This is a genomic window from Breoghania sp. JC706 (assembly GCF_037026715.1).
Lineage (GTDB): Bacteria > Pseudomonadota > Alphaproteobacteria > Rhizobiales > Stappiaceae > Breoghania.
Genome location: NZ_JBANCG010000005.1, coordinates 113,592 through 227,239 on the forward strand (window position 1 = coordinate 113,592; position 113,648 = coordinate 227,239).

The following is a 113,648-nucleotide window of genomic DNA, read 5'->3' on the forward strand; positions in this document are numbered from 1 at the left end:
CGCACTTCTGGAAACGCGCGATCTCTCGGTCGGCTATCCGCGCGGGCCGGTTCTGCTCAGCAAACTCTATTTCACGTTGCGCGCCGGCGAGGTCGTTTCCATTCTTGGCCGCAACGGCGTCGGCAAGTCCACGTTGCTGCGCACCCTGACCGGCCACCTGCCGGCCCGAGGCGGCCATGTGCATCTCGGCCGCGACGACCTCCGCCATCTGAAGCCGGCGGAGATCGCCAAGCGCATCGCGGTCGTGCCGCAGTTCCACTCCGCGGTTTTCGCCTTCACCGTGGCGGATCTCGTCCTCATGGGCCGAACGGCCCGCATCGGCACGTTTCGCCAGCCGGGCAAAGCCGACGAACGCAAGGCCATGGCAATGCTGGAGCGCGTGGGGCTTGCCCACATCGCGGACCGGCCCGTACCGCAGAGCAGCGGCGGCCAACGGCAGATGGCGCTGATCGCGCGGGCGTTGCTGCAGGAGCCGACCGTGCTGGCGCTGGATGAGCCGACCTCCCATCTCGACATGGCCAACCAGGTGCAGGTGCTGGATCTGCTGGCGGATCTGAGCTCGAGCGGATTGGCCATCCTCATGACAAGCCACTTTCCCGAACATGCGCTGGGACTGGGCGGCCGCGCCCTGATGCTGGGAGGCCCCAACGGCCTTCACCTCGGCGATGCAGCTGATGTCGTCACCGAAGAAGCACTGGAAGCGGCCTACGGAGTATCTGTCGAACTGGTCCGCTCGCCCAGGGGCCGCGTGGCCTGTATCCCCGTCCATGCCTCGGATGACAGCCGCGCGTGAAAGCGGACACGTGCCACGCAGCGGCGAAGGCCTGCTGATCTCCCCGCCGAGCCCACCCACACGTCAAATCGCATGAAAGGACTGAAGCGCACGGCTGCGTTCGTCCTCATGTTACGAACAAGATCAGATGGCAGTGGGCGGGTTTAGGTGAGATTATCCGGGAAAACGTTGAAATGGCGGGGAGGAATCGCCGTCCACGGCGTCAGAGTGCCAGACCGGCGCGCAAGATCAATTGGAATCGGTTTCAGGGCTCGAACGCCGCTCGACGAGAACGCCCAAGATGCGGGAGAGCGCCGACAGGATGGATGCTCCGATCCAGCCGGTGGCGAATAAAAGATCGCGCACGAGAGGAGCCGTATTGGCAGCGAAAAAGCCCGACCCTAGGGCTACGACCAATACAAGGGTGGAAATCTCCGGTGCGCGCTTCCAATCCGCAAAGAAGACGGGAAGTGCGACAACGACGAGCGCAAGCACTGCAATAATTACAACTACACCCGTTCCGAGTGCCTCGAATTTCTCCATTTACCCCCCCCTTAAATCGGCCTTCCAAACCAAATGCGATGCCGGGACTCATTTCACGAAAGGGGCACCGGCCAAAGCCGCCCTTGACTAGAAAATCATCAAATCAATATTTCACGCGCGAATGGCGGAGGAGGTGGGATTCGAACCCACGAGACGGTTGCCCGCCTGCCGGTTTTCAAGACCGGTGCCTTCAACCACTCGGCCACTCCTCCTGAAAGGCGCCCCTCCTTTGCGGGGATGTGAGCGGCTTGTCAAGCGCAGGTGTGCGAAGAAGGCCGTCTGCACGCTCCCCACAATCCGCACCTGCCGATCGGGCGGCAGACGTCGTCCGCCCGGGATCGCGCAGCCCTCGGAACGAGCCGGCCGAGGCCTTGCGCCGATGCTCTTCTCCCGGTGACGACCTACGCCTCGTCCTTCTTCAGCATGTAGCCCAGAAAACGGACCGATTCGATCGGATCGTAGCCCAGCTGCATCTTCAGCTTCTTGCGCAGCTTGGAGATGTGGCTCTCCACGACGCTTTCATCCACATCCTCATTGGAAATGCCGTAGACCGCGTTGTAGATCTGCGTCTTGGTCACACGGCGACCGTGGTTGCGCGCCATGAATTCAAGAATCCGCCGCTCGCGGCGCGGCAGCGCGTATTCCTCGCCGGCGATGACCGGATCCCGGCCATCGAAGAAGACGCGAATGTTGCCGACAAGCATGTCGTCGCCGTCTTCGATCGCGCGGCGGCGGATCGCGCCAACACGCGCCATGATCTCGCGAACGTGGATCGGCTTGCGCAGCACGTCGTCGACGCCAGCGGCAAACAGCTCCAGCGTCTGTTCCAGGCAGGTTTTCTCGTTCAGCGCCAGAACGGGCGCCTTGCGGACGCGGTTGCGGATGATGCGCGGATAGGTGGAGCGTTCTTCACAATCCCCGATGAGAAAAGCGTCGACTGCCGTCAGTTCATCCTGCGGCGTGGTTTTTACCCAGGCACTGAACTCGTCCGGTGGCAGCCCGAGCGAAGAGACCCCTTCCCGTTCAAACCCTGAGGCGTAACCTGAGGTTACTATCTCTCTATCGTCTACGATGATGAACACGGTGATCAGCCCTCGAATACTCAGCCGAGGTCATGCGTATGGGCAAATATAACGTAGGTCAAATATTTCGTATGTCATTCAAACCTCTATTGCAGCACGTTGTTACAAAAGCGTAAGCGGAAATGCGTAAAACTTAATAAAAACCAAATCATCCCACTTTGCAAAGAAAATAGCTTTTCCGCGGATCATAAGCAAGTTCGTGTAAAATTTGAATTTTCACGTGGTTAAAATGTTAAAGGCGGAAGCCGCGAAAGCGACAAGGCGACATACGGCGACATGCCCGAGAAACGTGCCGGAAGCGTATGGAAACGGATTTGGCAGTGCGAAGCCTCCGGGCAACTCAAATATTACCCCGGATCAAAACAATAATAATTCAAAAACGGCAAGTAAAAGCTGGCGAGGCGATCAAGGCTCGGCGGCCACCGACCGTGAACGCAATCGCTCCGCCCGGCAGAGCAGGACGGAGCGATTGCAAATCGATAGGGAATTGGAGGTCGGGAAGTCAGGCGGTGCCGGGTTCTGCGTCGGCGGAAAGAGCGCGGGCGAGCGCGTCGAAGGGATCGCCCGCAATCTTGTCCCGGCCGCCCTGGCGTAGCGCGTCGTAGATGCGCGGCACAAGCTGGCAGGCATAGTCGAGCTGCGGGTCGTTGCCGGGCTGGTAGCCGCCCATCAGGCGCAGGTCGCGCGTGTCCTCGTAGCGGGCGATCAGACCTTTCAGCCTCATCACGAGTTCGCGCTGCTCCGCGGTCCAGGCGTGTTGAGCCAGACGCGAGATCGAGCCCAGAACGTCGACGGCCGGATAGCGGCCGGCATCGGCGATCGTGCGGCTCAGCACGATGTGGCCGTCGAGAATGCCGCGGATGCTGTCGGCGACGGGATCGTTGTGGTCGTCGCCGTCCACCAGAACGGAAAACACACCCGTGATCGCCCCGCCGCCATTGACGCCGGGACCTGCGCGCTCCAGAAGCCGGGGCAGTTCGGAAAAGACGGACGGCGTGTAACCGCGCGCGACCGGTGGCTCGCCGGCGGCCATGGCCACGTCGCGGGAGGCGTGGGCGAAACGGGTGGCGGAATCGATGATCAGCAGAACGGAGTCGCCCCGATCACGGAAGTGCTCGGCGATGGTCATCGCGGTCTTGGGCGCAAGCCGCCGCATCATCGGGCTCTCGTCGCCGGTGGAGACGACGACGACGGACTTCTCGATCGCGTCGCCCAGCGCGTCCTCGATGAACTCCCGAACCTCGCGCGAGCGTTCGCCGACGAGGCCGACCACGACCGTATCGAAATCGCCGGAGCGGGCGAACATGGCGAGCAGCGTCGACTTGCCGACACCGGAGCCGGCGAAAATGCCGACACGCTGGCCGATGCACAGCGGGGTGAAGAGATCGACGACGCGAACCCCGGTGCGCACCGGCGTCGTCACGCGGGCTCGCTTCAGCGTCGGCGGGGGATCACGATCGAGCGGCACGGCACGGGTGCCGGGTGGAATGGGGCCCTTGTCGTCGACCGGCTGGCCCAGGGCGTTGACCACCCTGCCCTTCCAGCTCTGGTCGGGATGGATCGTGAGCCCGCCGACGCGATAGATCCGCGTACCGATGCCGACGGCGGTCTGACGGTCGAACGGCTTGACGATGGCTTCGTCCTCGTCGAGCCGGATGATCTCGCCGTGCTGCGGCTTATCCTTCGTCTCCAGAACCACGGTGTCTCCGAGGCAGACGAATTTCGACAGGCCGACGACACGGTAGAAATTGGGGGCGACCTGGTTTATCCGGCCGCCGATGCGCACCGGAGCCACCTCCTGCAAGGTGGAGGCGACGGTACGCTCAAGCCGTTCAAGCCTGTTCATCGCCAAGCAGCCCCAGGTGGCGCTGGCGCAGCGTTTCCAGAACGCCGCGCGGCAGATGGTTGTTCGGATCCGCCGCAAGGCCGTCCACGCCGGCCGGAACCACAGGGGCGCCGGGCAAGTCGCCGAAGGCGCGTTCCGGCTCGCCGGAGGCGGCGACGGGGAACCGCGCATCAACCGCCTCCGGCCGCAGCCACTGGAAGAGGTCGGTCGGCGCCCCGCGTGCGGCATCGTCAAACGATACGGCCTGCGCCACGGTCTTCATCTCCACCGGCGGCTCGGCCTCGAAAGTCATATCTGTGCTCGCGCTCTGGACCTCGGGCGCTGCCAGATGATCGGAGACGACGTCTGATACCATCGCCATGCCGAGAAACGCGCCCATGCCCACCGGACCGCCAAGCGCCATTCCGTAAAGGGCGCTGCCGGCATAGTGCGCCTGCTGGGAGATTTCGTCGCCCGTCACGGCGCGGTAGAGATTGCCGATCAGCGGCAGCTGCTGCAGCGGATTGAGCGTGTCCACCAGATCGGCAAAGCCGAAGCCCTGCATGCCTTCGGACGCAGCCGCCGCACCGGTTGCCGTCGGCCGCGGCACATGCACCGGGTTCGGGCGGGGAAGCGGCATCTCCGTCTGGTCGACCGGCTTTGCGAGCGGGGTGACGGTCAGTGCGCTCATGAGCTCTCACCAAGTTCGCGAATGGCCTTCTGCTGGTTCTCCGCGCCGGAGTCGATCATCTTGGAGATGCTGTCGAAGGTGCGCGTCAGCTCGATCATCTTCGTCATCTCCCGGATCGGGTTGACGTTCGAGCCCTCCGTGTAGCCCTGGACGATGCCGTCGTGGGTAAACTCCATCACCGGCGTCGCCGGCTGGTCGGGAATGACGGCGGAATTGTCCAGACGGGCGAGCTTGGCATCGTCGGCAATCTTGAAGAGCCCGATGGTTCCCACGCGGTTTTCGCCCTGGTGCACGGCACCGTCGGCGGCGATCGTGGGCGCGCCCGCTTCCGGATCGAGCATGACAGGCAGACCGCCGCTGTCGAGGACCGGATAGTCGTTCACCGTGCGCAACATGCCGTCGGTTCCCATCTGCATGCGGCCGTCGCGCGTATAGGCGATGCCGGCACCGGTGCGTATCGCGAGCCAGCCGTCACCGTCGATGGCGATATCCAGGGGATTGTCGGTTCTGGTCAGGCCGCCGTGCTGGCGGGAAATGTAGACCTCCCCGCCATTGGCGAAGGAGATCGCATCCGGCCCCTTCTTCGACAGAACTTCAGAGAACTTCACCTCGTCGGCGCGGTAGCCGACCGTGCTCATGTTGGCGACGTTGCGCGCGACCGTGTCGAGCCTGCGGGCAAGCGCGACCTGGCTCGACAGCGAGACGTAGAGCGAGGACTGCATGGCTCAAAAGCCCCCGAGCTTCAGGTTCTGGATGCTGGCCAGCACGCTTTCGCCAATCGAGATCGTGCTGTTGGAGGACGTGATCACCTGCAAGGCCGGGGATGTCGCGGTGGCGGGTTTGTTCTTCAAGTCGTACATCGCGGAAAAGCGGGTCAGGAATTTCTCCACCTTCTCCGGATCCTGGAAACCCTCGATGTCGATGCGGTCCTCGATATAGGCGGCCTGCTTGTCGATATCGGCGGAGGCGAACTCGTCGGGCAGGCCGAGAGCCGTGTAGACGACCTCGGCGAGCGCCTTGTCGGCGAGAATATCGAGGCCGCTCGTGATCTCGGAAGCGTTGCGGGAAAAATAGAGCGCCAGCCGCACGCCCTGGTTGGAAGCTCCTTCGTTCTCTTCCAGCGTCTGACGCATGTAGGCGTCGACGACAGGCTGCTGGGTCCGGTCGAAGGCGGTGGTGGCGTCACCGTATCGGGCGAAATTGAAGGTCTCGGCGAACCGGGCGTACTTGTCGTCGGCCAGCTGGTTGGCGAAGGAATCGTCGTTGTCGATGCCCTCCTCCAGAACCTTGCGCATGAACGCCTTGGCGTAGTCCATGTCCTCCAGACCGAAGGCCTTCATCGCGTAGTCGAAGAGCTGATCGTCTTCCAGAAAGTCGTCTATCGACTTCACGTTGCCGATATTTTCCAGATAGTAGGCGCTCTGGCGCTTCACGACGGGATCGGTGGCCACGGTCGTCAGCGATCGATCCAGGTTCTTCGTCACGATCTGATACTGAAGCAGCGTACTTATCATTCCAGAGCCCTCACGAATCCCGCCCTCACGATGCTGACGAGGGCTTTGCACGGATGATCGCGGCCGAGGCTTGCCTCAGGCTGACGTGGTGAACTGAGACTTGGGCAAGGCGCGGTAGAGAGGAGAAAAGGAGCGGCTACGCCGCGCATGTCGCGCTGGATTCCGGGTCTGGCCATGCGCCTGCGGCGCAGACCGCCCGGAATGAGGAGCGTGTGGCGAAGCTGAAGCCAAACGCGCACTCCCTCATTCCGGACAAGTGAGGCGCAAGCCGAGCGCTGATCCGGAATCCAGAAATCAGCGCGCCTCAGGCGCTCAATTTCCCCTTCTGCCGTCCCCTATCCTTCCCTCTCACTGCCCCCTCCCATCCCGCCCCGACAGCTTCGGGCAAGCCTCACCCCCTAGCCTCCTGTCCAGACAAACGAGCCAGCTCAAGCAGGAGGCGGCAATTGACTATCATCATCGGCCTGATCATCGCCGGCGCGTCGCTGATCGGTGGCTTTGCGGCGCTCGGCGGCAAGGTCCTCGTGCTCTGGCAGCCCTATGAATTCGTGATCATCGTCGGCGTCGCCCTCGGCACCTATGTCGTCGCAAACCCGCTCAAGGTGATCCGCGATACCGCGCGCGCCATCGGCGAGGCGCTGGTTCATTCGGTCCCGAAGAAGCGGGACTATCTCGACGTGGTCGGCGTGCTCTACGCCCTGATGCGCGAGCTGCGCGCCAAGGGCCGCAACGAGGTGGAGCCCCACATCGAGGATCCGGACAATTCCGAGATCTTCCGCAAGTTCCCGAGCCTTCAGAAGCACAAGCCCCTCAGGATGTTCGTTTGCGACTATTTCCGGCTGATCATCGTGGGCAATGCCCGTCCGCACGAGATCGAGGCGCTGATGGACGAGGAACTGGAGACCATCGCCCGGGACAAGATGAAGCCCTATCACGCGCTTGCCGTGCTGGCCGAGGCGCTTCCCGCCATCGGCATCGTGGCCGCCGTGCTCGGCGTCATCAAGGCGATGGGCGCAATCGACCAGTCGCCGCAGATCCTGGGCGGCCTCATCGGCGCGGCACTCGTCGGCACATTCCTCGGCATTTTCCTGTCCTATGCGCTGGTCACGCCGCTCGCCAACAACATCAAGGGCGTCAGGGAGCGCCGGCTGCGCCCCTACATCATCGTCAAGCAGTCGCTGCTCGCCTTCATGAACGGCGCGGCGCCGCAGATCGCTGTCGAGCATGGCCGCAAGACCATCAACGCCTCCGATCGTCCCTCGATCGACGAAGTGGAGAACGAGACCATGACGCATGCCGTGATGGCGAGCGGGGACAACGTTCAGGAACTGAACCAGAAGGGAGCGGCCTGAGGTCATGCCAGACGCCATCATGGACACAGCCACCGCTACCGTATCGGAACGCTCGCAGATCACCGACCGCCTGCTCGATGCCGCCGGCATCTCGGTCGACCGTCTGCCGATGCTGCCCGTCGTCTTCGACCGCATGGCCCGCATCTTCGCCGACGCCATGCGCCAGAAATCGACATCGCCCTCCTACATCTCGGTGTCCTACATCGACAACGAGCGCATCGGCGACGTGCTCGACGAACAGGAGGCGAACGCACTCATCGCGATCTTCTATTCGCCCGAGTGGGACAGCCGCATCCTGATCGGCTTCGATCGCGACTTTATCTTCACGCTGGCCGACGTGCTGTTCGGGGCGGACGGAACGGAGCCCCCGGTCGACGACGAGCGCAGCTTTTCCAACATTGAGACGCGGATCGCCCGCACGATCTTCGAGGAGGCCGCCAAGGCGCTGCGGGCCTCGTTCAAGCCCATCGCGGAGACGCAACTGAAGCTCGAACGCATCGAGAGCCGGATGGATTTCGCCATTCTCGGCCGGCGCAACAATCCGGCCGTCGTGGGCCGGCTGCTGGTGCAGGCGATCGGGCGCGGCGGCGAGGTCTTCGTGATCCTGCCCCACGCTACGCTCAATCCGCTGCGCCAGCGCCTGTCGCAGGTGATCTCCGGCGAGATGACCAACCGCGACAAGGAATGGACGCACCACTTCCAGAGCGAGATCCAGCGCACCGAAGTGCGGCTGCAGGCGATCATGGAAGAGCGGCAGATGACGCTCGGCGAGATCGTGGATCTGGAGGTCGGCCAGGTCATCGAGCTTCAGGCCACGCCCCGAAGCCCGGTCAAGCTGGAATGCAACAAGCAGCCGATCTTCACGTGCCGGCTCGGCCGGCTGGACGGCGCCTACACGCTTCAGGTCGAGGACCTGATCTACCAGAACGAGGATCTGCTCGATGATCTCCTATCTCGTTGACGCCGCGCTGATGGTCGCGCTCGTGATCACCAGCGTGAAGATGATCGCGATGTATCGCGAGTTGAAGCGGCTGGGCGGTTATCACGCCGATTATCAGCGGATCTTCGACCAGACCACGCTGGCGCTGGACGGCATCGAGGTCTCCATCCAGGAGATCAATGTGCGCGGCGCACAGGTGCTCAATGCGCTGGGCTCGCGGATGGACGATGCCCGCGGCATTATCGCCGACATCGAGACGCTGATGCGGGACGCCCGCAAGCACCAGGCGGCGCTGCGTTCGGAGATGCGCGCGCTTCAGGCCGAACGCGAGAAGCAGTGCAGCGGGCACTGCAAGCAGCAGTCCGATGAGGCCGCCAGCGGGCGGACGAAGGGGCACGAGCGATCCGGCCCCGACAGCACTTCCTCCGCACGCGCGGCCCGCGACAAGGCACGCCTCTACACCGGCCAGGGCAACCGGCTCGCCGTGGACGCCCAGGCCTTTGCCACCGCCAACTCCACAGACCTGCGCATCCAGCGCATCGATGACAGCACCTATGCGGGCTCGTTCCGGTCCGTTTCCGTAGGCGAGAAGGATATTGCGAAATGAGCGACATCAACGATTTCGGCGGCGGCCACGACGATGACGACGACGCCACCATGACCGCCAACATGCACGATTTCGGTGCAGGCGACGCGCCGCACGTCTCCAGGGCTCATCTGCACGAGCATCCGGACGATGAGGAAAAGCGAAACCTCGACACCATCCTCGGCATTCCGGTCGACGTCCAGGTCGTGCTCGGATCGGCCTCCATGCTGGTCGCCAATCTGCTGAAGCTCGGGCGCGGTTCTGTCATTCCGCTCAACCACCGGGTCGGAGAGCCGGTCGACATCGTCGTCAACGGCCGCATCGTCGCCCGTGGCGAGGTGGTGGTCGTGGAGGACGACAATTCGCGTTTCGGTGTCTCGCTGACCGAGATCATCGGAAACCAGGGCGGCGCGCTCGAAGCCTGAGCGGAATGGGTGAACGCAGATGAACGCCAACGTGAGCGTCGAACCTCAGCGCAGGTTGAAGCCCCTTCGCGGCATCCAGAAGGTCGCGGCCCTGCTGCTGGCGATGGGAAAGACCAATGCCGCCCGCCTGTTGCGGCACTTTGATCAGGAGGAGATCCGTCTGATCACGCTGAACGCGGCCCAGCTCGGATCCGTCAGCGCGGCCGAGCTCGACGAGATCGCGGATGAGTTCCTGGGGCAGTTCGCCAATGGCGCGAGCCTGTTCGGCACCGCCGGCGAAGTGGAGAAGATGCTCGACGGCGTTCTGCCGGAGGACGCGGTCTCCGAGATCATGGCCGACGTGCTCGGCAACTCCAACCGCTCCATCTGGGACCGGATTGCGACCGTGTCGGAGACGGTGCTCGCCAACTATCTGACCAAGGAGCATCCCCAGACCGCGGCGCTGATCCTGTCGAAGATCCGGCCGGCGAGCGCCGCCAAGGTGCTGGGCCAGATGCCGGGGCCGTTGCGCAACCAGCTCATGCGCCGCATGCTGTCGATCAAGCCGATCGTGCAGGAGATCATGCGCGACGTGGAAAAGACCCTGCACGAGGACTTCATGCTGAACCTGTCCGGCTCGATGGAGGCCGACAGCTTCGCCCGCATGGCCGACATCCTCAACAAGATGGAGCGCGACCACATGGAGGAAGCGCTGGAAAACCTCAACGAGGAACGGCCGAAGTCGGCGGAACTGCTGAAGGGGCTGCTCTTCACCTTCGACGACATCACCAACCTGAACGCGCGCACCCGCATGGCGATCTTCGACCAGATCTCGACCGACAGCATCGTTCTCGCGCTCAAGGGCACGTCGCCGCAATTCCGCGAGGTCATCCTGTCGTCGCTCACGTCGCGAACCCGGCGTATCGTGGAATTCGAGCTCAATTCCGGCGAACCGGCCTCCCAGCGCGATGTGCTGGAGGCGCGGCGCGCAATCACCGACCTCGCGCTGGAAATGGCCGGGCGCGGCGAGATCGAGCTCAATCCCAAGCAGGAAGAAAGCACCTACTTCAGTTGATCGCGCCTCTCGCGCTGCATCCCGCCTTGCCGAGATGCAGCTCGGGCGGCATGAGCGATGGTCCGCGCGCGAACTCTCGCCGCGGTTTTGCGAAACGTGCGCGCCCTTGCGAGAACAAGGTGGGGCACGCAAGCGTGACAGGCCCGGGCGGTAGCGGCGATGGCGGATTCACAGGACGAGGATTCCAAAACCGAGGAACCGACCGAAAAGAAAATCAGCGATGCCATCGAGAAAGGCAACGTCCCGGTCTCCAAGGAAGCCTCTGTTATGGTTTCCTTTCTGGCGATCCTGCTGATCGGGAGTTTCGCGACCGTTTCCGGCGCCCGGAGGCTGTCCCAGGTGCTTGCACGGTTCATCGACGACGCGGAGGGATTCAAGCTTGGAAACGGCGCCGATGCCATCATGCTCACCCGCGTTGTCGGGCTGGAGGTGGGACGCTTTCTTATTCCCGTCGTCGTCATTCTCATGGTCGGCGGTCTGGCTGCCGCATGGTTCCAGAACGCGCCGCGCATCGTGCCGGACCGCCTCAAGCCCGAACTTTCCCGCATCTCCCTCGCCAAGGGCTGGAAGCGCATTTTCGGTGTGGAAGGCCTGGTGGAGTTCGCTAAGGCGTTCTTCAAGTTCGCAACGATCGCCGTGGTGGCCCTCGTGCTGCTGCGCTCCGATCAGACGGCGCTGGTGAATGCCATGTTCACCGACCCCAGTGACCTTCCGGAAACCATCCTCCGCCTGGCCATGAGGCTTTTGTCGGGGGTTGCCATTGCCACGATCGTTCTCGTCGCCGCAGATCTCGTATGGGCACGCGTCAACTGGCGGCGCAAGCTCAGGATGAGCCGGCGCGACATCAAGGACGAGCACAAGCAGATGGAAGGCGATCCGCTGGTGAAGGCGCGCATGCGCTCGCTCGCCCGCGACCGCGCCCGCAACCGGATGATGGCGGGCATCCCGAAGGCGACGCTCGTCATCGCCAACCCGACCCATTTCGCGGTGGCCCTGCGCTACGACCGCGACGAGGATGCGGCGCCCTATGTCGTTGCCAAGGGGCAGGACCTGATCGCCCTGAAGATTCGCCAGATCGCCGAGGACAACCAGATCCCCGTCATCGAGAACAAGGAGCTCGCGCGCGCGCTCTATCCCGCCGTCGAGATAGACAGGATGATCCCGCCCCAATTTTATCGTGCAGTGGCGGAGGTGATCTATTATGTCTATTCGCGCGACAATGACATGGTCGTGTGATGCAACATGTTGGAGTAGGTGCCACGCCACGCTGTACAGGCGATAGCAGCGGCAAGCGCGAGCAGATCCTGGCACATGCGATTCAGGATATCGCGGCTGAGCTGCGTCTTGTCGACGTGACCGATCTGATCTTCTACGTGCTTGCGGGCAAGCACGGGAATATCGACGACCTGGTTCGTTCGTCCGTCGAACTCTATTTCAAGAACGACACCCTGCGCTATGGCTCGGCGGCGAATGTCGACCTCACCTGGGGGTCCACGCCGACGATCAATCTCGACCTTGAGTTCCGGCACAACGGCGTGTGGGTCTATTTCGGCCTGTCGCTGTCGGCCCTTTGCGCCGGCGTCGACATGTATCACATCGAATTCGCCGAACCGGCCGAGGATCCCGAGCGCAACACCGAGCAATTCGTCAACGCGCTCAAGGATGCCCGCCTGCCGGCACCGCGCGCAAGGAGCCGGGAGTTCCAGTAGGACGTCTCCCCGGAGGGGCGGCGGGCGGCACTCTCGCGCCCGGACGGATAGCAGATACCCGGTTTTGGACCCGAATTCGTGGTCGCGGTTCATGTGGCCCATCCGTCGAGACGGCCCGTCGGGTCTCCTCAGAGGCTGGCCCGAAAATGGCCGTTGGCTCCTCGCCCCGAATTCCGCGCCCCTTCATACCCCTCCATCGTCATCACCCGGCTCCGTCCGGGTGATCCAGCGCGTGCCCCGAATGCTGCGGCTGGAGGTGGATTGCCCGGACGGAGCCTGTGCCCGCGAAAGAGGGGGCCGGGCAATGACGGCGGAGAGACATGAAGGGAAATGGTCGAAAGCGCACAACCCGCTACCATTTTCGGGCCAGACACCGAGGAGACCGCGAAGCGCTCGTCTCGACGGATGGGCCACGCGTCCCACATGACAAGTCGCCCCCTCGCCCGAACGCGACGTGAAAGACGGCTGCACACAAAAAGACCGTCGCCCAGGGTCGGGCAACGGTCCAGGTGAGGCGAAAAGGCGGAAGCGAAGGCAAATCCGGCTTCGCTCCTGCGCGATCGCCCGGGCAGGGCTGTCAGGCCGGGCTGCGTATTCGGCGCCGGAGCCGAATGGCTCCGGCTCAGCGCGAAATGACGTCGTCCTTCGAAAAGTAGTTGAACTCCTCCACGAGAACCTCGCGGATGAAGGGGCCCTTCATGCGGGCGTTGACGCGCTCGCGGATCTGCTCCTTCAGGTTTTCCAGGTCGTAGCGTTCCAGATGGTTGAAATCGAGCGAACGGTCCTCGTAGATCAGCCGGAAAGCCTCATCCACGATAAAGGGATGCGGCGGCACCGGCACGCGGGCAAGTGCTGCCGCATCGGCGGTGAAGACGAACTGCGCAACCACGTAACCCTGTAGCCGGCCGTCCTCGATCACCGGCACGTTGATGGGCCGCGTTTTTTCGTAGTCGAGCCCTTCGAGCACGGCCGCAGCCGGATCGGTTCCCTGCAGGTGCGTCATCCAGTAGACGGCGCCATAGCTGGAGCCTGCCGTGACGGCGGCCATCCAGATCCCGATTGCGAGCGCCTTGAACATGATCAGGCCTGCCCCCGGCCGAGCTGGCTCGTGTAGGTCCCGTCCGATTCCGCCTCGATCAGCGCGCGCGAGATGAGTTCGGAAATCTCGCGCACGGCGCGCAGGTGGGTCGAAAGAAGCTTCATGTTGTCTTCCAGGCTGCCGCGCAGGACGCCGAGCCGTTCGACCAGCGCCGCGTCGGCCGGCCCTTCGCCGATGGTGCTTCCCGCGCGCGTCAGATCCAGCAACGCCTGGCTCTTGCGCCGTTCGAAATCGCGCAGATCCACGCCGGCGCGATTGCGCAGGGCCTGGGTTTCGGCAACGACAGCGGAATTGGCTCGCTCGATCGCCACGTAGAGGGCCTCGCGGCCGCTGATCGGAATAGCCGTGACCCTCGGCTGGGAACTCGTCGATTCTGCTGGAAGGTTCTCCATCGAGACCTGCCCCTTTTCTGGATGCGCCGCGTCTGCCGGGTCTTTCCGGGCAGGCGGTGCGCGCGTTTTCCAATGAAACGATGCCGCCGCAGCCGGGACGGCGAGCGGGACGCCCTATCCGTGTCGCAAGGCGGTCGAGCGCGTGAGCATGTCGGCGATGCCAACCCCGCCGGAGCGCACGACCTGCCTGCCAATCTGCTCGGCCATCATCGATTTCCAGATCGAGCCGGCCGTGCCCTGCCCGAACACCTCTTCTGCATCGTCCGGCATCATCGTCTCGATGAACTGCTGCAGGACCAGCGCCTCAAACTTCTGGTTCGGCGTGAGCTGTCCCACGATCTCGGTCCGGTTGTGCATGCCGACGCGCACGTCGGCCACGCTCGAGCCATAACCGTAGCCGCTCGGCGAACCCGAAAGCCCATCGTAGGTGGCGCCGAAGCCTGGCGTGCCGACAGGCGTATTTCCGCCCGAATGGGTCGCAATCGACTGCAACTTTGCGGCCGCGACCTTGAGCTTCTCGGGATCCGCCGCCTTGGCGACGTCGAGAACCAGATCGGAAGGAGGCGAAATCGCCATCGTCGTGTCTCCGAATGACGTTCTTACTTTCGCTTCAGGCTAGTCGCAGGCGCTTGCGCGAGGCTTGCCTCACCCTTGGTAAGGACAGTGTCGAGGACGAGCGCGAGCTGGCGCTTTTCCTCCGCCACGCGCTCGTCCTTCTCGACGCGTCCGAGCTGACGCTTTGTCACCTCCATCATCCTCTCCTGACGCTGAAGCCCGGCCTCGACGCTTTCGCGTGCGGCCATCACCCGGCTCTGCTCCGCGGCGAGCGTCTTGAGCCGTCGCGAGGCGTTGCGGATGAAGCGGTCGTGCAGCGCCAGATCGCCGCCCGACAGGGACACCAGAACCCTCTCCTGGTTTTCCAGGAGCGTCTGGTTCTTGCGATCGAGCGAGACCAGCATCCATTCGGAAAGCTGGTGGAGCTGGCGCTGAAGCTTGAGAATGCGGTTGATCTGTCGAAGCCGGTCGGACATCGCGCGCTATCCGTATTGGAGCCAGGTGAAGTAACCGTCGAGAAAGATCCGCAGGAAGTCGGAAATCACGACAAACAGGAAGTAGAGTCCGCCGATGATGATCAGCGGCATGGAGATGAAGTAGACCGGGATCTGCGGCGTCAGGCGGTTGGTGATGCCGATCGCGAAGTTCACAACCACGGAATAGACGATGAACGGACTGCCGACCCTGAGCGCCAGCCAGAAGGCGGTCGAAAGCTGGCCCGCGAACTGTTCCAGCCCGTCGAGCGGCGCCATCGTCAGGCCCGGCGGCAGGCGGGTGTAGGATTGTGCCAGTCCGCGGAAGACCTCCTGATGCTGGTCGGTGATGAAGATCATCGCCGTGGCCGCCACGCTCAGGAGGCTGGCCACAGGCGGCATGGATTCACCACCCGCCACCGGCACGCCGGGGATGTTGTTCAGGCCCATCGCCATCGACATCAACGTGCCTATCGTTTCCAGCGCGGCGAGGAAGGCCCGCCCCATCAGCCCGATCAGCAAACCGATATAGAGCTCGCCCGCGATCAGTCGCACCGTCGTCGCCAGTTCCATGTCCGGCATCGCCTGGCGCATGATCGGCAGCAGCATCGGCGCCATCGCGAACGTCGCCGCGACCGACATCAGGAGCCGGATCCGCATGGCCACCCGGTCGGAGGAAAAGCCCGGGATCACCAGCATGCAGGCACCGATCCTGCAGAAGAGAAGAAACGTCGCCAGGACCATCTCCGGCCCGATCGCGGCGACGAGGAGGCCGCTCACGACACGCTGCCGATCGGCTTGACCTCGACACCGCGCGCGATTTCCAGGTGCGAGAGCACGGGCAGCGTCGGGAACATCCGCTCCACGATCATGCGCACATAGGGGCGCGCCTCGGGTGCGGCGACGACGACGAACTTGCTGCCCTCGTCCATCTGGGTGCGCACCGCCTTGGAGAGCTCGCTGCCGAACTGCTCCACGAGCTGTGGATCGATGTCGAACTCCGTCACCTCGCCCTTGTTGTCGCGCTTCAGTGCCTGATGGAAGGCGAGATCCCAGCGGTTGCCGAGGCGCATGACCTTCAGGGGCTCGCCGACCGCGAGGTCGCCGCAGATCTGCTGGGCGATGCGCAGGCGGACATGCTCCACCACCTGTTCGGAGCGGCGCACATGCGGCACGATCTCCGCCACCGCTTCCAGGATCAGGTGCAGGTTGCGGATGGAGACGCGCTCGGCCAGCAGCAGCTTCAACACGGCCTGAAGACCGGAATAGGAGATGTGGGCGGGGCAGATATCCTCCATCAGGCGCTTGTATTCCGGGTCGAGCCGGTCGAGCAGCTTGCGCATGTCCTTGTAGGAAAGGAGCTGCGGCAGGTTATTGCGCACGACTTCCGACAGGTGGGTCAGGATGACAGTGTCGTTTTCCGCCGGCATCTGCCCGTTGCGCTTGGCTTCCTCGCCGTAGCTCGGCGGCACCCAGAAGGCCTTCATGCCGAAGGCGGGCTCGCGAGTCTCGTCACCGGGAACCGTCAGCTTGCCGTTCTCGCCGGTGATCACCAGCAACTCGCCCACGCGCAGCTTGTGCTGGGCGACGACGGTGCCGTGGATCTTGATCTGGTAGCTCTTGGGATCGAGCGTCAGGCTGTCGGAGACGCGAATGTCGGGGACGACAAAGCCGAACTGTTCGGCGAACTTGCGCCGCATCCGCCCGACGCGCTGGGCGAGTTCGCCGTGATTGGCGAGAAGCTGCACGGCGACCTGCTTGCCGAGGCAAAGCTCGATCTCGACCGACTTCAGCGATTCCTTCACCGAGTCGCGACTCTCCAGCTTCTTGCGCGTTTCCGCCGCCTTCGCCGCTTCCTCTTCCTGCGATTTCTTCTCCGCCAGCTTCTTGGGCACGGTGTAGGCGACGAAGGCCATCAGCGATCCCAGAAGCGCGAAGGGCAGGATCGGCAGGCCCGGCACGATCGCCAGGATGCCCATCAGCACGGAGGCGACGAACAGCGCGCGCGGATAGTGGCCGAGCTGGCCGAGGACCGCGCTTTCCGCCCTGCCCCGCGTGCCGCCCTTGGAGACCAGCAGGCCGGCGGCGAGCGACACGATCAGCGCCGGGATCTGAGAGACGAGGCCGTCTCCCACCGACAGCTTGGTGAAGACGTCGGCGGCCGACGAGACATCCATGTCGTAGCGGGTCACGCCGATGACGATGCCGCCGAGGATATTGACCGCGGTGATGATGAGGCCCGCGATCGCGTCGCCGCGCACGAATTTGGAGGCGCCGTCCATCGCGCCGAAGAAGGAGCTTTCCTCTTCCAGCTCGTAGCGGCGGCGCTGGGCTTCCTTTTCGTTGATGAGCCCGGCGTTGAGATCGGCGTCGATCGCCATCTGCTTGCCGGGAATGGCATCGAGCGTGAAGCGGGCGCCCACTTCCGCGATACGCGTGGCGCCCTTGGTGATGACGAGGAAATTCACGATCACCAGGATCGCGAAGACGATCAGGCCGATGACGAAATCACCGCTCATCACGAACTTGGAAAAGCCGTTGATGATGTAGCCGGCCGCCGTCGTTCCCTCGAAGCCGTGCGCGAGGATCACACGCGTCGTGGCGATGTTGAGCGACAGGCGCAGCATCGTGGCCAGCAGCAGGATGGTCGGGAAGGACGAGAAGTCGAGCGGCTTCTGGATCCACAGCGCGACCATCAGGATCAGCACGGAAAAGGCGATGGAGAGCGCCAATCCGATATCGATCAGGAAGGAGGGAACGGGCAGGAACAGGATCGTCAGGACGATGACGATGCCGACGGCGAAGCCGATGTCTCGGCGGCTTTCCCTGATGGCTTCGGTGGGTACGCTGGCCCCGATCACGGACATGCCATCTCCTTATTCGCGCGTTTGCGTTGGGAAGAACTATTGGCAGGCCAAGCTTGCGCGAGGGTGGTGCGGATGGCGGCGCTCTCGCGGGTTATGTTATGGCGCAAGCGGCCCATCCTTCCAGACGGCCGCTGACGCGACCTCCTCAGGAGGACGTTATCGTGTTGTTGCTGCGAAGAAACTCACAACACACACAACGTCATCCTGAGGAGCCGTCGAAAGACGGCGTCTCGAAGGATGGGCCGCGCCCTCAACGCCCCCACGGCGTCGGTGCGGAGCCTAGAACCCGCTTTCGATATGCGAGTAGGCCAGCGCCGTGAACGCGTAGATCTGGGCGCCGATGAAGGGGCCGGCGATCACGATCATCACCAGAATGGCGACGATCTTCGGGATGAAGGTCAGCGTGACCTCCTGCACCTGCGTCAGCGCCTGCATCAGCGCGATGGTCACGCCGACGATCATCGCCGGCACGATGGCCGGCGCGGCGCCGACGACGATCGTCCAGATGGCGCTGCGCACGAGATCGAGTGCGTCTGCCTCGTTCATGGTCAGGAGATCGCGACGCCGGGGCCGAGCAGGATGCCGGTGCCGTCTTCCAGGCCCAGCACCGTGCCGTCGGAATAGACTTCCACGGATGTGATCTTGCCCGTTGTGCCGTCCGCTGCCGTCGCCGTGCGGCCGATCAGGTCGCCGGCCTGGGAGAAAGACAGGTTGGTCAGCAGCGAATCCAGCTTGCTGTTGGTCTGGATCGCCTGCTCCACCTGTGAAAATGTCGCCAGCTGCGAGAGCTGTTCGGTGGAATCCATCGGATTGGTCGGATCCTGGTTCTTCATCTGCTGGATCATCAGCGTGAGGAACGCGTCGTAGTCGAGCGTCAGATCCTCCATGGCGGAGGAGGAAGACGCGGCCTGTGTCTGCGTCGTTGCGTAGTTGGTTGACGTGGTCGTCATGATCGCTCTCCTTCAAGCCGCCCGGATCGCGGCGCTATCGGGCTTTTTTCCCATGATGGTCTCCTCGACCCCGTACATCGAGCGGATGATCTTCATGGCGTCGAAGTACCGGCCCGCCTCCAGAAGCAGGCACACCTGGTCAAGGCCGTTCAGGATTTCCAGATTGGTGAAGGTCTGCTGCGCCGCCGCGATCAGCGAGGCGGCGAGTTCGCGTGCCGGCTCCACCGTGCTCGGGTCCATCAGCATGGTCTGAAAGGCGAAATAGATCTGGCGCAGCGGCGTCGTCGTCTCGTGCGGCTGGATGACGTGGCCTTCCAGCAGGAAGACCGCGTCGCTCATCAGTTCCACCGTGGTCTTGCGGCTGAAGCGCAGGACGGCGCCGTTGATGAACAGCCGTTCGCCGGCCTTGAGGACGAGATTGATGGATTTTGTCATGCCAGTCCGTCCCGGATCATGGTGTTGATCTCGATAAGGCCATCGAAGTTTTCGGATTGCTCGGTCCGGATCGCTTCCAGCTCCTTCATCACCCACAGCCCGATCGAGATCAGGTCCGCACGCAGCGAAACGGGAAGCTCGTTCCTCTCGCTCGACAGGTCGTCGATGAAATAGGCCCAGACCCGGCGGGTGTTGTACAAGGCCTCGATCGCCTCCTTTGAGCGGCGTCCCTTTTCCTTGGCGGCCTTGAGCTGCTCGACGATCATTCCCATTGCCTGCCTTTCGTTTCCGCGCGTATCGACGCAGAATTCGTCAAGCGTTTCGGCATACGAGAAGTTGTACATAGACACACCTTTGCCTGCGGCGGCCGCTCCGGACATGATCCGGAACGGGCACGCCCTTCATCCCTAGAGGTAGTTGATCAGGCTCAGCTCGCTGAGCCGCGCGGTGACCGCGTAGGAGACCTCCATCTGGGTGACGGCGTTCTGCAGCAGGACCGCCGTCTCGGTCGGGTCGACGCTCTCCAGCTCGTTGATACGCCCGTTGAGGATGTCGGTCTGGATCGCAAGCCGCTCGCTGGCGTTGGAGACGCGCTCCTGGGCCGTGCCCATGTCGGCCATCACATCGGTGACCCCGGCGATCGCTTTCCCGAGCAAGGCGGTCGCCTTGTCGGTTACCGCCTTGTAGGCCGCCTCGCCCAGGTTCGCCGTTCCCAGATCCGCCACCATGGTGAAGGCCTCGGCGAGCTGGCGGAAGGCATCCTCGTTGGCGCTCACGGACGTCTCAGCAAGTTCGCTCGTGGAAATGCGGCTGCGAATGCGCTTGTCGGAGGCGCTCGACCAGTCGTTGCCCCATGCGGGGTCGTCGAACAGCGCCTCGAAGTCTCCATCGAGGAAGGTCTGCATATCGGCGGCGGAGATGTTGGCAACCGCCGGATCGTCCTGGGAGATGCCGAAAGCGTTGAAGAAGGCGGCATCCACCGCGGTCTTGTTGGACCCGGCCGGCGTTCCGTAATAGTCGGCGACGGGGCTCACGTCGGTGTTGAGCCCGGCGAAGATGTAGCTGCCGTTCAGCTGCGTGTTGAGGCGCGAGACAAGCAGGTCGAGCCCCGCCGCGGCCTCGCTCTGCGAGACTTCCGCACTGCCGGAGCTGTCAGAAACGCCCACCAGCGTCGACAGGAAATCCTCCGCCGTCGAAAGCAGATCATCGAGGCCCGCCTGGGTGACGTCGAGACGCGAGGCCACGAGCGCATTGGTATCCATGATCGCGTTCAGGCGGTTGTATTCGGAGCGCAGCGTCACCGCCTCGCCGGTGCCGCTGCCGAGATCGAGCCCGACATCCGCCTTGCGCTGGGAGGAGAGCTCCGTACGAAGCTTTGCGATGTCCACGGCTTGCTTCATCAGCACGCCGCGCGAGGAATTCGACAATGAATAGGAGGAGACGAAGGTCGTTTTCATCGCGACGACTACCTTACTGTTGAGAACAGGTCATCGAGCATCTTGTCGACGGCCGCTATGAGTTTGGCCGCGGCCGAATAGCCGCGTTCGATATCGAGAAGGAGTGTCATCTCCTCATCAATGTTGACGCCCGTGGCGTTGGAAAGGGAATCCGCCGTCCGCTCCACGATGACCGTCTGGACCTCCAGATCCGCATCGGCAGACTTTCGGGCCGCCTCAAGCCAGCTCACCGAGGAAGCGGCGAAGCCGGTCAGCGTGTCGGTCGCATCGAGTTCGACCCCGGCATCGAAGACGCGCGGCGTATCGAAGGCGTCGAGATACTGCTGGAGCCGGTCGCTGAAGGCGGCGACGTCGTCGACGTTGTAGTCGTAGGCGGTACCCGCCATGCCGCCGTCGCGCAGCAGATCGATGTTGCCGCCCTGATCCGGATCGACGGTCGGATTGATCTCGATGTTGCCTGCCAGTCCGGTGACAAGCGTGGAGGCCGCGGGTATGGCGGGGCCGCCGGGATAGGTGAAGAGGCCCGCCTGGTCCGGTCCGCCACCGCCGCTCTGGTCGCTTTCGGCGAAGGCCTCGATCAATCCGCGCGCGATCTCGTCGAGCTGGCTCTGGTAAGTGGGTGCGATCGTGTCGCGCAGTTCCGTGAGCCCGCGCAGCTTTCCGCCGGAGATCGGCATGATTGCGTTGTCGCCGGTGATCGGCACGCCGTCCACGTAGACGGCGTTGCCGACGGTCGTGGCCTGATAGGTGGCCGACCGGTCGAAGGAGACGTCGCGGGCGGTGGTCTCGAACAGGGTAACGCCGCTGTCGGTGTAGACGACCACGTCGCCGTCGTCCCGGGTCAGCGTCCGGATGCCGATTTCCTCCGACAGCGACAGAAGCACCTGATCGCGCGTATCCAGCGCATCGGTGATATCGGCCCCGCTCTGCGTTCCCTTGACAACGGTGGCGTTGAGGCTCTCGAGCTGGGCAAGGAGACTGTTGATGGTATCGACGGAGGTCGCGATATCGGCGTCCGCGTCGGCGCGCACGCCCTGAACCGTATCGGTCGCTTCGTTGAGCCGGGCTGCCATGCCTTTCGCCGCTTCCAGCGCCGATCCGGCGAGGATCGGATCCCCCGGATCGGAGGCGTAGTTCTGCAGGGCGGTTCGCAGGCTGCCGAGATAGGCCGCCGGCGATGTCTCCAGCTTGGTGTCGCCGATGGTATCTTGCAGGCGTTCCAGCCCCGAATGCACCGCGTCCTGCGCGCTGGCCACGGAGGTCGACGAGAGCAGCGTCCCGTAAAGCGCGGAGTTCGTGGTGCGTCCGATGCCCGTGACATGCACGCTGCCGCCCTGGCCGCTGTCCGACACGAGCGTGCTGAGCAACACGGACTTGCGCGAATAGCCGGGCTGCGCCGCCCCGGCGATGTTGCGAGACGCGGTCGCAACTTCCGACTGGCGCGCGGAAAGCGCGGACTGGGCGACCTGAAGAGCTACGGAAAGGCTCATCTGTCAAATCTCTCGTGTCACTGGAGCATCGGGGTTCAGGGGTGCAAGGCATCCGGCCCAGGCATCCGGCCCAGGCGTCGCGCCCGGGCCGGCCACGCCTATCGGGCCATGTTGACGAGGGTTTCCAGAAGGTCGGAACCGGCCTGGAACACCTTGGAATTTGCGGTGTAGGTGCGCTGGGACTCGATCATCGAGGTGAGTTCGGTGGCGAGATCGGCGTTGGATCCCTCCAGGGCCTTCACTTCCAGCTTGCCCATGCCGCCCTCCCCCGCGAAGCCGACGGCCAAGTCGCCGGATTCGTTGGAGACCTTGAAAACGTTGCCGGAAACCGGCGTCAGCTTGTCCGGGCTCGGCACGTCGGCGATGGGGATCTTGTAGAGCGCCTTGCGGCTGCCGTTGGCGTAAACCGCGTAGAGCGTGCCGTCCTTGTCGAATTCCACCGATTCCACCGCACTCGGTGCGTTGCCATTGGTGTCGACTTCCGTGATGGAGAAATCCGCGTTCAGGTACGTCATGCCCGACATGTCGATGTCGAACGTGCCGCCATTGGGAATGGCGACGTTGAGCGATGTCGGGCTGGCGGCGGCGAGATCGCCCGTGGTCTTGTCGAAGGTGAACGTATCCGTGGACAGCGCCGCAGAGCTGTAGGGGAACCCGCCCCCCGTCGCGTCGGCGGAGTTGTAGACGGAGATCTCCCAGTCGGCGTCCGTGCCGGTCTCGCCGGTCTTGGTGTAGTAGACGTCGAGCGTAAGCTCGTTGCCGAGATTGTCGTAGACGGTGACCGAGGTCTTGGCGGAATAGGTGGAGGTCGCGAGGTTCGAACCCGGCGTATCGCCGGTCACGACGGTCGCGTCCTCGGGAACGTTCGCCCAAAGGAGCGCCTGGTCGGTCGCCTTGGCCTCCAGACGGTTCTGCGAGACGTTGATGACCTCCATCCCGCCCGTTCCATTGGCAACCGTCGAGACGTTGCCGTTGTCGTCGACCGGGTACCCCTGCAGGTAGTAGCCGCCGGTGTTGACCAGATAGCCGGCGCTGTCCTTCACGAAATGGCCCGCCCGGGTCAGCGCGGTATTGCCGTCGATGTCGGAGACGACGAAGAAGCCATTGCCGTCGATCGCGAGATCGAGGCTCGACGTGGTGTAGCTGAGGCCCCCGCGCTCTGAAATCGCGTAGGTGGTGGTGGCCTTCACGCCGCCGGAATTGTAGCTGCCGGAGCCCTGGGACAGGACCTGGGAGGAGAATTCCGATGCCGCCCGCTTGTAGCCGGTGGTGCTCGAATTCGCGATGTTGTCGGCGACGGTGCCGAGCTTGCTCGACTGCGCGTTCATGCCGGAAACGCCCGTGCGCATAACTCCGAAAAGGCTCATGGAAAGACTCCGTTTCCCAGACTTGTCGCCAGCATCTGAACGGATCAAACTTGCGCGAGGCTTGTATTGGGAGTTTCCGCGCGCATTATTTTTTTATTAAAATTTTAAATATGCGCGTATTGGGAACGTATTCCCCCCTTGCGCAGCATTTCATTGAAGTAATTCGAAAATCGGCCGCGGCGCTATTTGCAAAATGCGCGAGCCTTCGGCGTCCAGCTTCCGAAACCGGAAGCGACCATGTTGGTGATGACGCGACAGACATAGCGCTTCTGGGCGGCGTCGTTGTTCGGGCCAGCGTGGTAGCGGGCGACCGCCATCGTCCAGGACCCCTGACTGGCGCGCAGCGTCTTCAGGAAGCGCGCGGCATATTGCACGTTCGCCCGCGGCTCCAGCATCTGGGCGACGGAGGCGAACGCCTTGCCGTGGTAATGGTGGTTGATCTGCATGCAGCCGAGGTCGATCAGCCGCTTGCCCTGCCGGCGCGCTTCCAGAAACACCGCCTCCGCCTCGCGTGCGGATCGGGCGAAATGCGCCTTGCCCTCGATGTTGAGGGCGTAGGGCTGGAGCGAATCCTTGCGCCCGGTCTCCGTCAGCCCGACCGAATAGAGCACGCCGAGCGGCACGTCGTAGCGCTTCGCGGCGGCGACCATCTCGCGCTCGCAGATGTTCATCGCCGCCGCACCGGAGGAAGCCAGGGAACTACAGATAGAGAGCGCGGCCGTCAGTACAACGGTCGGGAGCGCGGTCCTCGCTACCATGGCTCGCCTCCGGGTTTTCAGTTGCGCGCTCGCCGCTCCGGCCATCGCCCGCCCCGTGCCCGCCCTCGCCGTTCGAGGCAGCACCCCCCGGCTGGCCGTCACCGCGCGCCCCGCCGTTGAGAAGGCCCTGAGGCTGGTTCTGGACGTTCGGCGCGGACGTGATCTGAAAGGCGGAACGGTCTCCGTCCATCGCATGGATGGACACGGTGTCGGCCTTGTAGCCCGCCGCTTGCAGCATCCGGTCGAGAAGGTGCCTGTCCTTCTGAAGCAGTTCCACGGTCTGAGGATTGGCGGAGCGGACGTCGACCTGCAGCGCTTTGTCGACGATCCGCATGGTGACGCGAACCGTGCCGAGTTCTTCCGGTTGCAGCCGGATCTCCAGGATCTTCACGCTCGGGCCGGAAGTCTGGCCGAGGTTTGCGGCCGGGTCGGTGAAACTTGCCAGCGCGCCTTGCGTGCCCTGTCTGGCGCCGAGCGCCTTCGTCATCGCCTCGCCGACCTGCTGGATCGGCGGAATGCGCATGGAGGGTGCGAAGTGGGTCTCCTGACGCACGACCTCGATGCTGTCGGCCGTGATGCGCGTGGAGGCCTGCAGCTTCGCCTTCGCATCGCTCAGATTCACAGCCTCCGGCTTCACGGCGAACCGCGAGAACAGGGTATCGACATCGTCGCTCTGCGCGCCCTGGCCGGCTGCTGCTTCGCCCGCACCGGGCTGTGCCGCCTGTGATATCCGGGCCGTCTGGGCCGCCAACCGCTCGCCGAGCGCCGGGCCAGTGCCGCCTTGTCCGGACTGTCCACCGGTCTTTGCCTGAGCAGCGCCTGCAACCCTGGAGGCAAGGTCGGCAATCGCCGACATGGCGGCCATCGCGGCAGCGGGCGCCATCGCGGATTGCGTCCCTGTCGCCTCCTCCGCGCCTGCTGCGCTGTCCGGGCCGTCATCTGTGCCCGCGTCGGGCTCTGCGTCCGCCTGACCGCCATCCGGCGTGGCGGCCTCATCCCTGCCGGTATTTTTCATGCCGAGAAGGCGGGCGAGCGCGGAAGCGGCGGAGGTCTGACCCGCCTCATCGTCCGCCCCGGCACCAGCGCGGCCTTCGGCCTTGCCGCCGTCGTCGGATCCGCGGTTCCCGAGCCGCCTCATCATCGCGTTGAAGGCGTCGCCGGGGCCTTCTTTATCAGCCCGCGACGTCGCGGACTTCGCGTCCGTCCCGGCCGTCTCCGCACCGGAGGGCGTTGCGAGGCTTTGGGGGAGCTGCATGGTCATTGTCTCCGCTCAAGGCCGCCTGGAGGCTTTTTCGAGGTCGGCGGACGCCTCATCGAGATCCGCACCGCCCCGCTTCATCAGCTGCGTCTCCCATCCGGGTTCGTCGGGCTTCGCCGTCACCGTGACGGGGCTCATCGAGCCGTTCGTCCCCTTCGGCGGTTCGGGCCAGTAGCGCACCTGGTTGATCCGGGTGAAGATCGCATCCAGAAGTTCGGTTTCCTCCGGATCGAGCCGCTTGCGGTCGATCGACCACAGCAGCGACAGCGCCTCCTTGACGTCGTCCTTGCCGATCAGAGCGCCGGCGCGATAGAGCTTCAGCCGCAGCGCGTCGTCGGTGCCCTCCATGGCGAGCGGCCCGGCGATTTCCGTCGCCTTACGCACGATTTCCAGCTGGCCCTTGACGAGCGCGTGATGGGCGAGCGCGATGTAGAGCGTGCGGCGGCTGTCGATATCGAATTCGGCGAGCAGGCTTTCCAGAAGCGCGAACCGCGTGGCGCTTTCGGCAAAGCCCAGCGTGTCGAGCGCGGCCGCGAACCGGCGTCGGAAGTCGCCGCCGTAGACGGAGCCGCGATAGCGCCTGAGATAGTTCAACGACAGCGACTGGAACTTCTCCAGATCGCCGAGCTTGCCGACGATGAACACCTCGCGCCGCAACGCCGCCTCCTCCACCAGCGTTCCGGGCATCAGCAGCCGGGCGATGTCGAGCATGCGCACCGCCTCCTCCGGCTCGTCGTGAACCAGCAGCGCGGCGCGCACCAGCGCGACCTGACCGCCAAGGCCCGGTTCCATCTGCAACGGATCGAAATCCTTCAGAAGCGTCTTCGCCTCGTCCGCCCGTCCCTCGATATAGGCGAGAGAACCCCGCATCAGCCGTTCGTCCACGGCGGGCGCCGGATCGTATTGAAGAAGCCTGATCATCACCGCCGGATGACCGCCGGAAAGCAGATAGACGACGGCGGCGCGCGCGTTGCGCGGATCCTGCCAGACCTCAGGCTCGGCGGTCTCGAACGCGGCTTTCATCGATTTCAGCAGGACGCGCTGGGCGGTGTGGGCCTGGCTGTTGCCCTGGGCGACCTGACCCTGCAAGGCCTGCAACGAACGCACCATCTCGAAGGGCGCCGGCGGCGCATCCGTGGCGAAGGCCGCCGCACAGTAGCCGAGCGCCGTCAGAAGCCAGATCGCGATCAGCGCGGCAAGCGGGGTTTCGGCAATCGCGGTGCGGGAAAGAACCGCGCGCATGGTCTGCAGGCGCTTCATGCCTTGCCTCCCTTGAGCAGGATCTCGATACGCCGGTTGGAGGCGGCATAGGGATCGTCCGGCACCTTGAGGTTGTGGTCGGCGTAGCCCTCGACCCGTTCCACCCGGGCGGGATCGAAGCCGCCGCGCATCAGCATGTAATAGGCAATGTGCGCCCGCGCCGTGGACAACCGCCAGTTGTCGTAGGTCTTGGAATGGAACGGCCGCGCATCGGTGTGGCCGCGGATGATGACGTCGCCCTTGGCACTCGCAAGCGTCTTGCCGATCTCCTTCATCAGCGCGATGAGTTCCGGCCGCGGCTCGGCCGAGCCGATGGCGAACATGCCAAAGTTCTTCGCATCGGTGAGACTGATCAACAGCCCCTCGTCACTGTGAACCACGCTCACCCGGGCAGCGACGGGGCCGAGCGGACCGTCGGCGATCGCGGCGAGCTGGGCGCGCAGCCGGGTCTCGGTCTCGCCCATCCCGGTACGGTCCGAGGTCGTTGCCGCGTCGCCGCCTGTGGAGGCCGCGCGCGCCGCACCTGCTTCGCCCGCCTTGCCGACCGTGCCCGAGAGCGTATCCGCTCCGCCGGGGCCCGGCTTGCCGGCGACCGAGGCGTCCTTGGCCGCGACCGTGAAATTCGCATCGGGCACGGGCTTTGCGACCGGCGTCGGCGATGCGGCGGGCGGAACGTCGGTTCCGGCGACCGCCGACTTGCTGGTGGATGCGACATCGCGCTCGGTGTCCGCGCCCGAAGCAGCGGCATTGCGCATCACCGTGCCGGCTTCGCCGCTTTCTCCCTGTGGCGTGAATTGCCAGTAGAGCGGATCGAAGGGATCGCGATAGGCATCGCCGCCCTTCGCGCCCTTTTCCGTCTTGATGCCGAAACCCGCCTTTTCAGGGGCGACACCCTCGGCGGCGACACCCGCCGGCACCGCGCTGGAGAGCTTCTCCAGAACGGCGTAAGGGTCTGAGAAAAGCGCTTCCTCCGAATAGGTCGCGGCGAACGTGCCGCCGGACGGCTTTTCTCCCGTTCCCTCGCCGTGCGAGGTCATTGAGGCGGCGGCGTCGAATTCCTTGTCCGTGCCGGCATCGCCCCGGGGCTGATCCTTGCCGTCCTCGTTGGTCACGCCGGCCTTGTCAGGGTCGTTGAGCCCCCTGCGGTTGGGCGAGGTCGCGGCGAGATTGACCGGATTGAAATATTGCGCGACGCCCTTCTTGACGTTGTCGTCGGTCACGTTGATCAGCCACATGACCAGAAAGAACGCCATCATCGCCGTCATGAAGTCGGCATAGGCGATCTTCCACACGCCACCCTTGGCGACTTCGGGAAAAAGCGGCGGCCGGCGCCGAACGATCACCAGCTCGGAAGGAGTGGTCTGCGTCATGCCCTGTCCTCGCGCGCGTCCTCCAGCCGGCGCAGCCATGCCCCCAGCTGGGTCTCGATCGTCGTGTCGTTGATGGAAACATAGATCTCGATGCCGTCCACGGGCTCCAGGCGGATGCCGGCCCCGTCGTCACCCAGACAATCCCGCAGCCGTCGCAGCAGCCCTTCCGGTCCGCGCACGACGAGACTGTTGCGGTCATGCGATCCGAGCAGGTCTTTCAGGTTTTCGGCAAACGCCTCCACCACGTGCGAGGTCGCGGCTTCCTCGAGGAACGGCGCAATCAGGTGGGAAACCGCATCCGTGACCCGCAGCTCCAGATCCTCCAGCCCCTTGACGATGGAGGAAGCGAGACGTTCGCCGAGCTCCTCCTCGAACCGGTTCCGGGCCTCATCTGCCTCGTCGCGCAGGCGCTGCTTTTCCGCAAGCAGCTTCTCCTGATAGTTGCGCGCGGCCTCTTCCCGTCCCGCCTCCTCGCCGCGTGCGTATTCGGCGGCGAGCTTGCGGGCGAGCGTCTGTGGATCGAGGACCGCGCTGTCCGGTTCCACCGGCACCAGGTTCGCCGCATCGGAGCGCAGCTGCGCGAAGGCGGCGGCGGAAAGGTCCGGCAACCGCGCGGCAATGCTGTCGCTCATAGTGCCGTCTCCGTCTCATACATCCACTGCTTGAGGATCGCGGCGGCCTGGTTCTCGTCGAGGTCGAGCAGCGGCTCCAGCTTCTTCAGCGGCGACTGGTTGATCCTGCGGCTGAGATCCTGAATCAGCATCGTGTGGTCAGGCGGCGCCAGACGCAGCCCCTCGCCTTCCGCCCCCTCGACCGCGGCCTGCCCTTCGGCGGGACCCGGCAGAGCATCGAATTCGGAAACCTCGGCAGTCGGCGCCTTGGGCGGCACGAGGGCCGCCAGAGCGGGCTTCAGACCGAACCAGACCAGCATGCCGGCGACGATCAGGATCGTCAGAGCGTTGATGACGTTCCCAGACTGGCGCACCAGCAGCTCCACCAGCGACAACGGCGGCGTCGGTGCCAGATCGCGGCCATCCTCGATGAAGTCGACCATGGAGACCGTCACCGTGTCGCCGCGCGCCGCCTCCACACCCGCGGCAGAGGACACGATCTGCCGGATGTCGGCGAGCTTGGCGTCAAGCGCCTCCTCGGGTGCGTTCTCGCCGAGCGTCTGCATGATCCGCGCCTTGTCGACGAGGACCGCGATCGACAGACGGTCGACACGGTAGCCGTCGCGCGCCGTCTCGATGGTCTTGGACGAGATCTCGTAGTTGACCGTTTCCTCGCGGCGGTTGTTTTCCTCGTTGGAGCGGTCGCCGGCATTGGCGGTGACGTTCTCGTTCGGCAGGTTCTGTTCCACCGTCGTCGGCGGTTCGGAGCTGGCGTTCTGCGAGGTTTCCTCCTCGCGCACCGTGCGAATGGAGCGTTCGGTGCGCGAATCCGGATCGTAGATCACCTCATTGGTGTGCTTGCGGTCGGTGTTCAGCGCGGCGGCGACGCTCACCTGAAAATTGTCGAGGCCCAGATAAGGCGTCAGCGTCGTGCGGATGTTCTCCTGAATGCGCGCGTTCACCGCCTCTTCCAGCGAGGCCATCATGCCGGCGGAGGCATTTGCCGGGTCCTTGCCGGTGGCAAGCATCGTGCCGTGCGTATCGAGAACCGTGACCTTGTCGGCGCTCATGCCGGGCACGGCAGCGGCGACCAGATGCCGGATCGCTTCGGCCGTCTTCACCTCGTCGGCGGAATCGGTGCGGATCACGACCGAGGCCGAGGGCGGCTGCTGGTCGCGGCGGAACGACCCCTTTTCCGGCATCACGATATGAACGCGCGCCGCGCGTACTCCGCTCATGAGCTGAATCGTGCGGGCGATCTCGCCTTCGAGCGCCCGGACCCGGGTGACCTCCTGCATGAAGGAGGTGAGGCCCAGCGAGCCGATCTGGTCGAAGAGCTCGTAGCCGGCCTCCGCGCCGCGCGGCAGACCGCGTTCCGCCAGCAGCATGCGGGCGCGCGCCGTTGCCGAATGATTGACCAGGACGGCGGTGCCCTCGGCGTTGATGTCGTAGGGAATGCCGGCGTCCTGCAAGGCCGCGCCGATGCGGCTGACGTCCTCGCCCTCAAGCCCGGTGTAGAGCGTGACCATTTCCGGACGGCTCAGATAGTAGGCGCCGAAGCCCACGGTCGTCATCGTCGCGAGCCCGATCAGCACCAGGGCTATGAGCCGTTTCGGTCCCAATTCCAGAAGATTGGACCAGAGCTTTTCAGCGTGTTCGCGACCTGGCATCGAGCACCCCTGTCAACGGTCGGATTATTGGGTCGGATTATTGGTTGCCCCGACTATGCGGGCTCAAGCTTGCGCGGACATTGCGCGGCCGATCACCGGAGGCCTGCTTGAACGCAGAAAGGCCGCGCCCCATGGGGGCGCGGCCCGGTTTCGGCCGAAACGGCTCAGACTGTTCTTACTTGAACAGCGAGAGGATGTTCTGGCTGGAGGAGTTGGCGATCGACAGCGCCTGGATGCCGAGCTGCTGCTGGACCTGAAGGGCCTGCAGACGGGTCGACTCCTCGTTCATGTCGGCATCGACCAGCTGGCCGACACCACGATCGAGGGCATCCGTCAGCGAGGACACGAAGTCCCGCTGCATCTCGACACGGCTCTTGGCGGCGCCGAGCGCGGTGGCCGCGTCGGTGATTTCCGCAAGAGCGTCATCGACGTCCGTGACCATGCCCTGCAGGGTCGTCAGGTCGGCGGCCGAGTCGGTCAGGGCCGAGATGTCGATGGTGGCGACGGCGTTACCGTTGGCCTGGGCCTTGTCGAGGATGCCGGACTGGTCCGCATCGTCGTAAAGCTCGGTCTCGGTGATATCGACCTTGATCTTCTCGATCGTGATCACGCCGCTGTTGCGGCTGAACGAGGCGACAACTTCCTTCGTGGCATTGTAGGACGCGTCACTGGAGTCGACCGACAGCCAGTTCTCGTTGTTGAAGACCGCGGAGTCGGCGATCGAGCGCAGGTTGTCCTGCAGAGCGCCGATTTCCTTCTGGATCTTCGCACGATCAACGCCCGGCTCGCTCGCCGCAACCAGCTTCGACTTGATCTGGTCGACGATATCGACCGTGCTCTCCATGGCCGTGTACATGGTATCCATCGTCGCGGCACCGAGGCCGAGAGCGTCTTCAACCGCGGACAGGGCCAGATTGTCGGAGCGCATGGTCGTCGCGATGGACCAGTAGGCCGCATTGTCTTCCGCAGTCGCCACCCGGTAACCGGTGGAGATGCGGTTCTGAACTTCCTCCAGCGACTTGTTGGTGGAGCTCAGGGTCTGCAACGCGGTCATTGCCGCGGCATTGGTCATCAAGCTAGCCATTTCATGTCCCTTTCAAAGAAAAGATTGGATGGGACATACCGGGTTCGCACCGGTACGGCAGGGCGGCGTCATGCCTTCGGTCCTGTTGCTGGGTTGCGGATCCAACCTGCCGTGCCTTGGAGACTGACACGCACGCCTTGCGCGAACCTTGCGCAAGGTGACAACGCGTCAGAAAAACGAACGTACCAGATTCCCGACCAGAAGATTCCAGCCGTCGATCAGGATGAAGAAGAGCGCCTTGAACGGCAGCGAAATGACGGTCGGCGGCAGCATCATCATGCCCATCGACATGGTGATGGTCGCGACGATCATGTCGATCACCAGAAACGGCAGAACGATCAGGAAGCCGATCTCGAAGCCGCGCCTGAGTTCGGAAATCATGAAGGCCGGAATGAGCACGCGCAGTTCGACCTGCTGAGGGCTCGCCGCCGGCGCCTTTGTCACGCGGTTGGCGGCCAGATCGTCGAAGAGCACCAGATCCCGCTCGCGCACCTGGGAGAGCATGAAGTCGCGAAAGGGATCCGTGATCTTCGTATAGGCCTCCTGCTCTGTGATCCTGTTTTCCATCAGGGGCTGGATTCCGTCCTGCCAGGCTTTGTCGAAGGTCGGCGCCATGACGTAGAATGTCATGAAAAGCGCCAGCGAGATCAGGATCAGGTTCGCCGGCGTGGTCTGGAGCCCGAGCCCCGAGCGCAGGAACGACAGCGCCACCGCAAAGCGGGTGAAGCTCGTCACCATGATCAATATGCCCGGCGCGACGGAAAGCACCGTCAGCAGGGCGACGATCTGGACGATCCGCCCCGCCGCGCTGCCGTCGCCTTCGGGGATGAGGCTGGAGAGGTCGGGAACCTGCGCGGCGGCTGCCGTCGCGGTGAGCGCCACAATCATTGTGGCGAGAGCCAGTCGCTTCATTGGACTACCAGAGATTCAAGAATGAGTTCGCGCACCTGACCTTCGGACCGGATCTTCGCCCGTTCATTGAGGTCTTCGCGCAGGTGTTGAAGTCCGCCGGCGCCTTCGATCTGCGACAGCGTGAGGGTCCTGAGATAGGCCAGGATGTCCTGCTCGATGCGCGAGACCAGAAGGCTCGCCTCCTCCACCGCCTCGTCCTTCAGGATCACCGAGGCCTGAAGGCGGATCCAGGTGTCGCGCGGGGCGGCGAGGTTCGTCACCATCGGCATCAAGGTGCGCAGCTGGGCATTGGAGGAATAGATCGGCGCGAAGCTCGTGCGGCGGGCGGCCTCTGAGGCGTCGCGGGCGATGGAGTCGCGCACCGTCTCCACCATCTGCATTCCGATCAGGCCGCCGGCGCCGGCGGCGAGCGCCGTCAGCAGCACGAAGCCCAGGAATTTCGCCGCGCGGCCGCCTTCGTCCTCGACGGCCACCCGGACCGGTTCTCTGTAGGTGTCGGACATGGGAAGCGGGTTCCTAGAACGGATTGACGATATCGAAGAACTGCTGGCCCCAGCCGGGCTGCTGGACCTCGCTGATACGGCCGCGTCCGCCGTAGGAAATCCGGGCTTCGGCGATCTTGTCGTATTCGATGGTGTTGTCGCCTGCGATGTCGCGCGGCCGCACGATGCCGGCCACGTTCAAAAGCCGCATCTCGTAGTTGACGCGCACCTCCTGCGAGCCGGAAATCAGCAGGTTGCCGTTGGGAAGCCGCTCGGTCACCACGGCGGCAACCTTGAGCTCGATCTCCTCCGAGCGGTCGATCGTGCCCTGGCCGCGCGAGGAGGAGCCGCTGGTGGTGCCGCCCTCGACATCGCCGGAACCGGCATCGCTGGTGGTGTTGTAGGAGCCGCCGAATGTGACACTCGTCGTTGAGTTCTTCGCCCGGTCGGAACTGTTGTCGAGCTCGGCCTTGTCGTCGATGGCGATCTTGACGGTCAGCACGTCGCCGACTTTCCGGGCGCGCGGATCGCGGAAGAAGTCGTTGCGATCGGCGACCCAGAGCGAGTTGTAGTCCTTGCGCGTCAGCGGCGCGAAGGTCTCCGTCGGGATCGCGGTACGAACGGGCCTCAGCCCCTCGCCCACCGCCGACATGCGCGGCTCGCGCCCGAGATCCTGCAACTGGCCGGCACAGCCTCCCAGAAGCAGTGTGGCGAGAAGCAGCGGGGCGCAGGAAACGGAATGGGCGCGCATCACGAGCCCTCGCCCAGGCGGGCGTTTGTAAGGCTCGCCATGGCCTGAGCCAGCTGCGCGGCGCGCGCCGGCTCCATCTCGTTGAGGATGGCGCTGGCATCGCGCGGCTTCAGCCGCGACAGCACAGCGATCGCGATGTCCTGATCGAGCGTCGCAAGCTGTTCAGCGGCCGCGTCAGGGCGCATCTTGCCGTAGATCGAGACCACGTGGTCCTCCACGGCGGCGAGGATCTTGTTGCGCTTTTCGACCCATTCCTGGAACTGCGCGCGCTTGGTCTCCAGCGCCGCGATCTGCTGTTTCAGGGAATCCTGCAGGGCCAGAAGCTTCCAGGTCTGCCAGGCGATCCGGGCTTCGGCGGTCGCATCTGCGGTATTGCGGCAATAGGCGGCCACGTCACTCTCCTGCGTTTGGGCCTGCGTTTGGGCCTGCGTATGGGCTTGTGTGTCGGTGCCGGGCGGCGGAGGTGCCGGCTCCTCGGCTCCGGCGGCTTTGACCGCAACCAGCGCGGCCATCAGCGCGGGGAGGATCAGCCCCGTTCGGATCGCGGAAATGAAAGTCATCGACGCACCGTCTCTCCGTTCGCTTCAGCACCCGGCGACGGTTCTCCCGACGCCGCACCGCCCGCATTGCAGCGGACAGGCAAAGCATGGAGGGTCAGGCTTGCGCGAGGCTGTGGTGGGTGAGTTGGGGGAAAAAGGAACGCATCGCCCTGTGGCGGCCGCCCTGCCGGAGCCGTCGTATGCGCCGGCCCCTCAACCGTCATTGCCCGGCGCAGTCCGGGCAATCCGTTGCGGGTTCCGACTTCACCGCTCACGGTTTGGATCACCCGGACTTCGCCGGGTGATGACGACCGATGGATTGGCCGGCGCGGAAACGAAAGGCCGACCCGCGGCTACTGGATCACCAGTTCCGCCTGCAGCGCGCCGGCAGTCTTGATCGCCTGGAGGATCGCGATGATCCCCGTGGGCTTCAGGCCGATGCGATTAAGCCCGCGCACCAGCGTCTGCAGGTCGGAGCCGCCGACGATCGCCATCCGCCCGCCTTCCTCGTTGGCGTCGATGAAGGTGCGCGGCACCACTTCCGTCTGCCCGCGTCTTGCGAAGGGAGCCGGCTGGGAGACCTGCGGCGTTTCCACCACGCGCACGGAGAGATTTCCGTGGGTGACGGCCACCGTCGAGATCTGCACGTTTCGGCCGATGACGACCGTGCCGGTGCGTTCATCGATGACGAGGCGGGCCGGCTGGTCCGGCTGGACCAGCAGTCCCTCGATCTCGGCAATGAAGCGGGTCATGCCGATCCGCTTCGGCATGCGCAGGACGACGGAGCGATAGTCGCGCTCGCGCGCCACCCGCACGCCGTAGCGGTCGCGGGTATAGGTGTTGATGGCATCCGCGACCCGCACCGCCGTGCGGAAATCCGGGTTGTTAAGCTCCAGCACCAGCGCCGGAATATCGGCGAAACGGTCGCCGATCTCGCGCTCGATCAGCGCACCATTGGGAATGCGCCCTGCGGTCGGAGTTCCGTCCGCGAGGCTTTCCGCATCGCCGGCGGCGGAAAAGCCGGAGACCGCAAGCGGGCCTTGCGCCAGCGCATAGACCGAGCCGTCGGCCGCCATCAGCGGGGTGGCGATCAGCGTGCCGCCCTTCAGCGACGTCGCATCTCCGAGCGAGGAGACCGAGACGTCCACCCGACCGCCCTTGCCGATGAAGGCCGGCAGCTCGGCGGTGACGACCACGGCGGCGACGTTGCGGGTCCGGAGCCTGGCGTTGCGCACGTTGACGCCCATGCTGTCGAGCATCGATTGCAGCGATTGCTCGGTGAACGGTGCGTTGCGCATGCTGTCGCCGGAGCCGTTGAGCCCGATGACAAGGCCGTAGCCGACGAGCTGGTTCTCGCGGACGCCCTGCAGGCTGGCGATATCCTTGATCCGCGCCATGGAATGGGCGGGGCCGGCAGCCATCAGGCCGACAAGCAGGCAAAGCAGAAGGCGCATCACTCGTTTCCTATCAGGACCGTGCCGTCCGACTGGACGGTGCCAACGACGGTCAGGCCGCTGTCGAGGTTGCGGACCTTGATCATGTCCCCTGCCCCGCCGTTCTGCATGGCTTCCACCTGCGCCACGATGATGAGCCCGCCATCGTGGAAGACGAGCCGCGTCGGCTGGCCGCGCTTGACGAGTTCCGGGGCGGCCACGGCGTTGAGCGGGATGGGCTGGCCCGGCAACAGGGTGCGCCGCGCCTCCATGCCGGCGAGTTCGTCGCGGCTGACGACGACAGCGAACCGCTGCGTCGTGGCATCGGGAAAACGACGCTCGACGATGAGCCCGGGCTCGATCGCATCGCCTGGATGGATCGTGCGCCGCGGCACGGGCAGATCAACCCCGGCAAACGCCGGGGCGATGTCGATGGCCGTGACGGACACCGAAACGCCCAGCACAAGAGCGGCGAGGCGCGACTGGCATCCCGCCCGACGCCGGCTCGTTGCCTTCGTCTTTGTCCTGACCATGACCGATCCCCTTCGCTCGCCTTGCGCGCCCCTTGCCGGGTCAGCGGATGCCGTTGGAAACTGTGCCGGCCATCTCGTCGGCGGCCTGGATCACCTTTGAATTCATCTCGTAGCCGCGCTGGGCGGTGATCAGCTCGGTGATCTCCTTGACCGGATCGACGTTGGAGCTTTCCAGATAGTTCTGCTTCACCACACCGAAGCCCGGATCGCCGCCCACACCGTCGACCGGCTGGCCGGAGGCGGTCGTCTCGCGGAAGAGATTGCCGCCGACGGGCTCAAGCCCGGCATCGTTCGCGAACGTCGCGAGCGAAAGTTGGCCGAGTTCGCGCGGCTTTACCTCGCCGTCGACGGTCGCATAGACCTGACCGGAGGCGTTGATCGTCACCTTGATCGTTTCGGCCGGGAAGACGATGGCCGGCTCGACCGTGTACCCGTCAAGCGTCACGAGCTGGCCCTGATCGTTCTTGTTGAACGCGCCGGCGCGCGTATAGAGCGCCTCGCCGTCGGGGCCCGTGACCTGGAACCAGCCGCGCCCGTCGATCGCCACATCGAGCGGATTTTCCGTGTTGGTCAGCGTGCCCTGCTGGTGCAGCTTGCGGATCGCCGCCGTGCGCACGCCAAGGCCGAGCCTCACGCCCTCCGGCACTCGGTCCTCGCCGCCGCGGTTCGGCACGCCCTGCAGCCGGTCCACCTGGTAGAGCAGATCCGAGAACTCCGCCCGCGCCCGCTTGTAGGCGGTGGTATTCATGTTGGCGATGTTGTTGGCGATGACCTCGAGATTGGTCTGCTGGGCGCTCATGCCGGTCGCCGCGATCGCAAGCGCTTTCATGTCTCAACTCCTGGTGGGATCGGCCCGGTCCGTTTCGCAGGTCGCGGGCGCGTCGAAATCGTGGATTGGGGAGGCTCCGGCGGGGCGTCAGATCGCCATGCGGGCGACTTCCTGATAGGCGGAGACGACCTTGTCGCGGATGGCGATGGCGGTCTGCAGCGTGGTCTCAGCGGCCATCACGGCTTCCACGACCTGCTGCGCAGACGCCTTGCCGGAAACGCCGGAGATCGCGGCCGCCTCGCCGTCCTTCAGCGTCTGCACGGCTTCCATGGAGACGTTGGCGAGCGCGTCGGAGAAGCTGACCTCGGAGGCGGCCTGCGCGCTTTCCACGCCGCCGGCCGGTTGACCGTAGACGGTTTCGGAGACCTTGCTCGTCGAAGCACCGTCGGTGACGGAGCGCAGGGCGTCGATTGCGTTGATCATCACGAATTCCTCAGAAGGTCGATCGTGCGCATGACCATCGAGCGGGTCTGCGTCATCATCTTCAGGTTGGCCTCGTAGGACCGGCTCGTTTCGCGCATGTCCGCCATTTCGATCAGGATGTTGACGTTCGGCTTCTTGACGTAGCCGTCGACATCGGCGGCCGGATTGCCGGGCTCGTATTCGATGCGGAAGGCGGAATCGTCCTTGCCCACGTCCTTCACCCTGACGAGATCCGCGTTCGCGGCGCGGTTGAACTCGTTCTCGAAGGTCACGGTCTTGCGCCTGTAGGGATCGGAGCCGGCGGTCTTGCCGGTCGAATCCGCGTTGGCGATGTTTTCGGAGACGACGCGCATGCGCTGCGACTGGGCATGAAGCCCGGATGCCGCGATCTTCATTGACGCGCTGAGCGGATCAACCATGGCCTAACCCTTTACCGAGGTGAGCATCATCCGGTGGAACGACTTCAGGATGTTGGTCGTCAGCGCGTGGATCTCGTTGACCTCGGTCGCCTTGACCATTTCCTGTTCGACCGAGACGGAGTTGCCCGAATAGCTGACCTGCCAGCTCTCGCCCTTCTTCACGTCGACGCTTTTGCTCGTCGCCGCGGTGCCGCCCATATGGCCGTCGTGCGTCGCGACCATCGGCATCGCCACGTCGTCGAAGACGGCGGTGAACGGCGTCACGTCCTTGGCGCCGTATCCGGGCGTGTTGGCGTTGGCGATGTTTTCGGCAATCGCCGCCTGGCGCACCGAAAGCCATTCGTTGCGCTGGGAGGCAAGTGAGAACAGGTAGACAGGTTCCACGTACACTCTCCGGGTTTCCTGATGTCGGATACCGGTGTACGTGGCCAAGCTTGTCCGAGGCTGGTCGGGATGGGGATGGGGCCGGCGATAACAACTCCGCAGCCCGCGTTGTCATTCCCGCGCCGGCAGGAATCCCGCAATCCAGCAGCGTTCAGGAACTTGTGCGCGCTGAGGCATCCCCTGCGGGCCGCGCGGCTCCTCCCGGGCGTCACACGACGAAAAAGGGGCGTGAGGCGAAAGCGATCTCTTGCGACGAGGCGGCCAGAACCTTGATGAAATACCGGTGCGGGGGAAGGTTCGCCGGTATGTCGAAGCGGAAGGAGACCGGCGCCCCGCTCCAGGTCGCGACCTCCGGCTGCGGCACCACATCCTGCTGACCGATGATCGAAAGCCTCGGCGCGACGCGAATATCCTCGCCGGCGCCGCCACGCGCGAAGGCCGATGCGGGCGCGCAGCGCAAGGCCAAACGCACGGTGAGGGGACTGCCGGGGCGCGCCCGCCTGTCGCCCTGGATATCGATGCGCTCGATAGCGCCCCCGACGTGCCCGTCCATGACGATGCCGCATTGCGAACAGATCAGAACGTCCCTCTCCTGCCCGGTCAGCGGATGGCGCAATCTCTTGGAGATCGCCCGCTCGCCGCAATAGTCGCATTGGCCGGCGGAGATCGCGCTGGCAAAATATTCCTGGCTCAAGACGTTGGTCAGCCAGACGGGCTTGCACAGGTGCGGCAGCATCGTGTTCATGACGAGATCGCGAGCGTGCGCGCCGGTCGCATGTGCCATCTCCAGCAGCTCTGACACGGCGCGCGGGGCGCCGCCGTCATAGCGACACTGCCCAAGCAGCGCCGAGCATCGCCCGGACATCGGCCCCCGCATGCGGGCGATCTCATCGATCGCGCTGGTCACCGTCTCGTCGTCGAAGCCGAGCAGCCGCCATAATTCCTGCCAGCGATCGAGCGCGGCGAACGCGGCGCGTATCCGCGCGGCGAGATCTTCCAGATCGACGGGGGCAAGCGAATGGTCGCTCAGCGTATCGGGGAACCTGTAAAGCCGCAGCACCAGACGCTCCCGCGCGCCATCGCGCTCGACGCGTTGATCCCACAGCACGGGCTGACACCCGTCCCCCTCCCGCGTGTTGTCGACGGACCAGCCCAAAAGCCCCGCGCGGGCCCGCTCAATCAGGCGCGGGTCGCGGATCTCCACCTCGGCCACGAAGCGCTCGGCGGCCTGGAGCTGCAGGGGAAAATGTTCGGCCGTTACCCGCAACGCCCCGTTCGCGTGCACGCCGGGGCGCGGCTTGGTATCGCCTGGATCGCCGATCCCCAGGAGACTCACATCCTCAATGCCCGACGTCAGAAGAGCACAATTTCCGCGCGAAATGGCGCTGCCAAACGGTTCGCCGGACGCAAAGGCCGAGCCCATGGCGGCCGCCGCCAGCCTGCCGCCGATATTGGAAAAGGGGCTTGAGCAATAGCCGGCGCCCCGGCCGTCGAGAAAGGCGAGGCCAAGGTTGAAGCCGGCATCCAGATTTCCGGTGCCCGGCCTGAAGCCGTTGCACGACAGGAGAACGAGCGTCTGCGCGTTCAGCCGCGCAAGCGGATAAGGATGCGGTCCGCGCGGACAGGGATGGCCGTGCCCGCAAGCCAGGATGCCGGCCTGCGGTGCCGGCGCGTCGCCATCGGCGAGCAAGGTTTCCCGGTTTTGCTGGAGCCCGCACAGCACGAGGCCATCGCCACCATCCGCGCACGCGTCAAGACCGTGCGTGTTGGTGATCAGCACATCGCAAGCCTCGCCCGCCAGGCGCGCGCCCTCCGCCCCCGAAAGGGACGACCAGGCCAGCAGATGCCCGGTCCCGTCCGCGTTGTCATCGAGCGCGGCCCAACGCGACGCCGTGCGCTGCGGGCTAAGGATCCGGTACCGCCCCGCAGGCGCCTCGCGAGCCCGGCCGAGCGCATAAGCGATGATCTTGGCGGCGAGCCAGGCGATCGTAACAACATCGCGCGCCGTAATCAGGGTCGTGCAAGGAAGGCTTGCAGCGGCCTCATCGCGGATCGCATTCCGGCTGGCATCAAGAACGGCCCAGCCCAGCGCGAAAGCCGCCGCCCCCGGGGGAACCAGAAGGGCTGTTGGTCGGCCGCTCCGCAGGTCCTCTGGCGACGGCGTGTGCACGGTTGCCGTACCACCAGTAACGGCCTCTCCAGAACCGGGGGCCCCAGTACCGGGCCCCAAAGTCGTGGGGGCCCAAGCCGTGGGGGCCCAAGTCGCGCTGCCTGTCGTCCATTGCGCCAGAAGGTTGAAAATTGCCAGGAGGTCTGTTGCCTCCCCGCCCGCTGCCGTTTGCGCCTCGCCGGATTGCGGGTTCGCGACGGGGCAGCCGAAGAGGTTGAAATGCAGCGGCTTTTCCAGCGAGGCCGCCACGATCTCGTCCGTCGGGGGAGACAGTTCCAGCCTTGCGGAGGCCTGTACGCGCGTCCGTAGGAGACGCCGTTCGCTTGCGGGCGCCTGTCGCGGCCCGCTCTTGTCATCCGCCGAGCCGGCGGCAAGTGCCATCCCGGCCGAGCACGCTGCGCCGGCTGAGATCGGCATGGGGCGTGACCCGGGATCCGCTCCGTAAACGCGGCTGGTCCCAAGCCCGGTGCCATTTTCCGGGCAAACGGCATCTTTCAGCCCGGCAATGTCACTTTGAGCCGCGAAGTCGCCTTGAACCGCGAAGTCACCTTGAGCCGCAAAATTTTCTTGCGCGACAAGGGCTCCTTGCGCGGCGATGTCTGAGAAATCACAAACCGAAACCGCCGCGCAAGATGACAGGGTCGACGCGATCGCCTCCCGATCGCCGCGACGCGCGACGAACGGGATCAGTCCCCGCGCGTGACTGATCCTGACAATCGCACGATATTCGGAAAAGTCCGCACACCGTACGAGATGCGCGGCCTTTGCCGCCATCAAGGGGACGCCGTATCGCTGCCCCTACCAGCAGGCGACAACGTCAGCCGCTGCGCCGGATCGCACCAGATCGATATTGATCTTCGCCAGATCCGACTGAAGCTCCTTGATCTTCGCGATGACTTCCAGCTTGGAAGCGAACTTGTCCCGGACCTTGGCATCCATCTTATCTTCACCCATATTCCCACTCCTTTCAAAGCTCTGATACAAATAGGCAACTAGACAACGTCTAATCTTACCTTGGGGCATCCTGCAAATCAACGGGATTCTCTTGCCCTTGAACGCGCGGAGCGGGCGCTCATGAATAGTCGGGAATTGTCGCGCCGATGTCCCGGGCGATCGCCGTGGAGCGCATGATCTTGACCGCCGCCGGAAGGTTCAGGCCACGGCGCGCAAGGTCGAGTCCCGTGCCGAAGGGGCGCAAAGATCCCCCCTCGCCGCCGGTTTTCGCATCGCCGAACGCGGAACCTGCCACGGGATCCTTGGCGGGAAACATGCAAGGGTCGATCGTCATGTAGCCTACGAGCGAAAGGTCCTGCGGCCGTTCAAGGCCCAGCACAGCGTTCGTCACGACGATCATCCGGCGATAGTAGTGATCTTGCTTGCGGCCGCCGGAGACGGCCAGATTGGGCAGGTAGGACAGCGCCAGCAGGCTCAGATAGACGCCGGGCCAGATGCGGCCGCACCGCAGAGAGCAGCCTATGTCCTCCGGTGTCAGGGCAATGCGTAGGCTCCCGCCCTCCAGGGCTCCTCCACGCTCTTCCAACCGGACCAAGCGTCGACCCTCGACCCCCCAGAACAGAAACGACCCGTGGTCGTCGCCCCAGGCGCACAGGACGCCGTGCAGACCGGCCCGCAACCGCGCACGCACCTCTGGTTCGAACAGCAAGCGCCAAAGCGCCCGGTCACCGATCTCGATAAGCGCGACAAGCATACGCGCCGCCGCACTCTCAAGGGGAGTGACTCGCAGATCAAGGCGCGCGTCATCGTCGCCAATCCGCCAGGAGCGCGCGATCGCCTCCATGACCGACGCCATCTGATGGGCATAGGTCTGCACCTCGCTGCCCGCAAAACAGGGCCGCAAATAGCCGTGCTCCTCGAACAGCGCCTCCAGATCGGGATGATCGCCGAGGGAGACCGGCGGCAACAGCAGGGAGCTGGCCTTGCGCAGGGCCTGCGGAAACAGGTTGTGGCGCTTTCTGGACACCACGTCTCCTGGCCGGAAGAAACCACGCGGATACTGGCGATTGTCCAACGGCACCAATGCCCCGCCCAGAATTCGGATGGCGCGCAGTTCAGCCACCGGTCGTATGGTCGCGATTGCCATTTGCGGCAGAACGAATGACACGGAATCGGCAACGTTGAACGGCGCTAGATGCTCGGCGGTTGAGACGATGTCGCCCGCACGCAGCCCGACGATTTCTCGAACGATTTCACGATAGGCGGCGCCGTCTTCGGCGCGCGCCAGCAGTCGCTTTCGTAGGTCCAGATGGTGCGAGAAGACGGACGACATCGGGCTGAGCACTCCACCAGCTTTGACTGCGCGAAACGGGGGGGGGGGGCGCCCCCACGAGGGAAACAGCTGCGCGATTCAAACCATCGATCCGAGGCTCATCGACCAACTGTGCCATTACGGGTGGCGGACGGGCACTCTTGTGGATATTCATTCGGCCCCTCCGGCGAGTGCTGAAGCTTGGCAACTCCAGTCTCCTCGGTCAGGCCCGAATGGACGAGCTGTTGAGAGCTCACATCTAGGTGGTGTCCTCCTCCAGCCAGGCGATGGTGTCGCCGTACCAGCGGAAGGGCCTGACCGTCAGGGCGGCGAGAGGCGCGCAGTTGGCGCGGCCGTCGGTCATGGCAAAGCGCACGGCGTGCCAGGCGCATTCAAGCTGGCCTTCCCGCGTAAGCGCCCCGTTGACAGCAAGATCCGCGCCCATATGCGGACAGTGACGGGCCACCACACCAAGCTGCGAACCCATCCGGACGAAACAGGAGGATTGAGAAGCCGCCACGACGTCGCCGCTGAGCTCCTGCGGCCGCACCACCCGCGTCTGCATCCGCAACCCGGCCGCCTGCGCGAGCGCGGCCAGATCGTCCAGGCATTCGGGCGCCCCCTCGTCCGTCAATATGGCGCGCGCGAGATCGGCCAATTGACGTGAAATCTCCCCGCGCGCTTCTCGCAGCGCGGCCGTCGCGGCGGGATCCGCACCGATGTCATGAGGTCTGACGGGCGCCAGGCGTCGCTTCAGGCGGCGGTGCAGGTGCCGCAGATAGGCCATGTTCGCTCGGGCCGGCAGGCTGCCCGACAGTGGGGCGCGCCGGCTTAGGGCGGCCTCGCTCACATAGGCGATCCAGCCAGTGCCTTGTCCGTATTTCGGCCGGCCGAGCGACAACCGGGCACTCACGGCCACGCGTGTTTCCTCCGTAACGTTCAGGGCCGAGGAATGGACCTGCTCGCCGGCGAAGCACACGATGTCGCCGGGATCGAGCTTGAAGCCCACCGGCCGGCCGAGCCATTGGTCGGGTCGCACGCTCAGGCCGTCGCGCGGGATGTCCATCCTGTAGGCGGCGGGATAGAGCAAGACGCCGTTATCGGGCCGAACCGGTCCCACCGCCGCCCACAGGTTGACCGAGTTGTGGCAGTGGGAGAACCAGCTGTCGCGGTGCGGCCTGTGAACCACGAGATGACCGGGATAGGCGTCGAACTCACCCGGCCGCTCCTGCGTGATATGTGCCGGGGTCATCATCCTCACCCACAGATGATCGGGTCCGTAGAGATTGGTTGTCTCGGGCGCGAAGCAGCGACTGAAATTGCAGATGATCTCGGCCGCGAACGGCCGCAGGATGTCCGTCAGGGCGGCGAGCAGCATTTTCAGCTCGCTCGCGGGTACCGCCTCGTGCAGCTTCTCAAGCCCGCGCTGACGCAACATGGCCTGCGCTTCGGTGCCGATCTTCGCCCCCACCTGCGCAAGGATGGTGTCGTTCAGCCTGTCGAAGACGCCAAGGCGCTGCAACCCGGATCGGATGACCACGATCTCCCCATCGAGAATGGCCCGCAGGTCGGGCCGTGGCGTCTCATCCGGGCCGAATTCCCTGATCATCGGCAATGCTCCTGCGTCATCCGAAGCGTTGATCCCATCAGGTGGTCTCGCGATAGTGCAATGTGACACCGAGGGCGCCCGACGCCGGATCGGCGAGAAGACTGTAAGCCTGCGCAGCGTCCTCGACGGCGAAACGATGGGTGTGGAGCGACGCCGGATCGACGCCGCCCGCCGCAACCAGTTCCACGGCTTCGGCCAGATTATCGTCGACAAGGGACTGACCGGGCGGCGGCGGATAGGAGACATGGCCGCTCACGTAAGCGGCGTCGCGATAGCCGTAGCCTGCGTGGGCGGCGTTCAACACGTCGATGTTGCCGAGCGTGACGTCAAACGCGACGCGGGTCTCCAGACGCCCCACGACGACGATACGGCCGATCGGCCGACCATTGGGTTCTCGGCGCAGGGATGCCGCGCACCGGGCGAGGATGTCGTCATGCCGGCCGCTCAGCGTGAGGACTATGATGTCGATGTCGCGCGCGGGCCGGGTTTCCCATCCGGTCGGACCGGCGACGACCTGAAAGTCGGCGCGCGTGCGCGTCATCCGGCCGACATCGATATCGCTGAGACCCAGATCGGCGCCGCCGAGCCGCAGTGTCCGGGCGACCAGATGGCCGACCAGCCCCGCCCCGATCACCAGGGCCGACGTGCCCGCGACCGGCCCAGCGCGCGCTCGTGCGTGCAAGGCGGTGCATATCAGCGCCGCGAAAACACCATGTTCGAAATCGACGTCATCTGGCAGGCGCCGGCACAGACGTTGTGGCACAGCGACGATCCCGGCATGCAGCGCATGCCCCCACCCCATCGCCACGACCCGGTCGCCCGCAGAAAGCCCCTCCACCCCCGCCCCCGTCTCGATGACCGTTCCGCTGGAGCAATAGCCGAGCGGCATGGGCACGCCCCGCCGGCCCGCTTCGCCGCGATAATGAAGCTCGGTGCCGGGACTGATCAGGCTGCAGGAAGCCGCAATCAGCACATGGCCGGAAGCCGTTTGCGGCGGCGCCGTCTCCTCCACGACGATCTCGCCCGATGCCGATGCCAGGACGCGTTTCATACGCCCTCCGGCATTTCGAACGTCCGGTCCGGGACTGGGGTGTGACGGACGGCCCCACCGATGACAACGCCATCAGACCCGGCGGCCGGCTTCACCATCAAAAGACCGCGACGGTGCGCTCCGGCCGCACCCTGCAGGACAGTCAGCCGGCCGGCCGTGCCAAACCCGACCAGATGGGCGAGCGACGCCGCCGCCCCGCCCGTCGCCCGGTCCTCCCCCCCGTCGAGCGAGGTGGTGAACACCCGCAGACGGAGACGGGACAGCGAGAGGCGGGCGTAAAAGCACAGCCCGTCGACGTCGTTTGCCGCCAGCAGCGCGCGCGCCAGATCGGGCGCGATGTCGATGTCGTCAAGGTCGCGCGGCGTGCTCATCTCCACGAATATGCGGCGGCGTCCGGCATCGACCCGCATGGGCGCGCCGGCGAAGGACGGCAAACAAAGCCGCTCCCCCGCCCGGATCGCGACCTTGCGGGCCTCGAAGTGACGATGTGGCAGCGCTACCCATTCCAGCACCCCGTCGCCGGGTGTGGCTTCGATCCGATAGCGCCTGCCGCCGACATTGATCGGGACCACCGCGTCCGCCGTCACCTTGTTCGCACGCCGGAGCGCGGCGGCGGCGGCCAGAAGGCTCTGGACGCAAAATCCGATCCGCTCATGGGGCGAATAGGTTTCGCCCCTCCATTCGCGCGCCCGCGGGTCGAAGTCCAGAAAGATGGTGTCAGGCAAATCGAGGTGCCGCGCGATCGACTGCATGTGGCAGGGATCGGGCGCGCCGCCCTCGATGAAAAGAACGCCGGTCTCGTTTCCCCGCGCCCCCGCCCCACCGAAGACATTGACCTGCTGGAAGTGGGCCTCAACCATTACTGAGCTCCGCGACGGCCGCCGTCTCGCGCACGACCCCGGTGCCCAGAACGGCCATTACCTCGCCGAAGCGTAGAAAGGATTCCGCAAAGCAATCTCCCTCTGTGATCCGTGAAGGCGCGTCCAGGGTCGCGGCCAGTACGGCGGCGCTCATGGCGATGCGGTGGTCGCCATATCCGTCCACCCGGCCGGGATGAAGCGGCACACCGCCCGTGCATCTCAGGCCATGGCCGATCCGTTCGATCCGGGCGCCGAAACCCGACAGCATGGCACGCGTGGTTTCCAGCCGGTCGGTTTCCTTGAACACCAGTTCCGCTGCATTTTCGATCGACGAGGTGCCGGGGATCCGGGTCGCCAGCGCAAAGGCGAGCGGGATTTCGTCGATCATCCCCTGCACGATGCGGTCGTTGTCGATATGGAACGGCTTCAACGCGTCCCCCGCCGCGATTTCAAGGGACCCGGTGGGTTCGCCGGCCCGGACCGTGACATCCCCCGTCACCACCTCCGCGCCGCAGGAGCGCAGCACGTCGTAAAATCCCAGCCGGGTGGGGTTCAGGCACAGGCCATCAAGATGCAGCGTCCCGGACCGCGCGGCCATCAGGTGAAAGGCGGCAACGTATGCAGCCGCAGAGGGGTCGCGCGGGATCTCCACGGTGTCGGGCAGTGACAGCTCGACACCCTCCATCTCGATGACGTCATCGATGCACGAAAGCGGCGTGCCGCCGGCGCGCAGGATCCGTTCCGTGTGGTCGCGCGACGTGCCGCGTGTCAGCACGCGCAGCTTCACGCGCGCGGCGGCGGCGGCGAAAAGCACGGCTGATTTCGCCTGCGCGCTGGCGACCTCCATCGTCACCGTACCCGGATGCAGCCGCGCGGGGTGGAGACGCAGCGGCAAATGGCCCGGCTTGTCGAGATAGTCGATCCGCGCGCCCATCTCGCGCAGCGGCGTCACCACCCAGTCCATTGGCCTGGCCCGCAGGCTGGAGTTTCCATCGATGATCGCGGCCCGCCCGACACCGGCGAGGATGCCGCACATCATTCGGGCGGCGGCGCTGGACCCGCCGAAATGAAGCAGCGGCGGCGGTTCCGCCGCATGTTGCGCCTCGCCGGAGGGATCTGCGCGGGGGGCTCCACCGCCGGGCGCTAACGTGCCGCTCACCGTCCATCGCCCGTTCTTTTTTTCACATCGCACGCCGAGGAGGTTCAGCGCATCGACCAGGACGGAAACGGTGGCACCCTCGTTCAGGCCGAGGATGGAGACGGGCCGGGCACACAGGGCGGCCGCGATCAGCACGCGCTGCGAGACCGACTTGTCGCCCGGTAACAGCGCACTCACATCGGCGCCCGAAGGCTTCCTGCCGGGAAACAAACACAGATCCCGGCTCATGGGCGCTCTCCCAGGTCAAGACGACCAAGGGCGCTTGTCAGTTCCAGCGTCCGGGTCACGATCCGCTCGAAGATCATCTGTCCCTTGGCGGCATTCGCATAGGTCGGGTCGCCGGTCAGCGACCGCTGTCCCGGACGTCTGTCGACTGACCGGATCCATTCGCCGCTTTCCGGCTCGGCGAAGAGATCGTCCGCCCCCAGCGCGATCCCGGCTTTTCCGCACCCGGCTTTCGCGTGACCATCCCTCGCGTGGCGGGTCTGCCCGCAACCGGTCTGGACGGTCTTGGCTGGGGGTATCGGCGCATAGTTTTGCCCGGGCAGCAGAAACTGGACCATCGAGGTCTGTATCTCGCTGGCATGACCTTCGCTGCGCGAAGTGGAGATCTGCCTGGCCAGGGTCACAGCGAGATCGAGCCAGTCGCAATAGATGCTCCTGGTCCCGGTGCTATATTCGATCTCGCGCAGGCCCGTCACGGTCGCCTCGCGGTTTTCGTCGTGGCCGGACATGACGAACAGGCGCCGCAGGCCGAACCGGCTGGCGTCCCGAGCGATGCTTTCGACAATGTCGGCGAGCGTGTGGCTCGACACGCCGACGGAACCGGGCCAGCCGCGGTACTTGAAATTGAACCCTACCGGAAAAGCGGGAAACAGCCACAGCCCGGTGCCCCGCCGCGCGACTTCAGTGAGAATGGCCTCGCAGATCAGCCTGTCTGTTCCAAGCGGCAAATGGCCGTGGGGTTCGAAGCTGCCGAACGGCACGAGCAGAATATCGCGCGGAGAGATGGCGTTGAGGTCCGCCTCGGTGCACATGTCGAGCCGGACCGGTGGCTTTTCCCGTGCCCACCTCTCCTCTTCCGCCCCCTCTCCAGTCCGGGTCCCTATCTTCGCCTCGGCCGGATTCGCGACCAGCGCATCATCATCGATCGGCGATATCGTCTCATGGTAGTCCGGAATTGGCCCCGCCGGCACAGCCACCTGCTGCCCCTCATAGAAGGCCCGCCGGTTGCGCTTTCGCAAAAGTCCAAGGTGAAGATCCTCCGCCACGGCCGAAGACCACGCCTCGAGCCGGCCGCTCTCGCGCGCCTGCGCGACGATCCGGGCCCCCAGATCCGTACGCACGATGATCGAGCCGTATTTCTCCCGCCGCAACCCGGCGTCCTGGCTGGAGATGAAGATATTGGGATCGCCGTCGCATATGCTGATATCGGCGAGACCGGAAAGCCAGTCGCCGCAGGACAGGCAACGATGGGTCTTGAAGTCCTTGAAATGCCGGATCGCCCGCCATACCGGTTCGGCCCGGCGCGTGCCCGATTTGGTGACAACCGCGAATTCGCCCGGATATCCGTTGTCCCGGTATTTGACGTTCGCAACGTTGTCGAGCGCGATCCCCATCTCTGCCTCGATGAAAGTTTCCGTTCCCTTGGGCAAAGTGTTGGAAGAACAGGCGATTTCGATCAGGCCCCCGATGCGCTGCCGTGCGCGGCGGCCGATCTGCGAGGGATGGCGCTGTAGCTTGCGGATCGCCTGGATGTGGCAGGCAAGACCGACGACGGCGATGCGGGCGGAGCTGCGCGGGCTTTGCAGGACCTCGCGCAAGGCACTCAGATGCGGCGAGAGCTGATAGGTGGCCTGGGCGCAGGCGATGAGGTCGTCCTCATTCGTGCAAAGCACCGGCTGCGCGCGCCACGGGCGGGCGCTCTCGCGTCCGCATGCGAGCACGGCGCTCGCCAGGCCCAGACGCAAGGTCTCGGCGGCCAGCGCCGTGACCCCGCCGCCGCTGGCGGAGGCCTCGCGCATATCGGCTCGCCCGGCCCGCCCGCCCAGAATTTCTTCGGTGATGCCAAGCCAACGCTCGTCGTCGCGGCGCGTGCGGCCGAACAGCTCGAGTTCCGAACGCGGCGTGTCGGGCTCAGCGCCAGGACAAACCTCAGCACACAGGTTGCAGGCGCCACAGGCTTCCACCTTGGCGTGGTCACGCAGGAGCGGGATCTTGGTGTCGTCGCGACACGATATGAGGCCCTCCGGACACACGGCCTCGCACAGACCGCATTGCGCACACAGATCCGGATTGATCACATCCGTGGCCAGCGCCTGAAATGTCATGCGTGTCTATCCTGCAAGCGGTCCGCGATCGTAGCGATGGTATCGGCGAGAAACGCGCATTCGCCGTCGTCCATGGTGAGTGGCGGCGTCAGCTTGATCGTCGCACCCGACCGGCCGCCGCCGCGCAGCACCAAACGCGCGGCACGCGCTTCGGCGAGAAACGACAGCGCGGCGGCCGGATCAGGCTGGCCATCGGCGTCGCAACACTCGAACGCGAGCATGAGCCCGGAGCCGCGCGGGGCACCGATGCGGCCGCTGGCGCGCGAGATCCCGGCAAGCCTGTGGCGCAACACCGCCCCAAGCCGCGCGGCCGAATGCCATGGCTGTGTGTCGGCCATCGTTTTCAGCACCGCGCGACCGGCGGCGCAGGCCATCGGATGGGCTGCGAAGGTCGAGCTGTGTGCGCCGGGCGGCAACACCGACATGATATCGCGAGACCCCAGCACGGCGGACACCGGTATCCCGTTGCCCAGCGCCTTGCCGACGACGAGGAGATCCGGGAGGCAGGTCTCGTCCCCGGCAACGAAGCAACGTCCGGTGCGCCCGAACCCGGTATAGATCTCGTCAAAGATCAAAACCGCCTGGATGCGGTCCGCAAGCCGCCTGAGACCTTTCAGAAAGGCAGAGCCTGCGACGAACACGCCCTCGGCACACTGCACCGGCTCCACAACGATTGCGGCCGGCGGCCCACTTTCGCGCGCACGTGCGGCGATGGACGTCTCAAGCGCGTCGAGAGCGGCGGCCGCGCTGTCCTCGTCCGCCAGAGCGGCGAACAACGTGCCGGTGTCGCGCAGCGCACTGTAGCGACGGAACCCCTCCCTCCAGGTCACGCTGAGCGCCCCGGCGGTCTTGCCATGAAAGCCGCTTTCGAAAGCGGCCGACCAATGCCGGCCCGTCGCCGCATGGGCTATTTTCAACGCTGCTTCGATCGCCTCCGCCCCGGTCACGCAGAAGAGCGCCTGGCCCTCCGCGATGGGAGAGAAGGCGACCAGCGATCTGGCGAAATCCTCGCGGATGTCGATTGCGATGTTCCAGCCCAGATGCAGGGTTCGCCGCAATTGCCGCTCGCAGGCGGCAATGACCGCCGGGTGCGCGTGGCCCAGATTGACCGCGCCGCTGCCTGCCGTGGCGTCGAAATGCGAGCGGCCGTGGACATCGGTCAACCAGCAGCCGGCGGCAGTCGCCACGACGAGGTCTCCGCTGGCGTGACGCGGATCAAGCGAGGGGGCCTCGTACGAGCTCGCGGATGAGTCTCCGGGCGATGCCATGACGGGTGCGGCTTGGGCGGGCATGGATTGAGCGGACGAGGACATGATGGACGCGGCCTTCGCGAGTGACGAATGGGCGGGTGAAGAATGGGCGGATAAGGATTTGGCGGATGGGATGCGCCACAACGGCGGGGTTCTGAAAGCGCGGCCCGTGGAGGATCGCGGAGGAGCGCAGAAGCGGTTCGCGCGTCATCGCCGGACCGGATCTCGGGCGAACGGGGCTCGGGCGGACGGGTGAAATCGGAACGCGATACCTGAACACCATTTTCGGCCCAGACTTTTAGGACACGGGATCCACAAGGCTCATCATCGAAACATGCGGGCAGGTGCCGGGGTCGTTGGAGACGACTTCATGCCAATTGTAGGTGTCGCGACCGCCATTCAGGCGCGCGAACGCCTCCTCGCACAGCGCCTCTATCTCGGCCGCTCCCATTTCCGAATTGCTGGCCGTGGCCATGCCCTGGCTGCCTTGCGACCAGTCCGCCTCGTCGATCACCATGCGATAGGCGCTCATCTGGTCGTAAAGCGGGGTGCCGGGCATCAGCGCGATGGGCGACACCACGTTCCATTCGGCGTCCAATGCCTCCAGGAACGCGATGGTCTCAAGCACCATTTCTCGCGTTTCGCCCGGTAGCCCGACGATCGAATAGGCCACGCGGTTGAGCCCCGCCTGCCTGGCTGCCTCCATGGCGCTCACCACGTGATGCCGCCGGTTGCCTTTTCGGATCAGCTTCAGCGTCGTGTCATGCGAGGATTCCACGCCGAACAGGACATGCGAACAGCCCGCCGCCCGCATCTTGCGGAACAAAGCGACATCGACGCCGTTGCTCTTGGAAAAGCAGCGCCAGCGGAAGCGCAGGCCGCTCTCGATGATCGCGTCGCAAATTTTGTGAACCCAGTCGTTGCGCGAGGTGAAATTGCTGTCGTAGATGTTGATGTATTCAAAGCCTTTGTCGCGCACGAGGAACGTCAGTTCCGACATAACGCGCTCCAGCGGCAGATACCGCACGCGCGGCATGGTGAAACCCGACGAACAGAAGATGCAGCGCGCGTTGCAGCCGCGCTGGGTAATGATCGACATGCGCTTGTAAATTCGCCGATAGGCGTCGAGATCGTATAGATCGTAGGCGGTCGGGGGATAATCGGTGATGGTGAGGTCGGCGCGCGGCCGGCAATAGGGCGGATCGGCCCGATGGTAGCCCACCCCCGGAATGTCGCCGGGGACATGCCCCTCGGCGATACCACGGCAAAGCGCGGTGGCGGCCGCTTCCCCCTCCCCCGCGACGGAATAGTCGAACTGAGGGTCCTCAAGCGTCATCTGCGGCGCGTCGGTGACATGGACCCCGCCGATGAGGAGAGGCAGGTCCGGCCACGTAGCGCGTATCTTCTCCGCCAGTCTACGGCAGGTTGGATACGTCATCGTCACCGCGGTGAAGCCGACAATGTCGGGCGGCTCCGCTTTCAGCAAGTCGAGCACGGTCGCGTCATCGTCCTCGGCGACGCCCATGATCGGCAGATCGAGAATTCTCACCGAGAAACCCGCCGCCCGCAGCGCCGATGCGACGCATCCCACGCCCATGGGCGGATAAAGATCGGGCATCGCCGCCAGCTTCGCGCCGGTTCGCTTTTGCCACGATGGATTTATGAGTGTTACGTTCGAGCAATTCATTCAAAGGCCTCAATAGCCTCAGCACGAATAGTAATTGACTTTTTGAATGCGATATTAAATTTTCAAAATAGTAGCATACGTTGTCTTAAAGAGCAATATCCTGCTTTCAGAAGTCATTAGCGGAAAGACATGCGGGCGGTCCTTGATAAGGACTGGATCGGACCGAGGCCCGGCTAGGTTCCGGCGGGCCCGGCGCCGAATGTCCGATGTATTCGCAGCCGCACTGAGCGTGACTTGACCCAGAGGAATACCGCCCTGCGGCTTTGAACCGTGTGAGGGTGCGGAAGGGAGGCCGCCCCGAGGGTCTGGAGTCCGTGCGGGAGCACGAGCCCCCTCATCGCCCCCGCCGCCCCTGAACAGGTGCTTGGGACCAGTGCCCCCGCCCATCATGGGCGGGAGCACTTGCCGTGCCACAAGCCTTGATCTGTTCCATCTTCCGGATGAGGCTGCCGATCAGATCCCCGGCACGGCCCAGGTGATGTCCCGTTTCCTACCGCACCAGAATGTTTCGGAACTGCCAGGGATCGGAGGTGTCGATGTCCTCGGGAAAGAGGCCGGGACGGTCGTCGAGCGGGGTCCAGTCGGTGTAGTAGCCCTTGACCGGACCCAGATAGGGCTTCTGGATCTCCAGACAGCGCTGGAAGTCCATCTCGTCGGTCTCCACGATGCCCGCTTGCGGGTTTTCCAGCGCCCAGACCATGCCGGCGATGACGGCGGAGGTCACCTGCAGCCCGGTGGCATTCTGGTAAGGGGCGATCTCGCGGGTTTCCTCGATGGAAAGCTGGGAGCCGAACCAGTAGGCGTTTTTCTCATGGCCGTAGATCAGGACGCCGAGTTCGTCGCAGCCGGAAACGATCTCGTCCTCCTCCAGAAGATGGAACGTCTCCTGGATCTTGCCGGCCCGACCGAACAGCTCGTGCAGGGAAAGCACCGCACAGTTGGCCGGATGGTAAGCGTAGTGGCAGGTCGGCCGGTAGACCGCCTTCCCGTTCTCGCGAACCGTGTAGTAATCGGCGATGGAAATGGACTCGTTGTGGGTGACGAGGAAGCCGTACTGCGCACCCGGCGTCGGGCACCACGTTCGTACGCGCGTGTCGGCGCCCGGCTGCTCCAGATAGATCGCCGCCTGACAGCCCTTCTCGTGCGTGTGCGCCGATTTCGGCATCCACTTCTCGTGCGTGCCCCATCCGAGCTCCGCCGGCTGGAAGCCCTCCGCGATGAAGCCATCCACCGACCAGGTGTTCCAGAACTCGTCAAGCGGCTTGGGCGTATCGGCAAGCTGCGTGTCGCGCTCGGCGATGTGCACGCCCTTGACGCCCAGATCGCGCATCAACGCGGCCCAGCCCTCGCGGCTCGTCGGCACCTCGGTCGAACGGCCCGTGTCGCGGGCGATGTCGATCAGTCCCTGCTTGACGAACCACGACACCATGCCGGGGTTGGCGCCGCAGCAGGAAACGGCCGTCGTGCCGCCGGGGTTGTTGCGCTTTTCCGCACGCACCGCCTCGCGCAGGGCATAGTTGGTGCGCTGCGCATTGTCGGCCTCGGCGTCGAAATAGAAACCGAGCCACGGCTCCGTCACCGTGTCGATGTAGAGCGCGCCGATCTCCCGGCAGAGTTTCATGATGTCGAGCGAAGAAGTGTCGCACGACAGGTTCACGCAGAAGGCCTGCCCCTCGCCTTCGCTGAGCAGCGGCGTCAGCACGTCCCGGTAGTTCTCCGGGGTCAGCGTGGTGTCCTGATAGCGGTAGCCGCGCTCGTCCACCAGCGCGCGGCGGCTGGTGTCGGGCGAGATGACGGTGAAACGCGACTTGTCGAAATCGAAGTGGCGTTCGATCAGGGGCAATGTACCGGACCCGATGGATCCGAGGCCGATCATGACGATCGGACCGGTTATCGTTGCGTGAACAGGCCAATCGGCCATCATTGTCCTCCGTTCTGTTGGAAGAAGGCGCAGAGCGCGTCATTCGCCCGCGACAGTAAGGCGGGACCATGGCTTGCTGCTCATGAAGCGAATACGGGACAGGTTTCCCGCGGCGGCTGGGTAAAGGCTTAGGCAAGCCGCGTCGCGGCTGTCAACCGACAAGCCCCGCAAGCCGCCGAACAGGCGGCCGAAAAGACGGCCAAACCGCGCGCGCGGCAAAGCGGGCGGTCGCGATCTCGCGTCCGCCCGTTCCGCCTGTCGGGGCTCGCGGGGCCTGAAGCGGCCCCAGCCGTCATGATGTCAGCGCAGCGGCGGCCAGGGCCCCAGAGACATCGCCATCTCCTCCGCGTCCGAAGCGGTCCAGCGCGCACCGGCGAGCGGGGCCGCGGCACGCAGCGTGCCAAAGGCACCTTCCAGCACCCCGTCGGCGAGTTCCAGCGCCAGCAGCCGGCGCTGTTCGTAGGCGCCCGGCATGGCGAGCGCGCCGGTGTGGGCGGCGGTAAAGCCGAAACGCGCGTAATACGCCGGCTCGCCGACCAGAATCACCGCACCGTGCCCGCCGACAGCGGCGCGGTTCAGCGCCATGCGCATCAACCGACCGCCGAGCCCCGCCCCCTGCAACGCAGGGGACACCGCGAGCGGCCCGAGCAGCAGTACCGGCCGGCCATCGCCCGTTTCCGCCCGCCACAGTCGCACGGTCCCGACGAGCACGTCTCCATCCATCGCCGACAGGGCGATTTCCGGCAGGCGCCCCTCGCGCAGCCGTTCCGACGGCTTCTCGAAACGCGCCTGGCCGAAAACCAGGTCGAGCAGCTCCTCGCGCGCGGCCATATGCCACGGCGCCTCGTCGATGACGTCAATCATCGCACCCGTCCCTCGGCCGGTCAGATGACGTAGGCGGCGAGCGGCGCAAAGCCGTTGAAGCCGACCGACGAATAGGTGGTCGTGTAGGCGCCGCAGGCCTCGATCAGCACCTTGTCGCCGATCGACAGCGACACGGGCAGCTCATAAGGCACCTTTTCGTAGAGCACGTCGACGCTGTCGCAGGTCGGGCCCGCGAGCACGCACGGCGCGGTCTCGTCGCCGTCGCGCGGGGTGCGGATCGGATAGCGGATCGCCTCGTCCATGGTCTCGGCCAGTCCGTGGAACTTGCCGATGTCGAGATAGACCCAGCGCAGGCTGTCCTCATCCGACTTCTTCGAGATCAACACGACCTCGGCCTCGATCATGCCGGCATTGCCGACCATGCCGCGGCCCGGCTCGATGATCGTCTCCGGCAGGCGATTGCCGAAGTGGCGCGACAGGGCCTGGAAGATCGCCTCGCCGTAGGAAGCGACGCCCGGCATCTTCTTCAGGTAGTCGGTCGGGAACCCGCCGCCCATGTTGACCATGGACAGATGAATGCCGCGCGTCGCCATCTCGCGGAAGATCGCGGCGGCAGAGGCCAGCGCGCCGTCCCAGGCGTCGACGTTGGACTGCTGGGAACCGACGTGGAAGGAGATGCCATAGGCGCGAAGCCCAGAGCGATGCGCAAGCTCCAGCACCTTCGGCGCCATCGCCGGCTCGCAGCCGAATTTGCGCGACAGCGGCCAGTCGGCGCCCGCACCGTCGCACAGGATGCGGCAGAACACGCGGGAACCGGGGGCAACGCGGGCGACCTTCTCCACCTCGGCCTCACAGTCGACGGCGAAAAGGCGCACGCCGAGCTGATAGGCGCGCTCGATATCGCGCTCCTTCTTGATGGTGTTGCCGTAGGAGATGCGTTCGGCGGTGGCGCCGGTCGCCAGCACCATCTCGATTTCGCCGACGGAGGCACAATCGAAGGAGGAACCGGCGCGCGCCAGCAGGTTCAGCACTTCCGGCGCCGGATTGGCCTTCACCGCGTAGAAGACGCGGGTGTCGGGCAGCGCGCGGGCGAAGGCTTCGTAGTTTTCGCGGATCACGTCGAGGTCGACGACGAGGCAGGGGCCGTCGTTTCGTCGGGTACGCAGGAAGTCGCGGATGCGTTGGGTCATGGCGTTTTCCCAATCCATTTCACGTATCACGTCGCTGGAGTGCGGATGCGACCTCGCCTTGCCTGCGCTGTGGAGACGCCGGCAATAGCTGCAGTTCATCGCGCGGTCGGTCGAGCCATCGGTCAGAACCGAAAAGCCGTCCCGCGTGTGATGCCTTGGCTTGGAAAGGGGAAGACCCTTCCGCACGGCCGGCAAGGAGGTAATAAGTGCCTCTTCAGTGACCCCGGGCGTTGGAAAACCCGGAAGAGACCAAAAAAGCCCTCTTACGTCGTTGCTTTAAGCCGTCCGGTGTGCCGCAGGCGGTGGGAAGCCCCTCCCCGCTGCGACGGCCCTTGTTCAGTGTGGACGACCACGGGCACGTGCGAATTTGGGCGCGATTCAAATCGCTCCGTTTGCTCTCGATTGCAAGAGGCAATTTTTGCAAGCGACGCTTTTTTTAAATCTCGGCCTTTCCCCCAGGGGTCCGTTTTTCTGCTGATGCACACAACGCGCCCTTACATTAATTTGATTTATTACGTACGATTTTGTGACTTCACGAAAAACGACAACAGCTTCGATGTGCGCATATTAATTCGCGCAACATAACGTCATATACGTATTGGCGCGTGCCCTTTAGTCTTATTGCCGTCGCGAATTGCGATTATAACAACGCGACAATCAAGACTCCCGTAAGAATACGGATAACCCGGTGCGTTTTTCTCTCTTTTTCTTGAAGATCGGAGAAGGCGGGAGATGAGGACGATCGAAATGCCCCGGCTTCGGCGCCTGACAATCAGCGAGAGCAAGATCAGGAATGTGATCGAACTCGCGCGCCTGCCGCAACCCGGTCCGCCGCCCGACGCGACCGGCACAAGCCCCTCGCCGGACAGGGCTCACGTCAACGAGATGCTGCGCCACCACCTCGAAGCCCTCGATCAGACCTTTCAGGAAGACCTTCTGGCGCTTGCCTGGTTCGGCCGCGAGGAAGCCTCGACGGCGGAATGGCAGGATTTCCATCTCGATGCGCAGCGCGCCTGGACCCGGGCAACGGCGGCCTATCTCGCCGCCATGCCCGAGCTTTCAGACTTTCTGGAATATGCCGTCGCCGCACTGGCGGACGAAAACCCGGCCTGACGGGGCGCGAGCAGCGCGATCCCGCATCCTATTCCGACAGCAGATCCTTCAACGCCAGCGCGACGATTTCGGTCGCCGCCTTCAGGTCGGAGAGCTTGAGGTGCTCGTCGGCGCCATGGGCGTTGGCCTCAAGGATCGAGCGCGGTCCGGCGCCGTAAAGAACGGTTGGAATTCCGGCCTCGCTGTAGTGGCGCGCGTCGGTGTAAAGCGGGGCACCGGTCGCCCCGATGGGCTCGCCGAGGATCGCCTCTGCCGGAATGGCAAGCGCCTTGACCAGGGCCTCCGTTCCCTCGCGCGGGCGCAGCGGTTCTGCCAGCATGATGCGCCGGCATTCCACCTCGATGCCCTCGGTCTGGGGTGCGGCGGCCAATATCAGGTCACGCAGTTGCTCTTCCACGACCGCGCCGTCCTCTTCCGGGATCAGCCGCCGGTCGAGCCGGAATGTGATGCGGTCCGGCACCACATTGGTGTTGATGCCACCGTTGATCAGACCAACGGTGAGCTTGGGCGTGTCGATGCCCTTCTGGGCGCTGTGCACGCCGTGCAGCCGGTGACGTTCGGCATAGAGTGCTGAGAGGATCGGCATCGCCGCCTCCAGCGCGTCTGCGCCGGTCTCCGGCATGGCGGCATGGGCCTGACGCCCGCGCACCACGACTTCCAGATGCAGGCAACCGTTGTGAGCGGTGGTGACCGCATAGGAGAAGCCGGCGGAAATCGCGTAGTCGGGCTTGGTCAGCTCCTGTTCGATGAGCCATTTCGGCCCGACGAAGCCGCCCGCCTCCTCGTCGTAGGTCAGGTGCAGCTCCACCGCGCCGTTGAGCCCCTCCGGCTCGGCGATCAACGCCAGAAGCGCGAAGGCATAGGTGGCGAAGTCGGATTTGGAGACGGCCACGCCGCGGCCGTAGATCTCACCGCCATGCTCCTCCGCGCCGTAAGGATCGGTGGTCCAGCCGTCGCCCGGCGGCACCACGTCGCCATGGGAGTTCAGCGCGATGGTCGGGCCGGTGCCGGCGCCGAAGACCTGACGCACGATCAGGTTGGTCACCGAACGCATGCCGTTCTGGCGCACGAAGGGCTCCGGCACGGGATGCTGCTCGACCTTGAAGCCCAGTCCCTGCAGCAGCTCCGCGGTGCGCTCGGCATGCGCCTCGCAATCGCCCGGCGGATTGTCCGACGGTACCTTCACGAGTTCCTTCAAGAATTCCACTTCCTCGGCCCATCGGGCCTCGATCGCGGCTTTCATCGGACATTCCTCTCCTGCTGCGCCAGCGTTTCTATCGTTCGCACGAGAACCTCGACGGCGGTGCCAATGTCCTCAACGCATGCGTGTTCCAGCGGATTGTGGCTGATCCCGGCCCGGCAGCGCACGAATATCATGCCGATGTCGGTCAGCTTCACCATCGCCTGGCCGTCATGGCCCGCACCGGACATGAGCCTGAACGGCTTCAGCCCCATGCCGGTGATCGCCTGTTCCATTGCAGCCTGAAGGCGGGGTGCGCAAGGGGCCGTTGCGGCATCGTGGAAGCGTTCCATGCCGATGACGCAGCCCCGGCGCGCGCCGATCGCCCGCGCCCGCGTCCGGATGGCGTCGATCGCGCTCTGCCGGGCGGCATCGCTCGATGCCCGCACGTCGAGCGGCATGCGCACTTCCGCCGGGATGACGTTGACCGCCCCCGGGTGCGCATAGATCTCGCCGACCGTGGCAACCAGATTGTCGCGCGTCCCGGCCCGGGCGATCTCCTCAACCGCCAGAATGAGCTCGCTCGCCGCCGCCAGGGCGTCATGACGCAGTGCCATGGGCACGGTGCCAGCGTGGCCGGCCTCGCCGCGGATCGTGATTCGGAACCGGCTCGCCCCGGCGATCGCCGTCACGATGCCGACCGGCAGGTTCTCTTTCTCCAGAACCGGCCCCTGTTCGATATGAACCTCCAGATACCCCGTCACTTCCTTCGGATCGTAAGCGGCGCTGCCGGCCTTGTCGGGGTCGCAGCCGAACCGGACGAGCGCCTCGCGCACGGTGACCCCGTCGGGATCGGCGGCTTGCAGCGCACGCCAGTCGAGCTGGCCGGCGACGGCGGACGAGGCGAGCAAGGTCGTTGGAAAGCGCACACCTTCCTCGTCGCCGAAGGCCAGCACCTCGATACCGAAGGGGCGCGGCGTTCCGCGCTCGATGAGCGCCCGCGCGGCCAGAATGCCGGCCACCACGCCGAGATTGCCATCGTAACGGCCGGCGTCGCGCACCGTATCGATGTGCGAGCCGATCAGCAGGACCCGTCCGCTCGGGGTGGCATTTGGAGAGAGATATCCACGCACGGTCCCCAGGTTATCCTCGGAGACGTGAAGCCCCGCCTGCCGCATCCAGCTCGCAACATGGTCGGCGGCCGCCCTGTGCTCGCGCGAAAGATAGACGCGCGTCAGCCGGCCTTCCTCGCAGGAATGGCGGGCCAGCGCGTCGATCATCGCCTGCGCCCGCTCCCCGAACCGGCCGTTCAGAGGCTTTCCCCCGAGATTATCCCCGGTACTATCCCCAGAGTTTTCCCCGGAATTGTTCACAGACGTTTCCACACCTTGTGCAGGTCCCTTCCCCGCCTCCGTCTCCGCGTGTTCCCCAACCCTTTCCACAACGACGCGCTCTTCGATACGGAAGCGCAGGATGCGGGCGATCTGTGTCAGCGCGGTGGCCAATTCGGCCTCAGGCTCGTTCCGGATCCGCTCTTCGAACGCGGCCAGAATCTGGTGCTTCGTCGCCCCCTTCACAGCCAGGATGAAGGGAAAGCCGAAACGCGCCTTGTAGGCCTCGTTCAGCCGCTCGAAGCGGGCGAATTCCTCATCGTCCAGCGTGTCGAGGCCGGCGCCGGCCTGCTCGCGGCGCGATTCGTCGGCCACGTCCCCGGCCCGCGCGGCCTTTCCGGCAAGATCGGGATGGGCGCGGATCAGCGCGAGCTGACGGTCGCGCGAAACGGAGCGTACGGCGGCCTCGAAACCGGCCACCATGCTCGCGATATCGACGAAGGGGCGCAGTTCCGCTGCCGCCTCCGCCACCCAGGGCGAGTGTTCCGCGATGTCCTGGAAATACCGGACGAAGGTCTCCGCGGACATGGCGTTGACCGCGGAAAGCTCGACCGGAAACGCGGGTCTGTCTGACATCTTCTCGTTTTGCCCGAACCTGTTGGCACCGGCTTTTCATGGTCTGGGGCGGCGCCGGCACCTGGAGTGCCGGCATCATCGCCTATTGCTGCTGCGCGATCCAGGCGCCGAGCTGCTTGCGCTCTTCCTCGGTCATGCCGGTCTCGTTGCCGAGCGGCATGGCATCGGAGTGCACGGCCATCGCCAGGATCTGCTCCGACCAGCGGTGCAGTTCATCGATCGTCTCCAGTTGCACACCATTGGGCGGTTCTGCAAACAATTCGTTCGTCGGATGTGCCGAATGGCAGGCGATGCAGTGCTTGTGGGTGAGCGCCAGAACCGCCTGATCGGAGACCGCCATGCCGGTGGCATCGATGCGTGCCGGCGCCGTCATGATGACCGCCACGATCAATCCGATCGCGGCGACCGGCAGCGTCCAGGCGATCTTCGACAGCGGATCGCCCGCCTCGTGCCGGTTGAGGAAATGGCGCACCATCGCGCCGATGATGATGATCAGCGCCACCAGCAGCCACGAATGGGGATGGTTGGTCAGCATCGGATAATGGTTCGACACCATCATCACCAGCACCGGCAGCGTCAGGTAGTTGTTGTGGACCGAGCGCTGCTTGCCCATGGCCCCCAATGCCGGATCGGGATCGCGCCCTTCCATCAGCGCGCCCGCGATCTTCTTCTGGTTGGGGATGATCACGCCGAAGACGTTCACCGCCATGATCGTGCCGATGAAGGCACCGACATGGATGAGCGCGCCTCTCCCGGAATAGACGTGCGTGTAGCCGTAGGCGGCCGCCAGGATCAGCGCGAAGACGCAGGCCGCCAGAAGCGGCGTGTTCTTCCCGATCGGCGACTTGCACAGCGCGTCATAGACGAGCCAGCCGCCGGCAAGCGAGGCGATGGAGATGAGGATCGCCTCGCCGGGCGTCATCACCAGCACGTTCGGATCGATCAGGTAGCTCGACGCCTTGAAATAGTACTGCACCATGAGGAGGCCGAAGCCGGTCACCCAGGTCAGATACGCCTCCCACTTGTACCAGATGAGATCGTCGGGCAGCTGCTTGGGCGCGACGGCGTATTTCTCCACGTGGTAGAAGCCGCCGCCATGCACCTCCCAGGCGGTTCCCATCACCCCTTCGGGCATCGCCTCGCGCTTTCTCAGCGCCAGATCAAGTGCGATGAAGTAGAAGGACGTGCCGATCCAGCCGATGCCGACGATCATATGCGCCCAGCGCAGAAGGAGATTGAGCCAATCGGCGATGAAGGCACTCATGGGAAGGATCTTCTTTTTTGTGGCCGCAGTATCCTGGAACGGGCGGTATGGCCCATCCGGTCGGCGGCTCCCCGGTTGAAGCGAGACCGGCCCGGCAAACGCCCCGGGCCGACCGGTTGTCGCGCCTCAGGCGGCCTTGGCGTCCGCCTCCTCGGCGGGCAGGACCAGATTGAGGACCACGGCGAGCGTCGCCGCCGGCAGGAGGCCGGAGGTCAGCAGCACCTTGAGCGTCGCAGGCAGGTGCTGGAGCGATTCCGGCACCGCCTGCAGGCCAAGACCCACCGACAGCGAGACGGCAAGGATCAGCATGTTGCGCCGGTTCCAGTGGACGTCCGACAGCATGTTGATGCCGGCCGACACCACCATGCCGAACATGACGATGACGCCGCCGCCGAGCACCGCGATGGGCATTGTGGAGATGACCGCGCCGACCTTCGGCACGAGGCCTGCGACGATCAGGAAGATCGCGCCGTAGGTGACCACATGCCGGCTCATCACGCCGGTCATCGAGACGAGGCCCACGTTCTGCGAGAACGAGGTATTCGGCAGGCCGCCGAAGACACCGGCGATCGCGGTGCCGAGACCGTCGGCCATGGTGCCGCCGCCGATCTCCGCGTCCGTGGCCTCGCGCCCCGCGCCGCCCTTTGTGATGCCCGAAATGTCGCCGACCGTCTCGATCGCCGAGACGACCGCCATCAGGCACATGCCGACCACGGCTGCGACGTTGAACTCGAAGCCGTAGGAAAACGGCTGCGGCAGGGCGAACCACGCGGCGCGCCCGACATTGGCGAACGACACCATGCCGAAGGCGAGCGCGACCAGATAGCCGGCCAGAAGCCCGATCAGCACGCCGGCCGTCGACATCATGCCCCGGCCGAAGAACTTGGCGCCCATCGTCACCAGCACCACGACGATGGCGAGGCCCCAATGCTGGAAGGTGCCGAATTCGGGCTTGCCCATCAGCGGCACGCCGCCGGCGGCGTACTGGATGCCGACAGGGATCAGCGCGAGGCCGATGGAGATGACGACGATGCCGGTGACGAGCGGCGGCAGCGCGTTGCGAAAGCGGCCGATCACCGTGCCGATCAGGAAATGGAAGATGCCGCCGATGACCACGCCGCCGAAAAGGGCGGCCATGCCGGCGGTTTTCACCACCGGGATCATGACGGGAATGAAGGCGAAGCTGGTGCCCTGCACCACCGGCAGACGCGCGCCGACGGGGCCGAGGGTGACGGTCTGCAACAGCGTCGCAATGCCGGAAAAGACCATGGCCATCTGCACCAGATAGACCATGTCGGGCGAGCCGAAGGCATAGCCTGCGGCAAGCGAGACGATGATGGACGGCGTGAAATTGCTGACGAACATCGCCAGCACGTGCTGGATGCCGAGCGGCACCGCCTTTTCGATCGACGGCGTCCAGTCGGGATCGCGCAATTGCTCGGGCGTTGCCCCGAGATGCTGAGCCTCAGACATGAATAGTCCCCCATGGAAGATGTGACCTGATCCCTCGCCGATCTTTTGCCGGCGTATCGGACCGCAAGTCCGGTATTCGTTGCGAGCATGGGTCCCGGGACGGCTCCAACGGATCCCGAGCGGTCGCCACTTGCACCCCTCTCCCCCCTTGCGGGGGAGATGTCGGCTTTAGCCGACAGAGGGGGGTAAAGCCGCTTGCTCCGAACCTGCCGCTAGTACCCCCCTCTGTCACCCTGCGGGTGACATCTCCCCCACAAGGGGGGAGAGGAGAACAAGCCGCTGATATCCCGAAAAATCGCATGCTCTCCCGGCCGGGCCTGAGCTCGGCCGGGGTATTCCCTCTCCCGCACATCCCTCAACATGCGGGAGGCAATGACGTCCGCTTGCCGCTTACTGCGGCAGCTTGTCGTCGATGCCCTTGACGTAGAAGTTCATGCCGAGCAGCGTGCCGTCGTCGGCGACTTCGCCGTCCTTCAGCCACTCCGAGCCATCCTGCTTCATGATCGGGCCGGTGAAGGGATGCATTTCGCCCGACTTGATCTTGGCGACGGTCTCTTCCGCCATCGCCTTCACGTCGTCAGGCATATTGGTGAAGGGCGCGAGGTGGACCATCTCCTTGTCGAAGCCGCCCCAGGTGTCTTCCGACTTCCAGGTGCCGTCGATCACCGCCTTGGCGCGGGAGATGTAGTAGTCGGACCAGTTGTCGACGATCGCGGTGAGCTGCGCCTTGGGACCGAACTTGATCATGTCGGAGGCCTGGCCGAAGCTGTGGATACCGCGTTCCTCGGCGACCTGCGTGGCCGCGGGGCTATCGGTGTGCTGGGCGATGATGTCGACGCCCTGATCGATCAGCGCCTTGGCCGCATCGGCTTCCTTGCCCGGGTCGAACCAGGAGTTCACCCAGATCACCTTGACCTTGAAGTCCGGGTTGATCGACTGCGCACCCAGCATGAAGGCGTTGATGCCGCGCACCACTTCCGGGATCGGCACGGAGGCGATGTAGCCGGCGGTGCCGGTCTTCGACATCTTCGCCGCGATCTGGCCGATCACATAGCGGCCCTCATAAAAGCGCGAGGAGTACGTCGAGACGTTGTCGGCGCGCTTGTAGCCGGTGGCGTGCTCGAACTTCACATCCGGAAACTTCTTGGCGACCTTCAGCGTCGGGTCCATGTAGCCGAACGAGGTCGTGAAGATCAGCTTGTTGCCGGCGCGCGCCAGACGCTCGATGGAGCGCTCGGCATCCGGGCCTTCCGGAACGCTTTCCAGATACGTCGTCTCGACCTTGTCGCCCAAGGCCTTCTCGATGGCCTTGCGGCCCTGGTCGTGCTGGTAGGACCAGCCGAAGTCGCCGGTCGGGCCGATGTAGATGAAACCGATCTTCAACGGCTCCGCCTGGGCGGCGCCGGTCGCAAGGCCGAGGGCCAGTGCGGCTGCGGCAAGAAGCTTTGTCTTCATGGCAATGGTTCCTTTGGGTTCCCTGTGGAGTTTGGGGTGCGCATTCGCCCGTGCCGGGACTTTCTCGCTAACGCTCCGGCACGAAGGGCTTTCCGAGCGCCGCCGGCGTATTGATCAGCGACAGCCGGCGGTTGCTCGAAATCAGAACGAGGACGACGATCGTCGCCAGATAGGGAAGCGACGAGAGAAACTGCGAGGGGATGCCGCTGCCCAGAGCCTGTAGGTGCAGCTGCGAGATCCAGACCGCGCCGAAGAGATAGGCGCCGACGACCACCCGCCACGGCCGCCAGGAGCCGAAGACCACCAGCGCCAGCGCGATCCAGCCGCGCCCGGCGGTCATGTTCTCCACCCATTGCGGGGTGTAGGCGAGCGAGAGATAGGCCCCCGCCAGACCCGAGCACGCGCCGCCAAACAGGATCGCCAGATAGCGGTAGCGGACAACCGGAATGCCGAGCGCATGGGCGGAGACGTGGTTGTCGCCGATCGCGCGCAGCTTCAGTCCCGTGCGCGAGACGAACAGAAACCACGTCACCGCGATGACCAGCGCGAAGGAGAGATAGACCAGCAGGTCCTGACCGAAAAACACGGGCCCGATGAACGGAATATCGGAGATCCCGGGAATGTCGAGCGCCGGCAGCTTGATGCCCGGCTGGCCGACGAAGGCCTCGCCCAGCATGCCGGAAAGCCCCAGCCCCAGAAGCGTCAGCGCCAGACCGGAGGCGACCTGGTTGGCGACCAGCGTCTGCGTGACGAAGGCGAAGATCAGCGCCATCGCCATGCCCGCCAGCACCGCTGTGACGATGCCGACATACGGATTGCCGGTCCATTGCGCGCCCGCAAAGCCCATGACGGCGCCCATCACCATCATGCCTTCCACGCCCAGGTTGAGAACGCCGGAGCGCTCCACCACCAGTTCGCCGATGGCGGCCAGCAGCAGCGGCGTGGAGGCGGTGATCACCGTCAGCAGGATGGCCTCGAACATGGTCATACCGCTTCCTCCGCCGGAACGAGATTTTCAACCGGATCCTGCGGCCGCGCGCCCTTGCCCCGGCCGGAGACGATGCTGACCCGGTAGAGGATCAGCGTGTCGCAGGCGAGCACGAAGAACAACAGCATGCCCTGGAAGACCCGCACGACCTTGTCGGAGATGCCCATGGTCACCTGCGCCGACTCGCCCCCCAGATATGTCAGCGCCAACATCAGCCCGGCGATCAGGATGCCGACCGGATTGAGCCGCCCGAGGAAGGCGACGATGATCGCGGTGAAGCCGTAGCCCGGCGAGATCGAGGGCTGGAGCTGCTGCACCGTGCCGGAGACGGTCGCGATCCCGGCAAGGCCGGAAAAAGCGCCCGACAACAGGAAGCCGAAATAGACCATCTTCTTGCGCGAAAAGCCGGCAAACGCCCCTGCCCGCTCCGCCTGCCCCAGCACCTTGACCTCGAAGCCCTTGAGCGTGCCGCCGAGCAGGAAGGCGACGACGATGACGGCGACGACGGCGAAGACCGCGCCCCAGTGCATCGCGCCGTTGCCGATCATCGGCGGCAGGATGGCGGCTTCCGAAAAGTCCCGGGTTTCGGGGAAATTGTAACCGCCGGGATCGCGCCACGGCCCGCGCACCAGCCAGTCGAGCAGGAAGCCCGCCACATAGACCAGCATCAGCGAGGTCAGGATCTCGTTGGTGCCGAAGCGGGTCTTCAGGAAGGCCGGGATCGAGGCGTAGAGCGCGCCGCCGATCATGCCCATGACCATCATGGCCGGCAGCACCATCCAGCTGTCCCACTGCCAGAAATAGACCGGAATGATGGAGCCGAAGATGGCGCCCATCGTGTATTGGCCTTCCGCGCCGATGTTCCAGGTGTTCGACAGGAACGCCACCGACAGGCCGACAGCGATGAGCACCAGCGGCGTCGCCTTGGAGGCAAGCTCCTCCAACGACCAGGCTTCCGTCAGCGGCTCGATGAAATACGAATAGAGCGCCTTCGCCGGGTCGTAGCCCAGCACCGCGAACAGGATCGCGCCGAAGATGACCGTCAACGCGATGGCGATCAGCGGCGAGGCGATGGCCATCGCCCTGGAATGCTCGGGACGCTTCTTCAGCTCAAGCCGCATCGATCTTTTCCCCTGCCGCGCTCACCGCGTCACCGCTCCCGTCTCCGTTTGTCTCGCCCGCCCCGCCCATCAGCAGGCCGATGCGCTCGCGCGTCATGTCCGATGCCGGTTCGGCCGGCGAAAGCTGGCCGCGCGAGATCACCGCGATCCGGTCGGCGATCTCGAAGATCTCGTCGAGATCCTGCGAGATCACGAGCACGGCGGAGCCTGCGCGTGCCAGATCGATCAGCGACTGGCGGATGAGCGCTGCCGCCCCCGCATCCACGCCCCAGGTCGGCTGGTTGACCACGAGCACGCCCGGCGAGCGGTCGAGTTCGCGCCCCATGACGAATTTCTGCAGATTGCCGCCCGACAGCGAGCGCGCCTCCGGGTTATCCCGGCTCATGCGCACGTCGAACGCGCCCTTGATGCGCTGCTCCATGGCGCGGGCCGCGCCGCGCGCCAGCATGGTCAGGTTGACGAGCCCGTCGCCGGTGGAATGGCGGGTGAGCAGGATGTTGTCGGCGAGCGCCAGCCCCGGCACCGCGCCGTGGCCGAGCCGTTCCTCCGGCACGAAGGCCGCGCCCGCGCGCCGACGCTGGGTGATGCCCATTCGGCCCGACGGCTTGCCGTCGATCTCCACCGCGTCCGCCTGCCGGGCGATGGTCTCTCCGGAAATGGCATCGAAAAGCTCGCTCTGGCCGTTGCCGGCAATGCCTGCGATCGCCACCACCTCGCCGCCGCGCACGGCGAGCCCCACATGCTTGGGCGGCACGGCGAAGGGGCTTTCGGCCGGCATGGTCAGGTCGTTGAGGGCGAGGCGTACGGGGCCGGTTGCCGGCGTGCCGTCGGCCTTCACCTGCTTGACGTCGGCGCCCACCATCATGGAGGCGAGCGAGCCGGCGGTTTCCTTCCTCGGATCGCACGAGCCCACGACCTTGCCGTGGCGCAGTATGGTGGCCGCCCGGCAGAGCCGCTTCACCTCTTCCAGACGGTGCGAGATGTAAAGGATCGCGCAGCCTTCTAAGGCCAGCCGCTCCAGCGTCTTGAACAGCCCGTCGGATTCCTGCGGGGTGAGCACGGACGTCGGCTCGTCCATGATGATGAGCCGCGGCTGCTGCAACAGACAGCGCACGATCTCGATGCGCTGGCGCTGGCCAACGGAAAGGTCCGCCACGCGCGAAGCCGGATTGAGCGGCAGGCCATAGTCGCGCGAAACCGTCTCGATGCGCTCAGACAGATCCTTCATCGCCGGCGCATCGTTCAGCGCCAGCGCGATGTTCTCCGCCACCGTCAGCGCCTCGAACAGCGAGAAATGCTGAAAGACCATGCCGATGCCGAGCGCGCGCGCCGCGGCGGGGCTCGCAATCGTCACCGGCCGGCCGTCCCACAGGATCTGGCCCTCGTTGGGCTCGAGCGCGCCGTAGAGGATCTTGACGAGCGTCGACTTGCCCGCCCCGTTCTCGCCCAAAAGCGCGTGGATCTCGCCGGCCCGGATGGCGAAATCGATATGGTCGTTGGCGAGCAGATCGCCGAAGCGCTTGGTGATGGCGCGCGCGACAAGAAGCTCCGCGCCCGCGTCATCCCCGGCACCCGACGGCGTCCTCGTCGGCCCAGCGTCGCTCATCTTCGAAACCCCCGGCTCATGCCCTTCATTCGGGCGGCTCTCGCCGTCCCGTCTCCGTCCAACCCGTCAAATTGCCTCATGCCGGCACAGCGATGCGCCGGCCCGCCCCGTGTTTTCGTCCGTCACGATACCGCGCGCACCGCCTTGCCCGTAAGAGACCCGCCAGCAACAGCAGGTTTCGTGCCAGCGGCGGCGCTGTCGCGCAGTACCAGCAGTTCCGCCACCGTCGCAACCGCAATCGCCGCCGGCTCGCGCGATGTGATACCGCTTATGCCGATGGGGCACACAAGTTCGGAAATCAGATCCTCGGATATCCCCACCTTGCGCATGTGGCGCTCAAAGCGCGCCCGCTTCGTGCCGCTGCCGATCAGCCCGACATAGGCAAAGCGCCCGGCGATGATCGCCGCTTCCGTGATCGCCAGATCAAGCGCGTGCGAATAGGTCATGATCAGCACGCAAGCCCCGTCCGGCGCGCTCTCCAGCGCCTGCGCGGGCTCGGCAACCTGCCGGCAGACGACATTTCCCGGAACGGCTGCGGGAAAGGCATCGGCGCGCGGGTCGATCCAGGTGACATCGAAGGGCAGCGGCGCCAGCGCCAGCGCCATCGCCCGCCCGACATGGCCCGCGCCGAAGAGATAAAGCGGCACCCGCGCTTCGCCGAACCGTTCCACCAGCACACCGCCCGGCCCAAGCGAGGCCGCCGGCATGCCGCCAAGGTCCGCATCATCCGACACGGCGCGCTCGAGAACGGCTCCCTCACCGAGCACGGCCCGGGTCGCGAACGGTCCCTGCGCCTCGCGTTCGGCGAGCGCGCGCACCGTCTCGGCGCGCTCCGGCGTGAAACGCTCGATCAGCACGTCCGACCGGCCGCCGCAGCACTGGCCGAGCTCCGGCCCGAGCGCGAAGTTGCGGCGCACCGTTTGTGGCCCATCCGCCGCCGCCAGCGCCTTGCGCGCGGCGGCGATTGCCTGGAATTCCAGTTCCCCGCCGCCGATGGTGCCCGAAAACGCGCCGGAGGGACGCACCACCAGCCGTGCGCCAGCCTCGCGCGGGGCGGAACCCTCAACGCGGATCACCGTCACCAGCGCGGCCGCGCCCTCTGCTTCAAGCGCTTCCGCCACCGCGGCCCAGATGCCGCTTCCCCACGCGCCGCCCCTCATGGCACCCTCGCGGCCTTCACCGCATCCACGGCGGCAAGGATCGCTTCGGGCGTCGCCGGCGCATCGAGCGGCGGAATCACGCCGGGCCTCAGGCTCGCCACCGCATCGACGATGGCGCAGAAGACCGAATTCGCCAGCATCACCGGCGGCTCGCCCACGGCCTTTGAGCGGTAGATCGTCGGCTCGGGATTTCCCAGAGATTTGTAAAGAGATATGCGGAAGTCTTCAGGGACGTCCGAAGCGGTGGGGATCTTGTAGGTCGACGGCGCGTGCGTGGTCAGCCGGCCCTTGTCGTCCCACACCAGCTCTTCGGTGGTCAGCCAGCCCATGCCCTGCACGAAGCCGCCCTCGATCTGGCCCATGTCGATGGCCGGATTGAGCGACTTGCCGACATCGTGCAGCACGTCGACGCGGGTAACCCGCATCTCGCCGGTCATCGTGTCGATGATCACTTCCGAACAGGCCGCGCCGAACGCGAAATAGAGGAACGGCCGGCCTGTCGCCGTCTGCCGGTTCCAGGTGATCTTGGGCGTCGCATAGTAGCCGGTCGCGGAGAGCTGGACCCGGCTCGTCAGCGCCGCCTTGGCGAGCTGGCCGAGCAGCACCGGCTCGTTGCCGATCAGCACATGGCCGTCGCGGAACACGATCTTGTCGATCGGCACTCCGTACTTGTCGGAGGCGAAGGCGACCAGCCGTTCCTTGATCTTCTCCGCCGCCCGCCGCGCGGCCATGGCGTTGAGATCGGAGCCGGAGGAGGCCGCCGTCGGCCCGGTATTCGGCACCTTGCCGGTGTGCGTCGCGGTGATCTTCACCTTCTCCAGCGGAATGGCGAATTCCTCCGCCACCACCTGGGCGACCTTGATGTTCAGCCCCTGCCCCATCTCCGTGCCGCCGTGGTTCAGGTGGACGGAGCCGTCCTGATAAAGGTGAACCAGCGCGCCGGCCTGATTGAGATGCGGCAGGGTGAAGGCGATGCCGAACTTCACCGGCGTCAGCGCCAGCCCCTTCTTCAGGATGTGGTTGGCGGCGTTGAAGGCGCGGATCTCCTCGCGCCGCGCGCGATAGTCGCTGGTCTGTTCCAGCTCGGTGACGATGGCGTGCTGGGTGGCGAATTCCTCCACCCGCATACCGTAGGGCGTGATGTCGGCGCCTTGCGCATAGAGATTGCGCTTGCGCACGTCGAGCGGATCGAGCCCGAGCGTGATGGCGATGGCATCCACCACCCGCTCCGCCGCCAGCATGCCCTGCGGGCCGCCAAAGCCGCGAAATGCGGTATTCGAGACGGTATCGGTACGCATGCGGCGCGAGGTGATCAGCGCATCCGGGTAGTGATAGCTGGAATCGGCGTGGAACATCGTCCGGTCGACGACGCCGAGCGACAGGTCCGCCGAACAGCCGCAGCGCGCGGCGAACGCCATGTCGACCGCCTTGATCGCGCCGTCGCCCTCGAAGCCGACGGCATAGTCGACGCGGAAGTCGTGCCGCTTGCCGGTCATGATCATGTCGTCGTCGCGGTCGAGCCGCAGCTTGCAGGGCCGGCCCGTGACGCGCGCGCCGATGGCGGCGAGCGCCGCCCACTGGTTCGCCTGGCTCTCCTTGCCGCCGAAGGCCCCGCCCATGCGGCGCACCTCGACGCTCACGCCCGCATCGATGGTGCCGAGCGCCTTGGCGACGATGTGCTGGACCTCGCTCGGGTGCTGGGTGGAGGAGTGGACGTACATGTCGCCGTCCTCGCCCGGCACGGCAAGCGCGACCTGCCCTTCCAGATAAAAGTGCTCCTGCCCGCCGATGCGCATGACACCGGAAAGCTGGTGCCGCGCGGTCTCCAGCGCCGTCTCCGGCTGGCCCTTTCGGAACTGGTAGTCCGGCAGCACCGTCGTGTCATTCACGAGCGCCTGATCCACCGTGATCGTCGCCGCCTCTTCGCTCACTTCGATGCGGGCAAGGCGTGCCGCGCGGCGTGCCTCGGCGCGGGTGCGGGCAACGACGGCGAAGACCACCTGCCCCCAGAACAGGATCTCCCCGTCCGCCAGGATCGGATCGCCGCCGATGGAGGGCGAACAGTCGTTCTCGCCCGGAATGTCTTCGACCGTCAGCACCGCGACGACGCCCGGCGCCGCCCTTACCGCATCGAGATCGAGCGCAATGATATGTCCGCGCGCTGCGTCCCGGCACCAGCCCGGCGCCATGTGCAGCGTGCCCTCGGGCTCGGCCACGTCGTCAACATAGACGGCCGCGCCGCTCACGTGCTTGTCGCCGCTGTCGTGTTTCAGCGGCCGGCGGACAGTGGCGTAGGCGACAGTCGGTGTCTCGATCATGTCAGACAAGGGTTTCCGCCGCCTCCCTGTGTCCCTGAACGCGGGTTCTGTCGGACGGCATGCCCGCCGCCTCCACCAGCGCCTTGGCCAGCAGCGAACGGGACACCTTGACCCGGTATTCCGCGCTCGCGCGCATGTCGGATATCGGCGCGAAATCGCGCTCGATGGCCTTCAGCGCGCGGCCCCATGTGCCGGGCTCGGCCAGCACCGCACCACCAAGCGCGGCTTCGGCCCGCCGCGCCCGCTTCGGCGTCGCCGCCATGCCGCCGAAGGCGACGCGCGCATGGATGATGCGTCCCTCCTCGATGGTGAACAGGAAGGCGGCCATCACGGCGGAAATGTCCTGATCGAAGCGCTTGGAGATCTTGTAGGCGCGGAAGACGTCGTTCGGCCCCGGCGCCGGCACGAAGATGCCGGTGACGAATTCCCCCTCGCCACGGTCCTGCTTGCCGTAGTCGATGAAGAAATCCTCCAGCGGCAGGGTGCGCGCCGTCTCGCCCTTGCGCAGCTCCAGCATGGCGCCGAGCGCGATCAGCATGGGCGGCGTGTCGCCGATGGGCGAGCCGTTGGCGATATTGCCGCCGACCGTTCCAGACGCGCGCACCTGCCGGGATCCGATGCGCGACCACACCGCGCCGAGATCGGGGTCGAGCCGCGCGATTTGAGGCTCCACCCGCGCAAGGCTCGCCGTGGCGCCGATGATCAGCCCCTCCTCGATGGCCTCCACGCGATCGAGGAAGGCCACCCGGCCGAGCCAGATGATCTTCGGCAAGTCGCGAAGCTGCTTGGTGATCCAGAGCCCCACATCGGTCGCGCCTGCGACCAGAGTCGCATCCGGATGGCGGGAATAGAGATCGGCCAGGGCGTCGATAGACGCGGGTGCGGCGAAGAACGAGGTCTCGTCGCCGATGAAGATCTCCTCGCCGTCGTGAAGACCCGCGAGCGTTTCGGCGATTTGGTCGGCACGGCGCGAGAACTGGTCGTCGGGCTCCGCGAAGCAGACTTCCAGCGCCGCATCCGCGATCGGCCTGTAGCCCGTGCAGCGACAGAGATTTCCGGCGAGCGCCTCGTTGACCGTGCGCCGGTCCGGCGTGGCCGCCGGCTGGTGATAGAGCGTGAAAAGGCTTATGGCGATGCCGGAGGTGCAGAAGCCGCACTGCGAGCCGTGATGGCGGGCCAGCGCTTCCTGGACGGGGTGCAGACGCCCGTCTTCCGCCAGATCCTCGATGGTCACAACCTCGCAGCCATCCACCTGGCCGAGCAGCTGAATACAGGCGTTGACGGGCTCGTAGACCAGTTGCCCGTCCACAAGCCTGCCAAGCGCCACGGTGCAGGCGCCGCAATCGCCTTCGTTGCAGCCCTCCTTGGTGCCGACTTTTCGTTCGCTGAGGCGCAGATAATCGAGCAGCGTCTCGGTGGGCGCCACGTCGGAAAGCTCGATGATCTGATCCCCGCGCAGGAAGCGGATCGCTTCACGCATGCGGCTCAACTCCCGCGATAGGTCGAATAACCGTAGGCCGACAGCAAAAGCGGCACATGATAGTGCGCATCGGCATCCGAAATCCCGAAACGGATCGGGATCATGTCCAGAAAGGCCGGCTCCGGCAGGCTCTGCGCCTTGCGCAGATAATCGCCGGCAAAGAAGCGCAATTCAAATGTTCCGGCGCGAAAGGCGGAGCCTTCGAGAAGCGGCGTGTCCGCGCGACCGTCGGCATTGGTCGAAAGGGCGGAAAGCCGTTCGGGCTCGCCATCCAGACACCATAACTCGATATAGAGCCCCGCCGCAGGCTTTCCCGCGCCGGTGTCGAGAACATGGGTGGTCAGACGCCCCATCGCGGCTCCTCTTGATACGACAATAGATTAGGCATGCACCGCGAGTGTGCATCACCATGCCGGCTCACAAAAGAACTTAATTCAGTCACGGGCGATGCCGAAACGGCATCACCCCACGGCCTGCCGATGCCGAGCCGGACTCAGCCACGATCGAAGATCATCGCCGGCTCGAGAGCAAGCCCGGATCGGGCAAAAGGCGTCGGCGGCGAAAGGCCGGAACCGCGCGGCCACGGGCGCCGGTTCACACGCACCGCACGAAAGCGCGCGAAACCGCCATTGTCATCGCCCTGATGGCGCGGCGCGGAGAATGCGACATATGGCGCGCGAATTGACGACGCACGGTCGGCCGGCAACGTCTTGTGGATAAGAAGCGCACGTGCAGCACGCGCCGCACTCTCCACCGTCATCACCCGGCGAAGTCCGGGTGATCCAGCGCGCCACGCATTCGGGGCCAGCCATGGATTGCCCGGACGAAGCCAGGCAATGACGACGGAGGGGCCTGGGTGGGATAGCGGGTGCAACCGGCGACGTACAGCCGTCGAGACGCGTTTTCGCCCTACGGCAGCAGCACCGTCGTCCCCGTCGTGCGGCGGCCTTCCAGGTCCCGGTGGGCCTTCACGGCATCGGCGAGCGCGTAGGTCTGGTTGACCTTGATCTTCACCGCTCCGCTCGCCACCACGTCGAACAGGCCGTTGGCGGTGCGCTCCAGATCGGCCCTCTGCGCGACGTAGGTGAAGAGCGTCGGCCGGGTCGCGAAGAGCGAGCCCTTCTGGCCCAGTAGCGCAAGGTTGAAGTCCCGGATCGGGCCCGACGACTGGCCGAAGGACACCCACATGCCGAGCGGCTTCAGGCAGTCGAGCGAACCGGGATAGGTGTCGTTGCCGACCGAATCGTAGACGACATCGCATTTCGCCCCGCCGGTGATCTCGGCCACCCGTTCCACGAAGTTCTCCTTCGTGTAATCGATGACGTGTTCGTAGCCGTGGGCGCGCGCCAGTTCCGCCTTTTCCGGCGAGCCGACCGTGCCGATGACGGTGGCGCCCAGGTGCCTCGCCCACTGCCCGGCGATCAGCCCGACCCCGCCGGCCGCGGCATGAAACAACAGCGTGGTGCCCGGACCGACCTTGAACGTGTCTTTCAGCAGATAGCTCGCCGTCATGCCCTTCAGCATCATGCCGGCCGCTGTCCGGCTGTCGATCTCGCGGGGAAGCTTCACCAGCCGGTCGGCCGGCACCAGCCGCTCCTCGGCGTAGGAGCCGAGCGGGCCGACATAGGCGACGCGGTCACCGGGCGCGACCTCACTCACCCCTTCCCCCACCGAGACAACGGTGCCCGCGCCCTCGTTGCCCGGCGTCATCGGCAGGCCTTCGGGTGCGGGATAGAGGCCGGAGCGGAAATAGGTGTCGATGAAGTTCAGGCCGATCGCCTCGTGCCGGATGCGGGCCTCGCCCGGGCCGGGCTCGCCGATCTCAACTTCCTCGAACCGCATCACCTCCGGTCCGCCGGTCTCGTGAACGCGTATCGCTCGAACCATCTTCGGGCTCCCTTTTCGTTTCGCCGATTTCTGCGCGCGGATATCGGACCGTTCAGCGTGCCGCCCCGCGGCGTTCGCGACGGCGCCTTGCGGCCAGGATGTTGAAGAACTCGACCGAACAGGAAAACGCCATGGCAAAGTAGATGTAGCCGCGCGGAATGTGGAAGCTCAAGCCGTCTGCCACCAGCGCCACACCGATCAGCAGCAGAAAGGCGAGCGCCAGCATCTTCGTTGTCGGATGGCGCCTGATGAAGTCGGCGATCGGGCCGGAGGCGACGTACATGATGATCAGCGCGACGACCACGGCGGCGATCATGATCGACAGGTGCTCCGCCATGCCGATGGCCGTGATGATCGAGTCGACCGAGAACACCATGTCGATGATGGCGATCTGCACGACGACGGACAGGAAGGACGCAGCCGCCTTCGCCGGGCGCGGGTCGCCGCCATCGTCCTCGTCGCTCTCGCCGGCCTCAATCGTATCGTGGATCTCCTGCGTCGCCTTGACGATCAGGAACAGGCCGCCGGCGAGCAGGATCAGATCCCGCCAGGAAAAGGCGTTCTCGAACAGTTCGAAGAGCGGGCGCTGAAGCGTGATGATCCAGGTCAGAAGCGACAGCAGCGCCACGCGGAAAACGAAGGCGAGCGTCAGGCCGATGGCCCGGGCCCGGTCGGCGGAGACGCTTTCCAGCCGGCCGACGATCAGCGAGATGAAGATGATGTTGTCGATGCCGAGGACGATCTCCATGACCGTCAGGGTGACGAGGCTGGCCCAGCCGGCCGGTTCAACCACCCATTCCAGCATTTTTCACTCCGCCGAGCGTGCACGCATCCTGTCGCTGAGCTGGAACAGGGCGCCGATCACCAGCAGATAGATACTGGAACCGGCCAGTCCAATACCCGTCAGTCCCTGCGCCTGCATGCCGTCGCTGGCGGCCACGAAGGCGGAACCGAGCCAGACGATGGCGACGGCGAGCGTCAGCGGCCTGAGCCGCTTCACCCGCACCGGATGAACGAAACGCACCGGCGCGAAGGTCAGCGCCACGAACACCACGATGATCGCCAGCGAATAGGCCTGCAGCCCGGGAAACGCGAAGATCACGAAGACCAGCATGTTCCACGTCACCGGGAAACCACGGAAACAGTTGTCCGGCAGCTTCATACCCTCGTAGGCGAAATAGAGTGCACCGGAGACGACGACGAGCCCGGAGGCGATCAGATTGTAGGGGCTACTCATCAGCCCGGCGGTGGCGATGGCGAAGGCCGGTAGCAACACGTAGGTCGCGTAGTCGATGACAAAGTCGAGCGCCGCGCCGGACCAGGTCGGCAGCTTCTCGGTGACATTGGCCGCACGCGCCAGCGGTCCGTCCACACCGTCGACGACGAGCGCGACGCCGAGCCAGGCGAACATCATCGGCCAGTCGCGGTCCGCCGCCGCAACCATTGCCAGAAGCGCCCACAGCGCACCGGAAGCGGTCAGGATGTGGACGGCAAAGGCCAGCCAGGTGGATTTGCCCATGTTTGCGGATTCTTCGCGCGGCTGCGTCGCCATTTCACTTGCTTTCCGGGGATGCGCCGGTTGCGCCGTTCAAGCCTTCTGCGTCCTGGAGCATATCCCGATCGGATGAACCGATCTGATAGATTAGGAAATCGCTCTAGCGGACACGCGGCCCGTGTTCCAGCGGTTTTAAACCGGTCGGCTTTCGAACCCTTAATTGCTTCACGCCGCGGATGGCCTGATCCCGTTCGATCCGCCCCGCGCGCCGCCCTCGCCTGCACTCTTGGCATCGCAGCGCGTCACAGTCGATCAAAACTTGTTCAAAAGGGTCACTTTCCGGTCATCGGGTCCGGAAAAATTGGGCAAAACTGTACAATGTTGACACCGGGGTGGCACCGGCCACCGTCAAAATGACGCAGGTGCGCGCGCTGCGGAAACGAGCGCGCACGGGTGAGTCGCGCGCAATCGCATGCGAAGACCCCGCTCTTGCCGGAACCCGAAGGCTGGCCTAAGCCTTCCCTGCACAAGCATTCCAGCGCACCACGCGGACCGGATGGGCCGGTCCGGATGAGACACGTCCGAACGGGACATCCCGAGGGGGGCCGGACATATCAAGAAGGATGGAGACGATGAGCAAGGCGACAGCGCAGATGACGGAGATCGCCGTGGTCGGGTCTGGCCCCTCGGGGATGATCGCGGCCCTGCTGCTTTCCGCCCGGGGTTTTACCACCGTCCTCGTCGGCCCGAAGGCCAAGGCCGATCCGCGCACCACCGCGCTGCTCGACGCCTCCGTCGCCATCCTCTCCGATCTCGGCGTCTGGGACGACATCGCGCCGCTTGCCGCGCCCTTGCGCCAGATGCGCCTGATCGACGACACGGGCCGGCTCGTGCGCGCGCCGGAGACCCTGTTCGACAGTTCGGAAATCGGCCTTGAGGCATTTGGCTACAATGTCTTGAACAACGATCTTAATGCGGTGCTTGAAAAAGCGCTCGACCGCAGCCAGGTAACCCGCATCGAGGCCTTCGCCGAGGCGGTTCGGCCGCCGGCCGCTGGCCGCCTCGATAACGTGGAGATCGATATCGAGGGCCGCGACGCGCCCCTTTGCGCAAAACTCGTCGTGGCCAGCGACGGGCGGGAATCGCGGGTGCGCGATGCGGCGGGCATCGCGGTCCGGCGCTGGAGCTACCCGCAATCTGCGCTGGTGGCCAACCTCTCGCACGGGCGGCCGCACGACGATACCTCCACCGAGTTCCACACGCCGCACGGCCCCTTCACGCTGGTGCCACTGAAGGGCAATCGCTCGAGCCTCGTGTGGGTGGGCGAGCCCGCCGCGATCGAGACGGCCGCTGCGCTCGGCGAGGAGGCCTTCGCGACCGAGGTCGAGCGTCACGCGAAATCGATCCTCGGGCCGATGAAGCTCGAAAGCGGCCGTCAGGTTTTCCCCCTGTCGGGCATGAAGGCAAAGACGGTTGCGGCCCGGCGCATTGCGCTCGTGGGCGAGACGGCGCATGTCTTCCCGCCGATCGGTGCTCAGGGCCTCAACCTGTCGCTGCGCGACGTGGCGGTGCTCGGGCAGACCTGCGAGCGCGCGCGCTCCAACGGACAGGACATCGGCGGCGAAACCGCGCTTGCCGCCTACGCGGCGGCCCGGCGCGGCGACATTGATACTCGCATCTTCGGCGTCGACACGCTCAACCGCACGCTTTTGGCGGATTTCCTGCCCATCCAGATGGTGCGCGGTCTGGGGCTCTATCTCGCCGGCCAGGTCGGCCCCTTGCGCCGCCTCCTGATGCGCGAGGGCGTAGCCCCCTCGTTCCGCGGCCGCGCGAAATCGGCGTAGGTGGCCGGAGATCGGAGCAAGGGGCCCATCCTTCGAGACGGCCGCTTCGCGACCTCCTCAGGATGACGTTGTGTTTGTTGATGGTTTAGCGAAACAAGCAACACGATAACGTCATCCTGAGGAGGGCCGAAGGCCCGTCTCGAAGGATGGGCCGCTTGCTTTCACAGCCGCTTCACCACCCGCGCTCCCCCTCAGCGCGGCGGGATCGAATACGTCGCCGTTGCGTGCGCCACGATCTCTTCGCTTCCCTCGCTGGTGATCGCGCATTCGGTCACCGCGAGCCGCTTGCCGAGCTTCAGGAGCCGGCATGTGCCCAGCAGGTCGCCCGGCGACGGCTTTTTCAGGAAGTTGATGTTGAGATTGGTCGTGACCGCCAGCGCCACCGGGCCGATATGGGCGAGAATCACCACATAGGCGGCAAGATCGGCGAGCGCCATCATGGTCGGCCCCGAAACGGTGCCGCCGGGCCGCAGGTGCCGGTCATGCGCGTTGAGGCGGATCACCACCTCGTTTTCGGAAACGGATTCAACCGTATAGGCCGGTCCATCGTAATTGATTTCTGGAAATTCACGATCGAGGAAGTCGGAAACTTCCTCCTTGTCCATAACGGTGCCCATCATTCCTCCCCAGGCCGATCGACAATTCTGACCATGCGGCATGGGAGACAATCCCGGCTGGCTGCGCAAGTGCCTTGTGGGCGGACATGCGCTATAAGAGGCGAAACATCAGGGAGACGCATTCATGGCCGACGCCGCGACCACGCTGCCGGGAACCCCGCTGAAATCCGCGCTTGAAGACGGCATCCTGCGCCTGACGCTCAACATGCCGGAGCGCATGAACGCCCTTTCGGAAGCGATGATGGCCTCGCTGTCGTCGGCACTTTCGCGCGCGGGCGAGGATGATGCGGTGCGGGTCGTGGTGATCGATGCGGCGCCGGGCAAGGTCTTCTGCGCCGGACACGACCTGAAGGAACTGACGGCCCACCGCAGCGATGCCGATCGCGGGCGCGCCTATTTCACCGATATCATGGGCCGCTGCTCGGCGCTGATGCAGCAGATCGTTTCGCATCCAAAACCGATAATCGCCGCCGTTGCCGGGGTGGCGACGGCGGCCGGCTGCCAGCTGGTGGCCTCCTGCGATCTGGCGATCGCCACAGACCGGGCGACCTTCTGCACGCCGGGCGTCAATATCGGGCTTTTCTGTTCCACCCCGATGGTGGCGCTCTCGCGCAACGCGAGCCGCAAACAGGCGATGGAGATGCTGCTCACCGGCGAAAGCATCGACGCTTCCACCGCCAAGGATTTCGGCCTTATCAACCGCATCGTGCCGAGCGAATATCTCGATACGGTGGTGACGAAATACGCCGCCGTCATCGCGTCGAAATCGCCGCTGACGCTGAAGATCGGCAAGGAGGCGTTCTACGCCCAGGCCGAGATGTCGCTGGAGGACGCCTACAACTATTGCGCCAACGTGATGGTGGAGAACATGCTCGCCCGCGACGCCGAGGAAGGCATCGGCGCATTCCTGGAAAAGCGCGCGCCGGAGTGGGAGGGGCGGTAGCGGGGGCCGGGTGCCGAGGGTCACCGTAGGCGCGCCTTGCGGAACGAGCCTTTTGGAGCAAGCGGCCCTACCCCGCCTGCCCGCTCTGAATGAGCTTCACCGCGCCGCCGATGCCGGCGATCGCCATCTGCGTGCCGATGACGGCGAGGATCAGGCCCATCAGCCGGGTGACGATCTTGATGCCGTTGGCGCCCAGATAGGCGACGAAGCGGTTGCCGAACAGGAAAAAACCGTAGCTCACGGCGCACAGCACGAAGAACGCCGCGATCGTCGTCACCAGTTCGCTGAGGCCGTTGCCGGAGGCGAAGTTCACCGCCGTCGCGATCGTGCCGGGTCCGGCGAGGATCGGCACGGCGAGCGGTGCGATGGCGACGTCGAGTTCCGCCTCCCGGCTCGCGCGCTTGTCCTCGCTCGATGGCTGCTGAACGCGCGAGGCGTCGCCCTGCACCATGTGATAGCCGACGAGAAACACCAGCAGCCCGCCGGTGATGCGGAAGGCCGGCAGGGTGATGCCGAAGACCTGGAAGATCAGGTTTCCCGCCACCGCGAACACCACGACGATGCCGAAGGCCAGCGCCAGCGCTCGAAAGGCGACGAGATGGCGGACGTCCTCGTCGTCGCCCGAGGTCAGCGACAGGAAGACAGGCGTGTTGGCGACGGGGTTCATGATCGCGAAGAACGCCGCGAAGACCGACACCGCATGTCCGAGAAAGCTGTCCATCCCCTCCTCCCGCAAAGCCGCCGCTTGCCCGCGCCGCGCAAAGCCAATAGCGTTGCCCGCGCGCCACGGCCGACGCCGCAAAGACGCACCTGAAGACAACCCCAGGAACCTTCGTGTCCCACGATCCCTATCCCGATGCAACGATCCGCGCCATTCTCGACGAGGTGAAGACCATCGCCATCGTCGGCGCCAGCGCAAATCCGGTCAGGCCGAGCTACTTCGTCATGAAGTACATGATCGACAAGGGATACACCGTCTTTCCGGTCAATCCCGGCCAGGCGGGCAAGGAAATCCTCGGCCGCCCGTGCTTTGCGAGCCTGAAAGAGGTTCCCGGCCCGGTGGACATGGTCGACATCTTCCGCGCCTCCGACGCGGTGCCGGGCATCGTGGAGGAAGCGCTGACGCTCCAGCCGTTGCCGAAGGTGATCTGGATGCAGCTCGGCGTGGTCCACGAGGAAGCGGCTTTGCGGGCGGAGCAAGCCGGCCTTCAGGTCGTGATGAACCGCTGCCCGAAGATCGAATACGGGCGGCTGTCCGGCGAGATCGGCTGGACCGGCGTCAACTCGCGCACGATCTCGGCCAAGCGGCCCGTCCTGCGCGGCGGCTTTCAGCACCGGGGACTGCGCAAGTAGCGGGCTTCAACGCCGCATTCCGGTTGCGGCCGCCGCACGATTGAGAAACCCTTTGCCGCCTTTTGCGGCGGAAGAGAACGACGTGCTTTGATCTTGATACGCGCAGGCGGCATCGTCCACTGTGGCGCGGCATAGCGCAGCCGGCCGGATGCTCTGCCCGGGCACAACCGGAAACGGACCGGCGGCCGATCGGCGCCCCCTCGGCCGCCTCGGTGACCAGAGCACAAAACAAGACAAGGGAAACGACCTTCATGACTGACAAGACGAGCGACAAGGCCCCGGGGTTCTCCACGCTCTCCATCCACGCCGGCGCCCAGCCGGATCCGGCCACCGGCGCGCGCGCGACGCCGATCTACCAGACGACCTCCTACGTCTTCGACGACGCCGACCATGCGGCCTCGCTGTTCGGCCTGCAGGCCTTCGGCAACATCTACACCCGCATCACCAACCCCACGACGGCCGTGCTGGAAGAGCGCGTGGCCGCGCTTGAGGGCGGCACCGCGGCGCTCGCCGTCGCCTCCGGCCATGCCGCGCAGATGATGGTGTTCCACGGCCTGATGCAGCCCGGCGACGAATTCGTCGCCTCCACAAGGCTTTACGGCGGTTCTATCAACCAGTTCGGCCATTCCTTCGAAAGCTTCGGCTGGAAGGTGAAATGGGCCAACCCGGACGACCTCTCCTCCTTCGAGAAGGCGCTGAGCCCGAAGACCAAGGCGATCTTCATTGAATCCATCGCCAATCCCGGCGGCATCGTCACCGACATCGCCGGCATCGCAGCCATCGCGAAGAAGGCTCGCGTGCCGCTGATCGTCGACAACACGCTGGCCTCGCCGTACCTGTGCCGGCCGATCGAGCACGGCGCCGACATCGTCGTCCATTCGCTGACCAAGTTCATGGGCGGCCACGGCAATTCCATGGGCGGGGTGATCGTCGACGGCGGTTCGTTCGACTGGTCGGCCGACGACCGCTACCCGATGCTGTCGAAGCCCCGGCCCGAATACAACGGCATGGTGCTGCACGAGACCTTCGGCAACTTCGCCTTCGCCATCGCCATGCGGGCGTTGTCGCTGCGCGATCTTGGCCCCGTGCTGTCGCCGTTCAACGCCTTCATGCTGCTGACCGGCATCGAGACCCTGCCACTGCGCATGCAGCGCCATTGCGACAACACACTCGCCGTGGCCCGGTGGCTGGAAAAGCACCCGGGCGTTTCCTGGGTGTCCTATGCCGGGCTTGAAAGCAGCCCGAGCCACGCCTTGATGAAGAAATACGCCCCCAAGGGCGCCGGCGCGGTGCTCACCTTCGGCATCAAGGGCGGATACGAGGCGGGCGTGAAGTTCGTCGCCGATCTCCAGCTCTTCTCGCATCTGGCCAATATCGGCGACACGCGCTCGCTGGTCATCCACCCCGCCTCCACCACCCACCGCCAGCTCTCCGACGAGCAGAAGGTGGCCGCCGGTGCAGGCCCGGAGGTGGTGCGCCTGTCGATCGGGCTTGAGGACGTGGACGACATCATCGCCGACCTCGATCAGGCACTTCGCGCCTGATCGACCGCGCAACAGGAAATCACGGCGTGCGGACACGCGGTCCGCATGCAGGAATGGAAGCCGGCCCCATCACTCGATGTGGTTCATGGTTTGGCGGACGGGGGTTGTGGGGGCTTTCTGCTCGTGGCCCATCCTTCGAGACGCGCCCTGCAGGCGCTCCTCAGGATGACGTTGTGCTTGTTCTTGGTTTCACAGAAATATCAACATGAACAACGTCATCCTGAGGAGGCCGCGCGAGCGGCCGTCTCGAAGGATGGGCGGCCTGCTCGCGGCAAAACCGGAAAGACCAAGTCCCCCGATCACTCTGCCCCCCATCACTCTGGCGCCGGTTTTTTCCGTTTCGCCTTCGGCATGGCCCACTTGCGGTGGATCCACATCCACTGTTCGGGATGTTCGCGGATCCAGCCTTCGAAGACCGAATGGATGCGCGCCGTGCCTTCGACGATGTCGGCCTGGCGCTCGCCGTCGCGCGGAATGTCCAGCACGCGGGCCTCGAAATGGAACCGCGCGCCGTCCTTGCGGATCGTGCGGCAGATGATCAGCGGCACCTGGTAGGTGCGCGCGACCATCACCGGAAACGGATTGGCCGTCGCCGGATGGCCGAAGAACGGCACCGTCACGCCGCGAATGTCGCGCAGGTCCGCCAGAAAGGCGATGGCCCCGCCGCCGCGCACATGCTGGATCAGCCGGCGGGCGGTGCTGTGGCTCTTGGCGAACAGGCCACCGGGAAAGTAGCGCTGACGCAGCCGCGTGACATAGGCGTCCGCATAGGGGTTCTTCAGCGCCTGATAGACGCCGGCCGTCTCCAGCCCGACATAGCGCGCGGGCTCGGCGACGATCTCCCAGTTGCCGGTGTGCAGCGACACGACGACGGCCGCGCCGCCATGCTCGGCGATGAAGCTGCGCAGTTCCTCGACGTCGAAGGTGTAACGCCCGGGTTCGGCGTGAAGGCGGTCCAACTGAAAGGTCTCCGCCGCGATCCGGCCGAGATTTTCCCACATGGCGCGCACCAGCCTCTCGCGCTCCTCCGGCGCCATGTCCGGAAAGGCCAGCGCGACGTGTTCCAGCGCATGGGCGTGCCGCTTCGTGTGCGGCGCGATGAGCCGCCAGGCCCGGCCCATGACGCGCGAGGCCACGTCCACCGGCATCAGCCGGATAAGCCCGGCAACGAGCCGCAGCAGGGCATATTCGCCGCCATAGCGCAGCTTCATCGGGAGGGAGAGTTGGTGAGGGGTCATGTCGTCTTTCGTGCGGCCCGTTCTGACGCGGGCCTGTCGTCCAATTGACCCTGGGTAAGTAACCCGTTAGGCAATTCTGGATACCCCGAGCCGACCGGCAGACGCAACCGGAACGGCGATCGCGCCCACCCCAGCCGTTCCTTTTCGCCGAACCCACCGGATTTTTCCCACCCATGCAGGAAGTCATATCCCTCGCCCTGCCGTTCTTCGGACTGATCTTTCTGGGATACGTCTCGGGCAAGATTCGCTCCATCCCGGCCGCCGGGCTGGAATGGATGAACTTCTTCATCCTCTATCTGGCGCTGCCGGCGCTGTTCTTCCAGCTTCTGGCCAAGACGCCGATCCAGGAACTGGCCAATCTCGGCTTCGTCGCCACCACCACATTCTCCACCTATTGCGCCTTCGCGCTGGCGTTCTGTTTCGGCATCCTCAAGACCGGCCGCATCGGCGAGGCGACCATCCAGGGCATGGCCGGCGGCTATTCCAACATCGGATATATGGGCCCCGGCATCACGCTGGCCACGCTCGGCGCGCAGGCCGCCGTGCCGACCGCGCTGATCTTCTGCTTCGACAACATCCTGCTGTTCACCCTGCTGCCGCTGCTGATGGCGCTGGGCGGCACGGAAAAGGTGGGGTTTCGCAAGGCGGCGCTGGGCGTTGCCCGCCAGATCGTCACGCATCCCTTCATCGTGGCCACCGCGCTCGGCGTTGCGGCCGCAGCCATCGGCTTCAAGCCGCCGGCAGCCCTCGACACGCTGCTGACGTTCCTTCGCTCCGCCGCCGCCCCGTGCGCGCTTTTCGCGCTCGGCGTGACGGTGGCGATCCGGCCGCTCGGGCGCATTCCCGGTGAATTGCCGGTGCTCCTGTTCATCAAGCTCATCGCGCACCCGCTGCTGGTTCTGCTGCTTTTGAACTGGATCGGCGGCATCAGCCCCTTGTGGAAGTCGACCGCGGTGCTGATGGCCTGCCTGCCGCCGGCGGCCAACGTCTTCGTCATGGCGACCGCCTACCAGACCTACGTCCAGCGCGCCTCGGCCATCGTGCTGCTCGGCACGCTTGCTTCCGTCGTGACGGTGACCGGGTTTCTCTACGCGATCACCAACGGGTTGCTGCCGGGATTGTGAGCGGGCGGGCCGGGCTCGGCGACTGCCGCTGTTTCCTCTGTCATTGCCCGGCCCCGACCACGGCTGTTGGGTCAAGATGCCCCAAGTTCGGGATGTCATCCCCGCGCAGGCGGGGATCCAGAAACCACAGGATCCAGCAGTAGCGCACGGGCCGCAAACGTCTCTGGAATGCTGGATTCCAGCCTCCGCGGGAATGACAACCGAGAACGAGATCGGTCAGCGCACCCATGCTCTCCCCGCCAGGCGGCCTAGCGCCGGTACATCCACCAGATGATTGCCCCGGCGGGGATGGTCCAGGCGAGGCCGGCGACCAGATAATAGGCGATGCGGGTGAGCTCGGAGGCGCTGCCCATGGTCATGTCGCCGATGACAGCGGCAACGAAGGCGTAGACGACCACGAAGACGACCAGAACGATGGTGCCGAAAAGACGTTTGAGCGGCGGCATGGAGGGTCCCTTGCGTGGAGCGGCGTGACGATCTGCCGGAGGCGGTGCGCCGACCTGTTTAGCTTCCCCAGGGTGCGAAAGTCGAGGGCGGAATGGCTTGTCTGCCGGCGCGGTTCGGGCTAGGTCGAATGGCTCGGGGGATGCGCCTTGGGGGAGAGGAAAACACAGCCCATGAATGCCGACACCACGTTGACGGGACGCCTCGAGACATCGCCGACGACGCGCGATCGCAAGTGGATACGCCTGTGGCTCTACGCCATCGTCTTGCTGGTCTTTGGCATGGTGATGCTGGGCGGGGCCACCAGGCTCACCGATTCCGGCCTCTCCATCACCGAGTGGAAACCGATCCACGGCACCATTCCGCCGCTCAGCCAGTCCGACTGGGACGAGGAATTCGCCAAGTACAAGCTTTCGCCGGAATACGAGCGCGTGAACAAGGGCATGAGCCTCGACGCATTCAAGCGCATCTTCTGGTGGGAATGGGCGCACCGCTTCCTCGGCCGCTTCGTCGGCTTCGCCTTTTTCGTGCCGCTGGTGTTCTTCTGGGCGACGCGACGCATCGAGCCGTGGCTCAAGCCCCGTCTCGTCACGCTCTTCGCCATGGGCGGCTTTCAGGGCGCGATCGGCTGGTGGATGGTCGCCTCCGGCCTCGTCGACCGGGTCGATGTCAGCCAGTACAGGCTGGCGGTGCATCTGACGGTCGCCTGCGGAATTCTTTCCTATGCGCTCTGGCTCGCCCAGCGGTTGTCGCCGCGAAACGACGAAATTTCGGCCGGCGCCCCACCCGCCGCGCGCCGCCGCGCCTTCCTGCTGGTCGGGCTGGGTCTGTTGCAGATCTTTCTCGGCGGTCTCGTCGCCGGCCTGCATGCGGGGCTGACCTACAACACCTGGCCGCTGATGGACGGCGATCTGGTGCCCTCCGGCCTGCTGATGATGAAGCCCGCCTGGGTGAATTTCTTCGAAAACATCACCACGGTGCAGTTCCAGCATCGTTGCGGCGCTTACCTGCTGCTGGCGGTGGCGCTGTGGCACTGGTGGTCGCTGCGTGCAAGCGGAGCGTCGCGGCGGCTGAAATGGGGCGCTGGCCATGCCGTGGGCGCGATCCTCATCCAGGCGGCCCTCGGCATCACAACGCTGTTGCTGGTGGTCCCCTTCGGGCTGGCGCTCGCCCACCAGGCGCTCGGCGTGCTCGTGCTGATGACGCTGGTCGTCCATGCCTCGCGCTTTTATCCAGCCCAGCCGATCGCGAGCGCCTGAAGCCGGGCTGAAACGGCGGGCCGCGTAAATTAACCTAGCGGCCTCCGCCATCGTTAAGGCCTTGTTTATCCCGGCATCCGTAGAACTGGCGATACATTCAAACGCCGGTTTGGGAGGCCTGCACCGTGACGAAGGCAAGAACAACAACAAATTCCGCGACGCTGGACATCGAGACCCGACTGGCCTTCGCTTCCTTCTCGCCGGAAGACCGCCGCATCCTCGCCGACCTGTGGCCGAAGCTCGCGGCGAAGATGCCGGGCGTTCTCGATCGCTTCTACGTGCATCTGGGCCGCTTCCCGCAAACCCGCGCGATGGTCGCCGACAATACAGCCGGCCTGAAGAAGGCGCAGATGGGTCACTGGAAGCTGCTGTTCAACGAGCCCTTCGGCGCGGCGCATCTCGACAGCATCATGCGGATCGGCTCTGCCCATTACGGCGTCGGCATCGAGCCGCGCTGGTACATAGCCGGCTATCAGCACATCATGGGGGAGCTGATGGCGCTGGCCGGCGGCGCCGGTTTCCTGCGCGCCAACCGCGCGCTTGCCGCAAACCGCGCAATCATGCGGGCGATCATGCTCGACCTCGACCTGTCGCTCGCCGTCTATGAGGAGAAGAACGCCGAGGCCCGCCAGCGGCGCATGCGCCACCGCGAGGAGGCGATCGGGGTGCTGGAAGAGGCGACGGAAACATCGCTTTCGCGCATTGCCGACGTCATGCGCGCCATGCGCGAGATGGCCGGCACGCTCGGCCATGTGGCCAACGAGACCAAGACCATGGCCGACGGGGTGGGCGGGGCGCTGGAGCGCGCAAGTGCGGGCGTCTCGGCGAGCGCGGAGGCCTCAGACGATCTGAAATCCGCCGTCGCCGCGATCCGCGACCAGTCGGACAAGGCCACTCGTCTGGCCGGCGAAAGCCACGAGCGGGCGACGGCGACCCGTGCCACGGTCCACGAGCTTGCGGACGCCGCCGACCGGATCGGCTCAGTACTCTCGCTGATCAACGACATCGCCGCGCAGACGAGCCTTCTGGCGCTGAACGCGACCATCGAGGCGGCACGTGCGGGCGAAGCCGGGCGCGGCTTTGCGGTGGTGGCCGCAGAGGTGAAGAAGCTCGCCGAACAGACCTCCAGCGCCACCGACGAGATCGCCAGCCAGATCGACGCGATCCAGAAGGCGACGACGCGCACGGTCGACGAGATCGAGGGCATCGTGTCCTCCACGACCGAAATCACCGGCATATCGGGAGAGATCGGCGCCTCGATCGCCGGCAACATGTCCGCGATCGGCGACATTTCCCTCAGCATGCAGACGACGGCCACCGCCGCCAGCGGCGTTTCCGCCAACATCGACGAATTGCGCAATGTGGCGGGCGAAACGCTGGCGGCAAGCGAGGGCGTCGGCTGCTCGGTCGACACGGTCGGCTGCGAGGTCGAAGCCCTGCGCAAGGAGATCGGCGTCTTCTTCGACCGCATCCGCGCCGCGTAAGGGCGAGAGGCGCTCCGCCCCGCCTGCCCTCAAGCCCCTCGCCTTTCGATGCATTTGTGCTGTGCACAAAAAGCGCTATACCAGTCGGCAAAATCCGGGGACCGAGGGAGGAATGACCCGCATGAAGACACCGCGCGCCTTCTACCAGCCGCTTGCCATCGGGGCGCCCGCGCCCTATCGCGAATTGCCCGTGAGGCTGGAACGGATGATCCATTTCGTGCCGCCGCACGTGGAGAAGATGCGGGCCAAGGTGCCAGACCTCATTTCCAAGGTCGACGTGGTGCTCGGCAATCTGGAAGACGCCATTCCCGCCGACGCCAAGACCGCGGCGCGCGCGGGCTTCATCGAGATGGCGAAGGCGAACGACTTCGGCGCCACCGGCCTTTGGACCCGCGTCAACTGCCTCAACAGTCCGTGGTTTCTCGACGACATCATGCAGATCGTGCCGGCGGCCGGCGACAAGCTCGACGTCGTCATGCTGCCCAAGGTCGAAGGCCCCTGGGACATCCACTATCTCGATCAGCTGCTCGCCCAGCTCGAGGCGCGCAACGGCATTTCCAAGCCGATCCTCATCCACGCGATCCTGGAGACGGCGGAAGGCGTGAAGAACGTGGAGGCGATCGCCACCGCCTCGCCGCGCATGCACGGCATGAGCCTCGGTCCGGCCGACCTCGCCGCCTCGCGCGGCATGAAGACCACCCGCGTCGGCGGCGGCCATCCCGATTACGCCGTCGTCGCCGATCCGCACGGCGATGCGCCACGCACCGCCTTCCAGCAGGATCTCTGGCACTACACGGTCGCCAAGATGGTCGATGCCTGCATGGCGGCCGGCATCCGCGCCTTCTACGGACCGTTCGGCGACTTTTCCGACGCTGCCGCCTGCGAGGCGCAGTTCCGCAACGCGTTTCTGATGGGCTGCGTCGGCGCCTGGTCGCTGCACCCTTCCCAGATCGATATCGCCAAGCGGGTTTTCTCGCCCGATCCGGACGAGGTGGCGTTCGCGAAAAAGATCCTCGACGCCATGCCCGACGGCACCGGCGCGGTGATGATCGACGGCAAGATGCAGGACGATGCGACCTGGAAACAGGCGAAGGTGATCGTGGACCTCGCCCGCCGCGTCGCCGACAAGGACCGCGACATGGCGGAACGCTACGGTTTGTGAGGTGCGGGGTCGGCGACCTTGCGGCGAGTGTCACTTGACACTCAAGGGCAAGCATGCGTTGTAAGGCGCCCAATGAAGAGCACAAACATTCCAGACCAGCCGGCCGCCTCCAGCGAGGCCGCCGGCGGGCGTTTCACCACGCGTGGAGACTTCGATTTGATTGAGAGGATCCGATCGGCCAAATACAGGATCGGCCAGGTCGTCCGCCACCGGGTCTACCCGTTTCGTGGCGTGATCTTCGACGTCGACCCCACCTTCGACAACACCGACGACTGGTACGAGGCGATCCCGGAGGACATCCGGCCGCGCAAGGACCAGCCGTTCTATCATCTGCTGGCCGAGAACGAGGAGAGCGAATACATCGCCTATGTCTCGGAGCAGAACCTCGTCTCCGACGACACCGGCGAACCGGTCCGCCACCCGCAGGTGGACGAGCTCTTCGACGTGATGGAAGACGGCAGCTACCACGCCCGCGGCGTGGAGATTCACTAGAGGGTTTCCCGGCCGGGCCGAAAGGTCCGGCGGACGGTTGCGCCGTGGCCCATCCTTCGAGACGGCGTCTGCGCCGCCTCCTCAGGATGACGTTGTGTGCGTTGACGGTTCCGTGGCGCCATCAACCCGATAACGTCATCCTGAAAGTCTGACCCGAAAATGGTAACCGGTTATGTGTCTCTATTTCTCCCCCCGTCATCCCGGCCTCCGAGCCGGGATCCATGCCGTGAAACATCCACGCGGGAAGAATCTGAAATGAGGGGAGAATTCGCCAGTACACCGTGCCGAAACATCACGGCATGGATTGCCGGTCGGAGCCGGCAATGACGGGGATAGTGCAGGCGCACGTAACCCGATACCATTTACGGGCCGGGCTCTCAGGATGACGTTCCGGTAGTGTTATTTCAGAGAAAACAACAACAAACACAACGTCATCCTGAGGAGGCGCGTCAGCGCCGTCTCGAAGGATGGGCGGCTTGCGCTGAACCACGACACCACGAGGAGCCGCGCCGTCCCTTGCACGCCCCTCCAGCGTCATCCCGGACGCGATGCGGTGCGAAGTACCTCTTCGCAGATCCGGAATCTCCCCTAGGTGTCTGATGACGCCCGAGAGACTTTCACGGATCGAAGGTTCCTGTTGCCGGCAACAAAGCCCCCGCCCCGTCACTCCTGCGGCGGCAGCGCCTCCTTCTTTTCGCGGAAGATGAAGTAGATGTTGCGGAAATAGATCACCAGCCCCAGCGCCTGCCCGGCGATGAAGACCGGGTCCTTCCGGATCAGCGAATAGACCAGCAGCAGGATCCCGCCGGCCACCGAGAAGAACCAGAACGCCACCGGCACGATCGACTTGCCGACGCGTTCGGACGCGATCCACTGCACCACGAAGCGCATCATGAACATGGCTTGCGCGACGAAGCCCAGCAGCACCCACACGTCGAACTGCAGAACGAAGACCTGATGCGCCCATTGCGCCAGGCCGTCGAGCCAACTCTCACTTGTCATTTTGGGCACCATCTTGGGCAATCTCGGAAACGATGGGGATCGACTTGCGGCGCCGGCGCAGCCACCACACGCCGAACAGGTCCAGAATGCCGATCAGCGCGCGATCGAAGACGCCGTATTTCGAGGCGCCGTGCTGCCGTTCGCGGTCGACCACATCGACATGGACGACGCCGTAGCCCTCGCGCATCACCAGCGCCGGCAGGAAACGGTGCCAGCTGTCGAAATAGGGAAGCCTCAGGAACACCACGCGGCGCACCGCCTTCAGTCCGCAACCGGAATCGCGCGTGTTGTCCTTCAGGATCGCGCCGCGCAGCCTGTTGGCGAACTTCGAGGCGAAACGCTTGAACGCGGTCGCCTTGCGCCCCACGCGCTGGCCGGCGGCAAGCGCCACGGCGGGCCCGGCCGCCTCCAGCGCATCGACAAGCGCCGGTATGTAGGCCGGATCGTTCTGGCCGTCGCCGTCGATGGTCACGACGATGTCGCCGCGCGCATGCAGCAGTCCGGTGCGTACCGCGCAGCTCTGGCCGCAGGCCGACGCATGGCGAACCGGGCGCAACCATGGCGAGGTCGCGCGCATTGTCGCCAGCATCCGGTCGGTGCCATCCGATGAACCATCGTCGATGGCGATCACCTCGAAGGTGCGTTTCCCGTCGAGGGCGGCGCGGATTTCCTCGATCAGGCCCGGCAGGTTGCCGATCTCGTCCTTGGCCGGAATGACGACCGAAACCTGAGGAGCTCCGGTATCGCCCACCACCGAAAGGTCACCAGACGGTGCGGGCATCTCGTTATCGGTCATCGGAATGTGTCTCGTTGTCTTTCGGCCGGGAGGGAGCAAGCCGCGCCTCCTTGCGGGCACCGGCGCGAACGGCGGCACGGCCGAGGGTTGAAAGCGCCCGGCCAAGGCTGCGGCCGCTGGCGATCGGGCGTATTCCCTTGCCCGGCACGATGGCGAAACCGAGACGCCGGACAGCCATGTAGCGCGCCGTCCACAGCACCACGGAAATGCCGAGCAGCGTCCCGGCGATCACGTCGGAAGGGTAATGCGCACCGACCATGATGCGCGAGAAGATCAGCCAGAAACCGCACACCGCGATCAGCCAGAGCCAGCTGGGAAAGATCAGGCACAGCGAGGCGGCGAGCGCGGCCACCGAGGTCGCGTGGCCGGAGGGAAAGCTCGTGTAGGAGATGTTGAAGGCGAGAAAGTCGAAGCCGAGCGGCCCCACGGTCTCAAACAGCTTCGGCCGCGGCCGGCCGAGGCACCATTTCAGCACCAGCGCGATCACACCGCTTGCCGCCACCGTGAAGAAGATGAAGGCGCAATAGGTCCACACCAGCGTCATCGCCTTGCGCGTGCGCCAGGAGACGTGGCGCCAGTCGATCGTCATCGTTCCGAGAAGGAACAGACCTGTCGTCCACAGGATCCAGTGCGACTTGCCGATATCGGTGATGGCGCGGAAGAAGGCGGTGTATTCGCGCGGCATCGCGTGGATCCAGGGATAGGAGGCCCGGTCGAGCGCGATCACGGCGATGCCGACGGTGAGCAGGAGGATGGCGAGCAGATCCTGCGGCCGGTGGCCCGGCGGCAGCGGATCGGACGTGCGACGCGCCCGCCCGTTGCGCCGGCCAAGATTTGCCTTCAGCAGGCACGCGTTCGCACGCAAGCGCCGACCGGCAGCGCGAAGCCGCCCGCGCCAGCCCGTCTCCGTCTCGTCGTGCTCCTGGCAGATGCCGCTGTCCGGTTTCGTCTCGCTCACGTTCGTCTCGCTCAAGGGCCCGTCCGCTTGTAAACGGCGATGTCGAGCTTGCGTCCGCCGTTGATGTTCACCCCCTCTACCCGAGACGACAGGGCCAGCGCCACCCCTTCCGCCTTCGCCTTGTCGAGGAAATCGCCTTCATACCGGCTTTCCACCGCCACGACGCGGCAATCGGGCATCATCGTGGCGGGCTGGGCGATCCATGTCGCAGCCGCATCCGGGTTTCCTAGCTTCGTATCGGTTGCGGTCAGGAAGATGAAGCTCGGTTCGTTGAAGCCGACGGAGAAGATATCCGCCTTCGCGCAACCGGAAGCCTGATCGGCGGCCTCCGCCAGCCGCGGGCTCACCCAGATCGGGCTCAACGCCGGCATGACGAAGCCCCAGACGCCGGCATAGAGCAGAAGTGTGGTCAGCACCGCGCGCGGCACGGCGTTCACCGCCGCCCCCCTCAGCACGGCGCGCGCGCCATAAAGCCCGACGATGGCGGCCAGCACGCACAGAACGACGCCCGGAGGCGACGGGCTCACGCCGAGATAGATCGGCCCCGCAGCCGAGCCGACCGCCAGAACGAGCGGCACCAGCGCCAGCAGAACCGCCATGATCCAGGCAAGCCACCTGCGCGGCGCGGCCTCCGCCGTCGCCACCAGCCCGAAGGCGGTGAGGATCGCAAGACCCGGCAGCAGCGGCATGGTGTAGTGCGGCAGCTTGGTGGCGACCAGCTCGAAGACGATCCAGCTCGGCACCACCCAGGCGACGCAGAACTGGACGGTCGCGGCGCGCCGGTTGCGGATGGCCGGCGCGATCGCCGCCAGCAGGAAGGCCGGCAGCGGCCAGAACGTGCCGAACATGGCGGCCAGATGTGTGAGCGGCGGCGCGCCGTGGCTCTCCTGCCCCTGGCCGAGCTTGCCGATCAGGTCGCGCCCCAGCGCCTCCTGGAAGAAGGCGCCCTTGGTGGCGATGCCGATGGAGACGAACCACGGCGCGACGAGCACGACGAGAATGCCGAGGCCCATCAGCGGACGCAGGGAGCGCAGCCAGCGCACGCGTCGCGTGATCGCGACAAGCGCGAGGATCGTCAGCCCCACGATCATCGGCGCGACGGGGCCCTTGATGAGCACGCCGAGGCCGAGCGCGATCCAGAAGGTCAGCACCAGCGACAAGGGCTGTCGCGCTTTCCCCGAAAGCCAGATGCGGGCGAGCGCCCCCTGGCTGGCGACGATGGTGGCGAGCAGCATCGCGTCGGTCTTGGCAAGGCGCGCCTCGACGCCGACGACGACCGCGACCGCCACGAACAGGGCGGCGAGAAAGGCCTGCGGCGGCCCGGTAAAGGCGCGCGCGGTCCAGAAGGTCAGGAGCACGGCGAGAATGGCGCCAATGATCGAGGGCAGCCGGTAGACCCAGATCGGGGCATCAGCGCCATAACCGGTCGCCTTGGCAGCCGCCGCCTGCAACCAGTAGATGCCGACGGGCTTCTTGTAGCGGGCCTCCTGCTGGAAGCGGATGTCGGAATAGTTGCCGGTCTCCAGCATCTGCTTCGAGGCCTGGGCAAAGCGTGGCTCGTCGCGGTCGAGCGGCGGCACGGTCCAGAAGCCCGGCAGGAAGGCGGCGAGCGTCACGACGATCAGCAGCACCTCAGCGATGCCGGAATGGCCGAAGATGCGCAGCCAACGCGGCGGCGTGGCCACGGGCGGCGGCGCGCCGTGCGTTCCGTCCTCGTCGTTCGCGGGCTGCGGCGAAGGCTCCGGTTGCGCCGCCTCGGCCGCAGACGCCTGTTCGGGCGACGGCCCAGATGCCTGTTCGGGCGCCTGTTCGGGCAAAGACCCGGGCGAGGCTTCGGGCGCGCCCTGCGGCCCGGCCCCCAACTCCGGCGCCTGTTCGCCTTCCGGCACGGGTGCGGAAGCTTGCGCCGGGTCGGCGGGTGTCTTCTGCGTGTCTTCGCTGGCCATGTCCCCGCTTTTGCGGGGCTCCTCGGGATCGCTCACAATCCGGCTCCGGATGATTGGTCGCCCGCCACGGGCGGGGGAACGCGCCTCTCCTACAGGATGACGCGGCAAAGGTCGATTCCGAGCTTGGCCCGGCGCCGTTTCATCGCATCGTCATCGCCGCCGTCTAAGCGGGTGCCCGAAGCTGTCGAATGGTGCAGACTGGCGCGAACGGAAACCTCTCCCGGCTCGCCCGCCTCCCCGGCGGCCACATCCCACATCGCCCCGCCCCCGACAAGCACAGAGACCGAGATGACCCTTATCGCCCAGATCACCGACCTGCACCTGAAACCGCGCGGCCTCGCCTGCTACCGGGTGAGCGAGACCAACATGCTCGCGGAACGCGCAGTGGAGGCCCTTTGCGCCCTAGATCCCGCGCCCGATGCGGTGGTGGTGACCGGCGACATCGCCGACCAGGGTGATCCGCGCGAATATGTGGTGGCGCGCGAAATCCTGTCGCGGCTTCCCATGCCGGTTTATCTGCTTTCAGGCAACCATGACCATTCAGCGCAGCTGAAGGAAGCCTTTCCCGGCTATCCGGGGCTCGACCAGGGTCCGGCCGATCGCCTGCGCTATGCGGTGACCATCGGCGACGTGCGCCTCGTCGCTCTTGATAGTTCGGTTCCCGGCGCCGGTCACGGCGAACTGGGGCCTGAGCAACTCGCCTGGCTCGACGAGACGCTTGCCGCCAAGCCCGACATCGCGACGATCGTCGCCGTGCATCATCCGCCGGTCCTCACCGGCATCCACCACATGGACGCGATCAACCTGCGCGACGGCGCGGCCGTTGCCGATATCGTGGCCAAGCATGCCCATGTGGAGAGAATCATCTGCGGCCACGACCATCGCGGCATCGTGGCGACCTGCGGCGGCAAGGTCGTCACCATTGCGCCGGGCGTCGCGCATCAGGTGGTTCTGGCGCTGAAAGATGACGCGCCGGCCCAGTTCAATTTCGAACCGCCCGCCTATTACCTCCACCACTGGAGCGCGGAGGCGGGACTGGTAACGCACACGGCCTATGTGGAAAAGGCCGACGGCCCGTACCCGTTCTGGGCCGGCGAAGGCGTCGCCTGGCCCGGGTACTGAGCGCTCGGCAGCGCTTCAAACGCGCGGACTTACGCGGCCACCGTAGCCGCCGGCGTCGCCCTGGACTTTCCCGGCGTTTCCGCGTCATCGCGCTTGCCGATGCGGGAGCGCTGGGCCTCGCGAATCATCAGCACGGTGCGGCGCGCATCTTCCTGGCGTGTGCGGCTGAAGGCTTCGGTCAGCGTGCTGACCTCGCTCTCGTTGCGCCCCACGCGCTTGCAGATCAACCGGCTGAAGGCGCAGAAACCCTGCGTGCCCATGCTGGTGGCGCGGCACAGCATCACCACCGCCGAAACGTCGGAATGAAGGAGCGAGCGCTTCAGCGTGGCCTCCTCCAGCCGCAAGAGCATCGCCAGCAGCCAGATGCAGTCGCCGAGCCTGTCCTCCATCGCGAGTTCGCTCATGACCGAATCAAGTGTCCGGCGTCCTTCGCGCACCGCGTCGTAGAGCGCGTCGCGCTCCAGCTGGCGATGGGCATTCTCCTTCATGCCTTCCTCGATCATCAGCGAGGCACGGCGCGCCGCCTCCTCGAAGCGGCCCGCTTCCACCAGTGTGGCGAAAGCGCCGAGGCGCGTGCGCAATTCGTCGGTCAGCGAGGTCTGCAGGTTCCGGGCAAAACCGTCCTCGTCGCGACCACGTTCGGCAAGGCTCCGTTGAACCTCCGGATCCTGTCCGCCGCGATTGAGCAGATGGCCGAGCCCGGCCATGGAAAACCGCGCGCCGCGGTTCGCGGCGACCTTGCGCAGCACGTCGGGACCGCCGACCTCGGTCAGCACATCGGTGACCGCTTCTGCCAACGCGGGGCGCCCTGCGATCGCGGAGCGATGGGTCTCGCCACACGTGCGGGCGATCTGGACGAGGTCGTCGTCATAGAGCAGCGGCGACATCTGCAGGATCGGGGTTGCGACAACGGCGTCATCGTTCGCCAGCGTCAGCACCAGTTCGCGGTCGACATGTTCGGAGCGGGCGATCTGATCGGCGATGTCGGCGCGGATCTCGTCGGCCACCTGATCGAGAATCCGGGCGACGACGTCCCCGAACAGCCGCTTCTCGATGTCGCCGGGAATGTGGGTTTCCTGGAAAAAGATGTCCGAAATCGCCTTGACCAGCGCCGTTCTGCCCTTGGCGCTGCGGTCGCGCGCCAGCTCCACCAGTTTCGACACCGGCATGTTCTTGCCCCTTATTTTACCGCTATTGTCCCGAATTCACCCTAAATATTAGCATGTTGCAGCGGACGGCGCCGCTGCGACCGTCCGCTATGCTTTCCCACCGGTAAACAGCGCAGCGCATTCGCGCGCCATTGCAGTTTGGCAAGTGCCGCCTTTGCGGCGGCGGCGACACGAGATTGGCGGTTATCGTCGTATGCGCTTGATATGCGCTTGCCGGCGCGCGCTTTTCTCGTGTATCCAACCCTCGCGGATACCACCGCTCGGGGCATGGCGCAGTCTGGTAGCGCACCTGGTTTGGGACCAGGGGGTCGCAGGTTCAAATCCTGCTGCCCCGACCAATCTTTTTCGATGGTTGCCAGATCCATTGAGCTAATATGGCGGCACGCTCGCCTCTCTGTCCGATGGGTACGAGGGCAGGCGCGGATCTGGTGAAGAACGAGAATTCGGAGACGGTCATGGTCGCACGCATCTATCGTCCCGCCAAAACGGCGATGCAGTCGGGCAAGGCGAAGACGAAACGCTGGGCACTCGACTACGAGCCGGAAAGCCCGCGCGAGATCGAGCCCCTGATGGGCTACACCTCGTCGGTCGACATGAACGGCCAGATCCGCCTGTTCTTCGACACGCGCGAGGAAGCGGTGGCCTATGCCAAGGCGCGCGGCATCCCCTACCGGGTGTCGGAGACGCACGAGCGCAAGATCCGTCCCATGGCCTACGCCGACAACTTCCGCTCCGATCGCCTCACGCCCTGGACGCACTGAGCTCCCGCAAGGATCAGGCAAAAAAGATCTGGAAAGGCCCGTTCGCGGCCTCTCGGGAAGCGGCGCGGCGCGAGACTTTCCTGCGCGCATGTGGCACCGTACTCGCAACGCGCGTCACCGCACGCCGCCAAGCCGGCCCCGTAGCTCAGCTGGATAGAGCAACGGCCTTCTAAGCCGTCGGTCACAGGTTCGAATCCTGTCGGGGTCGCCACTTTTTCCGGACCGCACGACGCGCCGGTTCCCAAAGCGCCACGATAGCCGCGCACCTCGTCCGCCGTCCGGCGGGCCACTCCCCCATCGCCCCGGAAGATGTCCGCGAGTGCAGTCGCTGAAGCGGGACTTGTACCACCAGAGCGCTTTCCGATCGGATAGGCTCCATCTGATCGGGATATGCTCTAGCAGTGCGCCGCGAAAGTTCCGAAATTCATTTCAAATAAAAGAACCATTCCACACAATTCCAGCATCCATTCGCATCCCACTCGCATATTTACTTACGTATTATCCGCCGTGATGCGAACACTAATTATTATCTTCTTACCGCATTTATAAGTTATCATATCCATCAAGCAGAAACAGCTTTCGCTCGATGAAAATGGAACGGACGAAACGCCGCCTTTTCGGATCGATGAGTTACCGGATCATGTTTCTGGTCTGCTTCTGCGTCGTTGCCAGCACTGCCGCGATCGGGGTGGTGGCCTTCACGCAGATCCGCGACATCACCATGGGCAACGCGATCGCCAAGATCGCCGCGGAAACGCGGGACATGGCCCATCACTTCGACAAGGCCTATTCCACGATCGCAAGGGACCTTCGTACCGTCGCAGGCACCGCTGCCGTCAGCGGCATCATCAGAAGCACGCACAATGCGGGGACCGACCCCGCGGACGGCTCCACCACTTCCCTCTGGCGCGAGCGGCTCGCGGCAACCTTCCGTTCGGTTCTCGACAACAATCCCGAATATACCCGGCTCCGCTTCGTCGAACTCGGCGAAAAAACCCGCGAGATCCTCCGGGTGGAACGCTCCCAGCGCGGCACGGTGACCGCGCCCGACCGCTCTGTGCGCCCCGACGTCGCAGAGCGCTACATCCGCTTCGGCGCCTCCCTTCCCTCCAACGAGGTCGCATTCTCCGACATCTTACCAGAAGGCGCGTCCGGGGGTGACACGCGCAGCGGCATGCTCACCGTCCATGGCATGACACCGGTGGACGACGTCACCGGCCAGCGCTTCGGGCTCATCGTCATCGATGCCGATTACGAAGCCGTGCTGCGCGCGGTGATCGGCCCGCATTCGGACGAGAATTATGCGGTCGCGGTCAATGGCGAAGGCGGTTACGTCCAGCGCTCACCCGGCGAGCCGATCGACCGCGTGACCCTGCAACTGCGCTCCGATCCCTCCCGTCGCCCGCCGCCGCTCGTCTCCCGGATCCTCGGCCGCACCGATCGCGAGGGTGTGGTGGAGATCGGCGACACGATCGCCTATTTCGTGCGCGATTCGGGGCGGTTCGCGCAGCAGTCGGCGCAGATCGGCTTCGCAACACAATTGCCCACGGCCGACCTGTTCGCCGACGCCGTGGCCGTGCGCAACCGCGTGCTCGCCATATCGCTCGTCGCCGCGCTCGTGCTCGGGGTCATCGCCATCATCTTCGCGCGGCGCTTCATCCAGCCGCTGGGCGAGCTGACCGGAATGATATCGAGCCTGCCGGACCGCAAGCTCATCGCGGCTCTGCCGACCGATCGCGGGGACGAGATCGGCGATCTCGCCCGCTCGTTCCGCCAGCGCACACAGGCGCTCATCGACAGCGAGGCCCGGGCCAAGGTCATCGTCCACAACGTGGCCGACGGCCTGATCCTGCTCGACGAATTGGGAACGATAGAGGAATTCAATCCTAGCTGCGAACGCATCTTCGCCTACCGCGCCGAAGAGATCATCGGCCAGAACGTGACGCGTCTGCTGCCTCAGCCGATTTCGCACTACGAACGGCTGTTCCGCGATGTCTATCGCAAGCTCAAGACGCCCGGTCAGGCGGGGCAGGTGCGCGAGCTGGAGGTGATCGCAGCCGACGGTCGGCTTATCCCGGTGGAAATCGGCGTCTGCGCGCTCGTCGTCAACGGGCGGATGAAGTTCAGCGGCGTCATCCGCGACATTTCCGAAAGGCGCGAGGTGGAGCGCATCCGCTCCGAGTTCGTCGCCACCGTCAGCCACGAATTGCGCACGCCACTGACCTCGATCCGCGGCGCGCTGGCGCTGACGGAACAGTTCATGGCGAAGCCGGTGCCGGAAAAGATCGCCCGTATGCTCTCCATGGCGCAGAAGAATACGTCCCGGCTGATCCTGCTGGTCAATGACATTCTGGATTTCGAGAAGCTGCAGGCCTCGAAGATGCAGTTCCGCATGGGGCGTTGCGATCTCGCCGGCGAGATCGCCAAGGCGGTGGAGCTGAACGCCGGCCTGGCCCAGGAGCGAAAGGTCTCGCTGAAGAGCGCCGTCGCCGACGAACCGCTCGCCTGCCAGATCGATCAGGACCGCTTTCAGCAGGTGATGGCGAACCTCATTTCCAACGCAGTGAAGTTCTCGCCCGAGAACGACCGCGTGGAGGTCACCCTGGAACGCCAGGATGGCGCGGCCGTCATCTCCGTCGTCGACCATGGTCCCGGTATTCCGCAGGATTTCCGCGACAAGATCTTCATGCCCTTCAGCCAGGCCGACGCCAGCTCCTCGGCGCACCGCACGGGAACCGGCCTCGGGCTCATCATCACCAAGCGTCTGGTGGAGGGCATGGGCGGTGAGATCGGGTTCGTGAGCGAGCCCGGCGAGGGAACGACGTTTCGCGTCGCCTTTCCGCTCGCTCACAGACGAGACCACCGGTCCCCGCAGACCGGACCGCGCCCGGTCCCGACGTATTCGGGACTGCATCTGGAAGAAGACGCAGATTTCGCCGAAATCCTGCGGATCGCGCTCGAGGACGACATCGAACTGACAAACGAGACGACGGTGGAGGACGCCAGACAACGCCTGAGCGAGCGCACGTTCGATCTCGTCATCATCGACACCGATTTGCGCAGCGGAAACGCCGGCGATCTGTTCGACGCCCTCCCCGACCCCGCGGAGACGGCCATTGTCGTGCTGACCGCACTCGACGCGCCCGCCGAGGAGCTCCCCTTCATCGACCTGACGCTCGTGAAGTCGAAACAGCATATCGGCGATGTCGCCGCGCAGATCCGGGCGCTGGTGGCGCAAAAGCAAGGCCGGCGGCGGCGCACGGCGTCCTGATCGCCCTTGCCGGGACGGCGGCCCCATAAGGCCGCCGCTTGCCCCGTTTGATCTGCGGCCACAAGGCCGCCGCTTGGCCTTGCTGCGTTGACGCCGGTCAGAAGCGGATCGCGACGGTTGCCTGCGCGCCGTGCGACTGGCTGTCCTCGCCGACCGTTCCCTCGTAGGAGAGCGAGAAATCGGCACTGTCCGTCAGCTGCGCGCGGAATCCGGCGGAGAACACCGCCTCATCGCGGTCCAGCGCCGCGCCGGTGACCCGGAATGCGGCGCCGCCTGCGGCGTAGCGCATGGTCGTTTCCGCGTCCACGTCGCCGAACGTATGCTGCCAGGCCAGAGATCCCGTCAGCGCGAACGGGCCCTCGAAGAAGCCGGCGAGATCCTGCTCGAAGCGCACGCCGAGCGTGGAGACGCCCAGCGTCTGGTCGCTGGATGCAACCGACAGCGCCGCGGAGCCGCCGGTTTCGGTGAAGCCGTCGGTGTTCTGATAAACGATCGCCTGGTTCGCGAAAGGCTCCACCTTCGTATCGTTGAAGCGGAACAGATAACCGAGCTCGGCGAAGCCGTAGGCGGTGTGCGCGGCATAGTCGGCACTCAGATCCGAGGTGAGCGCGGCAACGGTGACCGTGCGGTCGGCGGAGACATCGTTGTAGGAATAGCTCGCGCCGAACCTGAGCCCCAGAGCGCCGAACTGGCGGCCGCCGTAAAGGCCGAGCTGGAAGGTGTCGGCGTCGTTCTCCGACACGATGCCGCGCGCCTGGGCGTGCGTGTGGCCATAGCCCGCGAACACACCGGCACGCCACGCATCGGCGATCTGCGTGTCGGCACCGAGGACCACGCCGGCGCTGACGCTCTGCAAACCGGTGACGCCGGTGCCGCCGTCGAGCTTCGACCAGGCGCCGTAGCCCTTTGCCCAGAGCACCGGCCCGCCGCTTGACGACACGTCCTTTTCGGTGCCGTCGCCGTGGGTGGCGACGGTGGACATTTCCATTGTCGCGACGCCGTTGAACGCGGAGCGCACACGGCTGGCGACGATGTCGCGCGAATAGCGCGTCGCCCCGATGATCGCCTGCGACGTCCCGGGATAGCTGTCGCCGGAAAGCTCCTGGTAGGTCCGGTCCGTGTCTCCGCCCGTCATCCACAGCGCGGCGTTGTAGAGTTCGTTGGTATCGCCGAGGCCGTCGAGGGCGTTGGCGGCGGCGCGGCCGTTGCGGTTGCCAGACGAGACCACGGAGCCGAGCGTCTTGTCGTTGCGCACGAGCTGCACCCGGATCTCGTCGGCGTCCTGATCGACGCTCGCATCGAGATAGACGAAATCGTCGGTCACGGACGAGAACGTGCCGGTGATGCCGTTCGTCGCCGTCAGCACCGTGTAGCTGGAGGCCAGCGAATAGCCGGCTTCCGGATCGCCGCTCAGCCCGGAAACATAAAGCGTCGCGCCGTCCTCGATGGTCACGCTGCCGCCCGTGCCCGTCGCGGTGACATCAAGCAGGTCCGACGTCCCGTCGCTGGCCGCCTGCACCGCAAGCGTCGATCCGGAGACGAACGTGACGTCGCCGCCCGAAACCGTCAGCGTGCCGATCCCGTTATCGCCCGGAGCGATCGTCGCGCCAGAGGCCAGCGACACGCTGGTGAGCGTGCCCGTACCGCCAAGCGTTCCTCCGTCGGCAACCGAAATCGCGGAGGTGAGGAACGTGTCGGTATCGACCAGCAGCGTGCCGCCGGAAACGGTGGTGTCGCCGGTATAGGCGCTGTAGTCGCCCGTCAGGCTGATCGTGCCGTTGTAGACGTAGATGTCGCCGGCCCCGGTGACGGCGCTGGCGAAGGTGTAGACGTCCGCATCGGAGATGTTGAAATCGATTTCGCCGTCGCCATCGCCGAAGGCGATCGTGGTGACGTCGAGCGTACCGGAAGCAGCCGCGCCTTCGTCGCTCGCCGTGGAATCATAGGCGCCGCCGATGATGAGCGTGCCGGTCGAGCCCGTCTCGCTGGCAATGACGACCTCTCCAGCGCTGATCGCGCCACCGCCGGACACCGTCACCGTACCGTTGGCGTGGTTACCGGCATAAAGCGTGCCGTCGACTGTCAGCGTCGAGCCGGAGCCGGTCACCGTCAGCGCGCCGGAGGCCGTCGTGTTGTAGGAGGTCGTGTCGTAATCGTCGTCGTAATAGATGCCAGCGCCGACCGACAGGTTGCCCGTGACGGTCGCCTCAGCGCCGTTCGACACCGTCATGTTGCCCGTGCCGGCCTCGCCGAGCATCACGTTGCCCATGGCGGCAAAGGACGAGCCGGAGCCGGTCACCGTGACCGTACCGTTGGTGCCGGCGGCGTGGCCGATGTAAGCGGTGGTCGACACCGTGGTGCTGGCACCGTTCTCGACGGTGTAATTGCCGACATTGGTGTAGCCAACGTAGAACGGGCCGTTGAAGGTCGCCGTCGTGCCGCTGTCGCTGAAGGTGGCGTTGCCGGTCGTGCCGAGACCCAGCACCAGATAATCAGAGACGGTGAGAGTCGAGCCGCCCGAGACGGTGACATTGCCGACGGAGTTGCTGCCCACGCCGACGATGAGCTGGCCGCCCACCGTCGTGGTGGAACCGCCCGTTATGTTGAGGTTGCCGGTGAGGTTGGCGCCGTTGCCGACGAAGACGTGGCCGGTCAGCGTCGCGGTCGAGCCGTTGGCGATGTTGACGGTACCGTCGCCACCGTAGCCGATGATGAGCTGGCCGGAGTTCAGGATATTGAGGTTGGCGTTGTCAACTGAGATCGTGCCATTCGAGCCGGCGCCCTGGCCCACCGAAACATGATAGTTGGTTTCGAAGGTGCCGCCGTCGGCAACGGTGAGGATGCCGGTGGCGCCGGCTTGCCAGCCGATGTTGGTCCAGGCGTTGGTGCCCTCGACCACCAGCTTGGACCCCGCCCCGGTCACGGTTATGGTGGAGGTGGAGCCCGCCGACCAGCCGATGGCGATAGCGGCGTAGTTCGAGATTGTGCTGGTCAGCGTGGCGCCACCCGAAATCACCAGCGATCGCGGTCCGTTGTCAGGCGCGTTGACCGAGTTGATGTCGGTGGCGATCGTCGCCGTCGACGTGGTGACCGCGTGGTTGCCGTCGATCACCAGGTCGCCACCGTTGAAGTTGCTGTCCCAGTTTTCGAAGACGTTGAACTCGTTGTTGAAGTCGCCGGTCCAATATGTTTCTGCCAGGGCGGGCGTCAACGCCAATACAGAAACAAGGGCGGTCGAGGCAAGCAGAAGCCTGGTGTCGGTCATGCGACAAACTCCGCGATTTTTTCGCCGGGCGCCGCTGCGTAAACGTCAGGTTCCCACTCGTGCCGGCCGGTAATTTTGCCGACCGGTATCGCACCACATTCCCGTCACATTCAATGCCATTTTTAAAAAATGAGCAACATTTACATACAGATATCTTACATTCGTTAGTTAACTTACCGATCTATTGCTCCGAAAGATCTTCTTCCGTGGCACCGACACCACAGACGTGCGGATTTGCGATTTCGCCTGTAATATTCCTGTCTCTCGCGCTGACGCCTCCACCGGCTTTCCGGCAGAGGCAATTCCCGCTGGCACACCTGATAAGGACCGCTATTTGGCGGCGCCGAATCGCTCGCTCACGACCTTGTCGCCGGGCTGCATCTTCAGCCGCTTGGCGGTCCCCGCCACCACCTCCAGCACGTAGCGAACCGGCACGCCCGACGGAACCACGTCTTCCGACAGCGGCGTGGTGTCGCTGGCGATGCGCGCGATCGCGCCGTTTTCCCGGATGAAGATCATGTCGAGCGACACGTAGGTGTTCTTCATCCAGAAGGAGACCGGCTGCTCGTACTGGAAATCGAACAGCATGCCGGTGCCCTCGGGCACGGACTTGCGATACATCAGCCCGCGCGCCCGGTCGGCCGGCGTCGCCACCACCTCGACCTTGAAATCGTGCCGGCCGGTCTGCGTGACCACCGTCAGGGGCTCGGTCTCCGCCGCCTGCCCCTGGCTATCAGGAGCGCTCAGCACAACCAGAAGCGCGACGAGCCCCGCGACAAGGCTGAGCGAAAACGGAAGCCGCCAGTTGGCGGCCCGGACAGGACGAGAGGACATCGACGAACTCCTGTTGCGCGAACAATGGCGGCCACCGCGGCTGAAATGATCCGGGCGCCGATGCCTTATGCCACGTTTTGCCGGCATCGTCGCTCGTTTCGCGGTTGTTCCGCCGCCCGGAACACCGGATGGCGGAGGCATGTTTTCCGCAAGTCTTCTTCGAAAATCACCAGGCAGGATATTGAATTCGATCGCTTTCCTGCCGACGCCAAGCGGTGTCGACGCCCGCGCGTCGGTTCAGCGGAGCCGGCCTGCGGGAACGGATCGCCACTCTTTGGCGTTTGTTCTTCAAAGGAGGCGCGCTTTCGGCAAAAACCTGACGCTTTTGTGTGACCGCGGTCACGGCGTCCCGGTTTCCGCTGGAGCATGATGATCTCCAATGAGGCCGAAAATCGGCCACGCGACATGCAGGGAACATCGTCATGGCCTATTACATGGAAAACGACAGCTTACCGACCTCGCTGCCCTTCAACCTCCGCCCGCGCGAGATGACGGTCGCAGCGATCGCCTCGCTTTTCATCTTCTTCCTCGCATTCTTCGGCGTGAGCTTCGCGACCGCAGGCTCCAGCGCCGTCGCCACCGGACCGGTCAAGAGCGACCGCCAGGCCATCGGCTACGAGAATGCCTGCGCCGGTCAGGCCTGGGGCAACTGGAGCGAGGATTGCCTGAAGGCGCTGTCGAAGAAGCAGAATCTGAATCTGGCGCCGAGCCGCACCGTCGAATTCCGCGACGCCGACCAACAGCTTTCCGTCCTGACCCGCACGCCGCGCAGGTCCTGACCGCACGTTCCTGACGCTCTTTCCCCGCGGAGCGAAACGAAACAGGGCCGCCTGGCTTTTCCGGGCGGCCCTGTCGTGTTTCAAGGAGGGGTATTCGGGTTCACGAGGCCGCGGTGCCGCCCCGTGTCACATCCGGCCCCAAGCTCAGGCTTCTGGCTCTCCGCCGGCATCGCCTTCAGTCGCGCCATCGGAACCGGCATCCCCATCGGGACCGGCATCGAGCGGACCGTCCGGCCCCTCGCCGTCCTCGTCGAGATCGTCCTCGCCGTTTTCGCCGTTCACGTCCTCCGAGATCCGCTCCACCGCCACGACATGCTCGTCCTTGGCGGTGTGGAACACGGTGACGCCCTGGGTGGAACGACCGGCGACACGGATGCCGTCAACCGGGCAGCGGATCAACTGGCCGCCGTCGGTCACCAGCATGATCTGGTCGGTTTCCTCGACCGGGAACGAAGCCACCAGGCTGCCGTTGCGCTCGTTGACGGTCATGGCCGCGATGCCCTTGCCGCCGCGCCCGGTGATCCGGTACTCGAATGACGAGGTCCGCTTGCCGAAGCCGTTTTCGGAGATGGTGAGGATGTGCTGCTCGATCGCGCTCATCTCCACGTAGCGGCTTTCGGAAAGCTCGCCGCCGGAGGTGGCCGCCTCGTCGCCATCGCCCTCGCCTTCCAGCGTCACGTCCTCTGTCTCGCCGCGCATCAGACGGCGGCGCTTGAGATATTCGGCACGCTCGTCCGAGGTCGCCTCGAAGTGGTTGACGATGCACATGGAGATGACGCGGTCGCCGTCGGCCAGCGAGATGCCGCGCACGCCCGTCGAGGCCCGGCTCTGGAAGACGCGCACGGCGGTCACGGGGAAGCGGATCGCCTGGCCGAGCGCCGTCGTCATCAGGACGTCGTCGCTCTCGCGGCACGTCTCGACATTGATGATCGAGCCGTCCTCTTCCTCCAGCTTCATGGCGATCTTGCCGTTGCGGTTCACCTGGGTGAAATCCGACAGCTTGTTGCGCCGGACCGATCCCTTGGAGGTGGCGAACATCACGTCGAGCTCGCCCCAGGTGTCTTCATCCTCGGGCAAGGGCATGATCGTGTTGATGAATTCGCCCGGCTGCAACGGCAGCATGTTGACCAGCGCCTTGCCGCGCGAGGTCGGCCCGCCGAGCGGCAGGCGCCAGACCTTCATCTTGTAGACGATGCCGCGCGAGGAGAAGAACAGCACCGGCGTGTGCGTGTTGACGACGAAGAGGCGGGTGACGAAATCCTCCTCCTTCATCGCCATGCCGGAGCGGCCCTTGCCGCCGCGCCGCTGGGCGCGGTAGGTCGACAGCGGCACGCGCTTGATGTAGCCGGCGTGGGAGACGGTCACGACCATCTCTTCGCGCGCGATCAGGTCCTCGTCGTCGAAGTCCGCGCCGCCCTCGAGCAGCTCGGTGCGCCGCGGCGTGGCGAATTCCTCGCGAACCGCGATCAGCTCATCCTTGATGATGGAGAAGATGCGCGGGCGCGAGCGCAGGATATCCAGATAGTCGGAGATCTGCTCGCCCAACTTCGTCAGTTCGTCGCCGATCTCGTCGCGGCCCAGAGCCGTCAGGCGCTGCAGACGCAGATCGAGGATCGCACGCGCCTGTTCTTCCGACAGCTTGTAGGTGCCGGCTTCCGACACCTTGTGGCGCGGATCGTCGATCAGTTCCACGAGCGCTGCCACATCCGTTGCCGGCCAGTCGCGCTCCATCAACTGCTCGCGCGCCGTCGCCGGGTCCGGCGCATGGCGGATGAGCTTGATCACCTCGTCGATATTGGCGACCGCGATGGCGAGACCGACCAGCACATGGGCGCGGTCGCGGGCCTTGCCCAGCAGGAACTTGGTCCGCCGGCTGACGACTTCCTCGCGGAAATCGATGAAGGCGCGCAGGAAGTCCATCAGGCCGAGCTGTTCCGGCCGGCCGCCGTTCAGCGCCACCATGTTGCAGCCGAAGCTCTGCTGCAAAGGCGAGAAGCGGTAGAGCTGGTTCAGGATCACGTCGGCGACCGCATCGCGCTTCAACTCGATGACGACGCGCATGCCCGAACGGTCGGACTCGTCACGAATGTCCGAAATCCCCTCGATCCGCTTGTCGCGAACAAGCTCGGCGATCTTCTCGATCATCGTCGCCTTGTTCACCTGATACGGGATCTCGTGGATGATCAGCGCCTCGCGGCCCGAGCGCACCTCTTCGGTCGTCACCCGCCCGCGCATCAGCACCGAGCCGCGGCCCGTCTCGTAAGCGGACCGGATGCCCGCCTTGCCGATGACGAGGCCGGCGGTCGGGAAATCCGGGCCCGGAACGATCTCCATCACCTCGTCGAGCGTGGCGTCGGGCTTGTCGATCATCAGGATCGAGGCGTCGATGACTTCGCCGAGATTGTGCGGCGGAATGTTCGTCGCCATGCCGACGGCGATGCCGCCGGCGCCGTTGACCAGAAGGTTCGGGAAACGCGCGGGAACAACCGACGGCTCGCTTTCGGAGTTGTCGTAGTTGTCCTGGAAGTCGACCGTGTCCTTGTCCAGATCGTCGAGCAGCGTGTGCGCGACCTTCTGCAACCGGCACTCGGTGTATCGCATGGCGGCGGCGGGATCGCCGTCGACGGAACCGAAATTGCCCTGCCCGTCGATCAGCGGCAGGCGCATGGAGAAGTCCTGCGCCATGCGCACCAGCGCGTCGTAGATCGCGCTGTCGCCGTGCGGGTGGTATTTACCCATGACGTCGCCGACCACGCGGGCCGACTTGCGGTACGGCTTGTTCCAGTCGTAGCCGTTTTCGGACATCGAGAAGAGGATGCGCCGGTGCACGGGCTTGAGGCCGTCGCGAACGTCGGGGAGCGCGCGCGACACGATCACGCTCATCGCGTAATCGAGGTAGCTGCGCTTCATCTCCTCGGTAATCGAGACGGGCCGAATGTCCGACGGCAACCCGCCGGATGACGTCGTATTGTCCTGGTCTGCCAAGAAAATTCTCGTCGGTTGGAACGGATTCTCACCTTATAGCCGATTCCGCCCTGCACACCAAATGTACAGACTGCAAATTTGCCGCAATTTCTCTTTTTATTTCAGATTGTTATCCGAGGTCCGCCAAGCTACGCACAACATTGTGGTGGCAAAGCGCCGGTGGCCCCGCGCCGGCGGGCCTGCTATGGAACGAAATCGCTCGTTACGGGAACCCCGAATGCTTGCCGACTATCTGATCAATGCGTTTGCCACGCTGTTCGTGACGGTGGACCCGATCGGCCTTGCGCCGATGTTTCTGGCGGTCACCACCGGCACGTCCGGCGTTGTCCGGCGGTCGATCGCCGTGCGCTCGGTGGCCATTGCGGCGGTGCTGTTGATGATCTTCCTGTTCGGCGGCAAGACGCTGCTGCACGTCCTCGGCATTTCGGTTCCCGCCTTCCAGGTTTCCGGCGGGCTTCTGCTGTTCTACATCGCCTTCGAGATGATCTTCGCCCAGCGCCAGAAACGCAAGAGCGAGACCGCCGACAAGCTCGCCCATACCGACGACGACAGCAGCGACCAGTCGCACGATGTCGCCGTCTTTCCGCTGGCGATCCCGCTGATCGCGGGGCCCGCCTCCATTTCGGCGGTGATCCTTCTGGCGTCCCAGGCAAGCGACGGCATCGAGCTGACGGGCCTGATCGTGGTCACGCTCGCCATCGTCGGCTCGTGCTTCGCGATCTTCCTCGCCGCCGATCGCATCGAGCGGCTGATGGGCGCAACCGTGCAGCTAGTTCTGACGCGGTTGCTTGGCGTGCTGCTGGCGGCATTGAGCGTGCAGTTCGTGGCAGACGGCGCACGGGCGTTCTTTGTGGGCTAGAGCCTGCTCGCCCGCGGGCGGATGGAATCCGAGGGCCAACACCGTGCACCCCTCTCCCCGCTTGTGGGGGAGAGGGGTGCACGCGGCGAAGTCCGGGGGATCCAGCCCCTTCCGAGAATGCCAAACCCGCTGGATTGCCCGCGCTTCGCCGGGCAACGACGGTTGCGGGAATGGAGACGCGAGGGAACGCATCGAAGAACTCGCGCCCGGGGCCCATCCTTCGAGACGCCTGCCAAGGCAGGCTCCTCAGGATGACGTTATCGTGTTGTGTATTTCTCTAAAACATCAACAAACACAACGTCATCCTGAGAGGCTGGCCCGAAAATGGTAACCGGTTCTTCGCCTCGGATTCTATGCGCCTTCATACCCCTCCATCGTCATCACCCGGTGAAGTCCGGGTGATCCAGCGCGCGCCCTAAATGCTGCGCCTGGAGGTGGATTGCCCGGACTTCGCCGGGCAATGACGGCGGTGGGGCACGAGGGGGAATAACCGAAAGCGCATAGCCTGATACCATTTCCGGGCAGGGCTCTCAGGATGACGTTATTGTGCTGTGTATTTCTCTAAACCATCAACAAACACAACGTCATCCTGAGGAGACCGCAAAGCGGTCGTCTCGAAGGATGGGCCACAAACCGGGCCCCCGCAACAAACCCGCCCCCCTACTCCCGCATCGGCTTGCCGTCGTCCCTCAGCACCACGTAGATCGCCGGGATCACCAGCACCGTCAGCAGCGTGGAGGACGCCAGACCGAACAGCAGCGAGATCGCGAGGCCCTGGAAGATCGGATCGGCCAGGATCACCGCCGCTCCGATCATGGCGGCAAGCGCCGTCAGCAGGATCGGCTTGAAGCGGATCGAGCCCGCCTCCAGCAGCACGTCCTTCAGCGCCCGGTCCCCGGTCTTGGCGTGGCGGATGAAATCAACGAGCAGGATGGAGTTGCGCACGATGATGCCGGCGAGCGCGATGAAGCCGATCATGGAGGTCGCGGTGAAGGGTGCGTGGAACATCCAGTGTCCCAGCATGATGCCGATCAGCGTCAGCGGCACCGGCGTCAGGATGACCAGCGGCAGCTTGAACGAGCCGAACTGGCCGACGACGAGGAAGTAGATCCCCAGAAGCGCCACCATGAAGGCCGCCCCCATGTCGCGGAAGGTCACCCAGGTCACTTCCCATTCGCCGTCCCACAGCATGGCGACATTGGCATCCGACACCGGCTGGCCGTGCAGGATCACCTCCGGCTTGGGCAGATTGCCCCAGTCGGTCTCGTCGATCTTCTTCTGCACCGCCAGCATGCCGTAGATCGGCGCCTCGTACTCGCCGGCGAGATCCGCCTGCACCATCTCCACCGACCGCAGGTTGTGACGGTAGATGAGATACGATGCCTTCTCCCGCTCGATCTTCAGCACATCGCCCAGCTCCACCACGCCGCGCGCACCGGGAAGCGCGTTGGCCGGCACCGGCGTCGCCAGCAAGCGCTCCGACAGGGTGCGCTCGCTCTTGGGCAGGGCGATGGTGATTTCCACCGGCCGCCTGCCCTCGCCGCGGTGCGAATAGCCGACCGTGGTCGCGCCCAGCAACGACTGGATGGCGTTGGTGACGTCGCTTTCCGAGACCCCGTGATATTCAAGGTTCTCCTGATCGATGGCGAACCGCAGCCGTTCCGTCGGCTGGCCGTGCGAATTGTCGACATCGACGATGAACGGCACCGACTTGAAGATCTCCTCCAGCTTGTCGGCGACCGCGCGGCGCGTCTTCGGGTCGGGCCCGTAGACCTCGGCCAGCAGCGTGGAGAGAACCGGCGGCCCCGGCGGCACCTCCACGACCTTGATCGACGTGCCGTCCGGCACGCTCAAGGCCTTCAGCCGCTCGCGGATTTCCAGCGCGATCGGGTGGCTTTCGCGGCTTCGTTCGCCCTTGGGCAGAAGGTTCACCTGCAGATCGCCGAGTTCCTGCGATTCGCGCAGGAAATAATGGCGCACCAGCCCGTTGAAGTTGAAGGGTGCGGCCGTGCCGGCATGGCTCTGGATGGAGGTGATCTCCGGGATATCCATCAGCAGCGAGGCGGCGCGCTCCAGCGTGCGGTCGGTCTCCTCCAGCGAGGTGCCCTCCGGCAGATCGAGCATCACCTGCATTTCCGACTTGTTGTCGAAGGGCAGCAGCTTGACCGTCACGTCCTTGGTGTAGAATAGCACCATGGAGCCGAGCGTGGCCGCCCCGACGAGCAGCAGAAACACCCAGGCATGGCTCTTGGAGGCAAGCACGGGCCGCGCCGCGATCCGGTATATCCGCCCGAGCAGACCGCCCGCATGCGACGCATCGCCCGGCGTTTCCGGCGCGTGGTGCACCGGCGCGCGGCCCGCAAGGCGCAGCATCAGCCAGGGCGTGACCACCACCGCCACAAAGAACGAGAACAGCATCGCGGCCGAGGCATTCGCCGGGATCGGGCTCATGTAGGGGCCCATCATGCCGGACACGAACATCATCGGCAGGAGGGCCGCGACCACCGTCAGCGTGGCGATGATGGTCGGGTTGCCGACCTCCGCCACCGCCTCGATGGCGGCTTGGCTTCGCGTGCGCCCGTCCTTCATCGCCCAGTGGCGCGAAATGTTCTCGATCACCACGATGGCATCGTCGACCAGAATGCCGATGGAGAAGATCAGCGCGAACAGCGACACGCGGTTGATCGTGTAGCCCATCATCTGGGCGGCAAACAGCGTCAGCAGGATCGTCGTGGGGATGACGATCGCCACCACCAGCCCCTCGCGCCAGCCAATCGCGATGCCGACCAGCAGCACGATCGACAGCGTCGCCAGCCCCAGGTGGAACAACAGCTCGTTGGCCTTCTCGTTCGCCGTGTCGCCATAGTCGCGGGTGATCGCGACGTCGATGGTATCGGGAATGAGCCGACCTTTAAGGTCCTCGATGTGATGGAGGATCTCCTCCGCGATGACCACCGCATTGGCGCCCGGCCGCTTGGCGACCGCGACTTCCACCGCCGGCAGGCGCGTCACCTCACCCTTTTCGGTTCCCGCCTGCTGACGTTCGATGTTCCAGACGCGCGATTCGTCCTGCGACGGCCCGACGACCACGCGCGCCACGTCTCGCACATAGACCGGCCGCCCGTCGCGCGTGGTGAGAAGCAGCAGGCCGATATCGGGCACGCCCTCGAGCGTCTGTCCGGCGGCAACCGGCACCGAGCGGCCGTTTTCGCGCACGTAGCCCGCCATGAAGGAGCGGTTCGCCGCCTGAACCTTGCCGACAAGCTGGTCGAGCGTCA

At 65.2% G+C, this 113,648-nt stretch carries 101 protein-coding genes and 3 tRNA genes (2 of these 104 cut by a window edge); 25 read left to right on the forward strand and 79 right to left on the reverse strand.

Annotation, left to right across the window (positions count from 1 at the left end; genetic code table 11):
- Window positions 1-793, forward strand: the 3' portion of a protein-coding gene (locus tag V2L18_RS11525; RefSeq protein ID WP_336178397.1) for an ABC transporter ATP-binding protein. Its footprint begins 26 nt before the window's first position; only the last 793 of its 819 coding nucleotides appear in the window; the start codon falls outside the window, past its left edge; it ends in the stop codon at window positions 791-793.
- Window positions 794-1,021: 228 nt separating this feature from the next.
- Here the strand turns inward: V2L18_RS11525 and V2L18_RS11530 are convergent, their stop codons facing one another.
- From V2L18_RS11530 to V2L18_RS11560, 7 genes are all read right to left on the reverse strand, one after another.
- Window positions 1,022-1,315 carry a hypothetical protein gene (locus V2L18_RS11530; RefSeq protein WP_336178398.1) on the reverse strand — a complete coding sequence of 98 codons (294 nt, stop codon included), beginning with the start codon at window positions 1,313-1,315 and terminating at the stop codon, window positions 1,022-1,024.
- Between the two features lie 122 nt (window positions 1,316-1,437).
- Window positions 1,438-1,527: transfer RNA gene (locus tag V2L18_RS11535), tRNA-Ser, on the reverse strand.
- 189 nt (window positions 1,528-1,716) lie between these two features.
- A complete protein-coding gene (locus tag V2L18_RS11540) occupies window positions 1,717-2,397 on the reverse strand; it encodes a response regulator transcription factor (protein WP_336178399.1) in 681 nt (226 codons plus the stop codon).
- Window positions 2,398-2,899: 502 nt separating this feature from the next.
- Window positions 2,900-4,243, reverse strand: a complete 1,344-nt coding sequence (gene fliI, locus V2L18_RS11545) for a flagellar protein export ATPase FliI (protein WP_336178401.1) — start codon at window positions 4,241-4,243, stop codon at window positions 2,900-2,902.
- Window positions 4,230-4,913 carry a hypothetical protein gene (locus tag V2L18_RS11550; RefSeq protein ID WP_336178403.1) on the reverse strand — a complete coding sequence of 228 codons (684 nt, stop codon included), beginning with the start codon at window positions 4,911-4,913 and terminating at the stop codon, window positions 4,230-4,232. Before V2L18_RS11550 ends, fliI begins: the two co-directional genes overlap by 14 nt.
- The gene (flgF, locus tag V2L18_RS11555; protein WP_336178404.1) at window positions 4,910-5,635 is read right to left on the reverse strand and encodes a flagellar basal-body rod protein FlgF; all 726 of its coding nucleotides are present in this window, start codon (window positions 5,633-5,635) and stop codon (window positions 4,910-4,912) included. The genes V2L18_RS11550 and flgF overlap by 4 nt, the downstream gene beginning before the upstream one ends.
- A 3-nt stretch (window positions 5,636-5,638) precedes the next feature.
- Window positions 5,639-6,427, reverse strand: a complete 789-nt coding sequence (locus tag V2L18_RS11560) for a DUF1217 domain-containing protein (RefSeq protein ID WP_336178405.1) — start codon at window positions 6,425-6,427, stop codon at window positions 5,639-5,641.
- A gap of 446 nt (window positions 6,428-6,873) precedes the next feature.
- Here V2L18_RS11560 and motA point away from each other — a divergent pair, with 446 nt between their 5' ends.
- The 7 genes from motA to V2L18_RS11595 all read left to right on the forward strand — a co-directional run bounded on the left by motA (window position 6,874) and on the right by V2L18_RS11595 (window position 12,493).
- Window positions 6,874-7,779 (forward strand): flagellar motor stator protein MotA, encoded by a 906-nt coding sequence (motA, locus tag V2L18_RS11565; RefSeq protein WP_336178406.1) that lies wholly within the window; start codon window positions 6,874-6,876, stop codon window positions 7,777-7,779.
- A 4-nt stretch (window positions 7,780-7,783) separates the two neighbouring features.
- Window positions 7,784-8,740: a FliM/FliN family flagellar motor switch protein gene (locus V2L18_RS11570; protein ID WP_336178407.1), complete on the forward strand. Its 957-nt coding sequence runs from the start codon at window positions 7,784-7,786 to the stop codon at window positions 8,738-8,740.
- On the forward strand, window positions 8,721-9,326 hold the full coding sequence (locus V2L18_RS11575) for a hypothetical protein (RefSeq protein WP_336178408.1): 606 nt from the start codon (window positions 8,721-8,723) through the stop codon (window positions 9,324-9,326). Before V2L18_RS11570 ends, V2L18_RS11575 begins: the two co-directional genes overlap by 20 nt.
- The gene (gene fliN / locus V2L18_RS11580; protein WP_336178409.1) at window positions 9,323-9,730 is read left to right on the forward strand and encodes a flagellar motor switch protein FliN; all 408 of its coding nucleotides are present in this window, start codon (window positions 9,323-9,325) and stop codon (window positions 9,728-9,730) included. Before V2L18_RS11575 ends, fliN begins: the two co-directional genes overlap by 4 nt.
- 19 nt (window positions 9,731-9,749) lie before the next feature.
- Entirely contained in the window at window positions 9,750-10,784 is a 1,035-nt protein-coding gene (locus tag V2L18_RS11585) for a flagellar motor switch protein FliG (protein ID WP_336178410.1), read from the forward strand.
- Between the two features lie 159 nt (window positions 10,785-10,943).
- The gene (gene flhB / locus V2L18_RS11590) at window positions 10,944-12,020 is read left to right on the forward strand and encodes a flagellar biosynthesis protein FlhB (RefSeq protein ID WP_336178411.1); all 1,077 of its coding nucleotides are present in this window, start codon (window positions 10,944-10,946) and stop codon (window positions 12,018-12,020) included.
- Complete coding sequence (locus V2L18_RS11595) at window positions 12,020-12,493, forward strand: hypothetical protein (RefSeq protein WP_336178412.1); 474 nt, start codon at window positions 12,020-12,022, stop codon at window positions 12,491-12,493. The genes flhB and V2L18_RS11595 overlap by 1 nt, the downstream gene beginning before the upstream one ends.
- 622 nt (window positions 12,494-13,115) lie before the next feature.
- On the opposite strand, the gene V2L18_RS11600 is transcribed toward V2L18_RS11595, so the two are convergent.
- The 43 genes from V2L18_RS11600 to V2L18_RS11810 all read right to left on the reverse strand — a co-directional run bounded on the left by V2L18_RS11600 (window position 13,116) and on the right by V2L18_RS11810 (window position 56,612).
- Window positions 13,116-13,571 carry a flagellar basal body-associated FliL family protein gene (locus V2L18_RS11600; protein WP_336178413.1) on the reverse strand — a complete coding sequence of 152 codons (456 nt, stop codon included), beginning with the start codon at window positions 13,569-13,571 and terminating at the stop codon, window positions 13,116-13,118.
- 2 nt (window positions 13,572-13,573) lie between these two features.
- Complete coding sequence (locus V2L18_RS11605; protein WP_336178414.1) at window positions 13,574-13,984, reverse strand: hypothetical protein; 411 nt, start codon at window positions 13,982-13,984, stop codon at window positions 13,574-13,576.
- Window positions 13,985-14,098: 114 nt separating this feature from the next.
- Window positions 14,099-14,560, reverse strand: a complete 462-nt coding sequence (locus tag V2L18_RS11610) for a rod-binding protein (protein ID WP_336178415.1) — start codon at window positions 14,558-14,560, stop codon at window positions 14,099-14,101.
- A gap of 23 nt (window positions 14,561-14,583) precedes the next feature.
- Window positions 14,584-15,015, reverse strand: a complete 432-nt coding sequence (locus tag V2L18_RS11615; RefSeq protein WP_336178416.1) for a flagellar biosynthesis protein R — start codon at window positions 15,013-15,015, stop codon at window positions 14,584-14,586.
- Window positions 15,016-15,021: 6 nt separating this feature from the next.
- Window positions 15,022-15,792, reverse strand: a complete 771-nt coding sequence (locus tag V2L18_RS11620; RefSeq protein ID WP_336178417.1) for a flagellar biosynthetic protein FliR — start codon at window positions 15,790-15,792, stop codon at window positions 15,022-15,024.
- Window positions 15,789-17,879, reverse strand: a complete 2,091-nt coding sequence (flhA, locus tag V2L18_RS11625) for a flagellar biosynthesis protein FlhA (protein ID WP_336178418.1) — start codon at window positions 17,877-17,879, stop codon at window positions 15,789-15,791. The genes V2L18_RS11620 and flhA overlap by 4 nt, the downstream gene beginning before the upstream one ends.
- A gap of 279 nt (window positions 17,880-18,158) precedes the next feature.
- Window positions 18,159-18,425, reverse strand: coding sequence for a flagellar biosynthesis protein FliQ (fliQ, locus tag V2L18_RS11630; protein ID WP_336178419.1), 267 nt, complete (start codon window positions 18,423-18,425; stop codon window positions 18,159-18,161).
- A 2-nt stretch (window positions 18,426-18,427) separates the two neighbouring features.
- Entirely contained in the window at window positions 18,428-18,829 is a 402-nt protein-coding gene (gene flgD / locus V2L18_RS11635; protein ID WP_336178420.1) for a flagellar hook assembly protein FlgD, read from the reverse strand.
- Window positions 18,830-18,841: 12 nt separating this feature from the next.
- Entirely contained in the window at window positions 18,842-19,264 is a 423-nt protein-coding gene (locus V2L18_RS11640) for a flagellar biosynthesis repressor FlbT (RefSeq protein ID WP_336178421.1), read from the reverse strand.
- On the reverse strand, window positions 19,261-19,644 hold the full coding sequence (flaF, locus tag V2L18_RS11645; RefSeq protein WP_336178422.1) for a flagellar biosynthesis regulator FlaF: 384 nt from the start codon (window positions 19,642-19,644) through the stop codon (window positions 19,261-19,263). The genes V2L18_RS11640 and flaF overlap by 4 nt, the downstream gene beginning before the upstream one ends.
- A gap of 27 nt (window positions 19,645-19,671) precedes the next feature.
- Window positions 19,672-20,721 carry a flagellar hook-associated family protein gene (locus V2L18_RS11650; RefSeq protein ID WP_336178423.1) on the reverse strand — a complete coding sequence of 350 codons (1,050 nt, stop codon included), beginning with the start codon at window positions 20,719-20,721 and terminating at the stop codon, window positions 19,672-19,674.
- Between the two features lie 8 nt (window positions 20,722-20,729).
- On the reverse strand, window positions 20,730-22,211 hold the full coding sequence (gene flgK / locus V2L18_RS11655) for a flagellar hook-associated protein FlgK (protein WP_336178424.1): 1,482 nt from the start codon (window positions 22,209-22,211) through the stop codon (window positions 20,730-20,732).
- 98 nt (window positions 22,212-22,309) lie between these two features.
- On the reverse strand, window positions 22,310-23,578 hold the full coding sequence (locus V2L18_RS11660) for a flagellar hook protein FlgE (protein ID WP_336178425.1): 1,269 nt from the start codon (window positions 23,576-23,578) through the stop codon (window positions 22,310-22,312).
- A gap of 182 nt (window positions 23,579-23,760) precedes the next feature.
- The gene (locus V2L18_RS11665) at window positions 23,761-24,336 is read right to left on the reverse strand and encodes a transglycosylase SLT domain-containing protein (protein WP_336178426.1); all 576 of its coding nucleotides are present in this window, start codon (window positions 24,334-24,336) and stop codon (window positions 23,761-23,763) included.
- The gene (locus V2L18_RS11670; RefSeq protein ID WP_336178427.1) at window positions 24,278-25,591 is read right to left on the reverse strand and encodes a flagellar hook-length control protein FliK; all 1,314 of its coding nucleotides are present in this window, start codon (window positions 25,589-25,591) and stop codon (window positions 24,278-24,280) included. The genes V2L18_RS11665 and V2L18_RS11670 overlap by 59 nt, the downstream gene beginning before the upstream one ends.
- Window positions 25,592-25,606: 15 nt before the next feature.
- Entirely contained in the window at window positions 25,607-26,854 is a 1,248-nt protein-coding gene (locus V2L18_RS11675; RefSeq protein ID WP_336178429.1) for a chemotaxis protein, read from the reverse strand.
- Entirely contained in the window at window positions 26,851-28,224 is a 1,374-nt protein-coding gene (locus V2L18_RS11680) for a MotB family protein (RefSeq protein WP_336178430.1), read from the reverse strand. The genes V2L18_RS11675 and V2L18_RS11680 overlap by 4 nt, the downstream gene beginning before the upstream one ends.
- The gene (locus V2L18_RS11685; RefSeq protein ID WP_336178431.1) at window positions 28,221-28,856 is read right to left on the reverse strand and encodes a hypothetical protein; all 636 of its coding nucleotides are present in this window, start codon (window positions 28,854-28,856) and stop codon (window positions 28,221-28,223) included. Before V2L18_RS11685 ends, V2L18_RS11680 begins: the two co-directional genes overlap by 4 nt.
- Window positions 28,853-30,505 (reverse strand): flagellar basal-body MS-ring/collar protein FliF, encoded by a 1,653-nt coding sequence (gene fliF / locus V2L18_RS11690; protein ID WP_336178432.1) that lies wholly within the window; start codon window positions 30,503-30,505, stop codon window positions 28,853-28,855. Before fliF ends, V2L18_RS11685 begins: the two co-directional genes overlap by 4 nt.
- Window positions 30,506-30,680: 175 nt before the next feature.
- A complete protein-coding gene (locus V2L18_RS11695; RefSeq protein ID WP_336178433.1) occupies window positions 30,681-31,589 on the reverse strand; it encodes a flagellin in 909 nt (302 codons plus the stop codon).
- Between the two features lie 168 nt (window positions 31,590-31,757).
- Window positions 31,758-32,501: a flagellar type III secretion system pore protein FliP gene (fliP, locus tag V2L18_RS11700; protein WP_336178434.1), complete on the reverse strand. Its 744-nt coding sequence runs from the start codon at window positions 32,499-32,501 to the stop codon at window positions 31,758-31,760.
- The gene (locus V2L18_RS11705; RefSeq protein WP_336178435.1) at window positions 32,498-33,004 is read right to left on the reverse strand and encodes a flagellar basal body-associated FliL family protein; all 507 of its coding nucleotides are present in this window, start codon (window positions 33,002-33,004) and stop codon (window positions 32,498-32,500) included. The genes fliP and V2L18_RS11705 overlap by 4 nt, the downstream gene beginning before the upstream one ends.
- Window positions 33,005-33,017: 13 nt before the next feature.
- Window positions 33,018-33,734 carry a flagellar basal body L-ring protein FlgH gene (flgH, locus tag V2L18_RS11710; protein WP_336178436.1) on the reverse strand — a complete coding sequence of 239 codons (717 nt, stop codon included), beginning with the start codon at window positions 33,732-33,734 and terminating at the stop codon, window positions 33,018-33,020.
- A complete protein-coding gene (locus V2L18_RS11715) occupies window positions 33,734-34,294 on the reverse strand; it encodes a MotE family protein (RefSeq protein ID WP_336178437.1) in 561 nt (186 codons plus the stop codon). Before V2L18_RS11715 ends, flgH begins: the two co-directional genes overlap by 1 nt.
- Before the next feature lie 332 nt (window positions 34,295-34,626).
- On the reverse strand, window positions 34,627-35,727 hold the full coding sequence (flgI, locus tag V2L18_RS11720; RefSeq protein WP_336178438.1) for a flagellar basal body P-ring protein FlgI: 1,101 nt from the start codon (window positions 35,725-35,727) through the stop codon (window positions 34,627-34,629).
- Window positions 35,727-36,239 carry a flagellar basal body P-ring formation chaperone FlgA gene (flgA, locus tag V2L18_RS11725; protein ID WP_336178439.1) on the reverse strand — a complete coding sequence of 171 codons (513 nt, stop codon included), beginning with the start codon at window positions 36,237-36,239 and terminating at the stop codon, window positions 35,727-35,729. The genes flgI and flgA overlap by 1 nt, the downstream gene beginning before the upstream one ends.
- Window positions 36,240-36,279: 40 nt before the next feature.
- Window positions 36,280-37,068: a flagellar basal-body rod protein FlgG gene (gene flgG, locus V2L18_RS11730; protein WP_336178440.1), complete on the reverse strand. Its 789-nt coding sequence runs from the start codon at window positions 37,066-37,068 to the stop codon at window positions 36,280-36,282.
- Between the two features lie 87 nt (window positions 37,069-37,155).
- The gene (locus V2L18_RS11735) at window positions 37,156-37,491 is read right to left on the reverse strand and encodes a flagellar hook-basal body complex protein FliE (RefSeq protein ID WP_336178441.1); all 336 of its coding nucleotides are present in this window, start codon (window positions 37,489-37,491) and stop codon (window positions 37,156-37,158) included.
- Window positions 37,491-37,910: a flagellar basal body rod protein FlgC gene (gene flgC / locus V2L18_RS11740; RefSeq protein WP_336178442.1), complete on the reverse strand. Its 420-nt coding sequence runs from the start codon at window positions 37,908-37,910 to the stop codon at window positions 37,491-37,493. Before flgC ends, V2L18_RS11735 begins: the two co-directional genes overlap by 1 nt.
- 3 nt (window positions 37,911-37,913) lie before the next feature.
- Window positions 37,914-38,300 (reverse strand): flagellar basal body rod protein FlgB, encoded by a 387-nt coding sequence (gene flgB / locus V2L18_RS11745; protein WP_336178444.1) that lies wholly within the window; start codon window positions 38,298-38,300, stop codon window positions 37,914-37,916.
- Window positions 38,301-38,502: 202 nt separating this feature from the next.
- Entirely contained in the window at window positions 38,503-40,881 is a 2,379-nt protein-coding gene (locus V2L18_RS11750; protein WP_336178445.1) for a hypothetical protein, read from the reverse strand.
- Window positions 40,882-41,262: 381 nt separating this feature from the next.
- The gene (locus V2L18_RS11755) at window positions 41,263-41,418 is read right to left on the reverse strand and encodes a hypothetical protein (RefSeq protein ID WP_336178446.1); all 156 of its coding nucleotides are present in this window, start codon (window positions 41,416-41,418) and stop codon (window positions 41,263-41,265) included.
- A 118-nt stretch (window positions 41,419-41,536) separates the two neighbouring features.
- On the reverse strand, window positions 41,537-42,751 hold the full coding sequence (locus tag V2L18_RS11760) for a hypothetical protein (RefSeq protein ID WP_336178447.1): 1,215 nt from the start codon (window positions 42,749-42,751) through the stop codon (window positions 41,537-41,539).
- A gap of 238 nt (window positions 42,752-42,989) precedes the next feature.
- Window positions 42,990-44,339 carry a Rieske 2Fe-2S domain-containing protein gene (locus V2L18_RS11765; RefSeq protein WP_336178448.1) on the reverse strand — a complete coding sequence of 450 codons (1,350 nt, stop codon included), beginning with the start codon at window positions 44,337-44,339 and terminating at the stop codon, window positions 42,990-42,992.
- A gap of 37 nt (window positions 44,340-44,376) precedes the next feature.
- Window positions 44,377-45,390 (reverse strand): zinc-binding alcohol dehydrogenase, encoded by a 1,014-nt coding sequence (locus tag V2L18_RS11770; RefSeq protein ID WP_336178449.1) that lies wholly within the window; start codon window positions 45,388-45,390, stop codon window positions 44,377-44,379.
- Window positions 45,387-46,250: a PhzF family phenazine biosynthesis protein gene (locus tag V2L18_RS11775; protein WP_336178450.1), complete on the reverse strand. Its 864-nt coding sequence runs from the start codon at window positions 46,248-46,250 to the stop codon at window positions 45,387-45,389. Before V2L18_RS11775 ends, V2L18_RS11770 begins: the two co-directional genes overlap by 4 nt.
- Complete coding sequence (locus V2L18_RS11780; RefSeq protein WP_336178451.1) at window positions 46,243-47,637, reverse strand: hypothetical protein; 1,395 nt, start codon at window positions 47,635-47,637, stop codon at window positions 46,243-46,245. The genes V2L18_RS11775 and V2L18_RS11780 overlap by 8 nt, the downstream gene beginning before the upstream one ends.
- On the reverse strand, window positions 47,634-49,739 hold the full coding sequence (locus tag V2L18_RS11785) for a creatininase family protein (protein WP_336178452.1): 2,106 nt from the start codon (window positions 49,737-49,739) through the stop codon (window positions 47,634-47,636). Before V2L18_RS11785 ends, V2L18_RS11780 begins: the two co-directional genes overlap by 4 nt.
- The gene (locus V2L18_RS11790) at window positions 49,736-50,926 is read right to left on the reverse strand and encodes an aspartate aminotransferase family protein (protein ID WP_336178453.1); all 1,191 of its coding nucleotides are present in this window, start codon (window positions 50,924-50,926) and stop codon (window positions 49,736-49,738) included. The genes V2L18_RS11785 and V2L18_RS11790 overlap by 4 nt, the downstream gene beginning before the upstream one ends.
- Before the next feature lie 361 nt (window positions 50,927-51,287).
- The gene (locus V2L18_RS11795) at window positions 51,288-52,607 is read right to left on the reverse strand and encodes a radical SAM protein (protein ID WP_336178454.1); all 1,320 of its coding nucleotides are present in this window, start codon (window positions 52,605-52,607) and stop codon (window positions 51,288-51,290) included.
- 559 nt (window positions 52,608-53,166) lie between these two features.
- The gene (locus V2L18_RS11800) at window positions 53,167-54,597 is read right to left on the reverse strand and encodes a homospermidine synthase (protein ID WP_336178455.1); all 1,431 of its coding nucleotides are present in this window, start codon (window positions 54,595-54,597) and stop codon (window positions 53,167-53,169) included.
- 300 nt (window positions 54,598-54,897) lie between these two features.
- Window positions 54,898-55,461, reverse strand: a complete 564-nt coding sequence (locus V2L18_RS11805) for an N-acetyltransferase (RefSeq protein WP_336178456.1) — start codon at window positions 55,459-55,461, stop codon at window positions 54,898-54,900.
- A 20-nt stretch (window positions 55,462-55,481) separates the two neighbouring features.
- Window positions 55,482-56,612 carry a type III PLP-dependent enzyme gene (locus V2L18_RS11810; protein ID WP_336178457.1) on the reverse strand — a complete coding sequence of 377 codons (1,131 nt, stop codon included), beginning with the start codon at window positions 56,610-56,612 and terminating at the stop codon, window positions 55,482-55,484.
- 732 nt (window positions 56,613-57,344) lie between these two features.
- Here V2L18_RS11810 and V2L18_RS11815 point away from each other — a divergent pair.
- On the forward strand, window positions 57,345-57,725 hold the full coding sequence (locus V2L18_RS11815) for a DUF3775 domain-containing protein (RefSeq protein WP_336178458.1): 381 nt from the start codon (window positions 57,345-57,347) through the stop codon (window positions 57,723-57,725).
- A gap of 28 nt (window positions 57,726-57,753) precedes the next feature.
- Here V2L18_RS11815 and V2L18_RS11820 read toward each other — a convergent pair whose 3' ends face one another.
- The 15 genes from V2L18_RS11820 to V2L18_RS11890 form a co-directional block, all read right to left on the reverse strand.
- Window positions 57,754-58,968, reverse strand: a complete 1,215-nt coding sequence (locus V2L18_RS11820) for a M20/M25/M40 family metallo-hydrolase (protein WP_336178459.1) — start codon at window positions 58,966-58,968, stop codon at window positions 57,754-57,756.
- Entirely contained in the window at window positions 58,965-60,872 is a 1,908-nt protein-coding gene (locus V2L18_RS11825; protein ID WP_336178460.1) for an allantoate amidohydrolase, read from the reverse strand. Before V2L18_RS11825 ends, V2L18_RS11820 begins: the two co-directional genes overlap by 4 nt.
- An 82-nt stretch (window positions 60,873-60,954) precedes the next feature.
- Complete coding sequence (locus tag V2L18_RS11830) at window positions 60,955-62,136, reverse strand: urate hydroxylase PuuD (RefSeq protein ID WP_336178461.1); 1,182 nt, start codon at window positions 62,134-62,136, stop codon at window positions 60,955-60,957.
- Window positions 62,137-62,262: 126 nt separating this feature from the next.
- Entirely contained in the window at window positions 62,263-63,609 is a 1,347-nt protein-coding gene (locus V2L18_RS11835) for a nucleobase:cation symporter-2 family protein (protein ID WP_336178462.1), read from the reverse strand.
- Window positions 63,610-63,999: 390 nt separating this feature from the next.
- Complete coding sequence (locus tag V2L18_RS11840) at window positions 64,000-65,064, reverse strand: BMP family ABC transporter substrate-binding protein (RefSeq protein ID WP_336178463.1); 1,065 nt, start codon at window positions 65,062-65,064, stop codon at window positions 64,000-64,002.
- Window positions 65,065-65,131: 67 nt separating this feature from the next.
- Entirely contained in the window at window positions 65,132-66,052 is a 921-nt protein-coding gene (locus V2L18_RS11845; protein ID WP_336178464.1) for an ABC transporter permease, read from the reverse strand.
- On the reverse strand, window positions 66,049-67,173 hold the full coding sequence (locus tag V2L18_RS11850; RefSeq protein ID WP_336178465.1) for an ABC transporter permease: 1,125 nt from the start codon (window positions 67,171-67,173) through the stop codon (window positions 66,049-66,051). The genes V2L18_RS11845 and V2L18_RS11850 overlap by 4 nt, the downstream gene beginning before the upstream one ends.
- On the reverse strand, window positions 67,163-68,779 hold the full coding sequence (locus V2L18_RS11855; protein WP_336178466.1) for an ABC transporter ATP-binding protein: 1,617 nt from the start codon (window positions 68,777-68,779) through the stop codon (window positions 67,163-67,165). The genes V2L18_RS11850 and V2L18_RS11855 overlap by 11 nt, the downstream gene beginning before the upstream one ends.
- A gap of 122 nt (window positions 68,780-68,901) precedes the next feature.
- Window positions 68,902-69,939 carry a xanthine dehydrogenase accessory protein XdhC gene (gene xdhC / locus V2L18_RS11860; RefSeq protein WP_336178467.1) on the reverse strand — a complete coding sequence of 346 codons (1,038 nt, stop codon included), beginning with the start codon at window positions 69,937-69,939 and terminating at the stop codon, window positions 68,902-68,904.
- Complete coding sequence (gene xdhB / locus V2L18_RS11865; RefSeq protein WP_336178468.1) at window positions 69,936-72,257, reverse strand: xanthine dehydrogenase molybdopterin binding subunit; 2,322 nt, start codon at window positions 72,255-72,257, stop codon at window positions 69,936-69,938. The genes xdhC and xdhB overlap by 4 nt, the downstream gene beginning before the upstream one ends.
- A 1-nt stretch (window position 72,258) precedes the next feature.
- The gene (gene xdhA, locus V2L18_RS11870) at window positions 72,259-73,737 is read right to left on the reverse strand and encodes a xanthine dehydrogenase small subunit (protein ID WP_336178469.1); all 1,479 of its coding nucleotides are present in this window, start codon (window positions 73,735-73,737) and stop codon (window positions 72,259-72,261) included.
- 5 nt (window positions 73,738-73,742) lie between these two features.
- Window positions 73,743-74,090, reverse strand: coding sequence for a hydroxyisourate hydrolase (uraH, locus tag V2L18_RS11875; protein WP_336178470.1), 348 nt, complete (start codon window positions 74,088-74,090; stop codon window positions 73,743-73,745).
- Between the two features lie 556 nt (window positions 74,091-74,646).
- Entirely contained in the window at window positions 74,647-75,624 is a 978-nt protein-coding gene (locus tag V2L18_RS11880) for a quinone oxidoreductase (RefSeq protein ID WP_336178471.1), read from the reverse strand.
- A gap of 52 nt (window positions 75,625-75,676) precedes the next feature.
- Window positions 75,677-76,429 (reverse strand): TerC family protein, encoded by a 753-nt coding sequence (locus tag V2L18_RS11885; protein WP_336178472.1) that lies wholly within the window; start codon window positions 76,427-76,429, stop codon window positions 75,677-75,679.
- Between the two features lie 3 nt (window positions 76,430-76,432).
- Entirely contained in the window at window positions 76,433-77,176 is a 744-nt protein-coding gene (locus tag V2L18_RS11890; RefSeq protein ID WP_336178473.1) for a CDP-alcohol phosphatidyltransferase family protein, read from the reverse strand.
- A 575-nt stretch (window positions 77,177-77,751) separates the two neighbouring features.
- Here V2L18_RS11890 and V2L18_RS11895 point away from each other — a divergent pair.
- Window positions 77,752-78,963, forward strand: a complete 1,212-nt coding sequence (locus tag V2L18_RS11895) for a UbiH/UbiF family hydroxylase (protein WP_336178475.1) — start codon at window positions 77,752-77,754, stop codon at window positions 78,961-78,963.
- Window positions 78,964-79,154: 191 nt separating this feature from the next.
- Here the strand turns inward: V2L18_RS11895 and V2L18_RS11900 are convergent, their stop codons facing one another.
- Window positions 79,155-79,583, reverse strand: a complete 429-nt coding sequence (locus V2L18_RS11900; protein ID WP_336178476.1) for a PaaI family thioesterase — start codon at window positions 79,581-79,583, stop codon at window positions 79,155-79,157.
- 121 nt (window positions 79,584-79,704) lie between these two features.
- Between V2L18_RS11900 and V2L18_RS11905 the strand changes: the two genes are divergently transcribed.
- Complete coding sequence (locus V2L18_RS11905; RefSeq protein ID WP_336178477.1) at window positions 79,705-80,523, forward strand: enoyl-CoA hydratase; 819 nt, start codon at window positions 79,705-79,707, stop codon at window positions 80,521-80,523.
- A gap of 67 nt (window positions 80,524-80,590) precedes the next feature.
- Here the strand turns inward: V2L18_RS11905 and V2L18_RS11910 are convergent, their stop codons facing one another.
- Window positions 80,591-81,244, reverse strand: coding sequence for a MarC family protein (locus V2L18_RS11910; protein WP_336178479.1), 654 nt, complete (start codon window positions 81,242-81,244; stop codon window positions 80,591-80,593).
- A 113-nt stretch (window positions 81,245-81,357) separates the two neighbouring features.
- Between V2L18_RS11910 and V2L18_RS11915 the strand changes: the two genes are divergently transcribed.
- Both V2L18_RS11915 and V2L18_RS11920 read left to right on the forward strand, forming a co-directional pair.
- Complete coding sequence (locus V2L18_RS11915) at window positions 81,358-81,876, forward strand: CoA-binding protein (RefSeq protein ID WP_336178480.1); 519 nt, start codon at window positions 81,358-81,360, stop codon at window positions 81,874-81,876.
- A 251-nt stretch (window positions 81,877-82,127) separates the two neighbouring features.
- A complete protein-coding gene (locus tag V2L18_RS11920; protein WP_336178481.1) occupies window positions 82,128-83,420 on the forward strand; it encodes an O-acetylhomoserine aminocarboxypropyltransferase in 1,293 nt (430 codons plus the stop codon).
- Window positions 83,421-83,734: 314 nt separating this feature from the next.
- Here the strand turns inward: V2L18_RS11920 and V2L18_RS11925 are convergent, their stop codons facing one another.
- Window positions 83,735-84,658 (reverse strand): lauroyl acyltransferase, encoded by a 924-nt coding sequence (locus V2L18_RS11925; protein ID WP_336178482.1) that lies wholly within the window; start codon window positions 84,656-84,658, stop codon window positions 83,735-83,737.
- A 173-nt stretch (window positions 84,659-84,831) separates the two neighbouring features.
- On the opposite strand from V2L18_RS11925, the gene V2L18_RS11930 reads away from it, so the two are divergent.
- Window positions 84,832-85,782 carry an AEC family transporter gene (locus V2L18_RS11930; protein WP_336178483.1) on the forward strand — a complete coding sequence of 317 codons (951 nt, stop codon included), beginning with the start codon at window positions 84,832-84,834 and terminating at the stop codon, window positions 85,780-85,782.
- A 248-nt stretch (window positions 85,783-86,030) separates the two neighbouring features.
- On the opposite strand, the gene V2L18_RS11935 is transcribed toward V2L18_RS11930, so the two are convergent.
- The gene (locus V2L18_RS11935; protein WP_336178484.1) at window positions 86,031-86,228 is read right to left on the reverse strand and encodes a DUF2842 domain-containing protein; all 198 of its coding nucleotides are present in this window, start codon (window positions 86,226-86,228) and stop codon (window positions 86,031-86,033) included.
- A gap of 171 nt (window positions 86,229-86,399) precedes the next feature.
- Here V2L18_RS11935 and V2L18_RS11940 point away from each other — a divergent pair, with 171 nt between their 5' ends.
- The 4 genes from V2L18_RS11940 (at window position 86,400) to hspQ (ending at window position 90,623) form a co-directional block, all read left to right on the forward strand.
- Window positions 86,400-87,485 (forward strand): COX15/CtaA family protein, encoded by a 1,086-nt coding sequence (locus V2L18_RS11940; RefSeq protein ID WP_336178485.1) that lies wholly within the window; start codon window positions 86,400-86,402, stop codon window positions 87,483-87,485.
- Between the two features lie 125 nt (window positions 87,486-87,610).
- Window positions 87,611-88,969, forward strand: a complete 1,359-nt coding sequence (locus V2L18_RS11945; protein ID WP_336178486.1) for a globin-coupled sensor protein — start codon at window positions 87,611-87,613, stop codon at window positions 88,967-88,969.
- 121 nt (window positions 88,970-89,090) lie between these two features.
- Window positions 89,091-90,131: a CoA ester lyase gene (locus V2L18_RS11950; protein ID WP_336178487.1), complete on the forward strand. Its 1,041-nt coding sequence runs from the start codon at window positions 89,091-89,093 to the stop codon at window positions 90,129-90,131.
- A 168-nt stretch (window positions 90,132-90,299) separates the two neighbouring features.
- Window positions 90,300-90,623, forward strand: a complete 324-nt coding sequence (gene hspQ, locus V2L18_RS11955) for a heat shock protein HspQ (RefSeq protein ID WP_336178729.1) — start codon at window positions 90,300-90,302, stop codon at window positions 90,621-90,623.
- A 663-nt stretch (window positions 90,624-91,286) separates the two neighbouring features.
- On the opposite strand, the gene V2L18_RS11960 is transcribed toward hspQ, so the two are convergent.
- The 5 genes from V2L18_RS11960 to V2L18_RS11980 all read right to left on the reverse strand — a co-directional run bounded on the left by V2L18_RS11960 (window position 91,287) and on the right by V2L18_RS11980 (window position 95,582).
- Window positions 91,287-91,625 carry a lipid-A-disaccharide synthase N-terminal domain-containing protein gene (locus V2L18_RS11960; RefSeq protein ID WP_336178488.1) on the reverse strand — a complete coding sequence of 113 codons (339 nt, stop codon included), beginning with the start codon at window positions 91,623-91,625 and terminating at the stop codon, window positions 91,287-91,289.
- A complete protein-coding gene (locus tag V2L18_RS11965) occupies window positions 91,615-92,406 on the reverse strand; it encodes a glycosyltransferase family 2 protein (protein WP_336178730.1) in 792 nt (263 codons plus the stop codon). The genes V2L18_RS11960 and V2L18_RS11965 overlap by 11 nt, the downstream gene beginning before the upstream one ends.
- A 4-nt stretch (window positions 92,407-92,410) precedes the next feature.
- Window positions 92,411-93,394, reverse strand: coding sequence for a phosphatase PAP2 family protein (locus V2L18_RS11970; RefSeq protein ID WP_336178489.1), 984 nt, complete (start codon window positions 93,392-93,394; stop codon window positions 92,411-92,413).
- Window positions 93,391-95,325, reverse strand: a complete 1,935-nt coding sequence (locus tag V2L18_RS11975) for a glycosyltransferase family 39 protein (protein WP_336178490.1) — start codon at window positions 95,323-95,325, stop codon at window positions 93,391-93,393. The genes V2L18_RS11970 and V2L18_RS11975 overlap by 4 nt, the downstream gene beginning before the upstream one ends.
- Window positions 95,326-95,414: 89 nt before the next feature.
- Window positions 95,415-95,582, reverse strand: a complete 168-nt coding sequence (locus tag V2L18_RS11980) for a hypothetical protein (protein WP_336178491.1) — start codon at window positions 95,580-95,582, stop codon at window positions 95,415-95,417.
- Window positions 95,583-95,613: 31 nt separating this feature from the next.
- On the opposite strand from V2L18_RS11980, the gene V2L18_RS11985 reads away from it, so the two are divergent.
- Window positions 95,614-96,447: a phosphodiesterase gene (locus tag V2L18_RS11985; RefSeq protein WP_336178492.1), complete on the forward strand. Its 834-nt coding sequence runs from the start codon at window positions 95,614-95,616 to the stop codon at window positions 96,445-96,447.
- Between the two features lie 29 nt (window positions 96,448-96,476).
- On the opposite strand, the gene V2L18_RS11990 is transcribed toward V2L18_RS11985, so the two are convergent.
- Entirely contained in the window at window positions 96,477-97,616 is a 1,140-nt protein-coding gene (locus V2L18_RS11990) for a DUF2336 domain-containing protein (protein ID WP_336178493.1), read from the reverse strand.
- Between the two features lie 261 nt (window positions 97,617-97,877).
- Here V2L18_RS11990 and V2L18_RS11995 point away from each other — a divergent pair.
- From V2L18_RS11995 to V2L18_RS12010, 4 genes are all read left to right on the forward strand, one after another.
- Window positions 97,878-97,954 (forward strand) — tRNA-Pro (locus tag V2L18_RS11995).
- A gap of 117 nt (window positions 97,955-98,071) precedes the next feature.
- Entirely contained in the window at window positions 98,072-98,377 is a 306-nt protein-coding gene (locus V2L18_RS12000) for an ETC complex I subunit (protein WP_336178494.1), read from the forward strand.
- A gap of 134 nt (window positions 98,378-98,511) precedes the next feature.
- A tRNA-Arg gene (locus V2L18_RS12005) sits at window positions 98,512-98,588 on the forward strand.
- Between the two features lie 429 nt (window positions 98,589-99,017).
- A complete protein-coding gene (locus V2L18_RS12010) occupies window positions 99,018-101,648 on the forward strand; it encodes an ATP-binding protein (RefSeq protein ID WP_336178495.1) in 2,631 nt (876 codons plus the stop codon).
- 97 nt (window positions 101,649-101,745) lie between these two features.
- Here the strand turns inward: V2L18_RS12010 and V2L18_RS12015 are convergent, their stop codons facing one another.
- Window positions 101,746-104,913 carry an autotransporter domain-containing protein gene (locus tag V2L18_RS12015; protein ID WP_336178496.1) on the reverse strand — a complete coding sequence of 1,056 codons (3,168 nt, stop codon included), beginning with the start codon at window positions 104,911-104,913 and terminating at the stop codon, window positions 101,746-101,748.
- A 330-nt stretch (window positions 104,914-105,243) separates the two neighbouring features.
- Window positions 105,244-105,747, reverse strand: coding sequence for a DUF192 domain-containing protein (locus V2L18_RS12020; RefSeq protein ID WP_336178497.1), 504 nt, complete (start codon window positions 105,745-105,747; stop codon window positions 105,244-105,246).
- A 422-nt stretch (window positions 105,748-106,169) separates the two neighbouring features.
- On the opposite strand from V2L18_RS12020, the gene V2L18_RS12025 reads away from it, so the two are divergent.
- A complete protein-coding gene (locus tag V2L18_RS12025; protein ID WP_336178498.1) occupies window positions 106,170-106,526 on the forward strand; it encodes a hypothetical protein in 357 nt (118 codons plus the stop codon).
- A 144-nt stretch (window positions 106,527-106,670) separates the two neighbouring features.
- On the opposite strand, the gene gyrA is transcribed toward V2L18_RS12025, so the two are convergent.
- The gene (gene gyrA, locus V2L18_RS12030) at window positions 106,671-109,511 is read right to left on the reverse strand and encodes a DNA gyrase subunit A (protein WP_336178499.1); all 2,841 of its coding nucleotides are present in this window, start codon (window positions 109,509-109,511) and stop codon (window positions 106,671-106,673) included.
- Between the two features lie 217 nt (window positions 109,512-109,728).
- Here gyrA and V2L18_RS12035 point away from each other — a divergent pair, with 217 nt between their 5' ends.
- On the forward strand, window positions 109,729-110,370 hold the full coding sequence (locus V2L18_RS12035) for a MarC family protein (protein WP_336178500.1): 642 nt from the start codon (window positions 109,729-109,731) through the stop codon (window positions 110,368-110,370).
- A gap of 660 nt (window positions 110,371-111,030) precedes the next feature.
- On the opposite strand, the gene V2L18_RS12040 is transcribed toward V2L18_RS12035, so the two are convergent.
- Window positions 111,031-113,648: the 3' portion of an efflux RND transporter permease subunit gene (locus V2L18_RS12040; protein ID WP_336178501.1), read on the reverse strand. Its footprint extends 619 nt past the window's final position; the window shows 2,618 of its 3,237 coding nt (coding positions 620-3,237); its start codon lies off the right edge, out of view — the gene reads right to left on this strand; the stop codon is at window positions 111,031-111,033.

What these genes read in the sequence shown, in the direction of transcription:
- V2L18_RS11530 (WP_336178398.1), bottom strand. Translation starts at nt 1,315, where the DNA reads ATGGAGAAATTCGAGGCACTCGGAACGGGTGTAGTTGTAATTATTGCA.
- fliI (WP_336178401.1), bottom strand. Translation starts at nt 4,243, where the DNA reads ATGAACAGGCTTGAACGGCTTGAGCGTACCGTCGCCTCCACCTTGCAG.
- V2L18_RS11550 (WP_336178403.1), bottom strand. Translation starts at nt 4,913, where the DNA reads ATGAGCGCACTGACCGTCACCCCGCTCGCAAAGCCGGTCGACCAGACG.
- flgF (WP_336178404.1), bottom strand. Translation starts at nt 5,635, where the DNA reads ATGCAGTCCTCGCTCTACGTCTCGCTGTCGAGCCAGGTCGCGCTTGCC.
- V2L18_RS11560 (WP_336178405.1), bottom strand. Translation starts at nt 6,427, where the DNA reads ATGATAAGTACGCTGCTTCAGTATCAGATCGTGACGAAGAACCTGGAT.
- V2L18_RS11570 (WP_336178407.1), top strand. Translation starts at nt 7,784, where the DNA reads ATGCCAGACGCCATCATGGACACAGCCACCGCTACCGTATCGGAACGC.
- V2L18_RS11575 (WP_336178408.1), top strand. Translation starts at nt 8,721, where the DNA reads ATGATCTCCTATCTCGTTGACGCCGCGCTGATGGTCGCGCTCGTGATC.
- fliN (WP_336178409.1), top strand. Translation starts at nt 9,323, where the DNA reads ATGAGCGACATCAACGATTTCGGCGGCGGCCACGACGATGACGACGAC.
- V2L18_RS11585 (WP_336178410.1), top strand. Translation starts at nt 9,750, where the DNA reads ATGAACGCCAACGTGAGCGTCGAACCTCAGCGCAGGTTGAAGCCCCTT.
- flhB (WP_336178411.1), top strand. Translation starts at nt 10,944, where the DNA reads ATGGCGGATTCACAGGACGAGGATTCCAAAACCGAGGAACCGACCGAA.
- V2L18_RS11595 (WP_336178412.1), top strand. Translation starts at nt 12,020, where the DNA reads ATGCAACATGTTGGAGTAGGTGCCACGCCACGCTGTACAGGCGATAGC.
- V2L18_RS11600 (WP_336178413.1), bottom strand. Translation starts at nt 13,571, where the DNA reads ATGTTCAAGGCGCTCGCAATCGGGATCTGGATGGCCGCCGTCACGGCA.
- V2L18_RS11605 (WP_336178414.1), bottom strand. Translation starts at nt 13,984, where the DNA reads ATGGAGAACCTTCCAGCAGAATCGACGAGTTCCCAGCCGAGGGTCACG.
- V2L18_RS11610 (WP_336178415.1), bottom strand. Translation starts at nt 14,560, where the DNA reads ATGGCGATTTCGCCTCCTTCCGATCTGGTTCTCGACGTCGCCAAGGCG.
- V2L18_RS11615 (WP_336178416.1), bottom strand. Translation starts at nt 15,015, where the DNA reads ATGTCCGACCGGCTTCGACAGATCAACCGCATTCTCAAGCTTCAGCGC.
- flhA (WP_336178418.1), bottom strand. Translation starts at nt 17,879, where the DNA reads ATGTCCGTGATCGGGGCCAGCGTACCCACCGAAGCCATCAGGGAAAGC.
- fliQ (WP_336178419.1), bottom strand. Translation starts at nt 18,425, where the DNA reads ATGAACGAGGCAGACGCACTCGATCTCGTGCGCAGCGCCATCTGGACG.
- flgD (WP_336178420.1), bottom strand. Translation starts at nt 18,829, where the DNA reads ATGACGACCACGTCAACCAACTACGCAACGACGCAGACACAGGCCGCG.
- V2L18_RS11640 (WP_336178421.1), bottom strand. Translation starts at nt 19,264, where the DNA reads ATGACAAAATCCATCAATCTCGTCCTCAAGGCCGGCGAACGGCTGTTC.
- flaF (WP_336178422.1), bottom strand. Translation starts at nt 19,644, where the DNA reads ATGTCCGGAGCGGCCGCCGCAGGCAAAGGTGTGTCTATGTACAACTTC.
- V2L18_RS11650 (WP_336178423.1), bottom strand. Translation starts at nt 20,721, where the DNA reads ATGAAAACGACCTTCGTCTCCTCCTATTCATTGTCGAATTCCTCGCGC.
- flgK (WP_336178424.1), bottom strand. Translation starts at nt 22,211, where the DNA reads ATGAGCCTTTCCGTAGCTCTTCAGGTCGCCCAGTCCGCGCTTTCCGCG.
- V2L18_RS11660 (WP_336178425.1), bottom strand. Translation starts at nt 23,578, where the DNA reads ATGAGCCTTTTCGGAGTTATGCGCACGGGCGTTTCCGGCATGAACGCG.
- V2L18_RS11665 (WP_336178426.1), bottom strand. Translation starts at nt 24,336, where the DNA reads ATGGTAGCGAGGACCGCGCTCCCGACCGTTGTACTGACGGCCGCGCTC.
- V2L18_RS11670 (WP_336178427.1), bottom strand. Translation starts at nt 25,591, where the DNA reads ATGCAGCTCCCCCAAAGCCTCGCAACGCCCTCCGGTGCGGAGACGGCC.
- V2L18_RS11675 (WP_336178429.1), bottom strand. Translation starts at nt 26,854, where the DNA reads ATGAAGCGCCTGCAGACCATGCGCGCGGTTCTTTCCCGCACCGCGATT.
- V2L18_RS11680 (WP_336178430.1), bottom strand. Translation starts at nt 28,224, where the DNA reads ATGACGCAGACCACTCCTTCCGAGCTGGTGATCGTTCGGCGCCGGCCG.
- V2L18_RS11685 (WP_336178431.1), bottom strand. Translation starts at nt 28,856, where the DNA reads ATGAGCGACAGCATTGCCGCGCGGTTGCCGGACCTTTCCGCCGCCGCC.
- fliF (WP_336178432.1), bottom strand. Translation starts at nt 30,505, where the DNA reads ATGCCAGGTCGCGAACACGCTGAAAAGCTCTGGTCCAATCTTCTGGAA.
- V2L18_RS11695 (WP_336178433.1), bottom strand. Translation starts at nt 31,589, where the DNA reads ATGGCTAGCTTGATGACCAATGCCGCGGCAATGACCGCGTTGCAGACC.
- fliP (WP_336178434.1), bottom strand. Translation starts at nt 32,501, where the DNA reads ATGAAGCGACTGGCTCTCGCCACAATGATTGTGGCGCTCACCGCGACG.
- V2L18_RS11705 (WP_336178435.1), bottom strand. Translation starts at nt 33,004, where the DNA reads ATGTCCGACACCTACAGAGAACCGGTCCGGGTGGCCGTCGAGGACGAA.
- flgH (WP_336178436.1), bottom strand. Translation starts at nt 33,734, where the DNA reads ATGCGCGCCCATTCCGTTTCCTGCGCCCCGCTGCTTCTCGCCACACTG.
- V2L18_RS11715 (WP_336178437.1), bottom strand. Translation starts at nt 34,294, where the DNA reads ATGACTTTCATTTCCGCGATCCGAACGGGGCTGATCCTCCCCGCGCTG.
- flgI (WP_336178438.1), bottom strand. Translation starts at nt 35,727, where the DNA reads ATGCGCCTTCTGCTTTGCCTGCTTGTCGGCCTGATGGCTGCCGGCCCC.
- flgA (WP_336178439.1), bottom strand. Translation starts at nt 36,239, where the DNA reads ATGGTCAGGACAAAGACGAAGGCAACGAGCCGGCGTCGGGCGGGATGC.
- flgG (WP_336178440.1), bottom strand. Translation starts at nt 37,068, where the DNA reads ATGAAAGCGCTTGCGATCGCGGCGACCGGCATGAGCGCCCAGCAGACC.
- V2L18_RS11735 (WP_336178441.1), bottom strand. Translation starts at nt 37,491, where the DNA reads ATGATCAACGCAATCGACGCCCTGCGCTCCGTCACCGACGGTGCTTCG.
- flgC (WP_336178442.1), bottom strand. Translation starts at nt 37,910, where the DNA reads ATGGTTGATCCGCTCAGCGCGTCAATGAAGATCGCGGCATCCGGGCTT.
- V2L18_RS11750 (WP_336178445.1), bottom strand. Translation starts at nt 40,881, where the DNA reads ATGCCGATCTCAGCCGGCGCAGCGTGCTCGGCCGGGATGGCACTTGCC.
- V2L18_RS11755 (WP_336178446.1), bottom strand. Translation starts at nt 41,418, where the DNA reads ATGGGTGAAGATAAGATGGATGCCAAGGTCCGGGACAAGTTCGCTTCC.
- V2L18_RS11760 (WP_336178447.1), bottom strand. Translation starts at nt 42,751, where the DNA reads ATGTCGTCCGTCTTCTCGCACCATCTGGACCTACGAAAGCGACTGCTG.
- V2L18_RS11765 (WP_336178448.1), bottom strand. Translation starts at nt 44,339, where the DNA reads ATGATCAGGGAATTCGGCCCGGATGAGACGCCACGGCCCGACCTGCGG.
- V2L18_RS11770 (WP_336178449.1), bottom strand. Translation starts at nt 45,390, where the DNA reads ATGAAACGCGTCCTGGCATCGGCATCGGGCGAGATCGTCGTGGAGGAG.
- V2L18_RS11775 (WP_336178450.1), bottom strand. Translation starts at nt 46,250, where the DNA reads ATGGTTGAGGCCCACTTCCAGCAGGTCAATGTCTTCGGTGGGGCGGGG.
- V2L18_RS11780 (WP_336178451.1), bottom strand. Translation starts at nt 47,637, where the DNA reads ATGAGCCGGGATCTGTGTTTGTTTCCCGGCAGGAAGCCTTCGGGCGCC.
- V2L18_RS11785 (WP_336178452.1), bottom strand. Translation starts at nt 49,739, where the DNA reads ATGACATTTCAGGCGCTGGCCACGGATGTGATCAATCCGGATCTGTGT.
- V2L18_RS11795 (WP_336178454.1), bottom strand. Translation starts at nt 52,607, where the DNA reads ATGCCCGATCTTTATCCGCCCATGGGCGTGGGATGCGTCGCATCGGCG.
- V2L18_RS11800 (WP_336178455.1), bottom strand. Translation starts at nt 54,597, where the DNA reads ATGGCCGATTGGCCTGTTCACGCAACGATAACCGGTCCGATCGTCATG.
- V2L18_RS11805 (WP_336178456.1), bottom strand. Translation starts at nt 55,461, where the DNA reads ATGATTGACGTCATCGACGAGGCGCCGTGGCATATGGCCGCGCGCGAG.
- V2L18_RS11810 (WP_336178457.1), bottom strand. Translation starts at nt 56,612, where the DNA reads ATGACCCAACGCATCCGCGACTTCCTGCGTACCCGACGAAACGACGGC.
- V2L18_RS11815 (WP_336178458.1), top strand. Translation starts at nt 57,345, where the DNA reads ATGAGGACGATCGAAATGCCCCGGCTTCGGCGCCTGACAATCAGCGAG.
- V2L18_RS11820 (WP_336178459.1), bottom strand. Translation starts at nt 58,968, where the DNA reads ATGAAAGCCGCGATCGAGGCCCGATGGGCCGAGGAAGTGGAATTCTTG.
- V2L18_RS11825 (WP_336178460.1), bottom strand. Translation starts at nt 60,872, where the DNA reads ATGTCAGACAGACCCGCGTTTCCGGTCGAGCTTTCCGCGGTCAACGCC.
- V2L18_RS11830 (WP_336178461.1), bottom strand. Translation starts at nt 62,136, where the DNA reads ATGAGTGCCTTCATCGCCGATTGGCTCAATCTCCTTCTGCGCTGGGCG.
- V2L18_RS11835 (WP_336178462.1), bottom strand. Translation starts at nt 63,609, where the DNA reads ATGTCTGAGGCTCAGCATCTCGGGGCAACGCCCGAGCAATTGCGCGAT.
- V2L18_RS11840 (WP_336178463.1), bottom strand. Translation starts at nt 65,064, where the DNA reads ATGAAGACAAAGCTTCTTGCCGCAGCCGCACTGGCCCTCGGCCTTGCG.
- V2L18_RS11845 (WP_336178464.1), bottom strand. Translation starts at nt 66,052, where the DNA reads ATGACCATGTTCGAGGCCATCCTGCTGACGGTGATCACCGCCTCCACG.
- V2L18_RS11850 (WP_336178465.1), bottom strand. Translation starts at nt 67,173, where the DNA reads ATGCGGCTTGAGCTGAAGAAGCGTCCCGAGCATTCCAGGGCGATGGCC.
- V2L18_RS11855 (WP_336178466.1), bottom strand. Translation starts at nt 68,779, where the DNA reads ATGAGCGACGCTGGGCCGACGAGGACGCCGTCGGGTGCCGGGGATGAC.
- xdhC (WP_336178467.1), bottom strand. Translation starts at nt 69,939, where the DNA reads ATGAGGGGCGGCGCGTGGGGAAGCGGCATCTGGGCCGCGGTGGCGGAA.
- xdhB (WP_336178468.1), bottom strand. Translation starts at nt 72,257, where the DNA reads ATGATCGAGACACCGACTGTCGCCTACGCCACTGTCCGCCGGCCGCTG.
- xdhA (WP_336178469.1), bottom strand. Translation starts at nt 73,737, where the DNA reads ATGCGTGAAGCGATCCGCTTCCTGCGCGGGGATCAGATCATCGAGCTT.
- uraH (WP_336178470.1), bottom strand. Translation starts at nt 74,090, where the DNA reads ATGGGGCGTCTGACCACCCATGTTCTCGACACCGGCGCGGGAAAGCCT.
- V2L18_RS11880 (WP_336178471.1), bottom strand. Translation starts at nt 75,624, where the DNA reads ATGGTTCGAGCGATACGCGTTCACGAGACCGGCGGACCGGAGGTGATG.
- V2L18_RS11885 (WP_336178472.1), bottom strand. Translation starts at nt 76,429, where the DNA reads ATGCTGGAATGGGTGGTTGAACCGGCCGGCTGGGCCAGCCTCGTCACC.
- V2L18_RS11890 (WP_336178473.1), bottom strand. Translation starts at nt 77,176, where the DNA reads ATGGCGACGCAGCCGCGCGAAGAATCCGCAAACATGGGCAAATCCACC.
- V2L18_RS11895 (WP_336178475.1), top strand. Translation starts at nt 77,752, where the DNA reads ATGAGCAAGGCGACAGCGCAGATGACGGAGATCGCCGTGGTCGGGTCT.
- V2L18_RS11900 (WP_336178476.1), bottom strand. Translation starts at nt 79,583, where the DNA reads ATGATGGGCACCGTTATGGACAAGGAGGAAGTTTCCGACTTCCTCGAT.
- V2L18_RS11905 (WP_336178477.1), top strand. Translation starts at nt 79,705, where the DNA reads ATGGCCGACGCCGCGACCACGCTGCCGGGAACCCCGCTGAAATCCGCG.
- V2L18_RS11910 (WP_336178479.1), bottom strand. Translation starts at nt 81,244, where the DNA reads ATGGACAGCTTTCTCGGACATGCGGTGTCGGTCTTCGCGGCGTTCTTC.
- V2L18_RS11920 (WP_336178481.1), top strand. Translation starts at nt 82,128, where the DNA reads ATGACTGACAAGACGAGCGACAAGGCCCCGGGGTTCTCCACGCTCTCC.
- V2L18_RS11925 (WP_336178482.1), bottom strand. Translation starts at nt 84,658, where the DNA reads ATGACCCCTCACCAACTCTCCCTCCCGATGAAGCTGCGCTATGGCGGC.
- V2L18_RS11930 (WP_336178483.1), top strand. Translation starts at nt 84,832, where the DNA reads ATGCAGGAAGTCATATCCCTCGCCCTGCCGTTCTTCGGACTGATCTTT.
- V2L18_RS11935 (WP_336178484.1), bottom strand. Translation starts at nt 86,228, where the DNA reads ATGCCGCCGCTCAAACGTCTTTTCGGCACCATCGTTCTGGTCGTCTTC.
- V2L18_RS11940 (WP_336178485.1), top strand. Translation starts at nt 86,400, where the DNA reads ATGAATGCCGACACCACGTTGACGGGACGCCTCGAGACATCGCCGACG.
- V2L18_RS11950 (WP_336178487.1), top strand. Translation starts at nt 89,091, where the DNA reads ATGAAGACACCGCGCGCCTTCTACCAGCCGCTTGCCATCGGGGCGCCC.
- V2L18_RS11960 (WP_336178488.1), bottom strand. Translation starts at nt 91,625, where the DNA reads ATGACAAGTGAGAGTTGGCTCGACGGCCTGGCGCAATGGGCGCATCAG.
- V2L18_RS11965 (WP_336178730.1), bottom strand. Translation starts at nt 92,406, where the DNA reads ATGCCCGCACCGTCTGGTGACCTTTCGGTGGTGGGCGATACCGGAGCT.
- V2L18_RS11975 (WP_336178490.1), bottom strand. Translation starts at nt 95,325, where the DNA reads ATGGCCAGCGAAGACACGCAGAAGACACCCGCCGACCCGGCGCAAGCT.
- V2L18_RS11980 (WP_336178491.1), bottom strand. Translation starts at nt 95,582, where the DNA reads ATGTGGGATGTGGCCGCCGGGGAGGCGGGCGAGCCGGGAGAGGTTTCC.
- V2L18_RS11985 (WP_336178492.1), top strand. Translation starts at nt 95,614, where the DNA reads ATGACCCTTATCGCCCAGATCACCGACCTGCACCTGAAACCGCGCGGC.
- V2L18_RS11990 (WP_336178493.1), bottom strand. Translation starts at nt 97,616, where the DNA reads ATGCCGGTGTCGAAACTGGTGGAGCTGGCGCGCGACCGCAGCGCCAAG.
- V2L18_RS12000 (WP_336178494.1), top strand. Translation starts at nt 98,072, where the DNA reads ATGGTCGCACGCATCTATCGTCCCGCCAAAACGGCGATGCAGTCGGGC.
- V2L18_RS12010 (WP_336178495.1), top strand. Translation starts at nt 99,018, where the DNA reads ATGTTTCTGGTCTGCTTCTGCGTCGTTGCCAGCACTGCCGCGATCGGG.
- V2L18_RS12015 (WP_336178496.1), bottom strand. Translation starts at nt 104,913, where the DNA reads ATGACCGACACCAGGCTTCTGCTTGCCTCGACCGCCCTTGTTTCTGTA.
- V2L18_RS12020 (WP_336178497.1), bottom strand. Translation starts at nt 105,747, where the DNA reads ATGTCCTCTCGTCCTGTCCGGGCCGCCAACTGGCGGCTTCCGTTTTCG.
- V2L18_RS12025 (WP_336178498.1), top strand. Translation starts at nt 106,170, where the DNA reads ATGGCCTATTACATGGAAAACGACAGCTTACCGACCTCGCTGCCCTTC.
- V2L18_RS12035 (WP_336178500.1), top strand. Translation starts at nt 109,729, where the DNA reads ATGCTTGCCGACTATCTGATCAATGCGTTTGCCACGCTGTTCGTGACG.